We start from the raw sequence: 96,449 nt of genomic DNA on the forward strand, positions 1-96,449 counted from the left end.
ATGGCGGCTTCGGCGGTCGGCTTCGGCGGGTGGGCTGTTGGTAGAGCCGAGCCATGCTCGGCTGGGCCACCGACCAACCTGGCGTTGTCTGGCTGGCACGCATCTGTCTTCGTCATTGTCTGGCCTGCCACGCTCTGTCTTCGTCATTGTCTGGCCTGCCACGCATGGCGTGGCACTACCGGAGATGGCGGCTTCGGCGGTCGGCTTCGGCGGGTGGGCTGATGTCGACGCAGGCCATGCCGGCCACGGCCAACCCTGACCGCGCGGCCACGTCCGTAGATCCAGGCCACGCCTGGATAGGCCACCGACCAACCCCACCCGCCCAGCGACGTCCGTAGATCCAGGCCACGCCTGGATAGGCCGCCGACCAACCCCGACCGGCCCAGCACCCGTAGATCCAAGGCCACGCCTAGATGGGCCACCGACCAACCCCGACCCGCCCAACGACGTCCGTAGATCCAGGCCACGCCTGGATAGGCCGCCGACCAACCCCGACCGGCCCAGCACCCGTAGATCCAGGCCACGCCTGGATGGGCCGCCGACCAACCCCGACCCCGCCCAGCACCCGTAGATCCAGGCCACGCCTGGATGGGCCACCGACCAACCCCGACCCCACCCACCCACGACCCCGGACCACAGCCCGCAGGCGCCGCGATGGGGGGCTGAATGCCGGACAACCTTATCCGCCTGAATAGGCCCTGCCAGACACCGCGTTCAGCAGAAATCCACAGCCCGCCCCCGCGCATTTCAATCCAAGCTATTGAAATTAAACAACTATCTTTAGCCCTCCCGACCCCCTCGCCACTGTCATCATTTCGCGGTACGTTAGTCGGGTGATCGGTGCCAGCGTCCCATCAACAGAACGCTGGAACTTCTTTCCCCTTTAGCAGTCCAATTCCCGGACTGCTAAGATGAGTGCTATGAGCCAGAACACCTCTACTGCCCTTGTGGCAAACAATCTCCCGATCCCCAGTGCGCTCGGTTCGCTGGACGCCTACATCGGTGCCGTGCACCAGATCCCGGTGCTGTCGGTCGATGACGAGCAGGATCTGGCCCGTCGCTTCCGCGACGAGCTGGATCTGGACGCCGCGCGCGAACTGGTCCATTCCCACCTGCGCTTCGTGGTGCACGTGGCCCGTGGCTACAACGGCTACGGCCTTGCGCTGGGCGACCTCATCCAGGAAGGCAACATCGGCCTGATGAAGGCGGTGAAGCGCTTCGACCCGGACATGGGCGTGCGCCTGGTGTCCTTCGCGGTGCATTGGATCCGTGCGGAAATGCACGAGTTCATCCTGAAGAACTGGCGCATCGTCAAGGTCGCCACCACCAAGGCGCAGCGCAAACTGTTCTTCAACCTGCGCAAGTCCAAGACCCGCCTGGGCTGGATGAACGCGGCCGAAGTCAGCGCCGTGGCCAAGGACCTCAACGTGTCCGAGCGCGAAGTGCTCGAAATGGAATCGCGCCTGTCCGGTCGTGATATCGGTTTCGACGCGCCCAGCGACGAAGACAATGAAAACGCCCCGCCGTCGCCGGCCGCCTACCTGGTGGCCGACGCGGAAGACCCGTCCATGGCCTATGAGCGTGCCGACAGCGAAGACAACAAGCTGCAGCTGCTGCGCGAAGGCATGGCCGAGCTGGATGCACGCTCGCGCGACATCATCCGCCGTCGCTGGTTGGACGCAGACAGCAAGGTGACCCTGCAGGAGCTGGCCGACGAGTACGGCGTGTCGGCCGAACGCATCCGCCAAGTCGAAGCGAACGCGCTGAAGAAGATGAAGGCGCTGTTTACTGCGTAATACGCGGTGGCAATGGTGTGAACAGAAGGCCCGGCACTGCCGGGCCTTTTCTGTTCCGGTGGCGCTGTCTCATCGCTCATCTCTCCGACACGGCAATGCCAGGCGGTTCGTCTTTCGGTGCGGCGTGACATGGGGAATCGAGAGTCGAGGCTGCGTTTATCCACGCATGGCGTGGATCTACGGTTGGCCGGCGATGGCCAGCCAACGATGAAGGGCCCGGCAATGCCGGGCCCTTCTTCTTTTTTCGGTGTGGCGTGACATGGGGAATCGAGGCTGGAGGCTCCGTTCATCCACGCATGGCGTGGATCTACGGTTGGCGGGCGATTGCCTGCGAACGATGAAGGGCGCGGCAATGCCGGGGCCTTCTTATTTTTTCGGTGTGGCGTGACATGGGGAATTGAGAGTCGAGGCTGCGTTCATCCACGCATGGCGTGGATCTACGGTTGGCGGGCGATGGCGTGCGAACGATGAAGGGCCCGGCAATGCCGGGCCCTTCTTTTTTCGGTGTGGCGTGACATGGGGGGATCTGGGGGGCCGGCTGCGTTCATCCACGCATGGCGTGGATCTACGATTCCCGCGCGATCGCCCGCCAGCCGATGTCGCTGCGGTGGAATTCGTTGGCCCAGCGGACCGCCGCCACGCCGGCATACGCGTTGGCCTGCGCAGCGCCCACGCTGTCGCCCAGCGCCGCCACGCACAGCACCCGGCCGCCGGCGCTCAGCACCTGGCCCTGCGCGTCCAGCACCGTGCCCGCATGGAACACCTTGGCGCTCGCCGGCACCGCATCCAGCCCGTGGATCACATCGCCGGTGATCGGCGTTTCCGGGTAGGGCGATGCGGCCATGACCACGCCCAGCGACGGACGCGGATCCCACTGCGCGTCCACCTCGTGCAGGCGCGCATCGATGGCCGCGTCGAGCAGGTCCACCAGATCCGACTGCAGGCGCAGCATCACCGGCTGGGTTTCCGGGTCGCCGAAGCGCACGTTGAATTCGATCACCTTCGGCGCGCCGCTGGCGTCGATCATCAGGCCCGCATACAGGAAGCCGGTGAACGGAATGCCGTCGGCGATCATGCCCTGCACGGTCGGGTTGACCACCTCGCGCATCACCCGCGCATGCACTTCTTCGGTCACCACCGGGGCCGGCGAGTACGCGCCCATGCCGCCGGTGTTCGGGCCGGTGTCGCCGTCGCCCACGCGCTTGTGGTCCTGCGAGGTGGCCATCGGCAGCGCGGTGGTGCCGTCCACCATCGAGATGAAGCTGGCTTCCTCGCCGTCCAGGAACTCCTCGATCACCACGCGCGCGCCGGCATCGCCGAACGCATTGCCGGAGAGCATGTCGCGCACCGCGTCCTCGGCCTCGGCCAGGGTCATCGCCACGATCACGCCCTTGCCGGCGGCCAGGCCGTCGGCCTTGACCACGATCGGTGCGCCCTTCTCGCGGACATAAGCCAGCGCCGGCGCCACCTCGGTGTGCACCGCGTAGAAGGCGGTGGGGATGTTGTGGCGGGCCAGGAAATCCTTGGCGTAGGCCTTGCTGCCCTCCAGCTGCGCGGCGGCGGCGGTGGGCCCGAAGATGCGGTGGCCGGCCGCGCGGAAACGATCGACCACGCCCGCCACCAGCGGCACTTCCGGGCCGACCACGGTCAGTGCGATGCCTTCGTCGGCGACCAGCGCCAGCAGGCCGTCCAGGTCGGTGACCTTGACCGGCACGTTGCGGCATTTGGCCTCGGTGGCGGTGCCGGCGTTGCCGGGCGCCACCAGGACCTCGCTCACGTTCGCGGATTGGGCGAGCTTCCAGGCCAGGGCGTGTTCACGGCCGCCGGCGCCAATGACCAGGATCTTCAATGCAGTTCTCGCGGAGGGGAGCAGGACCGCGATTTTACGCCGTGCAGGACGCGCCTGCACCGCGCCAGGGCATTACTGGCAGCCTTCGCGCTGCAGGGCGTCGGGGAAGGCGTAGGTCCAGGTCTTTGGGTCCAGCGTGAAGCGATGTTCGCGCCGCACCTGCCTGCCACCGCACTCGATGCCGGTCTCCTCGATCACCAGCGGCCAGGTCCGTGCGCTGCGGTCGCTGTCGTCCATGCGCAGGGCGAAATCGAGGTTGAACGTCCGGGTCCGGCAGTCGTCGGCCTGCTCGGCGTCATCGCAGTCGTAGGCGGCGGTGTTGTCGATGTGGCTGCGCACGCTGCCGGTGTCCACCAGCCCGTTCGGGCCGGGCAGGATCAACGCCTGCGATTGCAGCGCGTAACCCTGGCCATACCAGCCACTCTCGTTGCGGAAGCCGTAGAAATCGCTGCCGGCACGGATGATCTCCACCGTGCCCGGGCGGCCGCTGCTGCCATAGGTGCCGCCGGTGAGTTCGGCCGCCACGTCGAAGCCGTCCGCGGCCGGGCGCAGCACGTAGAAGTCGATCGTGCCGGGGTCGGCATGGCCGCCCTCGACCAGCTCGCCACACACGGCCAGCAGCTGCTGCCAGCTGTCACCACTCACCACCGGCTGCTCGGCGCACACCGTCCAGTCGGTGGCGCGCGCCTGGCCGTCCTGCGTCCACGTGCCGCGCCAGCCCTAGGAAAGCCGCGCGTCCTTGCCGTAGCGTTGGGCCAGGAACGCCTGCAGGCGGGCAGTGCGGCTGACGTGCGGGGCGGCGGTGGCCGGAGCGGCCGCCGCTGCGCTGGGAGCGGTCGGCTGCGCCGGGGCAGGTGCAGCGGCCGGCTTGCAGCCGGCCAGCACTGCGCTGGCGCCGATCGCCAGCGCCAGCAGGGACTTCAATGGCATGGCAGACATCCGTGTCGCTCCTTGATTCAGTGGCGGAAGTGGCGCACGCCGGTGAACACCATGGCCAGGCCATGCTCGTCGGCGGCCGCGATCACTTCGCTGTCGCGCATCGAGCCACCCGGCTGGATCACCGCCTTGATGCCGGCCGCCGCGGCGGCATCGATGCCATCGCGGAACGGGAAGAATGCATCGGAGGCCATCACCGAGCCTTCCACCACCAGGTTCGCATCGGCGGCCTTGATGCCGGCGATGCGCGCCGAGTACACCCGGCTCATCTGGCCGGCGCCGACACCGATGGTGCGGTTGTCCTTGGCGTAGACGATGGCGTTGGACTTGACGAACTTGGCCACGTTCCAGGCGAACAGCAGGTCGGCGAACTGCTTCTCGGTCGGCGCCAGCGTGCTGACCACCTTCAGTTCGTCACGGCGCATGCCGCGGTTGTCCGAGGACTGCACCAGCAGGCCCGAGCCGATCCGCTTGGTGTCGTAGTTGTTGCGGCCATCGCCATGCGGGATGCGCAGCACGCGCACGTTGGCCTTCTTCTGCGCGTATGCCAGCGCGGCCGGCTCGAAGTCCGGGGCGATCAGCACTTCCACGAACTGGCGGTCCAGGATCACCTGCGCGGTAGCCGCATCGAGGGGCGTGTTGAAGGCGATGATGCCGCCGAACGCACTGGTCGGGTCGGTGGCGTAGGCCAGTTCGTAGGCATCGCCGTTGCCGGCACCCACGGCCACGCCGCACGGGTTGGCGTGCTTGACGATCACGCAGGCCGGCGCGTCGAACTGGCGCACGCATTCCCACGCCGCATCGGCGTCGGCCAGGTTGTTGTAGCTCAGTTCCTTGCCCTGCAGCTGCTGGAACGTGGCCAGCGTGCCTGGCACCGGGTACAGGTCGCGGTAGAACGCGCCGCTCTGGTGCGGGTTCTCGCCGTAGCGCAGGTCCATCACCTTCACGAAGCTGGAATTCATCTGCGCCGGGAATTCGGCACGCACCGGCACGGCGGTGTCGGTGGTGGTGACGGCAGACAGATAGTTGCTGATCGCCGCGTCGTACTGCGCCACGCGGTTGAACGCGGCCACCGAGAAGGCGAAGCGCCTGGCTGCCGACAGCTGGCCATCGTTGGCCTCCAACTCGGCCAGCAGGTCGGCGTACTGCGACGGGTCGGTGGCCACCGCCACGCGCGCGAAGTTCTTCGCGGCCGAACGCAGCATCGCCGGGCCACCGATGTCGATGTTCTCCACGGCGTCTTCCAGCGTGCAGTCGGCCTTGGCCGTCACCGACTCGAACGGATACAGGTTCAGCACCAGCAGGTCGATCGCGCCGATGCCGTGTTCGGCCATCACCGCTTCATCCAGCCCGGCACGCCCGAGCAGGCCGCCATGCACCAGCGGGTGCAGGGTCTTGACCCGGCCGTCCATCATTTCCGGGAAGCCGGTGACATCGGCCACGTCCTTGACTGCCAGGCCGGCGTCGCGGATCGCCTTGGCGGTGCCGCCGGTGGACAGCAGCTCCACGTTGCGCGCCGCCAGGGCGCGGGCCAGGTCGATCAGACCGGTTTTGTCGGAGACGGACAGGAGGGCCCGGCGAACGGGCAACAGATCAGCAGTCATGGGGACAGGGCAATCGGCAGCGGAGCGGGGCCGATATTGTAGGCGGTGGGGGCCGGCGAGGGGCGCCGCCGGCCGATATTGGCCCCGGCTGGCCGCATCCGGCACCGCAACCGGCCCCCGCAAGGCCGTGGCACTGGGGTAGGCTGCGCGCTCTGCCAGGGATTTGCAGGTCAAGATCGTGTCGACAGCAACATGGAAAGTGCCGCTGCTTGCCGGCGTCGCGGCGTGGGCCAGCCTGATGGGCGCCGCGCAGGCGCAGGCGCAGGATGCCGCCCGCGTGGCCGATGCGCCCGTAGAGGTGGAGGTGGTGGACGTGGCAACCGCAGCGGCGTCGGCGCGGGACGCGACGGACGCCGACGCAGCGGTCGATGCCGACGGGGCGACCCCCGAGGACCTGGAGCAGCAGGCCAACGCGGCCTACGAGGCGCAGGACTGGGCCGGGGCCCGGCGGCTGATCGACCAGGCCATCGCCGTGGACCCGCGGCAGGCCCGCCTGTATCGCCTGAAGGCGTACATCGCCGCGGCGACCGAGGACAATGCCGGGGTACTGGCCGCCGCCGCCCAGGCGCTGCAGGTCGACCCGACCGATGCCGAAAGCCTGCAGCTGCAGGGCACCGCCAAGGCCAAGGGCGGGGACACCGCGGGCGCGCTGGCCGACTACGCGGCAGCGCTCCAGGCCGGTGGCCACGCCAGCAGCCTGTTCCGCAATTACCTGTTCCTGCTCAACCAGCAGCACGACAACGCGCGCATGCTGGAGGTGTTCGCCGCCTACGAGCAGGCCTACCGCGACGACCCCGAGGGCACCGGCCAGCAGGCCGATATCCAGTTCCACGCCGCGCAGGCGTATCACCACCTGGGCCAGCCACGGCGCGCGCTGGAACTGCTGGACCAGGCCATCGCGCAGTCGCCGCAGGTGGCCGGCTACTACGGCAACCGCGCACTGGCCCAGCACGCGCTGGGCCGTTCCAGCCAGTCGCTGGCCGACGATGGCCAGGCCATGCGGCTGGCGCCGAGCGAACCGCTGTATCCCTACAACCGGGGCGTGACCCGGTTGGACATGGGGGATGCGGCCGGGGCGCTGCAGGACTTCAAGGCGGCCCTGGCGCTGGGCAAGGACGATGCCGATACCTGGCTCAACATCGGCGTGGTCGAGGAGCGGCTGGGCCGCACCCGCGAGGCGCTGGCCGCCTACGACCGTGCGCTGGCAAAGGACCCGGGCAACCCGAGGGTGCTGACCAACCGGCTGTCGCTGCAGGGCAAGGGCGGCAAGGGCGACAGCGCGGCCGTGGCGGCGCAGGCCGGTATGCTGCCGGCAGAGAACCAGGCGCAGCTGCTGTTCAACCAGGGCCAGGCGCAGAGCCGGGCAGGGCAGTGGCAGGCCGCGGCGGACCTGTTCGCGCAGGCGGTACGGCGGGATCCCGGCCTGGATACCGCCTGGCTCAACCTGGGCGTGGCGCAGGCCCGGCTGGGGCAGCACCAGCGTGCGCTGGACACGTTCAACGATTACCTCCAGCGTGCCCCGCTCAAGACCATCGGCCTGCTCAACCGCGCCAACGTCCTGCACGAACTGGGCGATGATGCCGCGGCCGAGAAGGACCTGTTGCGGGCGGTGCAACTGGAGCCGGGCAACCTGGACATCCAGCAGCGCCTGGCCTTCCACTACAGCCGCACCGGGCAGACCGACACGGCGCGGCGCTACTACGCCCAGTTGGTGACGCTGCCCGGCAACCTGTCGCCGGATGCCTTCATCAACTACGCGGCCATGCTGCTGCAGCTGGGCGACAGCCGCGAGGCGGCGGTGGTGGCCGGCAACGGCGTGGCGCGCTTCCCCGACAACTACGGCCTGCGCCTCAACCAGGCCAATGCGCTGGGCGACAGCGGCCAGCATGCGTTGGCGGTGGATGCCTACCGCGCGGCGATGCGGCTGCAGCCCAAGCGCCTGGACGCGCACTTCAACCTGGGCAACCTGTACCTGCAGCAGCTCAAGCAGCCGCGCAAGGCCGTGCAGGAATACCGCACCGCGCTGACACTGCCGTCGGCGCCGGACCTGGACGCCGCCGGGCAGCGCGAGCAGCGCATGAGCATCCATCTCAACCTGGCCAGCGCGCTCACCGACAGTGGCGATGCGGCCGGCGCACGCGCCGCGCTGCAGGCCGCGATCGAGGAGTCGCCCGAGGACTACCGCCCGTGGTTCAACCGCGCCGCGATGGCCTTGTCGGCCGGCGACCCGGCGGCGGCCACGCCCGACTTCGAGGCGGCGTGGGTGCGCCTGGACTCGCTGCAACGCGCGCAGCCGGCGCGGGCGCAGCCGGACCCGGAGCTGCTGGAACACGCCGGCTACCTGCTGTTCCACCTGGGCCGCACCGGCGAGGCGGCCAGCCGCATGCAGCAGCTGCTGCAGGCGCAGCCGGACAACATCGAGGCCCAGCGCAACTATGGGTTCATGCTGCTGGACCTGGGGCGGCCGCAGGACGCCAGGCAGTTGTTCGAGCAGGCCTTTACCCGCGAGCCGGACGAGGTGGACGGCTGGCTGGGCGTGTTGGCCTGCGCGATGCTGGACAGCGATCCGGCGCAGTTGGCCCGGTTGAAGCGCCAGTTCGAGCAGCGCTTCGCCAAGCGTTACGTGCTTTCCGCCGGGCTGCCGGAGCAGTTGATGCGCAGCGAAGGCTACTGGTACTCCGACCGCTTCCTGCAGCTTTGGCGGCAGTTGCTGGTGGCGGGGTGAGTCGATACCGACGTACAGCATTCCCCTGCCCCTGTGCGGGCAGGTAGATTAGCCACGGTCAGGAGGACGGTACGGCATGTCGATCTATGCATTGAAGGGGCGCTTCCAGGACCTGCTGCGCCCGGGCGTACGCGGCCTGCATCGCGCGGGCGTCACCGCCAACACCGTCACCGTGGCCGCCGCGCTGGTCTCGTTGCTGGTGGCCGCGGCCGTGTGGTGGTGGGCGCCGGCGCAGCCGCTGCTGTACCTCGCACTGCCGCTGTGGATGCTGTTGCGCATGGCGCTCAACGCCGTGGATGGCATGCTCGCGCGCGAATTCGGCCAGCAGTCGCGGCTGGGGGCATATCTCAATGAACTGTGCGACCTCCTCGCCGATGCCGCGCTGTATCTCAGCCTGCTCAGCGTGCCGGGGGTGAATCCGGCTGCCTTGTGGACCCTGACGTGGATGGCCGCGGTTTGCGAGTACGCTGGCGTCCTGGGGCTGATGGTGGGGGCCAGCCGGCGCTACGACGGGCCGATGGGAAAGAGCGACCGGGCGTTCGTGATCGGCGTGCTGGGCGTGCTGCTGGCGCCGGGCTGGATCGACGGCGCCGTCGTGGGCGGGATCGCGTGGGCGGCGGCGGCACTGTGCGTGCTCACCGGCTGGCGACGCGTTAAACACGGATTGGCGGAGACCGGCTGACCTGGCCGGATCCCGCTCGCTGCACAACGGAGTGACGCATGCGCGCACAGCACCACCTGCAGTTCCACAGTTTCGATGGCCAGCCATTGTTCTACCGGCATTGGGCGGGCAGCGGATCGACTGCACCCCGCCGCGCGGTGGTGCTGCTCCATCGCGGCCATGAACACTCGGGCCGGGTGGCCCACCTGGTCGACGAACTGGACCTGCCCGACACCGAGGTGTTCGCCTGGGATGCACGCGGCAATGGCCAATCGCCGGGCGAGCGCGGCGACGCGCCGGGCTTCGAGGCGCTGGTGCGCGACCTGGACAGCTTCATCGCGCACATCGGCCAGCAGCATGGCATCGCCGTGCAGGACATCGCGATCATCGCCCAGAGCGTGGGCGCGGTGGTTGCCGCGACCTGGGTCCACGACTATGCGCCCGCGCTGCGCGCGCTGGTGCTGGCCTCCCCGGCGTTCAAGGTCAAGCTGTATGTACCGCTGGCGGTGCCGGGCCTGAAGCTGATGCAGATGCTGCGCGGCAACTTCTTCGTCAACAGCTACGTCAAGCCGCAATGGCTCACCCACGACCCGGAGCGGGTGGAAAGCTACCGCACCGATCCGCTGATCACCCGGCCGATCTCGGTGCGCGTGCTGCTCGGCCTGTACGAGGCCGCCGAACGGGTGGTGGGCGATGCGCAGGCGATCACCGTGCCGACCCAGCTGCTGGTGTCCGGCTCGGACTTCGTGGTCCACCGCGCGCCGCAGGACCGTTTCTACGAGCGGCTGTCCTCGCCGGTCAAGGAACGCCACCTGCTGCCCGGTTTCTTCCACGACACCTTGGGCGAGCGTGATCGCGCGCCGGCGATCGCGGCGATCCGTCGCTTCCTCGGCGAGCGCTTCGCCCAGCCGCTGGTCCGCCCCAGCCTGCGCGATGCGCACCGTCACGGCGCCACCTTCGACGAAGCGGAGATCCTGTCCTGGCCCCCCGAGCGCAACAGCGCCAAGGATGCGTACTGGCGCTTCACCCGGGCCGGTCTGCGCTTCGGCGGCACGCTCTCCGAGGGCATCGCGCTGGGCCTGGAAAGCGGGTTCGATTCGGGCAGCACGCTGGACTACATCTACCGCGACGAGGCCCGCGGACGCGGGCCGCTGGGCCGCATGATCGACCGCAACTACCTGGACGCGATCGGCTGGCGCGGCATCCGCATCCGCCGCACGCATGTGCGCGAGCTGTTGCAACTGGCGGCCCTGCACCTGCACGGCGAAGGGCGCCCGGTGCGGGTGCTGGACGTGGCCGCCGGGCATGGCCGCTACGTGCTGGACGCGCTGGCGCACGGCGAGCAGCGCGCCGAATCCATCACCCTGCGCGACTTCAGCGCGCGCAATGTCAGCGACGGGCGCAAGCTGATCAGCGCCTTCGGCGCCGACGATATCGCCACCTTCGAGCAGGGCGACGCGTTCGACGCGGCCTCGCTGGCGGCGCTGCCGATCGCACCCACCTTGTCCACGGTCTCGGGCCTGTACGAACTGTTTGCCGACAACGATGCGGTGCTGCGCTCGCTGCAGGGCATCGCCGCGGCGATGCGCGAAGGCGGCTACCTCGTCTATACGGGCCAGCCATGGCACCCGCAGCTGGAGTTCATCGCGCGCGCCCTCACCAGCCACCGCGAAGGCGCGGCCTGGGTGATGCGCCGCCGTACCCAGCAGGAGATGGACGAGCTGGTGCGCCTGGCCGGCTTCGAAAAGGTCACCCAGCGCATCGATCGCTTCGGCATCTTCACCGTGTCGCTGGCGCGGCGGGTGATGCAATGACCGAGGGCACGCGGCCATGGCGGCGTGCACTGCTCTGGCTGGCCGTGCTGGGGCCGTTCTTCTTCCTCAGCTACGGCCTGGCCAACGCCTGGGCCGGGCGCCTGCCGTACGTGCCCTCGATCGTGTTCGACTGGGAGGCGAAGATCCCGTTCCAGGCCTGGACCATCGTGCCGTACTGGTCCATCGACCTGTTCTACGTGGCCTCGTTCTTCATCTGCAGCCACCGCGCCGAGCTGGACATGCATGCGCGGCGCCTGTTCACCGCGCAGCTGCTGTCGGTGGCGTGCTTCCTGCTGTGGCCGCTGCGCTTCAGCCTCGAACGGCCGGAAACCGCCGGTGTGTTTGGCTGGCTGTTCGATGTGCTGCTGGGTTTCGACAAGCCGTTCAACCAGGCGCCTTCGCTGCACATCGTGCTGCTGGTGGTGCTGTGGGTGCGTTACCAGCAGCACCTGCGTGGCTGGTGGCGCGCGGCGCTGCACGCGTGGTTCGCGTTGATCGGGCTGTCGGTGCTGACCACCTGGCAGCATCACTTCGTCGATGTCCCCACCGGCGTGGCGGTGGGCTGGCTGTGTGTCTGGGTGTGGCCGGCGCACGGCCGCTCCCCGCTGGCGCACTGGCAGTGGGCGCAGGACGGCGCGCGCTGGCGACTGGCCGCGGTGTACGGCCTGGGCAGCGCGCTGTGCGCCTCGCTGGCGCTGACCTTCAGCGGCTGGGTGCTGTGGCTGGGCTGGCCGGCGCTTTCGCTGGCGATGGTGGCACTGGGCTACGCCGCGCTGGGCACGGCGGTGTTCCAGAAGCAGGAGGATGGGCGCCTGAGCGTGGCCGCATGCTGGTTGCTGGCGCCCTACCTGCTGGCGGCGTGGTGGAACTCGCGCTGGTGGACCCGGCACGCGCCGCAGCCGCAGCTGGTGATCGATGGGGTATGGCTGGGGCGGATGCCGGAGGCGGGCGCGACCCTGGCGATGCCGACCGTGGTGGATGTCAGCGCCGAGCTGCCGTTCCGCGCCAAGGTGCGCCATTACCGCAGCGTGCCGATGCTGGACCTGGCCACACCCACCGCGCAGGAACTGCGCCGCGCCGCCGAGGCGATCGCGCATGGGCACCGGCGTGGCGAGGTGCTGGTGTGCTGCGCACTGGGGTATTCGCGCAGCGCCGCCGCGCTGGCCACTTGGCTGTGCGAGAGCGGGCACGCCGACAGCGCCGATGCCGCGATCAAACTGCTCCGCCTGGACTGCCCCTGGATCGTGCTGCACGAGCGCCATCGCGATGCGATCGCGCAGGCCGTGCAGCTGCCGCGTGCCACCGGGTTGCCGGGGGTACGCGCGTGAGCATGGCCATGCAGGTGCATGCGATGGCCGCGCTGCTGCGCCAGGCGCGGGTGCCGGCGGTGATCTCCACCTTGCTGGCCGCTGCCGCGCTGGCGCTGCTGGTGGTGCTGCCGGCGGGTGCATCCGCGGTGGCCGGTGCCGCGCTGCTGAGCCTGCTGGCGGGCGTGGGCCAGGCCTGTTTCGCCGTACGTATCGGCTTTGACCGTGCGCTGCTGGACGGGCTGCTGCAGGCGCACCCGGATGCGGCACCGGACCCGATCGACGCTGCGCTGCATGCCCTTGGCCTGCGCCAGGCGGCAGCGTCCCCGCGTGACTGGCCGCTGCGTTGGCAGGGCATGTGCCGCCTGCTGCGCGGGCAGGCGGTGTGCGTGCTGCTGCAGGCGGCCACGTTGTTGGCCGCACTCTGGCTGCGGATGGCCGCATGAACCGCATGATGGATGCAGGCAAGGAGAACGCGCGACATGCTGGCTGACCTGGTGGCACGCAGTTGCAGCGGCGCGATCCGCGCGCTGACCGGCGCGCGCGCGTTGTGGCAGGGCTGTGCGCCCTCCAGCGACCATCGCGTGTATTACGGCAACCACGCCAGCCACGGCGACTTCGTGCTGATCTGGTCGGCCTTGCCGATCACCCTGCGCCGCCAGGTGCGGCCGGTGGCCGCGGCCGACTACTGGCAGCGCGATGGCCTTCGCCGCTACCTGATCCACGCCGTGTTCAACGGCGTGCTGATCGAACGCGATGCGACCAGGCGCGAGCGCGATCCGATCGCCTGCCTGTGCCAGGCGGTGGACGAAGGCAATTCGTTGATCCTGTTCCCGGAAGGCACGCGCAACACCGGGGAGGGCGTGCTGCCGTTCAAGAGCGGCATCTACCACCTGGCCCGGCAACGCCCGGAGCTGGAGTTCGTGCCGGTGTGGATCGACAACCTCAAGCGGGTGATGCCCAAGGGCCGCTGGCTGCCGCTGCCACTGCTGTGCACCACCACGTTCGGCGAGCCGCTGCGGCTGAAGGCGGACGAAGACAAGGACCGTTTCCTGGAGCGCGCGCGGGTCTCGCTGATGGCGCTGGATCCGCAGCCGCGCAGGCAGCGCGCATGATGCCGCTGCTGTTGTCCAGCCTGGCCAGCGACGTGGCGCAGCTGTCCACGCATGCGCAGACCCGGCTGTTGTTCGCCGGCATCGCCGCCGTGCTGGTGCTGGCCACGGTCATCGCCGAAGCCCTGCGCTGGCGCGCCCGGCATGCGCCCAGCACGGTGCTGGCCAACCTCGTCTCGCGGATCCGCGCGTGGTGGGTGATGGCGGCGGTGGTGGCGCTGGCGTTCTTTTTCGGGCGCACCGGGGTGGTGCTGCTGTTCGCGGTGGTGTCGCTGTTCGCACTGCGCGAGTTCATCACGCTCACGCCCACCCGTGCCGGCGACTACTACGCCCTGCTGGCGGCGTTCTACGTGGTACTGCCGTGGCAGTACTGGCTGGTGTGGACCGACTGGTACGGCCTGTACACCTTGCTGATTCCGGTCTACGCGTTCCTGTTCCTGCCGATCCTGGCCACCATCGGCGGCGACACCACCGACTACCTGGAGCGCACGTCCAAGGTGCAGTGGGGTCTGATGATCTGCGTGTTCTGCATCTCGCACGTGCCCGCATTGCTCAACCTGCGACTTGCCGGGGTGGAGCCGGCGCGCAACCTGTTGCTGTTCGCCTTCCTGGTGATCGTGGTGCAGTCCTCGGACGTGCTGCAGTACATCTGGGGCAAGCTGATCGGCAAGCGCCTGATCGCACCGAAGCTGTCGCCGTCCAAGACGGTGGAAGGCTTCATCGGCGGCGTGCTGTCGGCCAGCGCGCTGGGCGCGGCGCTGTGGTGGCTGACCCCGTTCACACCGTGGCAGGCGTTCGGGATGTCGCTGGTGGTCAACCTGATGGGGTTCTGGGGCGGCCTGGTGATGTCGGCGATCAAGCGCGACCGCGGCATCAAGGACTGGGGCCACATGATCGAGGGCCATGGTGGCATGCTCGACCGGCTGGATTCGGTGTGTTTCGCCGCGCCGGTGTTCTTCCACCTGGTGCGGTATTTCTGGAGCGCGTAGGCATCGACCGCGGGCCGATGCACGGCATCAGGTGGCGATGCCGTATTCCTTCAGTTTCTTGCGCAGCGTGGCGCGGTGGATGCCCAGCATCGCCGCGGCGCGGCTCTGGTTGCCTTCGCAATGGTTGAGCACTTCCACGAACAACGGGATTTCCATTTCGCGCAGGACGATCTCGTACACGTCGTCGGCATCGCAACCATCCAGGTCCCGCAGGTAGCGCCGGACCGATTGGGCCACGTGTTCGCGCAGCGGTGGCTTCGGCGCGCCACGACTATTGTCAGGACGAGAAAGGACAGCGTTCAAGGAGGTTCCCGGTGCAGATGCCGGGGCGGACAGCAGCCCCGGGCGGAGAATTGTAGGGGGCCAGTCTAGCGCGTGCGCGGGCGGGCTGCCACGCTGGCGGTGCCAACCGGTTACAGGAACTCGAAGGTGAATGCGACGGTGGACGACGCCGGCTCGCGCACGCGGAAGGCGATCTGCGCGCTCTGTCCCGGTTCCAATACGCTGTTGGCGTCCAGCGAACGGTCCAGGTAATCGTGCGGGGCGAACACGCCGGTGCCGATCACGCGGCCATCGGCATCGGACAACGACAAGCGCAGCGACGGCCACGCCTGGGCCCAGCGCGCATCGTTGCGGAAGCTGGCCTGCACCTGCAGTGCGCCGGCCTGGCCGGGCACCGGCCGCACGTCGCGGCTGATCATGCTGAACGCCGCCGGCTCCTGCCAGGCCGGCAACGTGCAGCCAAGCACGCCGCAGACCGCGGCGATCCACGGTCGGCTGCCGGCGTCGGCGGCCAGCCGTGCGCGGTCGGCCACGGCGATCTGGATGACCAGCAACACCACCAACCCCGCCAGCACGCCCCACTGCCAGCGGGGCGTGTGCAGGCGTGCCACCGGCAGGCGCATGAAGCTGGGCGCACTGCCGCCACGTGCCGGTGCGGGCGCCTCGCCCGTTGCGGTGGCCGCCAACGTCAGCTCGTCGGCCGGCGTTCCCAGGGGAGCTGCATCACTGTGCGCCGCCCACGCGTCGAGCGCGGCGGCGGTGGCCGCCTCGGGCACGTCATCGGGGAACGCGCGCGCGTCGTCGACGACGTCACGCTCGTCTGCCGGCGGATCGAACACGGCCACGGTCTGCGCCCAGTCCTTGCCCACGGTGATCGGCGCCACGGCGAGCGGATCCGCCACGGCGGGCGCGTCGGTGTCGGGCGACGACGGCGACGCGGGCTCCACGGGGGGATCCACGGCGGGCGTGTCGGCCTGGCTGGCACGCAGGAACGTGGCCAGCGGGCGGCGTGGCGGCGGGGTGGGCTCGGTCATCGGGTCGGGGCCGGGCAGCAGGGTCGCGCCCATTCAATCACGTTCAAGCCGACTTACGCGCGGCGCACGCCGGTGATGCGCATCCAGTCATCGTCCTGCGCGGTCTCGAGCTGTTCGAACCACGGCGCATAGCGCACCAGCAGTTCCTGCTCCTGCCCATGCAGGATGCCTGACAGCGCGATCCGGCCACCAGCGGCGACGCGTGCCGCCAGCACTTCGGCCAGCGCGTCCAGCGCCGACGCCAGGATGTTGGCCACCACCACCGGGTAGGTGGCCGCCGGTTCGTCGGCCGGCAGGTACACCTGCAGGCGGTCCTGCAGGCCGTTGCGTTCGGCGTTGTCACCGGTGGCGATCACCGCCTGCGGATCGTTGTCCACGCCTACCGCCGACGCGGCGCCGAGCTTGAGCGCGGCCAGCGCCAGGATGCCCGAGCCGCAACCGAAGTCGAGCACGGTCTGGTCCTGCAACGCGCCTTCGCCCGCCAGGCCATCCAGCCAACGCAGGCACAGCGCGGTCGTGGGGTGGGTGCCCGACCCGAACGCCAGGCCCGGGTCGAGCCGGATCACGGCGGCATCGTCGCCCTGGGCGGCCTCGGGCAGGTCGTGGTTCCACGGCACGATCCAGGTGCGCTCGCCGAAGGCCATCGGCTGGAACTGGTCCAGCCACGCGCGTTCCCAGTCTTCATCCTGCACCGCGCGGAAACTCGCATCGGACCAGTCCAGGCCGGGGTCGAAGGCTTCCAGCGCGGCCAGCAGCGCGAGCGCGTTGGTCTCGGCCGGGAACAGGGCGCTCAGTACCAGGTCGTTCCACAGCGGGGTCTCGCCCACGCCCGGTTCCAGGATCGCGCGCTCGTTGCTGGTATCGGCATCGGCGTCGAGCAGGGTCACCGCCAGCGCGCCGACATCATCCAGCGCATTCTCGTAGCGGGGCTGGGTGGATTCGCTGCAGCGGAGGGTGAGTTCCAGGAACGGCATGGGCGGGGCTACCTGCGGAAAACGGTGAATGCTAGACCATTGTGGGCCCCGTGGCCCATCCACGGTCTCCGGGGTGGGCGAGACGCGCACCGGCGGCCGATTCAGACAGCGTTCGGGCCGCTTGCTAGACTTGGCATTCCGTTGCCTCGCCGGCAGCTTCCGGTCCTGCGCATGGCGCTCGTGCCCACCCTCAAAACCTGGATGCTGGTCGTACCGGCCCTGGCGTTGCTGGGGGTGGTGGGTTATCGCGCCGGTGGCCACGTGCGGCATGCCGATCCGGCACCGGCCGCGGTGGACGCGGCGCCCGTGGTCGCGCTGGCCAGTGCCCCGGCGCAGGCCCAGCAGTTGGCGCGCCAACTGTTGACCGCCGAGCGTGGCAACGCGATCCCGTCGGGGCTGCCGCTGGACATCCGCGCCGATATCGAAGGCGATACCGATCTGTTCGCCTACGCCCAGCGCTTGCAGCTGCAGGCAGCCAACGGCAATGCCGAAGCGGCGTGGATGGTCAGCCGGGTGTACGACTATTGCGCGACCTATGCGATGGACCCCGGGGGCTACCAACTGGACAACGCGCTGTTGAGCGGGATGGGCATGACCGCCTCGCCCATCATGGTGCAGGCGCGCGAGCGCGTTGCGCGACGCTGCGATGGCTTCGTCTCCAGCGACGGCCTGGGCCGCCAGCTGATCCTCACCCAGCGCCTGCAGGCGGCCAAGGCGGGCAACCTCGCCGCCGAAGCCTCGCTGTTTGCCGAAGGCCAGCCGCTGCAGAACACGCCTGCTTACCGGCGCGGGCTGGTGGAGCGGGTGATGGACTCGCGCGACCCCGAAGCCTACATGGCGCTCTCCACCGGCATGGGCCAGCGCGCCAGCGGCGACCGCGCCCTGGACGGGCTGGTGGCCGGCGACCAGTTCAGTGAGCTGGCCTGGCGGCTGGCCGCCTGCGAACTGGGCATGGCGTGTGGGGCGGACAGTGTGTTGATGAACAATTTCTGCGCGAACGGAGGGATCTGTTCGCAGGACGGTGGGCAGGACTTTGCCACTTTCGTGTATGACGCTGCGGTATCGCGGCAAGGTGCGGGGAAAATGAAGACGTTGGTTGAAAAGCTGATCAAGCAGAGGAACGGGCGATGAACTACCGTCGATTCCTGCATGGCGCCAAGTTCTGGTTCTGGGTGGCGCTGTTCGTGGCGTACTCGGCCGGGGCGGTGGGCCTGGTGATGATCGATACCTATGAGGACCGCTATCGCAGCCTGTCCAAGGTGCAGCTGACCTCGGTCAAGGCACCGGAAGACGTGCGCCGCGCCGGCGCCAGCCAGGTGGCCGCGGTGTACCGCGCGCAGAGCGGCATGCCGTTCGCCTCGCTGCCGGCCGGCAGCACCTTCCAGGTGGTCTGGCCCGATGGGTCCACCGAGACCATGGTGATCGTCGACCCGACGTCCTCGCTGGGCGTTGCGCCGGTCAAGAACAGCCAGGTCACCGCGGCCGACGTCGCGCGTTGATGCCGCACGCCGAGGCGGGCGTGGTGGCCACCACGCGCCCGCTGCGGCTGGTGCTGCTGCCTGGCCTGGACGCGACCGGCAGCCAGCATGCCGCGTTCCGCGCCGCGATGCGGCGGCTGGGCGTGGAGGTCACGGTGATTGCCTACCCGGTCGACCGCACGCTGGATTACGCCGCGCTGGCCCACCTGGTGCGCCAGGCGCTGCCCACCGATGGCGACTACGTGCTGCTGGGCGAATCGTTCTCGGGGCCGCTGGCGCTCACGATCGCCGCTGCACCGCCACCGGGCCTGCGCGGCCTGATCCTCTCCACCACGTTCGCGCGCTCGCCCTGGCTGGCGTGGCGACGGCTGCAGTCGCTGCTGTACTGGGCCCCGGTGCGCGCATTGCCGATGCCCGCGCTGTCGTGGATGTTGCTTGGCCGCTGGAGCACGCCCGCGTTGCGCGATGCGCTGCGGGCCGCGTTGGCCAGCGTCGCTGCCGATGTGTTGCGCGGCCGTGCGATGGCCGCGCTCGGCGTCGATGTGGCGGCGCGCGCAGCCGCGGTGACGGTGCCGACACTTTGCCTGCATGCGGTGCAGGATCGCCTGTTGCCCACGCGTTGCCAGCGCCACCTGTCGGCCTTGCTGCCGGCGCAGGCCAGCCAATGGCTGGATGGCCCGCACCTGCTGCTGCAGGCGCGACCGGGCCCGGCCGCCGCGGTGATGGCCGCCTTCGCGCAGGACGCGTGCCAGCGCGCGTGACCGGCGTGTTGTGATCGCGTCCACGCGGCCTTCGCTTATGGCTCTCGGGCAATTCACGGCGTGACGCGCAGCCTGCGCGTATTGGCTGCATCCGCAGCGCACGTGCCGGAGAACTTGACGCATGAACACCCGAGGCGACTACGCCGCATCCGAACCCCTTGCCGCCGCGACTGTCGCGGTGGTCACGCCGCCGCCCGTCGTCGCGCCCGCGCACGATGGCGCCGTCTCCTGGGGCGCCATCTTCGCCGGTGCCGCCGCCGCAGCGGCCCTCTCGCTGGTCCTGCTGATCCTGGGCGTGGGCCTGGGCCTGTCGTCGGTCTCGCCGTGGTCGTATGAGGGCGTGTCGGCCGAGACCTTCGGCTGGTCGAGCATCGCCTGGCTGACGCTGACCGCGATCGCGGCGTCCGGGCTGGGCGGTTATCTCGCCGGCCGGCTGCGCAACAAGTGGAGCAACCTGCACGGCGATGAGACGTACTTCCGCGACACCGCGCACGGCTTCCTGTCGTGGTCGGTGGCCACCCTGCTGACCGCCGGGCTGCTCACCACCGCCATCGGCGGCGTGCTCGGTGCCGGCGCCAAGGTAGCCGGTGCAACGGCAGGTGCCGCCGCGACCACGGCGGGTGGCCTGGCCGCCGTCGCTGGTCCCGCCGCAACGGGCGACAACGGCGATCTGCAGTACTGGGTGGACGGGCTGTTCCGCGCCAACCCGGGTGCACCGGCTGCACCGATGGGCGCGCCGCCGGCCGATCCGGCCGCCGCGCCCCCGGCACCGCAGGCTGGCGTGATGCCGCCGCCGCCGCCGCGTCCGATGCCGGGCGGCGAACGCGGCCCGGGCCCGGGCCGTGGCGGTGACGTGCGCGCCGAGGTCAACCGGATCGTGGTCAACAGCCTCAAGTCCAACACGATGGACCCGGCCGACACGCAGTACCTGGCGCAGCTGGTCGCCAACCAGACCGGCATGAGCCAGGTCGAAGCGCAGGCCCGCGTGACCGACATGCAGGCCCGCCTGCGCGCCAGCGTGGAAAAGGCCAAGGCCGATGCCAAGCAGGCCGCCGACGACGCCCGCAAGGCCACCGCCTACGCCGCGCTGTGGCTGTTCATCACGCTGCTGGTCGGTGCCTTCAGCGCCAGTCTGTTCGCCACCTGGGGCGGTCGCCGCCGCGACCTGTAACCCGCACACGTTCAACGAGGAGGATTCACCATGAAATATCTGCTGCTGTGGTTCCTGGGCATTCCGATTCCGATCCTGCTGCTGATCGCGCTGCTGCGCTGACGCAGTGCGCCTGGTAACGGGTATCGACCGACGGTCGTTACCCGCCGGGCAACACAGACTGCCGGGCCGCCATCGTGCGGCCCGGTGTCGTTTCGCACGGGCGAACAAAGGTTCGTCTCTGCTGTGAGGGGAGCGCCTTGGTGCAGGCGCGGTTGCAGTGAGAGCAACGCTTTGCGTGTGGACGGGCAGTACCGGCGATGCTGGATCGGCTGGCGATCTTGGATCGTTTTAGTCGCGCGCGTGAGGGCCCCGTAGCGGCCGGTAGGCCCTGGTGTAGTGTCCCCCGGCCGTGGAGCGGCCTCCTCCTTTATTTTGCCCAGGAGCCTACCGGCCGCTACGGGGCTCGGCTGTGCCAAGCAGGGGGACGCCAGGCGGGTCGGTGGGTTTGGCGCTGGGCTCCCATGCCCTTGGAGGCGAAATAAAGGGGGAGGCCGCTTCGCGGCCGGAGGACATTCGCCGGAAAGGGCATGGGGGCTCAGCGCCGAACCCACCGACTGCCGCTTGAGGCGAAATAACAAGAGAAGGAGCTGCCGCGGGCGGACCCCGAAGGCGTCGCCGCAAAGGGCATGGGCGCCCAGCGCCCGATCCGCCGATCCCCGAGCAGGAAACACTCCGTGCGTGCGCTGCATCTACGCGACGAACCAAACAAAAAGGCGGGGAAATCCCCGCCTTTCTGCCGTGCCGCCGTTACTGCTCGATCAGGTCAATGCAATCGACTTGTTCTTGCGTTCGGCCAGGCGCTTTTCCAGGTAGTGGATGTTCTGCCCACCGGCCTGGAAGCCCTTGTCGCGCATGATCCGCTGCTGCAGCGCGACGTTGGTCTTGATCCCGTCCACCACCATCTCGCTCAGCGCCACGCGCATGCGCGCGATCGCGGTTTCGCGGTCCGGGCCGTGCACGATCAGCTTGCCGATCATCGAGTCGTAGTTCGGCGGCACGCGGTAGCCACTGTAGATGTGGGTATCCACGCGCACCCCGGGGCCACCCGGCGGATGGAAGGCGGTGATCTGGCCCGGGCTCGGCACGAAGGTTTCCGCGTCTTCGGCGTTGATGCGGCACTCGATCGCGTGGCCGGTCAGCACCACGTCGCTCTGCTTGATGCTCAGCTTCTGGCCGGCGGCGATGCGCAGCTGCTCGCAGACCAGGTCGATGCCGGTCACCATCTCCGTCACCGGATGTTCCACCTGCACGCGGGTGTTCATTTCGATGAAGTAGAAGCGGCCGTCTTCGAACAGGAACTCGAAGGTGCCCGCGCCGCGGTAGCCGATGCGGATGCAGGCTTCCACGCAGACCTTGCCGATCTGCTCGCGCATTTCCTCGGTGATGCCCGGGGCCGGCGCTTCTTCCACCACCTTCTGGTGGCGGCGCTGCATCGAGCAGTCGCGTTCACCGAGGTGGATGGCGTTGCCCTGGCCGTCGGCGAGCACCTGGATTTCCACGTGGCGCGGATTTTCCAGGAACTTCTCCATGTAGACCTGATCGTTGCTGAAAGCGGCCTTGGCTTCGGACTTGGTGGTCTCGATCGCCGCCTTCAACGAGGCCTCGGCATGCACCACGCGCATGCCACGACCGCCGCCACCGCCGGACGCCTTGATGATGACCGGGTAGCCGATCTCACGGGCGATCTTGGTGTTGGCCACGATGTCGTCGGTGAGCGGGCCGCCCGAGCCGGGCACGCACGGCACGCCGGCGGCCTTCATCGCGCGGATCGCTTCCACCTTGTCGCCCATCAGGCGGATGGTGTCGGCCTTGGGCCCGATGAAGATGAAGCCGGACTCTTCCACGCGCTCGGCGAAGTCGGCGTTCTCCGACAGGAAGCCGTAGCCCGGGTGGATGGCCTGGGCGTCGGTGACTTCCGCCGCGGCGATCAGCGCCGGGATGTTGAGGTAGCTCTCCGAGGACGGTGCCGGACCGATGCAGACCGACTCGTCGGCCATGGCCACGTGCTTGAGGTTGCGGTCGACCGTGGAATGCACGGCCACCGTGCGGATGCCCAGGGTGTGGCACGCGCGCAGGATGCGCAGCGCGATCTCCCCTCGGTTGGCAATAACGACTTTGTCGAGCATGGACGGATCCTTAGCCGATCACGAACAGCGGCTGGTCGAATTCGACCGGCTGGCCGTTTTCGCCCAGGATGGCGACGATGGTGCCGGAGACATCGGCCTCGATCGGGTTGAACATTTTCATGGCTTCGATGATCGCCAGCGTTTCGCCGGCCTTCACCGCCTGGCCGACCGACACGAAGGCCGGCTTGTCCGGCGAGGACGAGGCATAGAACGTGCCGACCATCGGCGCGCGCAGCACGTGGCCGTCCGGCAGGGCGTTGCCCGGCTTGGCGGTGCCGCCGGTGGAGGCTTCGGTGGGCGACTGCATCGGCATCGCCGGGGCGGCCTGCTGGGCCGGGGCCGGGGCCATCATCATCTGCGGCTGGGCCTGGATCATGCCGTAGCCGGAGACCGGCGCGCGCGACAGGCGCACGGACTCTTCGCCTTCCTTGATTTCGATTTCGGCGAGGTTCGACTCTTCCAGCAGGTCGATCAGCTTCTTGATTTTGCGGAGATCCATAGAGGCCTCTTTAGCTCGTGGTGTCAGTGTGGTGGGAAGCGCGTTGCGCTCGGGTCAACGTAATTCGTAGAAAGTGCGCAGTTGGGCGATGCGATCGTTGGCAAGCGTGGTCAGGCAGCGCATCTGCGCGCCATTGCGCGAGGTGCCATCGGCGTTGAAGGCGTAGACCGCGTCGCAGTCGTGATTGCGCAGTTGGATCCAGGCACGCTGGGCCAGTACCAGTTGCTTCTCCGCCTCCGCGCAGTGGGTGCAGGCACCCTCGGCGGCCTGCGTGCGCAACTGCAGGCGCGCCTGGGCGTACACCGTGTTGAGTGCGGCGTCGGCTTCGCTGGCCACATCGGAGGCGCACAGGTCGCTCTCCATCGTGCCGCTGGGCTGCGCGCAATCGATGCCCTCGGCGCTGCGGTCGGCGGCCAGGGCGCCGCCGCACAGGCCGGCCCACAGCAACACGCTGGTCAAGGCACGCGGCAAGGTCGTCACGCGGCGGTGGCCGCCAGCCGGGTCAACGCCGCATCCATGGCATAGCGATAGCTGTCCGCGCCGAAGCCGCAGATCACCCCGACCGCCTTGTCGCTGAAGTAGCTGTGCTGGCGGAACGGCTCGCGTGCGTGCGGGTTGGACAGGTGGATCTCGATGAACGGCACGTCCACCGCGGCCAGCGCATCGCGCAGGGCCACCGAGGTGTGGGTGAACGCGGCGGGGTTGATCAGGATGAAGGCGGTGCCGTCTTCACGGGCGGCCTGCACGCGGTCCACCAGGATGTGTTCGGCGTTGGACTGCAGGTGCTCCACCACGTGCCCGGCGGCCTGCGCCTGGGCCAACAGGGCCTGGTCGATCTGCGCCAGCGTGGTGTGCCCATACACCCCCGGCTCGCGTGTGCCGAGCAGGTTGAGGTTGGGGCCATGCAGGACCAGCAGTTTCGCCATGGGGACCACGGAGCGGGAAAGGGCGAAGTCTGGCGGAACCTGCTGATCGTGTCCAGTTCGGCGAAGTTACGCGCGTTTCAATCGAACGTTTGAATTTTGGCCGGAATCCTTGTGCGAGCACTGCGCCTGCGTCGGACCCGCATCCGCCGGGGCACGTCAACGGTCCCCGGCAGACTGGCCGGAGACCGGCCACACCCTGCGTGCTGGACCGTGCCCAGAGCGCACTATCGGGATTGGTATTGGATACGTTATAACATCGCACCTTGTCGCCTTTCCCGCTGATTCCGTTCCCCATGACCCCCCATCGTCTTGCTGCCGCGCTTGCGGCCGCCACGCTTGCGCCGTGCGCCTACGCGCAGTCCGCCGATTCCGCCCTGACGCTTGGCACGGTCGATGTGCGCCAGCGCAGCGAGGGCCACCTCACTGCGCACCAGGTGCTGACGTCGGTGGACGTGCTGGGTGCCGACCGGATCGCGGACAGCAACGTGCAGCACAGCTGGGAGTTGCTGGGGCAGATGCCCGGCATCCAGCTCACCGAAACCCGCCAGGGCGCCGAGTCCGGCAAGGTCAGCTTCCGTGCGTTCAATGGCGAGGGCTACCTCAACGCCATCAAGACCCTGATCGACGGCGTGCCCAGCAACGTCAACAGCGGCAACCAGCGCTTCATCGACATGCTGTTCCCGCTGGAAATCAGCTACATCGAGGTGGTTCGCGGCACCAACGACCCACGCTACGGCCTGCACAACATCGGCGGCAACGTCAATTTCGGTACCCGCCAAGGCGGCAACTACACCGATGGCCGCCTTGCCTACGGCAGCGACGCCACCCGGGACGCGCAGCTGGCGATCGGGCGCGAGGCCAATGGCCTGGCGCAGAACTACTTCGTCGGCACCCAGGCATCGGGCGGCTATCGCGACCATGACACTTCGCGCAAGTACACGGTGGGCGGCAAGTGGTACTACGGCAACGTGGATGACGGCATGCGCATCGGGCTCACCGCTCGCGCCTACCACCACCAGGCCGAGGAGCCCGGCTTCATGACCGCCGCCGAACTTCAGGCCAATCGCCGCGGGTCGGCACGGCGCAACGCGAACGACGCTGATGACCGCCACATGCGCCAACTGGTGCTGCATGCCGATCTTCGGCTGGCCGATACCCTGTCCGCCGCCACCCGGATTTACTACAACCGCTACGAGGACGACCGCCAGGTCACCTTCAGCGACCTGCGCACCGGCAACGCGCCACGCCAACGCCGTGTCTGGGATGAAACGCAGGTGGGTATGCTGGGCACGCTCACCTGGCGCGCGCACGACACCTTCACCCTGGACGGCGGGATCAACTACGAGCACCAGGACAACGGCTACCTTCGCCAGCGCTTCAGCTACAGCGAACCGACGGATTTCAGCGCGCTGCCCGCACGCATCCAGAGCGACGACCGCCACACATTCGCCCATTGGGGCGCATACGCGCAGGCGATCTACCAGCCCGCCAACGCGCTGAAGATCGTGTCCGCCTACCGCGTGGACCGCTTCGACGGCCGCACCCACCTGCCCGGCGGCGTCAGCGGCCCGCTCCAGCGCTACGGCACCATCGGGCAGCCCAAGCTCAGCGTGGTGTATGCGCTGGGACCGACGACCAACGTCTACGCGAACTGGGGGCGCACCTTCCAGGTACTTACCGGATCGACCGCGCCGGCGTATCTCACCGCGGGGCAGGCGGCGGTGCAGCCGTCCACCAATACCGGCAAGGAGGCCGGCGTGAAGTTCGTGCCGTTCGCGGGCAGCCAGGCGCGTGTTGCGGTGTGGCAGCAGGACGCGGAGAACGAGATATCCAACATGCCCGCCACCGGTACCACCGTGGTACTTGGCCAGACCCGCCGCCGCGGGGTGGACCTGCAGGCCAGTGCGCCGCTGGGCGAGCGTTGGACGGTGTGGGCGTCGCACGCCTACCAGGAAGCGAAGATCACCCGCGATGGACGTAGCGGCGTGGTGTCGCTGCAGGGGCGCGAGGTGGCGGCGGTGCCGCGCCATATCAGCACCCTCGGGGTCGACTACCAGGCCACGGCGTCCCTGCAACTGGGCATGCAGGGCAGGGCGCAGGGCGACTATTACCTGGAGGAGCGCAACGTCGCAGGCAAGTACGGCGCATTCGCCGTGCTCGACCTGAGCGCACGCTATGCGATCAACCCGAGGTGGAGCGTGGACGTACAAGTGAAGAACGCCACGGGCCGGGAATACGCCTATGCGTGGTGGGACAGCTTCTTCTGGGACCAGCCGCAGGCCATGTTCTCACCCTCGGCCGGGCGCTCGGTGCACGTCGGGGTGAGCATGCGGCTTTGACGGGAAAGGGTCAGCCCCGTCCGTTACGCAGCCCTACTCATCCCGCTTCAGCCACGCGACCAGTGCCGAAAACGCGGGGGAGGGCTGCCGGCGGTTCGGGTAGTAAAGGTGGTAGCCGGGGAAGGGCACGCACCACTTGTCCAGCACGGCCACCAGCCTGCCCTGCGCAATGTACTCGGCGACCATCGGTTCCGGCGCGTAAGCCAGGCCCAGGCCGTCCAGTGCGGCATTGATGACGTGGGTCATGCTGTTGAAGACCAACGGTCCATCGCCGCGTACGGTGAACTCTTTGCCCTTCTCTTCGAACTCCCAGGCATAGATGGCACCGGTTGGGCGATGCCGGATGTGCACGCAGCGGTGTTGGGTAATGTCGGCGGGTTTCCTGGGCTTGGGATGTTTCTCGAAGTACCCGGGAGATCCAACCACCACCAGGCGCCAATCCGGCCCGACCCTGACCCCGATCATGTCCTTGCTCAGCGCCTCTCCGAGCCGGATGCCGGCGTCGAAGCGCTGTTCCACCACGTTGATGAAGCCGTAATCCACGTACAACTCAAGCGTGATGTCCGGGTACTCGGCCAGGAACCCGGCAAGCCGCGGACGGATGATCGTCTGCATGGAATCATCCGTGCAGGAGATCCGTAGCGTTCCGGCTGGCCGGTCGCGCAGGTCGCCCAGCGCTTCCACGCTGGCACCGATGGCCTCGAAGTGCGGCGCGATGGAGCGCATCAGGCGCTCGCCCGCCTCGGTGGGGGAAACGTTGCGCGTGGTCCGGGCCAGGAGGCGGATGCCCAGGCGTTCTTCCAGCAACCGCATCGAATGGCTCAGCGCAGAGGGCGTTACCCCAAGGCGAACGGCCGCCTTGGTGAAGCTCTGCTCCTGGGCCACGACCAGAAAGGCTTGCAGATCATGGGTCTTCACGGCGCTCATGGATCAATTGTGAGCTCAACTCAACAATGCATCAACTTTAAGCCGGCTTATCGGCGTAGCCGACGGGGCTTACCGTGGCGCCCTGAGTCCCCCAACCGAGGCCGCCCTCGCATGAAACCCACCACGTTGCTGCTGGCGCTGCTCGCCGGCCACCTCCTTCCGCTGGCCGCGTTTGCCGCTGATGTGCCGGTGGCGGCCCGTGCCACCGGGGCGGACAACTTCTACCGGAGCCCGACGGTGACGGGTGAGCGCGTCAGCTTCCACAACCAGTACCAGATGGAGGTGGTGGGCACGCTGTACCGCCCCCGGGGCCTGCCTCGCGGTAGCCGCGCCCCCGCCGTGGTGGTTGGGCACCCGATGGGCGCGGTGAAGGAGCAGAGCGCGCAACTTTACGCGCAGAAGCTGGCCGAGCAGGGCTTCGTCACGCTGGCGATCGATCTTTCCTTCTGGGGCGAGAGCGACGGTACCCCGCGGCACCTGGTGGCGCCGGAAATCTATTCGGACGACATCAGTGCGGCCGTGGACTTCCTGAGCACGCAGTCCTCCGTGGACCCGGATCGGATCGGCGGCCTGGGTATCTGCGGCAGCGGCAGCTTCGTGATCAGCGCCGCCAAGATCGACCCGCGCATCAAGGCCATTGCCACGGTGAGCATGTACGACATGGGGGCGGCGGCACGGCAGGGGCTGAACAACGGGCAGTCGCTGCAACAGCGCAAGAAGGTGATCCAGTCCGCAACCGACCAGCGTCTGGCCGAATTCAAGGGCGGGGCGCCCGTGTTCGTGCCCGGCACGGTGAACGAACTCGATGCTGACACGCCTGCCATCCAGCGCGAATTCTTCGACTTCTACCGCACCCCGCGCGGCGCCTACACGCCCAAGGGTGACACGGCCGAGCTGACGACCCAGCCGCTCTTCAGCAGCCTGGTCAAATTCATGAACTTCTATCCCTTCAACGACATTGAAACCATCTCGCCCCGGCCGATGTTGTTCATCTCCGGCGACGCCGCCCATTCCCGCGAGTTCAGCGAAGACGCCTACCGAAGGGCGGGGGAGCCCAAGGAGCTCTACTGGGTGAAGGGTGCGGGCCACGTGGACCTGTATGACCGCACCACCCTGATTCCCTTCGACAAATTGGCGACGTTCTTCCAGCGTGGCCTGGCAGGGAAATGAGCCGCACCGACGCCATTGCAGACCGCGCCAACTGGGGCGGCGTGCTCGCGATGACGCTGTGCGTCTTCGCGTTGATCGCCTCTGAATTCATGCCGGTGAGTCTGCTCACGCCCCTGGCGGCAGATCTGGGCGTGACCGAAGGTCTTGCCGGGTATGGCATTGCCATTTCGGGTGCGTTTGCGGTGCTGACCAGCCTGTCGATTTCCCGGTTGGCGGGCAGCATAGACCGACGAACGTTGCTGCTCACGCTTACCGCATTGATGGCGGTGTCGGGTGGGGTGGTAGCGTTGGCGCCGAACTATCCGGTCTACATGGCGGGCCGTGCGCTGGTCGGCGTGGTGATCGGTGGGTTCTGGTCGCTGTCTGCCGCTACGGCCATGCGGCTGGTGCCGGCTGCGAAGGTCCCGCGCGCCTTGGCGATATTCAACAGCGGCAACGCGCTGGCAACGGTAGTGGCGGCGCCATTGGGCAGCTACCTGGGCGGCATGATCGGATGGCGTGGCGCTTTCCTGTGCCTTCTGCCGGTGGCTGCCATCGCCTTGGCGTGGCAGTGGGTGTGCCTGCCCTCCATGGCCGCGGAGCGCCGGCAATCACATGGCGGGGTGATCGCGCTGTTGCGTCGGCGCGAGGTGGCGCTGGGCATGATTGCCTGCGGTGCCTTTTTCATGGGGCAGTTTGCCTTGTTCACCTATGTGCGACCGTTCCTGGAACGGGTGACCGGTGCAGGAACCGCGGCTGTTCCGCTGCTGCTGCTGGCCATCGGCGCAAGCGGCTTCGTGGGCACGCTTGCCATCGGCGCATTCATCAGACGTGGACTCTACCGCACGCTGGTGACCATACCCGCGTTGATGGCGTTGATTGCAGTGGCCCTGGTTCCGCTGGGCCCCCATCTTTGGCCGACCGCCGCGCTGCTCTCGGCATGGGGCCTGCTGGCCACCGCCGCACCGGTGGGATGGTGGAGCTGGCTGGCCCGCACGTTCACTGACAACGCAGAAGCCGGTGGGGGCCTGATGGTGGCGGTGGTGCAGTGCTCCATCGCGCTGGGATCTACCGTCGGCGGACTGCTGTTCGACAGCGTCGGCTTTGCCAGTACGTTCCTGGCCAGTGCAGGCCTGCTGCTGATTGCCGCGCTGCTCGCCCATGTCACGGCGGCCGGCGCCGCGCCCACGTCCGGGCCGGTGGTGGCCGTGGAGGCCGGGGGCTGATGAGGCGTCATACGTCGATCACGGGCAAGCCGCTCTCCCTGCTGCTTGCACTCGGGGCAGTAGCGGCATGCTCTGCCGCCCCCCATCATCACGACGTCGCAGACACGAAAGCAGCGTCCAACCCGGAGCTCCAGCCCATGAAGATTCGACTGATCATCGACGATCAGACCCTGTCGGCGGCCATGGAAGACAGTATCCCCGCACGCGAGTTCATCGCCCAGTTGCCCCTGACACTGCAGCTTGAGGACTACGCCGCCACCGAAAAAATCGCACCGCTTCCGCGCCGTCTCAGCGTGGCGGGCGAGCCGGAGGGAATGACGCCGGTGGCAGGCGACATCGCCTTTTATGCGCCGTGGGGGAACCTGGCGATTTTCCACAGGCCCTTTGGCTACTCGAAGGGACTGATACGACTGGGTCGAATCGAAGGAGGACTGCAGGTCCTTCGCACGGAAGGTCCGGTAGAGGTCCGCATTGAGTCCGATCAGCCGTAGGTCGCCTACGCGGTACACCACAATGATGAAGGCTTCGACGGAGTACGTCACCGCCCAGTTCGCGTGCAGGCGTGGGGTACGCCCCTCCAGGGGGGAGAAGGTGACCGATGTCCAGTACCAAGGCGATTGACTGGACGTGGCGGTCAAGATGTCTCGTCGGTCTGATGGGTGCGGCGATGCTCGCCTCCGCTCGGGGACAGACGGCGTTCGTACATGAAGGAGCAACGATGACTGTTGAATCAAACGGGGTTTCTGCCAACGAACTGGATTCCCTCCAGTACGGCATTATTCCGATCAGCGCCTTCGCCGCGGCCGGCAACATGGCGGGCCTGCGGGAGGCGTTGAATCAAGGCCTGGATGCGGGCGTGAGCCTGGCTGAAGCGCGGGAGATCCTCGTGCAGGTCTATCCCTATGCGGGCTTTCCGCGCAGCCTGAACGCGCTGAGCGAACTGATGCAGGTGGCGGAGTCGCGCAGGCGGCGGGGCATCCTGGATGAAGCCGGCCGCGAGCCCGGCAGGCCGATTCCGAAAGGCGACGCCTTGCTCGCTGCAGGTACCGCGAATCAGACCCGGCTGGCTGGCGGTCCGGTGTCAGGGCCGTTGTTCGATTTCGCACCGCAGGCAAATGAATATCTGCGTACGCACCTGTTCGGCGACATCTTCGAGCGCGACAACCTTGATTGGCAAAGCCGCGAGGTGGCCACCGTCAGCATGCTGGCTGCCCTGTCCGGCGTGGAACCTCAGTTGTACGCCCACATCGGCATCAGCATGAACATAGGGCTACGCCCAGAGCAGCTCTACACGCTGGCCGATGTACTCGAAGCGCGCTTCGGCCGGGAGGCTGCCGAGCGTGTGCGCGTCGGCATTCAACGCCAGCGCGAGGCCCGGCAGGAATGATGTCCAGGAAGATCGCCTTGTCGAGTGGCACAGGCACATTGGAGGGTGGATTGAACAAGATGATCATCGGAACGCTGTTCGGCATGGCGGCATGCTCCTTCAGTGTTGGCGCGGAGGAGGCACAGATGACGAGGCTGTCAAAGATCACCGTCAGTGCAGAGCACCTGCCCGCCTATCGGGATGCCCTGGCTGAAGAGGTTCGCGCCTCGATGGACCTTGAGCCAGGCGTGCTGTCGCTGTATGCGGTCTTCGACAAGGAAGATCCGACCCGGCTGACAATCCTTGAAATCTATGCGAGTCGGCAGGCATACGAACAGCATGTGAAGAGTCCGCATTTCCTCAGGTACAAGAACGGCACGCTACATATGGTCACGTCGCTGGAGTTGGTTGATGTTGACCCTCTTCTGCCGGCGCTGAAGATCAAGTAGTAGGGAACCTGGCAGCGCATGCGTGTGATACGCGAAGGACTCTCTTTCAATTGCGGCATTCCGCCGTCAGTACGTCGGCGCGGCAGTCCTGCATTGGCCGATCTGCTGAAAGTGATCGGAGTCCGCTGATGGCCGGAAGTGGTCACTCGGTGAGGGTCGTCGGCCGCGCCTTGGCGGTCGAGCGCAGCGTCGAGCAGCAACCGGGCATATACTCGCCTCCACCACGATCCAGCTTGGATTACAGCCCCATGCGTTTCACTGCAGCCGCCGGTTCTCTTGTCGTTTTACTGACCATGTCGTCCACCGTATCGGTATCTGCGGCGGAAACTGACATATTCGGCATCAAGTTAGGGGCACAACTAACGCTGCCTGTTTGCGAACTATCCTCACCCGCTCCAGCTTCCCGCAGGAGCAACGTCGGATTGGGGGCGAGGGCGTTCAACAAGCTGACGGCCCCGCCGCCGGAGCCGCTGAAAGCCATGCCACCGGCAACAGGGTTGTGCGTCGCGCCCGGCACGACGAACATGGCCGTAGGCAATACCGAGTTCGCGCCAGGCGAATACGGTTACCTGGTCTTCGCCACGGCTGAGGCACCGGCGTGGGTTGCGCCGATCGGCATGTCGATCGGCGCGGGCGCAGGCGACGCTTTTTCCCTGGAAGGTGCGGGCGGCCTGGTGTTGCTGCGCAACGGGCGCGTGATCGCCCTGCGCTTCAATACCATGGGGTTCGAGGCCGAGCCGCGCGTGATGGAGCTGCTGAAGCGCAAGTTCGGTTCGCCCGGTTCGCAGAGGGCCGTGACCTGGAACAACGACCTGGGCGGCAGTCGCGATTCGATTTCCGCGCAATGGCGCAAGCCCGATTTCTTCGCGGATTATTCTTCGGTCGTGCAAACGCAGGCTATGCGAGCGCAAGGGCTCTCTGGCGGGATCGGGTTCCTCAACATCGGCAATGAGCTAGGGCGGCAAGTGTTGCAACCTGCTGCCAGCAAGGAAGCGGAATTCTAGGAAACCGACGACCTTGCGGGAGGCAGTGGTTGGATCCCGGCCAGCGCCTTGAGGCCTTGGGAGGAATGCCCTTGTAGGCGAAGGTGATGGCCTGAACATGTCCGCTCCTGGCCGGAAGCGGACACGGACGAAATGGGCGTCAGAAGGGATCAATCGGTGCGCAGTGGTCTGCCTGGCCATCACTCTGACGCGGGTTCTGCACAGCGTTCGCTCACCACGGCACCCTCAATGAAGCTTTCGACCGCCGCTACAAAGCAGCGTGGAGCCACCAATGCGAGCAGATGGGCGCCGCGGTCCACTGTGTGGAACGTGACAGGCCCCGACCCGGCAAGCGTGGCAGCGTGTTCTACGGCACCGGCGTACGCGGTATTCGGGTCCAGGGTCCCCTGCATTACCAGGGTTCGCGGAAGGGTGCGCGGACTCTTTCCGAACCATGCATCACGTGGGTAGCGCGGAACACTGCCATTCACCAGCAGGCCGGGAATGGGGCTGGCGAACAGCGCGTGCCTGGCCTCTTCATTGACAGTGGCCAGGCTCAGCTCCGGACGAGCGTTGTTCTCCGAGGCGGCAATGAGCATCACCAGCGGCAAGGCCGGCTGATTGTTTCCACCCTGTCCCAGTTGCGCCAGCGCAATGTTCCAATCGTTTGCCGTGGCAACCAGCGACCGGGCATCGCCAGCGGAAAGATCCTGCACGATCTTCGGGATTCGATCGCGCAGCGCAGGGAAGCTCAGCAGCGCGGCGAAAAATCGGCGCACATCGCCGCCCGGCACCTCTCTCTGCCAAGCAGCATCCTTCGCCGCCAGCAGCGTTCGATAGCGAACGAGGCTACCTTCGTCCATGCTCTCCCGGCCTACCTGGTCGACAAGCGCTGTGCGCCGGCTGAGATCGAACTTTTCAGTGGTTTCCGGCGGCACCAGTCCGTCAAGAATGAGGCCATCCACGTCAAGCTCGTTGACCTGGAGCGCGCGCAGCGCCAGTTGGGTGCCGTAAGAAACGCCATACAGCAACACCTGACCGCCGCGATCCCCGTCCGACATCAGGATGCCAAGGTCCTGAGCGGCCTCGGTAATAGAGAAGGCCGACGTCCGCTGCAGGTTGGCGTACATAGACCCGATGCAGGGTCCCCATTCCGTTCCTGCCAGCCCCCTGCCTTCCGGGCTTTCAGGTGACTCCTGGACGGGACAGATCCGCGAAGATCGGCCTGTACCCCGGTGGTCGGGAATCACAAGATCGAATCCGGGAAATGCACGCTGGTAAGTCTGGATCAGGGGATACAGGGATGCCCCTGACTCACCAGGGCCGCCGGAGAGCAGCCAGACTTCGCCTCGTCTGGCATGGTCGGCGCTGGCCGGTATGCGCCGCAGAAACAACGATATGTGCTCGCCTGATGGGTCAGCATGGCGCAGTGGCACATCGACAGAGGCGCACTGCGATCCGCGTAATGCGGGTGATGCGTCATCCTCGCAGGCTTGCGCCTTCGGTGCAGACGCGTTGGCACCCAAGGGTGCGACCAGAAGCAACACCGCCCACAGCACACTGCGACACATCGGCCATCCTCGAGCGTGATTGAGCAGCTAGGATGAACTGGCTGCGGAATCGAGACGAATGCCGGAAGTAATCCTGGTCTGCCGTCTTTGTCTGCTTCTGGCCGGAAGCGGACATGCGCCCGCTTTGCCGCACGGACCAATGGCGAATGCCGGGCGTGCCTGGCTAGCTACCCCGCTTAAGAAGCTCCCTATTGAAGATCGCTCGACGATCTACGCCTGCTGGACAACGCCAAGTCGAGGCACGGCATATATACCCTCCATGCATTAGTGATATGCACTTACGCTCTTCTTCCGGCATGGTCCCGAGGGTAGATTTCCCTGACAATCTGTCACGGAGTGACCCATGCACACTCGCACCCGCCGCCGCACTCTGGTGCCTTGCGTCCCCTCCACGCTGATCTGGATAGCGGTTTCCCTTTGCACCGCGACTGCCATGGCAAACGAGCCACTGCAGATCGATGCGCAAGGAAGCTTTCTCGCGGGTGGCATGGAAAAGACGGAACCTGGCACGTTCGATCCGTTGAAGCCCTCTGATCCGAATGGCCAGAGCTACCACGGTGATCACGTCTATGCCTTCTACCAGAAGCCGGTCAACGCGCGTCCGCTGCCGATCGTGATGTGGCATGGTGCGGGCCAGTCATCCAGGAGTTGGGAAACGACTGCCGATGGACGCGAGGGCTTCCAGAACCTGTTCCTGCGTCGTCGCTTCACTACCTATTTGATCGATCAGCCAAGGCGGGGCAAAGCTGGCCGAAGCATGGTCGAGTCCACGATGAAGCCGGTGGCAGACGACCAGATGTGGTTCAACCAGTTCCGAATCGGACTCTGGCCGAAATACTTCAACGGTAGCCAGTTCCCGAAAGGGGACGCCTCGCTTGATCAGTTTTTCCGTTCGGTCACGCCGAACACTGGGCCGTTCGACCTCGATGTAGTCTCTGACGGGGTAGCTGCCGTGCTCCAGAAGACAGGGCCTGCAATCCTGTTTACCCACTCGCAGGCCGGAGGCCCCGGCTGGATGACGGCGATAAAGAGCCCGAACGTTCGCGCAATCGTCGCGTTCGAGCCTGGCAGCAGCTTCGTATTTGCAAAGGACGATGCGCCGGCGCCGATTCCCAGTGCATTCGATACCGTCGCACCTGCCGTGGTGTCGTCTGAAAATTTCAAGGCGCTGACGCGGATTCCCATTCTGGTGCTGTATGGCGACAACATTCCTGAAAAGCCCGTTGACCTGCCCGCGCAGGACAGTTGGCGGGCACGGTTGGAAATGGCGCGCGCCTGGCGCGATGCGGTCAATCGGCAGGGCGGAGACGTCACCCTGATCCATTTGCCGGACATCGGCATCCGTGGCAACAGCCACTTCTTGTTCTCGGACCTCAACAACGTCCAGATCGCCGATCTGGTGAGTGAGTTCCTGGCGAAAAAGAATCTGGATCAGTGATCCGGACTATCTGGTGCAGTGATCGCACCATGAAGGGCGTGCGGCGCGATGGGTGCCGCGTCGCTCGCCCATCCATAATTCATATCATTCATGCATGAGTGATATCCGGCTGATGCTCTAACTCTATGAGTGCACGGCGGTTAGTTTTACTCCTGATCCCGCCAGCCCGGGCGCGCCATAGGGCACCGGCAGGGGTTACCTCCAGACTGGGAGCAGTTGAATGAAGCACATCGTGCACGCCACGCTGTTGGCGATGTCCCTTGGCTTGTCGGCAGGCGACGCGTCCGCAGCCGACTACAAGCTCAACCCCTTCAAATTGGCCTACGAAGGTGCGGTCACGCGGAATGTTCCCAGCGAGGTCAATGTCCACTCGGTGACCTATTCGCTGAATGGAATCGAGATCGCGGCAAACTTCTACACGCCGGCCAACTTTGACGCCGCGCGGAAATACCCGACCATCGTGGTGGCCCATCCCAACGGTGGGGTGAAAGAGCAGGTGGCCGGCCTGTACGCGCAGCGCTTGGCCGAGCATGGCTATATCGCCATTACTGCTGACGCGGCATATCAAGGTGCCAGCGGTGGCCAGCCGCGCAGCGTGGACACTCCTTCCCACCGCATCGAAGACATCCACGGCATGGCCGACTTCATCAGTCGATTCCCGTGGGTCGACACCACGCGCCTGGGCTTGCTGGGCATCTGTGGCGGCGGCGGCTATTCGCTGGCGGCCGCGCAGACCGACAAGCGGTTCGTGGCCGTAGCCACGATCAGCATGTTCAACTCTGGCCGCGTACGCCGCAACGGCTACGGCGACTCGCAGCTCGACACGATCCAGCAGCGCCTGCAGCAGGCCTCGAAAGCGCGAGCACAGCAAGCTGCCGGCGGCGAAGTGCTGTACTCCGGCGACGCCAACCTCACCGACGAGCAGATCGCCGAACTTCCGTTCGATCTGTATCGCCAGGGCTATGAGTACTACTGGAAGACGCATGCCCACCCCAACTCCACCTTCCGCTACACCACCAGCAGCCTGCTTGAGCTGATGCGTTGGGACGCCACCGACCAGATAGCGCTCATCAACCAGCCGCTGCTGATGATTGCCGGCAGCAAGGCTGACAGCCTTTACATGACCCGGGACGCCTTCGCCAAAGCGACCGGCACCACCGACAAACAGCTGGTGCTGCTGGACGGCGCGACGCATATCGAGACTTACTGGGTGCCGAAATACGTGGATGCCGCCATCGCCTCGCTGGCCACGTTCTACGGCCGGACGCTTGCGCCATGAGCACGCCTCGCGCATCAACCGCGCAGACCGCGCTGCTCGGCGCGGCACTGAGCGTGGCGGCACCGTTCGCTGGCGCGGTCGAACCACCCACGCAGCAGATCACCCGAGCGGGAACGCAGTCGTCTGTTGCCGGTCCGGCAGCGACCTTCGTCGGCAAGGTGCGGGTAGATCCGCTGTTCCCGGCGGACGAGGAGGTGCAAGCGTCCTCCGCATACGTCAGCTTTGCGCCGGGCGCGCGCTCGGCCTGGCACACTCACCCCTCCGGTCAGCGACTGGTGGTTACCTCCGGCGTTGGGCTGACCCAGGAATGGGGCAGGCCGGCGCGGCAGATACATGCCGGGGACGTGGTGGTGTGTCCTGCGGGAGTCAAGCATTGGCACGGCGCCGCGCCGCATAGCGCGATGACTCACCTCGCAGTAACCGGTGTGGAAGATGGCAAATCGGTTGCCTGGCTTGAGCAGGTCAGCGATGACGAGTATCGCGAGGCGTCAGCGGGCATTGACGCCCCCGTTGCCGGTCCGCTGTCGCCGAGGCAGCAGGCGATCCCGCTGCTTGCAGCCGCCGCAGCCAGCAGCGATATGCCGCAGCTCAATGCCGCGTTGCGCCGGGGACTGGACGCTGGCCTGACGCTGAGTGAGACGAAGGAAGTGCTCGTGCAGCTGTATGCCTATGCGGGGTTCCCGAAGAGCCTCAACGCCCTGGGCGAGCTGATGAACGTAGTGCGCGAACGTGAGGCGCAGGGCATCGCGACCGCGCCTGGGCGCCCGCCCACCGGGAAGGTCCCCGTGGGCGATGCGCTTCGCGCGGTAGGCACCGCCAACCAGACCCGGATCTCCGGTGCCCCGGTGACCGGGCCGGTCATGGACTTCGCCCCCATCATCAACCAGTACCTGCAGACGCACCTGTTCGGCGACATCTTCGAGCGCGACAACCTGGACTGGCAGAGCCGCGAACTGGCAACGGTGGGCGCGCTGGCAGTGATGCCGGGCGTGGAGGCGCAGTTGCGCTCGCACATGGCGGCCAGCCAGCGCGTCGGCCTCAGCCGCGCACAGTTGCAGCACCTGGCCCAACTGCTGGCTCACAGCGGCTACGCCGCCGCATCCGCGCGCGCGGTGCAGGCACTGGAACAGACCCCGGCACCGGGGCCCTGACAGCGCCCCACATGGAGACCCCAATGAATACCCTGCCCACCAACGCCCAACGCCGCTCCCTGCTGAAGGGCGCCGCTACGCTGGCGGCGCTGCCGCTGGCCGGCACGCTGGCCACGTCCACGACAAAGGCCTCCCCGGCAGCTGCAGCACCGAGGATGGACGGCCGCCGCATGCTCGGGAAGCTGCAGGTGTCCAGCATCGGGTTGGGCGTGCAGAACATGAGCCGCACCTACCAGACGACCCTTCCCTCGCGCACCGAGATGCACCGCATCATCCGTGCCGCGTTCGATCACGGGATGAACTTCTATGACGCGGCCGAGGCGTATGGCCCGCACGAAGTGGAACGGATCCTGGGGGAAGGGGTGGCCTCGTTCCGCAACGAAGTGGTGATTGCCACCAAGTTCGGCTGGAACATCGACCTGGAAACCGGCGCGCGTGGCCCGGGCCTGATCAGCAGGCCTGCGCACGTCAAGCTGGCGGTGGAGGGCATGCTCAAGCGACTGCGGACCGACCGCATCGACCTGCTGTACCAGCACCGCGTGGACCCGCAGGTGCCGATCGAAGACGTGGCCGGTGCGATCCAGGACCTGATGACCGAGGGCAAGGTGCTGCATTGGGGCCTGTGCGAGATGGGCCTGAAAACGCTTCGTCGCGCGCACGCTGCGCTGCCGGTGACGGCTGTGCAGAGCGAGTACTCGATGCTCTGGCGTGGGCCGGAACAGGAAGTGCTTGCTACGTGTGCTGAGCTGGGGATCGGATTCGTGCCATGGAGCCCGCTGGGCGTAGGCTTCCTGACGGGGGCGATCGACGCCGGAACACGGTTTGCCGAGGGCGATATTCGCGGCATCGAAACGCGCTTCGCCCCGGCGAACATCGAACACAACCTTGTATTGGTGAACCTGCTCAGGGACTGGGCCGCGCGAAAACAGGCCACGCCTGCGCGGATCGCACTGGCCTGGCTGATGGCGCAGCGACCCTGGATCGTGCCGATTCCTGGCACCACGCAGATGGCCCATCTGCTGGACAACCTGGGCGCAGCCGAGGTGGTCTTCAGCGCCGCCGAGCTGCGCGAGCTCAACGCTGCAGTCGCTGCGGTGGCAGTGCAGGGCGAGCGCCTTCCGCCGACGGTGCAGGCCTACAGTGGCGTGGAGGCGCCCCTGCGTTAGCGCTCAATCCCGATAGCGCAGCGCATCACGCAGCAGGGTAAACGCCGGCGATGACTGCCTGCGACTGGGGTAGTACAGGTGGTAGCCAGGGAAGGAGGGGCACCAGTCCTGCAGCACGTGAACCAGGGTGCCTGCCTGCACGTGGGAGCGCACCAGATCCTCGGGCATGTAGGCCAGTCCCAGCCCCTCCAGCGCGGCACCCAGGCGCAGGGCGATGTTGTTGAACACCAGTTGGCCTTCCACCCGTACTTTCAGTTCCTGTCCCTTCTTCTCGAACTCCCACGCGAAGATGCCCCCATGGGTTGGCAGGCGGATGGTGATGCAGTTGTGCCGGGTGAGGTCGTGCGGCGATTTCGGCTTCGGATGGCGCTGGAAATAGGCAGGCGATCCGACCACGGCCATGCGCAGGTCAGGCCCGACGCGCACGGCAATCATGTCCTTGGCCACCTGTTCGCCCATGCGGATGCCTGCGTCGAAGCCCTCGGCGACGATGTCGGTCAACCCGTAGTCGACGATCACCTCGATGTTCAGGTCGGGGTTGGCCGGCAGCAGCCTGCCCAGTACCGGCTGCATCACGGTGAGCGCGGCATGTTCACCTGCCGTGATGCGGAGGCGGCCGGCGGGCTTGTCGCGGAACGCGTTGAGCTGGGCCAGCTCGGTATCGATCTCCTCGAAGCGCGGTGCGATCACCCGCAACAGTTGCTCGCCCGCTTCGGTGGGGGACACGCTGCGGGTGGTGCGCGCGAGCAGGCGCACGCCGAGACGCTCCTCCAGCTGGCGCATGGATCGGCTCAGCGCTGGCTGGGACATGCCAAGCTGCGCGGCGGCACGGGTAAAACTGCGCTCACGCGCCACCAGCACGAACATGGCCAACTGGTCGTAGTTCTCCGCGCCCATTGATGCAATCCGGATATAAGCGATATTCGATTATGCCTCTGCAAGCATGCGCGCGGGGGGCGTAGATTGGGGCCATGACCACGCCATCCCCCCATCCTGGTCGCCGGGCGGTCGTTGCCGCGTTGGCATCGCTGCCGCTGGGCTGTACCGCTGCGGTGCCCGAAAAGCAGCCCGTTGCCCGCCCTTCAACCGCGCGGACGCTGGTGGCCTACTTCTCGCGCTCGGGAAATACCCGGGTGATCGCCGGGTTGATCCATCGCAGCGTGCAGAGCGATCTGTTCGAAATCCAGCCTGCAACGGACTACCCGGCGGACTACCTGGAAACGGTGGCGCAGGCGAGGCAGGAGCGCGACGACAGCCGCGAGCCGGCGTTGCGCGCGACGATTGCGGACCTCGCACGCTACGACACGGTGTACCTCGGCTTCCCGATCTGGGGCGAGACCGCTCCACCGGTCATCCGTTCGTTGCTGTCACGGCACGACATGGGTGGCAAGACGCTGGTGCCTTTCATTACACATGGCGGGTACGGCGTGGGCAGCAGCCTGCGCGTGCTGGCGCGCCATGCGCCCAAGGCACGCATCCGGGAGGCCTTCGTGATGCAGGCCGACCAGGAGCGAAAGACGATGGAAAGCGTCAACGCCTGGCTTTCCGCTTCCCCTACTGCTCGATGAGGAACCCGCGATGAAAATGCGTACGCTTGGACAAGGCCTCGAGGTCTCCGCCCTCGGCCTGGGCTGCATGGGCATGAGCTCGGGCTACGGCCCGGCCGCGAACAGGCAGGAGATGATCGGGCTGATCCGCGCGGCGGTGGAGCGCGGCATCACGCACTTCGACACCGCCGAGGCTTACGGCCCGTTCGCCAACGAAGCGTTGGTGGGCGAGGCGCTTGCGCCGGTGCGCGACCAGGTGGTGATTGCCACCAAGTTCGGGTTCGATATCGACCCGGCCACCGGGACGCGCGGGCCGGGCACCAACAGCCAGCCGGCGCACATCAAGGCGGCGGTGGAGGCCAGCCTCAAGCGCCTGCGCACGGAACGTATCGATCTGCTGTACCAGCACCGGGTTGATCCGGCCGTGCCGATTGAAGACGTGGCCGGTGCGGTGAAGGATCTCATCGCGGAAGGAAAGGTGGGCCACTTCGGGCTGTCGGAGGCGGGGCTGCAGACCATCCGCAGGGCGCACGCAGTGCAGCCGCTTGCCGCCGTGCAGAGCGAGTACTCGCTGTTCTGGCGCGAGCCGGAGATTACGTTGCTGCCGCTGCTGGAGGAACTGTGCATCGGCTTCGTGCCATTCAGTCCGCTGGGCGCAGGTTTCCTGACAGGCAAGATCGACGAGCACACGCAGTTCGATGCAAGCGACTTCCGCAACGTCGTGCCGCGCTTCTCTGCTGACGCACGCCGGGCCAACATGGCGCTCGTGGAGGTGGTCAGGACCGTGGCAACCGGGAAGGGAGCGACGCCAGCACAGGTTGCGCTGGCATGGCTGCTGGCCCGGAAGCCCTGGATTTCGCCGATTCCGGGCACGACCAAGCTGCATCGTCTCGATGAGAACCTGGGGGCCATCGATCTGGTGCTGGATGGAGGCGACCTTGAACGCATCGACAGCGAGCTCGCGCAGGTGCGCGTGCAGGGTGAGCGACTGCCGGAGGCGGCATTGGCCATGACCGGCAAGTAGATGCCGCCGAGCAAGTAGGGCGTCTGTCCGGCTGCCGAGGGCGCGCATGCCGAACCTGCGGCGGTGGGCCGGAAGCGCTGCCGGGCAGGAGCGACCTTCATAGGTGGCCCGATCAGGCGGCTTCCGTGAAGCGGCCCGCGCGGCCGATCTCAGCGCATCCAACCTGAGCGAGGCGGTCAAGCGCATCGAGGCCCAGTTGGGCGTGAAGCTGCTCAATCGCACCACCCGCAGCGTGGGCCTCACCGACGCGGCCAAAGTGCTGCTGGCGGGGGTGGAGCCGGCCCTGAGGGAGCTGGATACCGCGACCGAGGCGATCAGTGCGTTCCGGAGTACGCCGACCCGCACGCTGCGGCTGAACGTGCCGGTCAGCGCGGCACGGCTGGTGTTGCCGCGGATTCTGCCGCCACCGCTGCGCGCCTTCATCGATTTCATCAAGGCAGCGCCGGGCTGAGCGCGAGGGACCGGTCGGCGGCCAGGCTCAGCGGCAGGTAGTGGTGCTGCGATTGACCAGGTCCGCGCTGGCCGGTGCGAACTGGAACACGCTGGTCATCGCCTCGCCCGATGTCTCCGGTGGCGACCTGCCCAGGAGCAGCAGCGTGCCACCTGGCTGCGACACGATGCTGGTCGGCTGCCGGTGCGCGGGTGCATAGCGCGGGTAGGTCGATGCCGGCTGCGTGCGGTAGCGCTGTTCGAGGGCAGCCTGCAGTGCTCCATGGGTGTCGTCGCGGTAGGCGGTCATGAACATCATCGAGACCGGTGCGCCAGTCGCCTCCAGCGTCATCAGGCTGGCGAAGGTCATGGGCTGTCCGCCGATCGTGCAGATGCCGTCGCGCCGCATGATCATCGAGGCGGTCGTGGCAGGTTTGCAGGTGTCGCTTGGCATCTTCTCTTCCACGTCCCGTGGCAGCGCGCCGAACGCGGCAACGGCCTGCGCGCCGGCAAGCTCGGCATCGAGCGGGCACTCGGACAGCGTCGGGGCAGCCACCGCGGCGACGGTGCCGGTGCCGGTTCCCGTTCCGGCGGTATCGGCCGTTTCATCGGTGCTGGGGGTGCCGGGCACCAGGGAGTCCAGGAACTGCATCCCCATCTTCCTGGCGCTGCTGCAGCGCGCCGGCGCTGCCTCGACGGTCATCAGGATGTTGTCCCGGGTGCCGTGCACGATGCGGACCAGCGTACAGGTGCTGCCGGTGTCGAGCTGGCGGGTGATGGTGGGGTGGTCCCGATACGGCGCCCGGTCCAGCGAGGCGCCAGGCAATGCGCCGGCCGCCGCGAAGCTTTCGAAGTAGGTGCCGGCGAGCGCTGCATCGCGGTATTGGACACGGGTGGCGCCAAACTTCACGCCATCGCCCGCGCAGCCGAGCACATCCGCCCGGACCACATCCCCCGACCCGGGCGTGGCGGTCAGATCGTTGAAGCGGCACGGCAGCCGCACCGAGAAGCTGCCGCCGCTGGAGGTCGCCTCCAGCCAGCCGTCCGGGCCGGGCGTGCCAGCACCGCTGCGATGCATCTTGATCTTCTCGGCGGCCGTGGCGCTGCCGGCGCAGGCGACCGCGATGAGGCCGAGCAGGGCCGCAGCCCGTGCGGCACGGCGGCGGGGCGTGACCGGGGCTGGCATCGGGGGGACGTGTGTCATCGGTGAAGTCATCCTGACGTGATCGAGGTGGGGCGAAGCAAGGCGGGAGACGATAGCGTGGCCCGGCCTGCGCCTCAATCGGTCGCGCCGTCCACGACTGGCGTGACTGGCTTATGATCGCCCCACTTCAACTCCCGCACCGGCATCATGGACCGATCCCGTACGCACCTTGCCGGCCTGGCGTCGCCGCGGGCATGGATGGCGATGCTCTTGCTGCTGTGCTGCGTCGTACCCGCGCTGGCGCAGACCGCGCGCAAGCCGTCGCCCTACGAACATCGCCAGGGCAGTGACGCGGCTCCCGCGCAGCCGAGCGAGGGGCCGGACTATCTCTCGCGCCTCGACAGCCGCGCGCAGTTCATGCAGCTGGCCCGGGTCTACAACGCCGGTACCGCGCTGGAGATGCCGCACCTGATCTTCGTGATCGACCGGCAGGATGCCGCGCGGATCTACTACATCAACACGCCGCGGTTCGCGCTGCACGAGCAGTTCGTGCGCCGCCAGCGGCTGGTGCGCAGCCTGGACAAGGCCACGCTCAACGCGCAGTACCGCGACCCGCAGCGGCGTTTCCTGTTTGGCACGCTCAGCTGGCAGCGCGACCTGCCGGGGTACACCTACGAGTTCTGGGAGGGCGACGTGCTGAGCGCGGCCCTGCTGCGGCAGACCGATGCGGTGGTACGCGCGTCGTTCCGCGAGCCGATCCGGTTCAAGACCAACTCCACCCAGCACGAACAGGTGGCCAGCGCCGTGGGGCTGGCCCACGTGAGCCAGGAGGCGCTGCTGCGCGAGCAGCGTTTCCTGCCACTGAACACCGGTCGTGCCGAGGGGCGGCTGCGCATCGTGCGCTCGGAGGCGCAGCTGCGCACGCTGTCGCCGCGCGACATCCCGGTACTGGACGAGGTGCCCATCGCGCTGGCGCCGGTGGCCGGCCTGGTGACGCAGCGCCCGTCCACCCTGCTGTCGCACGTGAACCTGCTCGCCAAGGGCTGGGGCATTCCCAACGTGTATATCCGCGACGCGCAGGATGCCCTGCGCCAGTACGACGGACGCTGGGTGGCACTGGAGGTCACCCACAACGACTACCGGGTGACGCCGCTGACGCGCCCGGCCAGGACCCCATCCGCCACGGCCCACCGCCCGGTGGCGGCCAACCTGCCGCGCCCGGACCTGAGCGTGGTCGCGCTGAAGCCGCTGGCCGCCCTGCGCGCGCGCGACAGCAGCCACTGCGGCGTCAAGGCGGCCAACCTCGGCACGCTCAAGGCCGTGCTGCCGCCGGCCGCGCGCGTGCCGGATGGGTTCTGCGTACCGTTCTCGCACTACCAGGCGATGGTGCAGCGCCTGCAGGTGGCCGAGCGCCTGCGCGAGCTGCAGCGCCGGCCGGGCTTCAACACCGACCCGGACGTGCGGCGTGCCGCCCTGGCGGCATTGCGCACCGAGATCGCCACCGCCGTGCCCGATCCCGCCTTCGTGCGCACGCTGGAGGGCCAATGGCGCGGCCAGCTGCAGGGTGGGGCGGTGTTCGTGCGCAGTTCGTCCAATTCCGAGGACCTGCCCGGCTTCAGCGGTGCCGGGCTGTACACCACCGTGCCCAACGTGACCCGCGCCGAGGCCGTGGCCAAGGCCGTGCAGACGGTGTGGGCGTCGGTCTACAACTTCGAGGCGTACGAAGCACGCGCCGCGGCAGGCTTGCGCCAGGATGCGGTGGCCATGGCGGTGCTGGTGCAACGGGCTGCGCCGTCGGACAGCTCGGGCGTGATGATCACCCGCGATCCCTTCGACGCGGGCCGCCGCCACATCACCTACATCTCGGCCAAGCGCGGGCTTGGCATCCGCGTGGTGGAGGGCAAGCGCCAGGCCGAGCAGGTGATGTACTCGGCCTGGTCCAAGGCGGTGCAGGTGCTGAGCCGCTCGGCCGAAGACACCCAGCTGGTGGCCAGCGCCGCTGGTGGGGTGCGCGAGGTGCCCATCACCGGCTCCCGCCAGGTACTCACCGATGCGCTGATCGCGCGCCTGGCCAAGGTGGGCGCCGCCACCAAGCAGGCGCTGGGCGGCGTGGACCAGGACATCGAGTGGGCCGTGGTCGGCGATGAGGTGCTGATACTGCAGTCGCGGCCGTACGTGGACCGGAGTACGCGATAGCGGCGAGAACGTCTCGGGGGTCCATTCGATCCGTGACACGCACAGGGCAACGGAAGGCTGATCCTGGTTCAACGCATGGGCCGGCACCCTGTCTGCAGACCCACGTGTTTCCCCGCAGGGTATCCAGCTGTACCGCGTGCTGGCAGTCGCAGGCCGGCTCGCGCTGGCGTCGGTCACGGCGTTGCCGTGGCCACGGGTGACGCACGCCCTGCCGGAGCGCGCCGAACGCGCCGCGTTCCAGGCGGCCGACGATGCGCTCCAGGCCGGGCTCGTGCGGACCTGCCTTGGGCATGGACCAGACCGGCCGGAACGGACGCTTCGGGGCCACGCGATGCAACCGATGGTGTTCTTGGATACCACGTCGTCGCCGCTATGCGCGCTCGACCAGCCAGCGCCCTGCGATGCGAACGCGCTCCTGGCCGCGGACCGGGAGACGCCGTTGCCATTGCAGCGTCTGCTTGATCGCATCACCGACAGCGGACCTGCAACCGCGCCCCGCGCATCTCGGGTGTGTCAGTGATCGGTGCGCACGAGCAGGCGAGGTTTGCCGACGCGTGCGCAGCGACGTCAAGCAAACCGATGGCGCGCTGCCGGCGGTGTTGCCCGCGTTCCAGCCCCTGCACGACAGATGGACGATGCCCTCAGGAGGGGACGTCGGCCAGCATGTAGCGCGCCAGCTCTTCCGGGTGACCCAGCGGAAATGCCGCCTTGAGGACGTCGAGGAATGCGGTGACGCGTGCGCTCAACAGGCGACGCGATGGATACAGCGCCCAGATCTCGATCGGCGGCGTCTTCGCGTCGCCCCATCGCGCCAGCACGCCGGCCTCCAGGTCGTTGGCGACCAGCGAAAGCGGCAGCAGTGCCGCGCCAACGCCCGTGCGCACCGCATCGCGGATCATGATCAACGAGCCCAGCCGCAGGATCGGGTCAATCTGCACTTGCCAATCGCCGGCGTCGTTTGTCAGTTGCCAGGCGGACTCGCTGGCGGAGGCGCGCGCGACCACCGGCACGACCTCGCCCGGCGAAGGGCGGCGCAGCCGCGGGCTGGCCACCGCGACCAGCCGATCGCGGATCAACACCCGGCCGATCAGGGTGTCGTCCGGGTCCGGGTTGACCCGGATCACCAGGTCGTAGCCTTCCTCCACCATGTCCACCGGGCGGTCTTCGGTGGTGATGTCGAGGCGGATGGCGGGATGACGCAGGGTGAATTCGGCGGCGAGTTTCCCCAGCGCCATCTGCGAGAACAACAGGGGAGCGCTGACCCGCAGCTTGCCCGTGGGCGACAGCCCGCCGGAAGCGATCGCGGTGGCGGCGTCGCCGAGTTCGGCCAGCAGGCCCTCGGTCCGTTCGAACAGCGCCCGCCCTTCCTGGGTCAGCTTGAGGACGTGGGTGCCGCGCTCGAACAGACGCACGCCCAGATCGCGCTCCAGCTCGGCGACGCGCCGGGACAGGGTGGCCTTGGGCCGATCGGCGGCCCGTGCCGCACGCCCGATACCGCCATGCCGGGCCACGAGGGTGAAGTCAGCCAGGGCGAGCAGGTCCATGTGTTCCACCAGTGAGACGGGTGGTCCAAATATACGGGCTATCGGCCCGAAGGTGGATCAACAACCATGAGGCCTCCCAACCCTGCAGGAGCAACACCATGACCATTCTCGTTACCGGCGCCACCGGCACCGTCGGCCGTCACGTGATCCATCACCTCATCGCGCGGGGCGCGACGGTGCGCGCCCTGGTCCGTCATCCGGACACGGCGCAGCTGCCCGACGCAGTGGAGCGGGTGCAGGGCGACCTGCTTGACGTCGATGCGCTGCGCGAGGCGTTCAAGGGCGTGTCGACGCTGTTCCTGCTCAATGCGGTGGTGGCCGATGAGTTCACCCAGGCGCTCATCACGCTTAACGTGGCGCGCGACGCCGGCGTGCAGCGGGTGGTGTACCTGTCGGTGATCCACGCCGACCGCTACGTGAACGTGCCGCATTTCGCCGGCAAGTTCGGGGTGGAACGCATGCTCGAGCAGATGGGCTTCAGTGCCACGGTCCTGCGCCCGGCCTACTTCATGGACAACGACCTGACCATCAAGGACGTCGTGCTGGGCTACGGGGTGTATCCGATGCCGGTGGGCAGCAAGGGGTTGGCGATGATCGACGCAGCTGACATCGGCGAGATCGCGGCGCTTGAGCTGCTGTCACGCGACCAGGCGCTGCACGACAGCGCGCTGACCCGCATCAACCTGGTCGGCCCGGATACGCTCACCGGGGTGGATATCGCTGGCATCTGGTCGGGGGTGCTGGGGCGCCCGATCGCGTACGGTGGCGATGACACGGCGCCGTTCGAGCAGAACCTGCGCCGGTTCATGCCGGCCTGGATGGCCTACGACATGCGGCAGATGGCCGAGCGCTTCCTGAGTGACGGCATGCTGCCCGAGGCGGGCGACGTGGCGCGGCTGACCCGGCGGCTGGGCCGCCCGTTGCGCAGCTACCGTGACTTCGCCACGGCGGTGGCGGCAACGGCCTGACCGGCGCGTCGCCCGCGCGCCTCAGCCCTTCGGCGGACGCTCGTAGTCCTCGGGCGTGGCGGTATGTTCGGCCTCGGGCATGTCCTTGTCCTTCCACCTCGCCTCGTCATTGCGAAGTTTGTCGGGCGTGTGGGCCTTGTCCTGGTCGTCGACGTCGGCGCCGGGATTGAGGGGAAGGTTGGTCATGGCAGTGTCCATCGAGAGGCGTCCAGGCCACGTTGCGCGCCTCTCGGTGAGCACCGTGTCTGGGCTGGCTGCACATTCCCAGCACATGGCGGTCACCGCAGGGGGACGCCCTCACCGGTATGTGTAGGTCCTACGTTATGCAAGGACCTACCGATGCGCGCACTGACTTACCACGGCAGCAAGGACGTACGGGTGGACACCGTTCCGGACCCCACGCTGGCCGCGCCGGACGACCTGATCCTGCGCGTGACCGCGACCGCCATCTGCGGCTCGGACCTGCATCTGTACCGCGGCAAGATTCCCGATCTGCATACCGGCGATGTGCTCGGCCATGAATTCATGGGCGTGGTGGAGGAGGTGGGCAGCGGCGTGACCGACCTGCGCCCCGGTGATCGCGTGGTGGTGCCGTTCGTGATTGCCTGCGGCGAGTGCTTCCACTGCAAGTTGGCTGAACACGCGGCATGCGAGACCACCAACACCGGCAAGGGCGCGGCGCTGAACCAGAAGGGCATCCGCCCGCCGGCGGCGCTGTTCGGCTACAGCCATCTGTATGGCGGCGTGTCCGGCGGACAGGCCGAGTACGTGCGCGTGCCCAAGGCCAACGTGGGGCCGTTGCGCGTCCCCGATGCGCTGCCGGACGAGCAGGTGCTGTTCCTGTCCGACATTCTGCCCACCGGCTACCAGGCCGCGATCAATGCCGGCATCAAGCCCGGGGCCACGGTGGCGATCTTCGGCGCCGGACCGGTCGGATTGATGGCGGCGGCGTGCTGCCGCCTGCTGGGCGCCGAGACCATTTTCATGGTCGACCATCTCGCGTACCGGCTGGCGTTCGCGGCACAGACCTATGGCGTCACCCCGGTGGACTTCAGCAAGATCGAAGACCCGGCGCAGTACATCATCACCCAGACCAACGGGCGCGGCGTGGATGCCTCGATCGAGGCGGTAGGCTTTGAAGCCGAGGGCAGCGCGCTGGAGTCGGCGCTGACCACGCTGAAGGTGGAAGGCAGCAGCGGGGTGGCGATCCGCCAGTGCATCGCCGCGACCCGGCGCTGCGGCACGGTGAGCATTCCCGGCGTGTATGCCGGTTACCTGCACGGCTTCCTGCTCGGCGATGCGTTCGACAAGGGCCTCACCTTCAAGATGGGCCAGACCCACGTGCAGGGCCTGATGCCCGAGTTGCTGGATTACATCGGCGAAGGCGCGCTGGACCCGGGCGTGATCATCACCCATCGCCTGTCGCTGGAAGACGCCGTGCGCGGCTATGAGATCTTCGATCGCAAGGAGGAGGATTGCCGCAAGGTGATCCTCACGCCCTGACATGGACCGGCTTTCCGACCATGCCGCGCCCGCGCTGGAGGCCGATGCGCGCGAGGTGCTGGCCCGGCAGCCCTCGCTGCCGCTGCCGGGGCGCGGGCACACGCTGGAGCGCTGGCGTGCGCTTGCCGGCATCGCCGGGCATGACCTGTGCGTGGCCAAGGTAGTGGAGGCGCACTACGACGCGCAGGCGATCCTTGCCGATCTGCACGCCGCGCCGTTGCCGCCCGATGCGCTGGCGGCGGTGTGGGCGGCGGAAGGACCGCAGGCAACGCTGCACTTCGACCCGGCCACCGGCACGGTCAACGGCACCAAGCCGTGGTGCTCCGGCGCCGGGCTGGTGGATGAGGCGCTGGTGACCGCGCGCAGTGACGACGGTGCACAGCTGCTGCGCATCCGCGTCGACGCACCGGGCATCCTGCTGCAGCCGCAGACCTGGCATGCCACCGGGATGAGCCGCATTCCCAGCGGCAGCGTGCAGTTCACCGACGTGCCTGCCATCGCCGTCGGCAAACCCGGTGGCTACCTCGCGCGCCCCGGCTTCTGGCATGGCGGGGCCGGCATCGCCGCGTGCTGGTACGGTGCGGCGGCGGCCCTGGCCGCGCCCCTGCAACGCTCGCCGCGGGTGGCCGGGGACGGCCAGACCGCCGCCTTGCTGGGACAGGTGGACATGGCATTGCAGGCTACTGCCGCGCTCATCCGCGAACTGGCGGCGTGGATCGATGCGATGCCGTCGCAGCCGCACCAGTCCGATGTGATCCGCGTGCGCAGCGTGGTCGAGCGCAGCTGCACGCAGGTACTCGATGCCGTGGGCCGCGCGCTTGGCCCGGCGCCGATGTGCCTGGACGCCGCACATGCCCGCCGTTGGAGCGACCTCACCGTGTTCATCCGGCAGAGCCATGCCGACCGTGACTGGGCCGAACTGGGCCGTGCGGTCCAGACGCAGGAGGGGCCGTGGACGCTGTAGGACCACGCATTGAAGGACAGGGCAGCCTGGAGGCCGACTGGGCCGCCTGCACCTGGTTGGAGGCGCTGCCGGTCCACGACGCGGCCAGCGTGCTGCGGGATGTGCGCCGCCTGGTGGTGGTCTCGCCGCACCCGGATGACGAAGTGCTTGCGTGCGCCGGCGTGATGCAGGCTGCGCTGGCCCAGGACATCGCGGTGCACGTGGTGTCGGTGACCGACGGGGAAGCCTGTTACCCGGATGCGCCGTTGTGGCCGGCGGCGCGCCTGCGCGATGCACGCCGGCATGAGCTGGCCACGGCGATGCGCTTGTTGGGCCTGGACGCCACCCATGTGACCCCGCTTGGCCTGCCCGACGGCAGCGTGGCCACCCACGAGGCCGAGCTGGCCGCGCAACTGGCCGCGCAGGCACTGCCCGGGGACCTGCTGGTAGCGCCGTGGGTGGGTGACGCGCACCCCGACCATGACGCGGCCGGGCGTGCGGCGCAGGCGGCGGCCCGCGGGCGTGGCATTCGCAGCCTGCAGTACCCGGTGTGGGCCTGGCACTGGCTGGATCCACGCGCTGCCACCGGCCCTTGGCCGGGCGCGATGCGCATTCCGATGAGCCGCGCGGCGCAGGCGCGCAAGCACGACGCGATGCAGGCATTTGCCACCCAGACCGGCGCAGTGGAGGGCCTGGACTGCGAGCCGATCCTGCCGGCGCACGTGACCGCGCGTTTCCGGCGCGCGTTCGAGGTGCTGATCGGATGAGTACCGCCGACTACTTCCAGAAGCTGTACCAGCAGCCGGACCCCTTTCATTACCGCAGCCGCTGGTACGAGGCGCGCAAGCGCGCGCTCACCCTGGCGTGCCTGCCCCGGCTGCGCTATGCCAGCGCATGGGAGCTGGGGTGTTCCAACGGCGTGCTCACCGCCGCGCTCGCCGCACGCTGCGATGCCTTGCTGGGCACCGACATCAGCGCCGAGGCGCTGGCCGAGGCCGCGATCTCCACGCAGGCGTGGCCGGGGGTGACGCTGCAACGCGCCGACCACCCGGGTGACTGGCCGCCGGGCAGGTTCGACCTGATCGTGGTGAGCGAAGTGGGCTACTACCTGGACACGACGGCGTTGGCGCTGATGGCGCGGCAACTGCATGCCAGCCTTGCCGATGACGGGCTGTTGCTGGCCTGCCACTGGCGGCATCCGTTCGACGAAGCGCGCACAACCACGCCGCAGGTGCACCGCGCCCTGTCGGCCACGCTGCGGGAGGCGTTCACCTACCAGGATGAAGACCTGCTCCTGCAGGGCTGGAGCACGCAGCCGGTCAGCGTGGCGCAGCAGGAGGGCCTGCGATGATCGCGGTGATCGTCCCGGCCCACAACGAGGTGGCGGACATCGGTCGCTGCCTGGCGGCGATCAACGTGGCCGGCGCGCATCCGCGTCTGCAGGGTGAGCCGGTCCTGGCGGTGGTCGCCCTGGATGACTGCAGCGACGGCACGGAGGCCGTGGCCGCCTCCTTCGGGGCGGCCACCCTCACCGTGGACGCGCGCTGCGTGGGCGCGGCGCGGGCAGCGGCGGCCAACCACGCGCTGGCGCTGGGCGCGCGCTGGATCGCCAGCACCGATGCGGACACGCTGGTGCCGCCGGAGTGGGTGTGGAAGCAGACGCGCTGCGGTGCCGACGCTTTCTGCGGGGTGGTGGACGTGGTGGATTGGCTGGATTACCCGCAGGCCGTGCGCGAGGCCTTCGCCTGCCGGGAAGTGGCCCGCGACGGCCACGGCCACGTGCATGGCGCCAACCTGGGCGTCAGTGCCGCGGCCTACCTGGCGGCAGGAGGCTTCGCGGCGTTGGCCACCGGCGAGGACGTGGCGCTGGTGCAGGCGCTGCAGCGCAGCCGCGCCAGCATCGCCTGGCATGCGCGACCGGCGGTGGCCACCAGCGCCCGTCGTGCGGCGAAGGCGCCGCAGGGCTTCAGTGGGTTCCTGCGCGCGCTGGAACGCGAGGTGCTGGACGCAGGCACGGCCTTGCTGCCGACGCCGGCGTTGCTGCGCTGACGAGGCGGCGGCAACGCCGGTGCGGCAGCCGCCTCAGGCGTTGGCCAGCACCGTGCGTACCCGCGTGGCCAGTTCGTCCAGGGTGAACGGCTTGCCGATCACCTGCACGCTGGGGTCGAGCACGCCGTCGCGCTCCAGCGCATTGCGGCTGTACCCGGTGGCGAACAACACCCGCAGGTCCGGCCGCCGCCGCAGCGCTTCGTCGGCCAGCTCGCGCCCGTTGACCTGCGGCATCACCACGTCGGTGAACAGCAGCGCGATGGCCGGATGCGCATCCAGCAGTGCCAACGCCGTGGCAGCGCCATCGGCGGCCAGCACGGGGTAGCCCATCTCGCTCAGGGCGTCGATGGAGAACTGCCGCACGGCCGGTTCGTCGTCCACCACCAGGATCAACTCGCGGTCGCCGCCTGGCGCTGCCGTGCCCTCCGACCCCTGCGCGCCGCCCGCATCGCCTGCGTCGCCGGCCTCCATCGCCGCGACCGGGCGCGGCAGGTACACCTTTACCATGGTGCCCTGGCCCACCTGCGAGGCGATCTTGAGGTGGCCGCTGGACTGCTTCACGAACCCGTACACCTGCGAGAGCCCCAGCCCGGTGCCCTGGCCGACGCCCTTGGTGGTGAAGAAGGGATCGAAGGCCTTGGCGATCACCTCCGGCGGCATGCCGTGGCCGCTGTCGGCCACGCTGATCATGATGTAGCGGCCGGGCGGTACGTCGGGATGCGCGTCGTCGCCGGGCGCATCGATGCAGCAGTTGGCGGTGGCCACCCGCAGATGACCGCCCTCCGGCATGGCGTCGCGCGCGTTGACGGCCAGGTTGAGGATGACGTTCTCCAGCTGGTTGGCATCGGCGAACGCCGGCGACAGGTCGTCGGCCAGCACCGTGTCCAGATGGATGCGGCTGCCCAGCGAGTGCACCAGCAGGTCCGACATGCCGGCCACCAGCTGGTTCACGTCCAGCTGCACCGGCTGCAGCGGCTGCTGGCGTGAGAACGCGAGCAGGCGCTGGGTGAGCTGGGCGGCGCGGCTGGCGCCGTCGATGGCCATGTCGATGTAGCGCGTGGCGCGCGGGTCGCTGTCGCCCAGGCGCAGGGCCAGCAGGTCCAGCGGGCCGATCACCGTGGCCAGCATGTTGTTGAAGTCATGCGCGATGCCGCCGGTCAGCTGGCCCACCGCTTCCATTTTCTGGCTCTGCCGGAGCGCATCTTCCACCCGGGTGCGCTCGGCCACTTCCTCGGCCACGCGGCTTTCCAGGCGCTCGTTCAATTCGTGCAGGCGCGCATCGGCGGCCTTGCGTGCGCTGATGTCGATGGCCACGCCCACCACGCGCACGCAGCGATCGCCGTCGAACAGGCCCTGGCCCTTGGCGGCGACCCAGCGCACCACGCCATCTTCCTTGCCGATGGTGCGGTACTCCACGTCGTAGCGCGCGCGCTGCGCGGGGTCGGCCGCGGCGGCAAACGCGGCGCTGGTCATGGCCAGGTCGTCCGGGTGGATGCCGCCGTAGAAGTCGCGCATGGAGACGGCCACGTCCGGCGAGATGCCGAACATCGCCTTGGTCCGTGCCGGCCAGATCAACACATCGTGCACCAGGTCCACGTCCCAGAAGCCCATGTCGCCGGCCTCGGTGGCCAGGCGCAGGCGCTCTTCACTGTCGGCCAGGGCGGCCTCGGCGGCCTTGCGCCCGGACAGGTCGAGCATGGCGCCGATCATCCGCACCGGCTCACCGGCGGCGCCCCGCAGCATCGCACCGCGGTCGAGCACGGCGGCGTAGCTGCCATCGGCCCGGCGGAACCGGTATTCGGCCGACCACGCGTCGCCGTCGCCGTCGATGACGGCATGGATGCCGGCGTCCACCCGCGCACGGTCGTCGGGGTGGATGTGGTCCAGCCACCACTGTGCGTCGGTCTCGCTGTGCGCATGCCCGAACAGGGTGGCCAGCGCCTCGTTCCAGACCACCTGGCCATCGCTGATGCGCCAGTCCCAGATCGCATCGTTGGTGGCGCGGGCGGCCAGCCGGTAGCGCTCCTCCACTTCCAGGTGGCGCGCTTCGGCCACCTTGCGCGCGGTGATGTCCAGCGAGGTGCCTATCAGCCCGACCACATTGCCGTCGGCATCGCGCAGGGGCGACTTGGTGGACAGCCAGTGCGCGCGCCGGCCATCGGGAAAGCTGACCTCTTCCTCCAGCTGCTCGCTCTGCCCGCTGGCCATCACCCGCTCGTCGGTCGCCATCACCGTGGCGGCCTGCACCGGGTCGCCGAGCAGTTCGGCATCGGTGCGGCCCACGTACGCTTCCGGCGGCCTGCCGATCAGCTCGGTGGTGCCGCGGTTGCCGATCAGGATCCGGCCTTGCCGGTCCTTGGCGTAGACCACGCCGGGCGTAGCCTCCACGAAGGAACGCAGCAGGGTCTGCGCCTGGTCGCGCTCGGCTTCCACCCGGCGTCGTTCGTCGATGTCGATGAGTACGCCGGGGAAACCGATGGCCTTGCCCTCGGCATCCAGGTCCACCCGGCCGATGGCTTCGATCCAGCGGTACTGTCCATCCGCGCTGCGGGTACGGTACTGGTGTGCGTAGCGGCCGCCGCGACGGACGGCCTCGGCGATCGCCTCGGCCAGGCCGGGCCGGTCCTCGGGATGCACCGCGGCCACCACCTGTTCCAGGCGCAGCTCGGTGCGGGCCAGCGCCGGGTCCAGGCCATGCACGCGGGCCAGCGCATCGTCGACGGTGAGGCTGTCCTGGGCCACGTCCCAGAACCAGGTGCCGATGATGGCGCCGGCGGCCAGCGCCATGTTGACCCGCTCGGTGTCACGCTCGCCTGGTGGATCGGAAGAATGCGAAGCGCTCACGGGGTACTCGCGGTGAAAGGGGAGGAGTCCAGGCGTTCACCCGGAAGATGCAGCGAGGCGAGGCGAGGAGGCGACCTAGAGTAGCGCCGCCGCCCGCGCATGGGGAACCACGGCACGGCCCCGGCCGGCGCAGCGGGACCGGTCGGCGTGCGGCTTCCCTCCCGTGCACCGACGCGGTGACGCCCCGGTTCCGGCTCCTGCAAGCCGTGGGCGGGTCGCGGTGCCTGCTGGCTCGGGCACATCCGCTCGCGCGTTTCACCTGGGCCACAGGACCATGCCGCCGGGGTGCGGGTCCGTGAAGAAGTCCGTCGCCGCGCGCGCCCGCGCTGCGGTGGCGGCGGGGGTGTCCTCCGGCGGGTCCCGGGCCGTGCCGGCCCAGGCCAGCGCGCTGGCCAACTGCAGTGTGCCGACACGCTTCCTGTGCTCTTCCTCGTGGTGGGCGAGCACAACGCAGGTGCGCCCGGGGCGCGGCCCGAGCGCCATATGAGCTGCGGTCGAAGGACACCTTCAGCGGCGGCGCGGCCGGCTGAGCGGTGCGCCGCTGCCGTCAGCCGCGCGCGGCGAACGTGCCGTGGAAGCCGAGCGGCACCGCGTACGGCAGCCATGCCTGCGCCAGCGGGCCCTCGTCGACGCGCCGGGCGTCGAGCACGGCGATGCCGCTGCGTTGGCTGGCCGCGTCCAGCAGGGTGCCGACCAGCCAGCCGTCGTCGGCGTTGCGGCTGCCGGGGCGCGGTACGAACACGTGCTCCTCGGCCAGGATGTCGCGGCCGTAGCGGTAGACCTCGCGGCGGCCGCGGTCCACGTCGTAGCTGGCCACCGCATTGAAGTAGGGCGCGCTCGTGTCGCCGTGCATGGCCGGTGCGTACAGGCGGGCGCCGCGGCTGCCGGTGCTGCGGGTGTCGAACAGCGGGAACTCGATGCCGGTGATGCCGGTGTCTTCCCAGTGCGCCTTGCCGGTGCGCAGGTCCAGGTGCAGCTCGCGCAGCGATGCGTTGGAGTTGGCCGCGTGCGCGGCATCGCCGGCCATGGCCGCCTGCATGGGCGAGCGCGCCTCGTTGATGTCGTCGTGGCGGACAGTGCGCATCACGATGCGGCCGTTGCGCTGGTAGGCATCGCCGAAATGGTAGGCGGCGGTGAACGCGGCCTCGAACCACTGCGCGCTGTCCGGGGCGGCCTTGGGCACGACGGCGATGCGGCAGGGGCGGTCCGGGGCAAAGGCCAGGCGCTCGAAGAACGCGCCGCCGCCCTGCCTGTAGTCGAACGGCATCAGCATGAAGACCAGGTGCGCGTCGGTCATGGCGAAGGCATGCAGGTAGCCCATGAACGGCGTGTCCAGCACGCTGGCCGAGCGCAGCTGGCCGTCCTTGCCGATCTTCCAGACCAGCAGGCCGGTGCCGCCCAGCAGCGATAGCGAGCCGAAGTTCCACACCGTGCCGTCGCGGTCCACCAGCGGGTGCGCCGAGAACGGCACGCTGGCCAGGTCCGGGCGCCAGGCGGTCGGGCCGAGCGTGGTCAGTTCATCCGGGTCCAGTTCGAAGGCCGAGCCGGCTTCGCACAGCGCGAACAGGCGGCCGTTGATGTTGATCACCGACGTGTTGGCGGCGTTGGCGTCGTCGTTGTTGCGCACCGGCTGCATGTCCGGCACCACCGTGCCGGCGGCCGGGTACAGGAAGCGCCCGGCCTTCTGCTCGCGGGTGAACTTGGGCGTGGCCACCATGCGCGCGCGGTGGGTGAGCGTGCCATCGCCGTTGAAGTGCCACCCGTGCACCATGCCGTCGCCATCGAACCAGTGGTCGTAGCGGAAGCCGTTGCGCTCGGTCCAGGCCGGGCCGTTGCGGTACAGCGTGCCGGCCAGGCCCTGCGGCAGGCGGCCCTGCAGGGGCACCGTGGCCGGCCCCAGGGTTTCACTGTCGACGCTGCGCCAGCCGGTCAGCCACGGATGTTGCTGGCGGGCGGCGGCGAAGCTGGCGGCATCGCCGGCGAAGGCGGGCAGGCTGCGCAGCGCGGTGGCGCCGAGCAGGGCGGTGGTGGTGGCCGAGAGCAGCGAGCGGAGGAAACGTCGGCGGTCCATGCGGGGTCTCAAGGTTGGCGGGGAGGACGGCGGGCAATCAGCGCAGCGCGATGCTGATCGCTGCGCCGTCGGCCGGCACGTGCACGCGGGCTTCGTCGAAGGTGGGCTTGCGCTGCACCTGCGGGTTGTTGCTGAAGCCGTAGCCCTCGACCGGGATACCGACGATATTGGTGTCCAGCGTGCCGTTGTCGTTCTCGTCGTGGGTGACCAGCACGGCGTAGTCGCCGGCCGGCAGGTTCTTGAACACCACGTGCGCGTCATCGGTGCTGGGCGCCAGGCGCTGCGCCTGGACCGGCGCGGCCTTGCCGTCCCAGCCGGCCGTGCCATCCACCACCGCCAGGCGCACGGTGCCGGTATGGACGCGGATGCCGTGCAGGTCCACCTGCAGGTCGCCGGCCGAGGCGGAGGCGGCCAGCAGCAGGCCGGCGAACGGGAGGCAGAACAGGGCGTTGCGGATCATGGCGGTGGCTCGGGTTGGGTGTGGGGCCAGTCTGCCCAGCCGTGCGGCGCGGCCCCATGCCCAGTGGTCATCGATCCGCAGTGCCGGAAGTCACTTTCTGCACGCGGGCCATTGCCGCATGGGGCACTGCACGGGCAGCATGCGGACATGCCTGCTTTCCTGCGCACCCTCATCAGCCCGCTCAGCCTCGCCGGCCTGCTCACCATCATGGGGGTAGGGCTGTCGCTGGGCCTGCCCTCCGACGCCGACGGTGCGCTGCGCTGGGCCGTGCTCGGGGTGTTCATCGCCCTGTTCCTGGCCTACGACCACCTGCCACCGCGCACCCCGCTGCGCCTGGCCAGCGATGTGGTGCAGGCACTGCTGGCGTTGTGGCTGGCCTGGCTGGAACCGCGCGTGGGCACCGTGCCGGTGCTGCTGGTGGTGCTGGTGGCGCACCTGGCCGAGCACTGGTCGCCGCGCGTGGTGCTGGCCACCACGGTGGTGCTCAACGTGGTCCTGTACCTGGTGCTGCGCCACAGCGGCTTCACCCAGCCCTTGCTGATCGTGGCGATCTACGCCGGCTTCCAGGCGTTCGCCGCGCTCACCGCGCATTACGCGCGCAGCGCCGAGCAGGCCCGCGACGCGCTGGCGCGGGTCAACGCGGACCTGCTCGCCACGCGCACCCTGCTGGCCGATGGTGCCCGCGACGCCGAGCGCTTGCGGCTGGCGCGCGAGCTGCACGACGTGGCCGGGCACACGCTCACCGCGATGCGCCTGAACCTGCGCGCGCTGGCGGCCGACCCCGCGCTCGCCGGCCGCGAGCCGTTGGTGCAGGCCGAACGCCTGTCCGGCGAGCTGCTCGGCGATATCCGCCGCGTGGTGCAGTCCATGCGCGATGAGCGCGGCCTGGACCTGGCCACTGCGCTGCAGGCGCTGGCGGCGCCGTTCCCACGCCCGGGCCTGCGCGTGCGCATCGACGCGCGCGTGCGCATCACCCACCCCATGGTCGCCGACGCGGTGCTGCGGCTGGCGCAGGAAGCGTTGACCAATGCCGCCCGGCATGGCGATGCCGCTACGGTATGGCTGGACATCGACAACGAGGACGACGGCGTGCGCATCGACATCCGCGACGACGGCCAGCGCGCCGAGCGCATCCGCGAAGGCAACGGCATCACCGGCATGCGCGAGCGGCTCGCCGAGCTGCACGGCACGCTGGAACTGGCCCGGACCGACGCCGGTGGCATGCACCTCACCGCGCGGTTGCCGGCATGAGCGCGGTCGCGGCGTTGCGCGTGGCCCTGGCCGACGACCAGGCGCTGGTCCGCGCGGGCCTGCGCGCGCTGCTCCAGGGCCTGGGCGTGCAGGTGGTGCTGGAGGCCGATGACGGCCAGACGCTGCTGGATGGGCTGCTGGCCCAGCCGGTGGACGTGGTGCTCAGCGACATCCGCATGCCCGGCCTGGACGGCATCCAGGCGTTGCAGCAGGTGCGCGCGCGTGGCGACCGCACGCCGTGGCTGCTGCTGACCACCTTCGACGAAAGCGACCTGCTGCTGCGCGCCAGCGAGGGCGGCGCGCAGGGCTTCATGCTCAAGGATGCCGCACCGGAAGACCTGCACGAGGCGATCGTGCGGGTTGCACGCGGCGACACCCTGCTGCAGCCGGTCAGTACCGACCCGGTGCGTGCGCGCTATCGCTTCCACGACGAGGCACCGCCCAGCGATACCTTCGGCGAGAAGGAAGTGGCGATCCTGCGGCTGCTGGCCGGCGGCTATTCCAACAAGGAGATCGCGCGCAGCCTGTTCCTGGCCGAGGGCACGGTGAAAAACTACGTGTCCACCATCCTGGACAAGCTCGGCACGCGCGACCGCACCCGCGCGGTGTTGAAGGCGATCACGCTGCGGGTCATCTGAGGGACGGCAGCGGATCGCCGCGCTACGGCGACCCGGCCGCCGTGCCGGCGCCCTCGTCCTGCAGCGCCAGCCGGATCGATCCGGCCAGGTCGCTGCGGGTGAACGGCTTGGGCAGGATCGCGATGTTCCTGCCGACCGTGCCGCTGGCATCGATGTCGCGCGGGTAGCCGGAGGTGAACAGCACATGCAGCTCCGGCTTGTGCTGCAGCGCGCGCTTGGCCAGCTCCCAGCCGGACATCCCCGGCATCACGATGTCCGAGAACAGCAGGTCCACGGCGACGTCGGTGCGTTCCAGCAGGCGCATGGCGGACGGGCCATCGTGTGCTTCCAGTACGCGGTAGCCGAGCTGGCGCAGGGTCTCCACGGTGTAGGCGCGCACGTCGTCGTTGTCCTCGGCCACCAGTATCGTGGTGTCTTCCAGCACCTGGTACAGGCCTTGCCGCGGTTCTTCCAGCGGCCGGCTGTCGGGCAGCGGCGCGGCCGAGCGCGGGAACAGCATGGTGATGGTGGTGCCGGCGCCCGGGGCGGAATCCAGCAGCACATGGCCACCGGACTGCTTGACGAAGCCATACACCATCGACAGGCCCAGGCCGGTGCCGCGGCCCACCTCCTTGGTGGTGAAGAAGGGCTCGAACACCCGGGCCACGGTCTCGGCGGACATGCCGTGGCCGCTGTCGCGCACGCGCACCATCGCGTACTGGCCCGGGGGCACGTCCGGGTTCTGTGCGCTGAAATCATCGTCCAGGTGGGCGTTGTCCACCTCGATGGTGAGCCGCCCACCCTCGGGCATCGCGTCGCGGGCATTGACGGCCAGGTTGAGCACCGACGCCTCCAGCTGGCTGGGATCGATCTCCACGCACCAGATGTCCGGGCTGTGCAGCATTTCCAGTTGCACCAGTTCGCCCAGCGAGCGCTTGAGCATGTCCTGCATGTCGCTGACCTGCGCGTTGAGGTCGACCGGCAGGTTGCGCAGCGGCTGGCGGCGCGAGAAGGCGAGCAGGCGCTGGGTGACGTTGGCCGCGCGCATCACGCCCTTGAGCGCGTTGTCGAGCGCACGCCCGGCGTTGCCGGCGCTGTCGCCGAGCCGGTCGATCAACAGCTGGGCGTATTCCACGTTGCCGGCGATCACGGTGAGGATGTTGTTGAAGTCGTGCGCGATGCCACCGGTGAGCTGGCCGACGGCCTCGATCTTCTGGCTCTGGCGCAGGGCCTCCTCGGCCTGGCGGCGCGCGGTGGTCTCGACCGCTTCGGACACCACCGCGGTCACCTTGCCCTGGTGGTCGAGCAGCGGCCGGAAGGAGAACTCGAAGGCGCGCTTGCCGGTGGGCAGGCGCAGTTCCAGCTCGTGCCGCGAGGCGATCCCGGCCGCCGCGTCCAGCACGGCCTGGCAGACGATCGCGGGCACGCCCTCGGTATCGGCGAACCACGCCGATTCGCAGTAGATCGCACCGTGCACGTCCTGCTTGGTGGCCAGGATGGCGGCCAGCGAGGCGGAGTTGGTGTCGATGATCCGGCCATCCAGGGTCAGCAGGTTCTGGTGCTGGAAGCTGGATTCGAACAGCGCCTGCAGCCGGCTCTCGCTGCGGTGCAGGGCCGAGGTGCGCTCGGCCACTTGGCGCTCAAGGGATTCGTTGCTGGCCGTGAGCAGCGCCTGGGCCTGCTTCAGGTCGCTGATGTCGCGGGCCATCGCGTAGTAGCCCATGACCGTGCCGTCCGGGCCCAGTTCGGGCACGCAGTCCACCTGCGCATGCCGCGGCGTGGCGCCGCCACGCTGGGACAGCGTTTCGAAGCTGACCTTCTCACCCTGCAGCACCTTGTCCAGGTGTGCCTGCATCTTCTCGAAGGCCGCGTCGCCGACGATCTCGCGGGCATGCATGCCGACCAGGCTCTGCGGCTCGCGACCATGCCACTCGAAATAGGCCTGGTTGGCGAAGCGGTAGCGGTGATCCTGGCCGAAATAGGCGATCAGCGCAGGCAGCGAATCGGTGATCAGGCGCATCCGCTGGTGGCTGTCGCGCAGCTCGGCTTCCACCTGCAGCAGCCGGCGGCGTTCTTCGGCCTCGCCAATGGCGCGCACGATGGCGTCGGGCAGGCGCTGCAGGCGCGCCTTGACCACGTAGTCGCGCGCGCCGCGCTTGAGCGCCTTCACCGCCAACTCTTCGGTGAGGGTACCGGAGACGAAGATGAAGGGAATGCCGGGGGCGATCTCGCAGGCCAGTGCCAGCGCGGCGTCGCCATCGAAGCCGGGCAGCACGTGGTCGGCCAGGATCACGTCGAACCCGCCGCCGCGCAGCGCGTCCAGCATGCCCTGGTGCGTCCAGGTGCGTTCGACGGTGAACGGCAGCCCGGCGCGGCCGAGCTGCAGTGCGATCAGTTCGGCATCCAGCGCGTTGTCTTCGACCATCAGGATGCGGATCGGTGTACCCGGTGCAGCGTCAGCCATCTTTTCTGCTCTTGGCGCCGAACAGGGTTCCGTGCGGCGGCGGTTGATTGGTGATGCCCCAGAACATGCCCAGGCCCTGGATGGCCTCCAGGAACTCCTTGAAGTCCACCGGCTTGACCACGAAGGCGTTCACGCCCAGTTCGTAGCTGCGGATCAGGTCCTGCTCTTCGCGCGAGGAGGTCAGCATCACCACGGGCGTGCTGCTCAATGCGGCGTCGGAGCGGATTTCCTTGAGGACTTCCAGTCCGTTGAGCTTGGGCAGTTTGAGGTCCAGCAGTACCACCACCGGGCCGCCATGCAGGGCGCCCTCGTACTGGCCCTGGCAACGCAGGTACTCAAGCGCTTCCACGCCGTCCCGGACATGGGTCACGTCGTTCAGCAGCTGGCAGCGTGCGAGGGCGGCCATGGTCAGCTCAGCGTCTTTCGGGTTGTCTTCCACGAGCAGAATCGGTCGCAGATCTCTCATAGGTTGTCTCCAGTAGCAAAGGGGATGGTGAAGAAGAACGTCGCCCCGCTGCCCACCTCGCCCTCGGCCCAGGTGCGGCCGCCGTGGCGGGTGATGATGCGGTGCACATTGGCCAGGCCGATGCCGGTGCCTTCGTATTCGTCCGAATGGTGGAGGCGCTGGAACACGCCGAACAGCTTGTCGACGTAGCGCATGTCGAACCCGCAGCCGTTGTCGCGGACGAAGAACACGTCTTCGGTGTCGCTGCGCTGGTGGCCCACCTCGATCATCGGCTGCGGCGTATCGCGGGTGAACTTGATCGCGTTGGCCAGCAGGTTCTGCCAGACCAGCCGCAGCATGCCGGGGTCGGCCTGCACGCGCGGCAGCGACGGCACCTGCCACTGGATCGAGCGGCCGGCGTATTCCATGTCCAGCTTGTGCCGGACATCTTCGACCAGGGCGGTCATGTCCATGGAAATCTGACCCATCGTGGACCGGCCCATCTGCGAGAAGCTGAGCAGGTCATCCACCAGTGTTCCGGCAGATTGTGCAGACTCGACGATGGTGTCGAGGAATCTCTTTTCTGAATCGTTCAATCTTTCGCTGGCCGAGGCCCACAGCAGTTCGGAATAGCCGACGATGTGGCGGAACGGCGCACGCAGGTCGTGGCTGACCGAGTAGGAGAACGCTTCGAGCTCCTTGTTGCTGCGCAGGAGCTGTTCGTTGAGCGCGGCCATTTCCTCGGCCTTGCGCAGCACGATGTCCACGATGGCCGCGCGCAGTTCCAGCGCGGCGTCGCGGTCGACGGCGTTCCAGGGCAGCGATTGCCGGCGCACCGTTTCCTTCCACCCTTCGAACGAGGTCCGCGGGGTGAGCATGCCGGTGGCCTCCTTGCGCGGGTCGCCCCCCCAGCGCACGGTGCGCACCACTTCCGGGCGGAACCACAGCACGAAGCTGTCGTGCACCTGCGAGATGGAAATGGCCAGCACGCCGCTGGCCACGTCGGCGAAGGCGTCGGCCTCCCGCCATAGCGAGGGCAGGCGCTCGGTGAAGAACAGGTCGCCCTCGTGCTGCTGGGCGGCCAGCCATTGCACCAGCTGCATCACCTGCGGCTGGCTGGGGCACTCGCCATGCAGGATGCATTCGCCACGGTGCACGATCGCCGCGCCGGCCGATTCGGTCAGTGCCAGCAGGCTGTGCCGGTCGCGGCCCAGTGCCGCCATGAAATCCTGGTCGCCGGCCATGCGCGCCAGCAGGCGCACCTGGATGGCGCGGCGGGCGATGCGCTGCTCCACGCCCAGCGCGCGCTCTTTCAGCGCGATCTGCAGGGACAGGATCTGCCCGATGAACTCGCACGCGGTGCGGACGTGGTACGGCACCCGCCGTGGCTGCTGGTTGTGGCAGGAAATCAGCCCCCACAGCTGGCCTTCGCGCAGCAGCGACACCGACATCGAGGCGCCGGTCCCCATGTTGCGCATGTACTGCAGGTGCACCGGCGAGACGCTGCGCAGCGACACCGGGCTCAGGTCGGTGGGCGGCGCGGCGGCGTCGCCTGCGGCACGCACCAACGGCACCGGCTGGTAGTTGTTGTCGGCGATCAGCCGGACGCGGTTCTGGCGATAAAGCTCGCGCGCCTGCGCAGGGATGTCCGACTCGGGGAAGCGCAGGTCCAGGTAGCTGGGCAGCACGTCGTTGCGGTCCTCCGCCACCACCGCGCCGTTCCAGTCCTCGTCGAACCGGTACACCAGCACGCGGTCCAGCCCGGTGAGCTGGCGGATATGCGTCGCGGCGATGTCGCACAGCTCGGCAAGCGTGGGGGCGCGTTCGATCGCCTCCATGAAGCGGCGGATCGACGGGTACAGGTCTTCCAGCGAGCCCGGTTCGCCCGCCACCGGCTCCTCCAGCTCGACGATGACGTCTTCGCCAACGCGATGCGCCAGCACCTGGTGGGCGCCGTGGGCGCCGATGGCCTGCGCGCCCAGGAACTGCGTGGTCCCGGCGTCCATCGCGTCCAGCAGGGGGCGGCAGTGCGCCAGCGCACCGCCGAGTACGCGGTCGATCGGATGCCCCAGCGGATCGCCGTGTGCCTCCAGCACCGCCGCGCGTGCGATCGCGCGCGCCTTCACCGTCAGGCTGCCGTGCTCCAGCACGAGGATCATCCCGTAGGGCTGGATGGCGCCCGGCGTGCGTATCGGCTCGCTGGCACAACTGCTCAGATCCAGGGGGATGTGGCTGGAATTGCGTGATGACATGCTGTTGACTCCACCCATTGCCTTCGTAACAGAACCGCTCCGGCGATACCGCGGAGGCAAGGCCCGGCGGCAGCGCCTACGCCGATGCGGCGTGGAACAGCCCCATAGCTTGGCATATTGAGGGGCGGCTACCGGTGACGAACGGGCGCGCCTGGGCGGCGGCGTGACGACGGTGGCGTCAGCGGAATTCGGCCTCGACGTGGTGCACCACGCGGGCGAACGCGTCCTCCGCGCCCTGCAGCACGGCGGTTTCCTGCGGCGGATCAAGCACGATGGCGTCCAGTTCGGCGGCGAAGCGTCGCCATGTCGCGGCAACCCCTTGTGCCGCGGGGGCCAGGTGGCGCGCGCCGAAATCCTGGTGCAGGCCCAGCCGGGCCGCCATCTTCAACAGCACCGCGCCCCCGAGCGCCGAGCCCTCCACCACGTACAGCCAGCCCAGGCGATGGGCGAGCGTGCCGAGGTCCGGCGTGGCGGCAGAAGGGCCGGGGACGGGCACGTCCAGGTCGGCCAGGTCGCGTTCGATCAGCGACAGCCGCTGCCGTCCCGCCAGGCTCGGCAGCTGCCGCAACAGCACGGGGCACGCGTACAGGCCCTGCACATCGGCATACAGGCGATGATGCACGCGGACGAAGCGTGCAAACGCAGCGCGGCTGTCGAAGATGCCCAGGCCCAGGATGCGCTCGTCCACGCGGCGATGGGCCTGGTCGGTGCGTGCCTTCAGGCGCTGCGCGCGCGACAGGGCCGACGGCGGATCGGGCAGCGGGATCGGGTGGGGAACGGGCACGGGTAAGGCGGGTAGGAGTGCAGCGGGCATGTTACCAACGCGCCCGCGCCGGACCTCAGCGCTGCAACTGGCTGGAATCTACCTGGCGGCGGCCTTCCTGGGTGAGATCGATATCGCCATCCTCGGCCTGCGCGGCATAGCCGGCGGCCACCGCCCAGTTCGCCTCTTCGTCCGAGACCGGGCGGGTGGCGTTGATGTCCTCCAGGATGCGGCGCTGCGTGCTGGTCAGGCTCACGTGGGCGACCTGTCGGCACCCAGGGCGGGCACATCCCGCCGGGCGCGGATGGCGCGGCGGTGATTGATCCACCACACCAGCCCCGGCAGCCCATACAGCACGGCGCCGACCAGCAGGAAAATCTTGAATGCGGTGTTCATGATGTGTCGATATTCACGGGCGACAGCTGCAGTTCAGCAGATTCCCCGTGAAGCCCCCGTCCATCCTGCGCTACCGCCTGCATCACTTCATGCCCGCCCCACAATGGCTTTGTACCCTCGTGGTGGTTAGCCGCGGCCCTCCGCCGCCGCCTGCTGGAGTCACGATGGCCCCTGATCTGCGTCCCGATCCACCGTCCCCCGCGCGCCGCCTGCGCCGTTGGCTGCTGCGCCTGCTCGTCCTGGCCCTGTGCGCGCTGGCGGTGGGCATGCTCTGGAACAGCCGCTGGGCACAGCTGCCGCGGGCGCTGTGGACGGTGTCGCGGATGCCGGCGCCGAGCGCGCTGCCGGTACCGGTCGAGGGGGTGGCCGCCCGGCGCATCGCCGATACCTTCGGCGCGCCACGCGGGCGCGATCGCACCCATGCCGGGGTGGATATCTTCGCCAAACGCGGCACGCCGGTACGCAGCGCCGGGCCGGGGGTGGTGGCCGACATCCGCGACGGCGGGCTGGGCGGGCGCCAGGTCTGGGTGCTGGGCCCGGCGCGCGAGCGTTATTACTACGCGCACCTGGAGGGCTGGCGCGAGGGCCTGGCACGTGGCGAGGTGGTGGAGGCGGGCACGCTGCTCGGCTACGTGGGCGACAGTGGCAACGCCAAGGGCACGCCGCCGCACCTGCACTGGGGCATCTACGGCGCCGACGGTGCCTACGACCCCTTGCCGTTGCTGCGTGCGTGGACGCCGGCAGCAACCGGCACGCCACCGAAGGACCCATGATCGCAGCGGCCGCTCCGGCCGGGCCGGTGCGGGCCAGGCCACCCGGTCACCAGCTCTAGCGCGCAGGCGGCGTGTCGTTCACCGGCGCCAGCGCCTCCCCGAACAGATGGATCGCCTGCGCGATGGCAGCGGCGTGGGTGGCCTGGCGGGAGGCCGTGCCGCTGCACAGCGGCGGCATCGCCCGCTGGCCCGCCGGGGTGCAGATCGCCAGGAAATCGTAATGACCCACGTCGGCCAGCACCCGTAGGCCGGCCTCCGGGACCAGCGCGGCGAGCACCTCGGCGTTGCTCACCGGCGGCGCGACGTCATCGGCATCGCCGACCAGGATGGACAGCGGTTGCGGCAACGCGCGCAGGTGCGCCGGGGTCAATGCCTGCACGATCGCCGGCGCCATCACGAACACCGCGCGTACGCCGGGGATGCGGTGGTCTGCGGACGAGGCGGCCATGTAAGGCGCCAGCGCGGGCGCTGCGGCGGTGGCGATACGCGCCTCCAGCGTCATGTCCGGCGATTCCTGCTGCGGCCGGCACACGCCATCGTCCGGATGGGCGCGGCAGAACGCGATCAGCTGCGCCAGGTCCACGCGTGCGCCCGCCGCGACCAGCGCGGTGAAGCCGCCGGCCGAGAAGCCGGCCACGCCCAGCCGGCCGGCATCCACGTGCGGCCCCAGCTGCGGGTCGGCCTGCACCGCCGCCAGTGCGGCCTTGAGGTCCTCGGCGCGCTCCCAGCTCAGCAGGCTGCCGGCCGCCGTCATCGCGTCCACGCCGTTGTTGCCGGGATGGTCCACGGCGATCACCAGGTAGCCGGCGCGTGCCAGCGCGGTGCCGAACCAGCCCATCATCCGCGCGCTGCCGCCATTGCCGTGCGACAGCAGCACGGTGGGCAGCTGGCCGGGCGCGATGCCGGCATCGGCCGCGGCGCGGCCGACCTCGAACAACGGTGCCTCCGCCGGCCCGATGGTGATCGGCAGCTCGCGGGCATCGGCCGTGGCCGGATACCACGCGGTGTAGCGCACCGCATCGCGCTGGCCGGCATCGCGCACCGCGGCGCTCGCAAGCTGGGCCACGCCATGGCGCTCCCCCACCGGTGCCGGGGGCGGTGCGGCAACCACCGCGGTGCTGGTCATGCAGAGCAGCAGGCAAAGCAGCGGTACGATCAGGCGCATGCGGTCGTTTCCTTGCAGGATGTGGGGTCGGCCAGCGGCAGCCAGATCTGCATGCCGCCGTGGCCGGTGGTGGCGTCGAAGCGCGCGTCGTAGCGCTCCAGTTCGGGGCCGTCGGCCAGGCTGAGCCCGGCCATGGGCAGGTAGTGGTTCAACAGCCAGTACCAGGTCGAGCGTATCGCGGAGATATGGCCCGCGTGCCAGGCCACCACGTAGCGTTGCGCCGGTATGCGCACCCGCTGCCATCCTGGCGGCACTGCGGACGCGTCCGCCACCTCGATGCCGGCGATGTAGTCGAAGCCGCCCTCGGCATCGCTGTTGCAGCAAACGCCGTAGCGGACGGCACCCGCATGCGTGCACTGCAGCGCCAGCGCCTGCCACTGCGAGGGAATCCCGGCCACCGACGCGGCATGGTGGCGCGCCCCGATCCCGGCCACCTGCAGCGGCCCGGCCGTCTGGATCCGGGGCGGCTGCGCGCACGGCACGACCACGTCATCGAGCTTGATCGCCTCCACCAGCGCGATGTCGCCCAGCCCGTGCGCGCGCACGTGCTCGGGCGTGCGGCCGAACTGCTCGCCGAAGGCGCGGGTGAACGTGGCGTGCGAGGCATAGCACGCATCCAGCGCGACCTTGAGGATGTCCTCGGCACCACCGGCCAGTTGGCGTGCCGCCTGGCTCAGGCGACGGCCCCGCAGGTAGCGCACCAGCGCCGTGCCGGTGGCAGCCTGGAACAACCGCGACAGGTGGAACGGCGACAGCCCCACCACCCGCGCCACGTCGGCCAGCCCGATCGGCTCGGCATGATGGCTTTCGATGTACCACAGGGCCCTGTGCGCCGCGCTCATGCCGGCTCCGTGTCGATGGACAGGCCCGCAGCGTAGCCGAGCACGCACGGGCCCGCTTGGCCGTTCTTGCGGTGGCCGCTTCCCCGCCGCCATCCCCGGCGCCAGCTCCCCCCTGGCCTGAGCCGCCTGCCGCACCCGCCTGCACCTGGCCGTCAGGCCACGCCGCGCAACCATGCCGCGATCGCATCGTGCAGGCGCGGATGGGTGGGGACGGTGATCCCGAAGGCATCGCGCAGCACCGTCAGCACGTCCTGCACGTCCGCCAGCGGGCGGCGCTCGCTCGGCTGCCCGATGCGATGCACGCTGTAGACCCCCGCACCGAGCGTACGCCGCCAGCCCGGGCCGGCCAGCGCCGCCCGCAGTTGCCCGGGAAACGAGGAGGCCGGGTGCGTGCAGACGTACCAGTTGCCCAGGACATGGTCGACCGGTTCCTGTACCGCCAGGTCGAACCGGTACAGCGGCCGCCATTCCTCGCCGATCTGGACCTGCAGCAGGTAATACGGTGACTGCAGGTCCAGCCGGTAGCGCGCGTGTGGCGTGGCCTGCGCAAAGCGGTGGTCGAGCCGCAACGGGCCGGTCGGGGTAGTGCCGCCAAAGCCCACGTCGGCGATGTACTCCACCCCCTCGATGCGCACCAGCACCAGCATGTGCGTGCGGGGTGTCGCCGTGTCCGTGGTCTGGCCCATCACCACCCGCGCGCTGATCGCGCGGGCGTCGAAGCCCACGGCGTGCAGCAGCGCCAGGAACATCCCGTTGAGTTCGTAGCAATACCCGCCACGCCCTTCCTGCAGCAGCTTGTGCTGCACGCTGGGCAGGTCGATGGCGACCGCATCGCGCAGCAGCGTGGTCAGCGTTTCGAACGGAAAACAGGCGTTGTGGCGTGCCTGCAGCTGGGCCAGCGTGGCCAGGGTGGGCGTCGGCATGCTGTCCATGCCGAGCCGGGACAGGTACATGGCAAGAACGTGCGGATCCATCGGCAGGCCATCGGAGGGAAGGTGCGTGCACTGTGCCGGCTCAACCACGGTTGAGGTCAAGGCACGAGGCGGCGGGTGGCTGAACGCCGGCACCGCCAGACCGCCTGCCGTCATCGTGCCGTCGCCTGCGCCCGCTACAACGGGCCATCGGCGGCACGCGCGGGTCGCCGGTTGAACCTGCCGCTAAAGTCTGCGCCCGGCCGGCCGATACCGATGCGTCTTTCCGCCTGGAGTACGTGATGTCGGTCGTTCCCCGCCGCCCGCTGCCTGCGCTTGCCCGCCTGGGCCAACACCCTTCGTTCCGACCGCTGGCCGCGCTGGCCGCCTCGCTGCGCCGCTTCAGTGTCGCACGCAAGCTCAAGGCCGCGCTGGTGGTCTGCGGCAGCGGCCTGCTGGTGGTCGCCCTGGTCTATGCCTGGACGCGCTATGACAGCGCCCACGCCGCAGCGACCTTCGCCGCCCACCAGCAGGACGCGGCGCAGGCTGCTGCGCTGGCCACCGAGGTCGCCGAGGCGCGGCGCCTACAGACCCGCTATGCGATCAGCTTCGACGATGCCGACCGCAGTGCATTGCACCAGGCACAACGGCAGTTGCAACACTCGCTGGCATCGCTGCAGCGCACGCCGCACGACCCGGGCAGCGCCGCTGCGCTGCGCGGCCTGGCAGAGCGCGTGCAGGCCTTTGCCGACGGCATCGCCACCCTCAATGAACGCGCCGACGAAATGGGCCGTGGCGAGGACGGGTTGCGCGCGCAGCTGGAGGCCAGCGCCGCTGCACTGGACGCACAGCTCGGTGACGCCGCACCGGCGGCACTGGCTGCACACTGGCAGGCGATGCGGCGCCAGGAGGCCCTGTTGCTGCTCAGCGGTGATTCGGCGCATACCGACCGCGCCAGCGAAGCCAAGCTGCCGTTCGAGCTGGCGTTGTCGGCCGCCGCGCTGCCCGCGGCCCGCCAGGACGCCCTGCGTGCGGGCATGGACGCGTATCAAGGTGCGCTGTTGGCCTACACCGCGGCGCGGGTGGGACTGGACGTGGAGGCCCAGTCCCTGGCCGAGAGCGCCGCGCAGATCGCCCCGGCGCTGCAGCGGTTGCAGCGCGCACAGACCCTGGCGCTGGACGCGGCACGCGCCCGGCAACAGGGGCAGGCACGTGCGATGACCGTGGTATTCGGCCTCACCCTGGCACTGGTGGCCGTGGTGCTGATCGCCAGCCTGGTGCTGGTGCTGCGCGCGGTGCGCCGGCCGATCGCCGACACCTTGCGTTTCGCCGAGGACATCGCCGAGGACCGCCTGGACAGCGTGCTCACCGTGCACAACCCGTACGACGAGATCGGCCAGCTCGCGCAACGGCTGGTCCACATGCAGCAGCGCCTGCGCGAGCGGATCGATGCCGAGCGCGCCGCCGCACGCGACAACGCACGTGCGCGCCAGGCCCTGGACAGCGCCCAGACGGGGGTGATGGTGATCGACCCGGAAGGGCGCATCACCCTGCTCAACCGTGCGTTGCTGGCCGCGTTGGCGACCACCGATGCCGACTGGCGCGGGCGACCCGCGTCGGCACTGCATCCGGCCTTTGCCCGGATCGAGGCAACCGGCAGGGGCGACGCGCCGGCCACGCACGAGATCGAACACGCCGGCACGCGCTACCAGTTGGTGGTCACCCCGATCATCGACCACGAGCAGTGCCTGGGCGCCGCGGTGGAATGGCGCAGCCGCGCGCTGGAAACCACGGTGGAAACCGAAGTGGCCGCGCTGGTCGACGCGGCCGCGCGCGGCCAGCTGCACGGGCGCATCGACGTGGCTGGCAAGCAGGGCTTCGTGCTGACGTTGGCCGTGAGCATCAACCGCCTGCTGGAAACCTTCCAGGGCAATCTTTCCGAGCTGCAGGCGCTGCTGTCCGCGTTGGCCCAGGGCGACCTGCGGGTCCGCATGCAGGGCCAGTTCGACGGCGTGTTCGCACAGATGCGCGACGACGCCAACGCCACCGTGCAACAGCTCACCGACATCGTTGCCCGTATCCAGCAGGCCTCGCTGGCGATCAATGGCGCGGCCGGGGAGATCGTGTCCGGCACCCAGGACCTGGCCGGGCGCACCGAGCGCCAGGCCGCACACCTGGAAGAAACCGCCTCCTCGATGGAGGAACTCACCGCCACCGTGCGCCAGAACGCCGATGCCGCCCAGCAGGCCAACCGGCTGGCGGTGCAGGCCACCGGCATCGCCCAGCAGGGCGGTGCGTCGGTGGCCCAGGTGGTCGCGCGCATGGAGGAGATCGCGCAGGCCTCCCGCCGCATCGCCGACATCACCAGCGTGATCGACGGGATCGCCTTCCAGACCAACATCCTGGCCTTGAACGCGGCAGTGGAAGCGGCGCGCGCGGGCGAGCAGGGCCGCAGTTTCGCGGTGGTGGCCGGCGAGGTGCGCCTGTTGGCCCAGCGCAGCGCCGACGCCGCGCGGCAGATCAAGGGCCTGATCGAGACCTCGGTGGACACCGTGGCCGCCGGTACCCGGCAGGTGGACCAGGCCGGTGCCACCATGGGCCAGATCCTGGGCAGCGTGCAGCAGGTCAGCGCGATCATGGCCAGCATCTCGGCTGCCTCGCAGCAGCAGAGCGCCGGCATCGAGCAGGTCGGGCAGACGCTGCTGCAGATGGACGGCAGCACCCAGCAGAACGCGGCACTGGTGGAAGAGGCCTCGGCCTCCGCGCATGCCATGGAGCGCCAGGCCGCGCTGCTGTCCGAGGCGGTGGCCGCGTTCGTGCTGGCCACGCCCGCAGCACGGCCGCCGGCGCGACTGGCGGCCGTGTAGCCGCTGCCGTACACCTGGCACTCACCTGCCTTCACTGGCCGCGTGCGTCGGTGCTCACTATCCTGCGCGGATGAGCACTCGTCGCAAGCCCGCCCCCTCTTCTGCTGCCGCGGCCGCGTTCGTGCGCGTCCGCGGCGCCCGCGAACACAACCTCAAGAACGTCGACGTGGACATCCCGCGCGATGCACTGGTGGTGTTCTCGGGCATCTCCGGCTCCGGCAAGTCGTCGCTGGCCTTCGGCACGTTGTATGCCGAGGCGCAGCGGCGCTACCTGGAATCGCTGTCGCCCTACGCGCGCCGGCTGATCGACCAGGTCGGCGTGCCCGACGTGGATGCGATCGACGGCCTGCCACCGGCGGTGGCGCTGCAGCAACAGCGCGGCACCGCCAGCGTGCGCTCGAGCGTGGGCAGCGTCACCACGCTGTCCAGCCTGCTGCGCATGCTGTATTCGCGGGCCGGCACGTATCCGGCCAAGCAGCCCATGCTGTATGCCGAGGACTTCTCGCCCAACACGCCGCAGGGTGCCTGCCCCCATTGTCACGGGCTGGGCCACGTGTATGAAGTGACCGAAGCGTCGATGGTGCCGGACCCGTCGCTGAGCATCCGCGAGCGCGCCATCGCCGCCTGGCCACCGGCCTGGCACGGGCAGAACCAACGCGACATCCTGGTCACGCTCGGCTACGACGTGGACATCCCGTGGCGCGACCTGCCCAGGAAGCAGCGCGACTGGATCCTGTTCACCGAAGAACAGCCGGTGGTGCCGGTGTATGCCGGTTTCACTCCGGCCGAAACCCGCGCCGCGCTGCGCCGCAAGGAAGAGCCCAGCTACATGGGCACCTTCAGCGGTGCGCGCCGCTACGTGCTGCACACGTTCGCCACCACGCAGAGCGCGATGATGAAAAAGCGCGTGGCCCGTTACATGGTCGGCACCGCGTGCCCGGTCTGCGACGGCAAGCGGCTCAAGCGCGAAGCGCTGTCGGTGACCTTTGCCGGGCTGGATATCGGCGCGTTGTCGCAGCTTTCGCTCAGTGCCATGGCCGAAGCGCTGCGCCCGGCCGCCGAGGGCCGCTTCGATGCGCCCACCACGGCGGCCACGCGCAGCCGCGCTGCGGGCCGCAAGGCCTTGCAGGCGCGCGCGGCCGCCGGTGGGCCCTCGCATGTGGGCGGCAGCGATGTGCGCCGCACGCCGGACCTGTCCGAGGAAAAGCGCATCGCCGCCCAGCGCATCGCCCACGACCTGGTCGAGCGCATCGGCACCCTGCAGGACCTGGGCCTGGGCTACCTGTCGATGGACCGCGCCACCCCGACACTGTCGCCCGGTGAGCTGCAACGCCTGCGCCTGGCCACGCAGATCCGTTCCAGCCTGTTCGGCGTGGTGTACGTGCTCGATGAGCCCACTGCCGGCCTGCACCCGGCCGATGGCGAGGCGCTGTACCGCGCGCTGGACCAGCTCAAGGCCGGCGGCAATACGCTGTTCGTGGTCGAGCACGACCTGGAGATGCTGCGGCGCGCGGACTGGCTGGTCGACGTGGGTCCCGGCGCCGGCCAGCACGGCGGGCGGGTGCTCTACAGCGGGCCGCCCGAGGGCCTGCGCACGGTCGAGGCGTCGGTCACCGCGCCATACCTGTTCGAGACCGGTCGCGGAGAACGGCGCACGCCGCGCACGCCGGCGGGCTGGCTGGAACTGCGCGGCATCCACCGCAACAACCTGCACGGCCTGGACGCCCGCTTCCCGCTCGGGGCGTTCACCGCCGTGACCGGTGTGTCCGGTTCGGGCAAATCCAGCCTGGTCAGCCAGGCATTGGTGGAGCTGGTCGGCGAGCACCTCGGCCACGAGCCGGTGGTGGAAGAGGTGGACAGCGAGCTGCCGGTGCCCAGCAGCATCGAGCGCGCCCGTGGACGCCTGCACGCCGGCGCCAAGGCGATCAAGCGGCTGGTCAACGTCGACCAGAAACCGATCGGGCGCACCCCGCGCTCCAACCTGGCCACCTACACCGGCCTGTTCGACCACGTGCGTCGGCTGTTCGCCGGCACGCGGATGGCCAAGGCGCGCCGCTACAGCGCCGGGCGGTTCTCCTTCAATGTGGCCCAAGGCCGCTGCGATACCTGCGAGGGCGAAGGCTTCGTGCATGTCGAGCTGTTGTTCATGCCCAGTGTCTACGCGCCGTGCCCGACCTGCCACGGCCAGCGTTACAACGCCAAGACCCTGGAAGTGGAATGGAGCGGCCGCAACATCGCGCAGGTGTTGGCGATGACGGTCGAGGAAGCCCTGCTGTTCTTCGCCGAGGAAGCACCCGTGCAGCGCCCGCTGCAGTTGCTGCGCGATATCGGCCTGGGCTACCTGCGGCTGGGCCAGCCGGCTACCGAACTGTCCGGCGGCGAGGCGCAGCGGATCAAGCTGGCCACCGAACTGCAGCGCAGCCAGCACGGCAGCAGCCTGTACGTGCTGGACGAGCCGACCACCGGCCTGCATCCGGCCGACGTGGACAAGCTGATGGCGCAGTTGCACGGGCTGGTCGACGCCGGCAACACGGTGGTGGTGGTCGAGCACGATCTACGCGTGGTCGCCGATGCGGACTGGGTGATCGACGTCGGCCCGGGCGCGGGCGAGCAGGGCGGTACGATCGTCGCCGCCGGTACGCCTGCGCAGGTCAGCCGCGTCACCACCGGCGCGACTGCGCGTTACCTGCGGCGCTGGTTCAACTAAGGTTTTTCTCCCATCGGGCTGTGTTTTCGGTCGGGTCTTTCGGGCGCGACTGGGCTCGGCTTGCGGTACGGGCGAGGAGCGAGGCTCTCTGACTTCCGTCGGTGGGTCGGGCGCCGCGAGCGGCACGACCTGGGATTCGTTGCGTGCGGGTGGAGCTGAGGCGATGCGCGGCATAGGAATTGTGGGATTCTGCGCGGTGGCAGGCGTTTGACCGCGCGTGGAATGCTAGCTTCGCGCCATCTATTGGAATGAGAGGTGGACATGGAAATCTGGGCGCGGCGGCAGGATGCAACGGGGCAGGACGATCCGCATCGGGACCAGTACGGGCGCGACAGGGCGCGCATCATCCACTCAGCCTTTTTTCGTCGCCTCCAGGGCAAGACCCAGGTGCTTGGGCTGGGCGAGAGCGATTTTTACCGTACTCGCCTGACCCATTCCATCGAGGTCGCGCAGATTGCCAGCGGCATCGTCGAGCAGTTGCAGGGCGATCCTGCCTATGAGGACTACCAGGCATTTCTTCCATCGCTGCAGCTCGTGGAGGCGATCGCGCTCGCGCACGATATCGGTCATCCGCCCTTCGGGCATGGTGGCGAGGTCGCGCTGAACTACTGCATGCGCAACGAAGGGGGCTTCGAGGGTAATGCGCAGACCCTCAGGATCGCCACCAAGCTGGGTGAATACTCGATTCACTCCGGCCTCAATCTCACGCGGCGGACATTGCTGGGCCTGATCAAGTACCCGGTACTACATTCGGCAGTAGTCGATGCGGAAAAGTACAGTGGCCGTGACGCGCCGTCCAATCTGGACGCCTATAAGCCTCCCAAGTGCGTCTTTGATTGCGACGCGGTATCGGTAGATTTCGTGCTGGAGCCCCTGGCTGCAGGCGAGTGCGCAACATTCATGGCCGCGCAGAAAATGGAGGGCAAGCACGCCAAGTCCTGTCACAAGGGTTTTGACACATCGATCATGGAGCTGGCCGACGACATCGCCTACGGCGTGCATGATCTTGAGGATGCCATCGCATTGCGCTTCGTCAGCGAGCAGCAGTGGCGCACCCACGTCCATGATCGGATCAAGGACGACGCCGCGCGCTATCCGTTGGCGCAGGAAATCGATTGGATCACCCGGGAGTTGTTCTCCGGCTGCAGCCGCGAGCGCAAGCATGCCATCAGTTACCTGGTCGGCTATTTCATCCGCAGCTGCTCGATCATCGAGAACGGCCACTTCGCCAACCGCCTGTTCGGTCTCTCGGCAAGCATGGAAGCGCCCAAACGCGCCGAGCTCGATCTGCTCCAGAGCTTCGTCGTCCAGAAGGTGGTCAAGACCGCCGAGGTGCAGACGTTGGAGTACAAGGGCCAGCAGATGGTGATCCGGTTGTTCGACGCGATCGCCAACAACCCCACGCGTTTGCTGCCGGAGAAGCAGCAGGGCGAGCACCGGCAGTACGGGATGCGCGCCATCTGCGATTACCTCGCCGGCACCACCGACGACTACGCCACCCGCCTGTACCACAAGATATTCACCCCCTCGTCGGGGTCGGTGTTCGACCGGCTCTAGCGGGCGCCCGGCGGGGCGCGCTCGGGTGCCGCCCACGCCTCGATCTCACCGGCCTGGAACGGCCCCAGCTTCTGCTTCAGGATGCGCCCGTCCGCATCCACCAGCACCGAATACGGCAACAGTCCCTGGCGATTGCCCAGGCGCACGCTGGCGTCGGCCGGGCCGGGGGTATCGAGCACGATCGGGTAGGCCACCGGCACGCGGGCCAGGAATCCGCGCACGCCCTCCTCGGTGTCCAGGGCCAGCCCCAGCACCTGCACGCCGCCGGCCGGTTGCGCGGCGGAAAATGCCGCCAGCGCCGGCATCTCCTCCACGCATGGGCCACACCAGCTGGCCCACACGTTGATCAGCAGCGGGCGGCCGCCGAAGGTGGCCAGATCCACGGGGCGGCCGTTGATGTCCGGCAGGGTGATCGCCGGCAGCGGATCGCCGATGGCCGCGGCCGACGCCGGGGAGCGCACGCTCGGCGGCGACGGCGTCGCGGCGCGGTCGAAGAACCACACCCCGGCACCGATCCCGACCAAGGCGGCAAACGCGGCCACCAGCACCGTCCGGTGGGGTGGCCGCAGGCTCATCGTGCCGTCCGCAGCAGCGCTTCTTCCACGATGGCCTGGGTCAGCACGGTGGGCAGCACGGTCGGCGGCGCGCCGGGGCCGTACACCACGTACAGCGGCACGCCCACGGCCTTGTGTTCATCCAGGAACGCGGTGATGTCCGGGTCCACGTTGGTGTAGTCGCCGCGCATGTACACCGCGTTGGTGCGGCGCAGGGTGTCGTGGAAGGCGTTGGTGCCCAGCACCGCGCGTTCGTTGGCCTTGCAGGTCACGCACCAGTCGGCGGTCATGTTGACGAACACCACGCGGTTGTCCTGGCGCAGGCGGTCCAGCATCTGCGGCGAGTACGCCACCACGTTGTCGGCGGCGGCCACCGCGGCCTTGGCCGGCGGCGCCAGCCGGGTCACGCCCCACACCGGCAGCAACGCGCCGAGCAGCAGCAGCACGGCCAGCAGGCTGCCGACGCGGTGGCTGCGCCACCGGCTGCGCTCGAACCACCACAGCGCCAGCGCCAGTACCACCAGCCCGCCCAGCACCAGGGTCATCGCATCCACACCGCGCTGCTTGCCCAGCACCCACAGCAGCCAGATGGCCGTGCCGTACATCGGGAACGCCAGCACGTGCTTGAGCGTCTCCATCCAGGCGCCGGGGCGCGGCAGGCGCTTGGCCAGCGAAGGAATGAAGCCGATCAGCAGGAACGGCAGCGCCAGGCCCAGGCCCAGTGCCAGGAACACCAGCAGGGCCGGCACGGTATCGGTGGTGAACGCGTAGGCCAGCGGCAGGCCCATGAACGGCGCCACGCACGGGCTGGCCACCACGCAGGCGAGCACGCCGGTGAAGAAGTCGCCGACCGGGCCGCTGCGCGCGGCAAGCGACTGGCCCATCCCGCCCAGGCTGCCGCCCAGGGTGAACACGCCGGACAGGCTCAGGCCCACGGTGAACATCAGGTACACCAGCGCGGCGATGAACCACGGGTGCTGCAGCTGGAAGCCCCAGCCGGCCGCCTGGCCGGCGGCGCGCAGCGCCAGCACCAGCGCGCCGATCGCCGCGAACGCCACCAGCACGCCGGCGGTGTACCACAGCGCATGGCTGCGCGCGCGCTGGCGGCTCTCACCGCTCTGCGCCACGCCCAGCACCTTCAGCGACAGGATCGGCAGCACGCACGGCATCAGGTTGAGGATCAGGCCGCCCAGCAGGGCCAGCAGCAGTGCGCCGATCAAGGTCGTCGGCGCGGCGTCGTCGCCCGGCGGGCGGGTGCGCTGCGCGTTGTCGGCACTGGCGTCGGGCGCCACGCCGGCATCGATCGCCGCCGGCGCCGTCTCGTTCGGGCGGATCAGCATCGGCTGGGTGGCGATCCCGGCCGTGTCGCGCTCGCGCACGTTGGTACGGGTGACCTTGCCCGGCAGCGGGGCGATCACGTCGTTCCTGTGCGCGGCTTCATCGGCACTGGCGTTGACCTTGCCGGCGGGCAGCGACAGCTTCACCCGGCGCGTCATCGGCGGGTAGCAGATGCCGTCGGTCTGGCAGCCCTGGAAGGTGATCACCAGGGTGGTGTCGACCGCCTCGGGGCGGCTGCGGCGCAGCGGCAACTTGACGTCCACCTGGTCGAAATAGACCGCCACGTCGCCGAAGTGTTCGTCGCGGTGCGACTTGGCCGCGGGCCACAACGGCTTGTCCGCGCGCAGGCCGGCGGCGCCCTCCAGCTTCAGCGAGGTGCGGTCGCGGTACAGGTAATAGCCCGGTGCCGGGCTGAAACGCAGCAGCACCGTGTTGCCATCGTCGACGATCGCATCGAAGCCGAAGGCGCGCTCGGACGGCAGCGGCAGTGACTGGGCCGTGCTGGTACCCGGCAGGCGCAGGCCACCGCCGCTGTTGCCGGCCAACGGGTTGTTGAAAGGCGAGCCCGTGGCCGGTGCCGCCGCAGCCACCGCTGCACTGCTCCCCGCACCGGCGGGCAACGTCACTTTGACGCTGCGCTTCTGCGGCGGGTAGCACACGCCAGCGTCGGCGCAGCCCTGGTAGCGGATCTCCAGCGTCACCGTGTCGGTGCCGTCGGCGGCCTTGCCCGGCAGCACCGCGGTCAGGCGTTCGCGGTAGGTTTCCACCTCGCCGAAGAAATCGTCCTGGTGTTTCTTGCCGGCCGGCATCTGCAGCGCCTCGGCGGCGAAGCCGGCGTCGGCCTTGACCGTGGTGCGATGGCGGTAGAGGTAGTACCCCGGCGCGATCTTCCAGCTGATCTCGATGCGGTCGCGATCCCGCGCCTGCGCACTCAGCCCGAAGGCCTCGTCCACCGGCAGCAGGTCCTTCTCGCTGACAGCCAGCGCCGGCAGGGACACCACGAACAACGCGCACAGCGCGGCAATACGACCAAACAGGGTCATCAATCAATTTCCTCTCGGGTCTGTGCCCGAATCCAATCCAGGTACGCCGGCAGGCCAGCGCGGGTTTCGACCGCGATGCACTCCGGGAGTTCATACGGGTGCAGGGCCTGCACGCGCGCGATGGCCGCGTCCAGGCGGCTGCCGGTGGTCTTGATCAGCAGTTGGACCTCGTGGTCCTCGCAGATCTCCCCGTGCCAGCGGTACGTGGCGTGCGCCGCGTCCAGGCGGGTAACGCAGGCCGCCAGGCGTTCTTCCACCAGCGCACGCGCCAGCCGCGCCGCGGTCGCCGCGTCGGGGCAGGTGGTGAACAGAATGAATACGGGATCGGCGATCGACATGACCGCCGAGTATAGGACCGTGGGATGCCAATGGTCCGACCGGCGCCGTTGCGGCGCCGGTCGGCGGGGCTCAGTTGAGCAGCTGGCAGGTGCTCGGCTTGGCCGAGGTGAACAGGCCCGGGGTCGCCCACTCGGGGTGGTCGATGAACGGGTTGCGGTTGCCCTGGAAGCTGTAGATCACTTCATTGCGGGCACGTTCGGCGGCATCCGGCGGGTCGGCCAGGTGCCACTCGATCAGCGTCGAGAGCAGGCCCATGTAGGCCGGCGAGGCCGACGTCTTGACGATCTTGCTGCGGTCGTCGGTCAGTTCCAGGTCCGGCTCGGACTGGCCGGTCTTGGCGTCTTTGCCCCCCTCGTAGCGGATCGCCATGTACATCACCGCGCGCGCCATGTCGCCCTTGCGGTGGCCCCACACTTCAAACGTGCCGGTGTTGCCGTCCGGCGTGCGTACCCAGTTGGAGTTGCCCGGGTAGCCGCCGCTGCCACCGCCGAACCCGTTGTTGGCCTCGGTGGCGCGCTCGCCGCAGTTGCTGTCGCATTTGCCGAAGGGCTTGTTGCCGCGGTCGGCGTTCCACTGCGCGTCGGTCAGGTACAGCATGTGGGTGTCGGTGTAGGGCGCATACGGCAGGCCCTTGTCACCGGTGGTGCTGGCAAAGCCCAGCGAGTTGGGCCAGGTGTGCTCGCGGTTGTAGGTCAGGCCGCTGCCGGTGCCCGCGCGGCCGCTCACCTTGGTGTAGCTGCGGTTGCGGTAGGCGTCCAGGATCTTGCCGCTGTTGTTGGGATCCTCGTCGGCGATCTCCAGGATGGTCCAGGTGCTGGTACCCGAGCCGCTGTAGGGGTAGGCGGTGTGGCCCTTGATGGTCTCGTGCAGCGAGCAGCGCAGCTGGCTAGGGTTGCTGGTGTTGACCCGCGAGTAGTACTCGCCCGGCGTGCCGGGGTTGCCGGGATCGGGGTTGCCCGGGTCCGGGTTGCCGGTGCCGCTGGCCACGGTGAAGGCGATGCGGGTGTCGGCGGCCGGATGCGCGCCCTGTGCATCGGTGATGCGGCTGGCGCGGATATCGAAGCGGCACGCCTCGCCAGCCACCAGGGCGGTGTTGGTGGACAGGGTGAAGCGGCTGCCACTGCTGGCGTGGGTCAGCGGCACCGTGCCGGACTGGCCGCAGCTGAGCACGAAGGCGCCGCTGGCCAGGCTGACCGTTTCGCTGAAGGTTACGCCCAGGTCGGCGGCGGCCGGGAAGGTGCTGGCCCCCTGTTCCGGGGTGGTGGTGCTCACCGAGGGCGGGGTGTTCGGGCCGGTGCCACCGCCGCCGCTGAAGGTCTGCCCGGCGTTGCAGGCACCGAAGGTCTGCGCGCCCGAGGCTGCCCAGGTGAAGTGGGCGTACTGGCTGCCATTGCCGGTGAGCTGCAGGGAGGTGCCCGGGGCGGTGCTGTTGCTCTCGCTGACCGGGATGTTCTGGCTGGTCAGGCCCGCGGCCGGACCACCGGCGGCGGTGATGGTGCCTTCGTAGCTGATGAACTGGACCACCTTGCCGCTGCCATCCACCAGCGCGATGCCGTCGTTGGCGCCGTTCTGGATGCCGTTGCTCGGGTAGCTGACCGTGGCGATGCTGGCCTTGCCGCAGCTGGCCGCGCTGCCGGCCGGCACCGGGTTGTTGGCGTACACGGTGGCCGCCGACGGGGTGCTGCCGTTGTAGAGGTACAGCCGGTAGCTGGACAGGTCCTCGCCACCGGTGGCCACCACCTCGATGGCCTCGCCGACGTCGCCGGCGGCGGTGCTGTCGTCGTAGTGCAGTTCATTGATGAATACATCCGCCTGGGCGGTGCCGGCCAACGCCAGCAGGCACCCCAGGGACAGCGGTGTGAGCAACCTCATCTACGTCTCCTTGTGATTGGGTATCGCCGGCCGAATCTAATCAATCCAGATGACACATCTATCGATGTGTCGTAATCGGCCTCCCACAGTGGGACGTGCGTCAAGAAAATGGCGGTTGGTGGGGGAGGTAGGTGGGGCGCTGGGACTCCATACCCTTCCGGCGACGCCTCCCCCCTTATTTCGCCTCAAGCGGGAGTCGGTGGATCGGGCGCTGGGCCCCATACCCTTTCCGGCAAATGTCCCCCGGCGTCGGCCTGCGGCCGCCCCCTCCTCCTTTATTTCGCCTCCAAGGGCATGGGGCCCCAGCGCCCGACCCACCGACCAAAGTCAGAAGCCGGCTTTCCCGCTTGTTTCCGCAAGCCGCTACGGGGCCCTCACGCTCGCGGCAGTCCCGAACGGGGACAGGGAGCTTTGCCTTTGCCTTTGCCCTTGCCGTTGTCCTTGAACCCACACGCAGCCCGGAAAAATTTCGACCCTGCCCCTTGAAAGGCGCGCACCCAGCACCATCTCTGCTCCGTACCCGCACTGCCGGGTTTTTTCGTGAGCGTGGCTGGCAGTCGCCTTGTGCGAGTGCTAACATCGCCAGACTTTCCTAGACCAATCAACAACTTAAAAGGGTCTCACATGAGCATCAAGCCGCTTCATGACCGCGTTGTAGTCAAGCCGATCGAAGCCGACGAAATCTCGTCCGGCGGCATCGTGATTCCGGATTCCGCCAAGGAAAAGTCGACCAAGGGTGAAGTCGTGGCCGTCGGCCCGGGCAAGCCCCTGGACAACGGCAGCGTCCGCGCGCCGTCGCTGAAGGTCGGTGACAAGGTCATCTACGGCCAGTACGCCGGCAGCAGCTACAAGTCTGAAGGCGTCGAGTACAAGGTCCTGCGCGAAGACGACATCCTCGCCATCGTCGGCTGAGTGATGCCGCCGGCCCGTGCCGGCGCGTCCGCAATTTCCCCCATTCAAGCAGCCGGGCTCGGCCCGGCTCTCCATAAAAGGTAATCGCAATGGCTGCCAAAGATATTCGTTTCGGTGAAGATGCCCGCTCGCGCATGGTGCGCGGCGTCAACGTGCTCGCCAATGCCGTGAAGGCCACCCTGGGCCCGAAGGGCCGCAACGTCGTGCTCGAGAAGAGCTTCGGCGCCCCGACCATCACCAAGGATGGCGTGTCCGTCGCCAAGGAAATCGAACTGGCTGACAAGTTCGAGAACATGGGCGCCCAGATGGTGAAGGAAGTCGCTTCCCGCACCAACGACGACGCCGGCGACGGCACCACCACCGCCACCGTGCTGGCCCAGGCCCTGATCCGCGAAGGCGCCAAGGCCGTCGCTGCCGGCATGAACCCGATGGACCTCAAGCGCGGTATCGACAAGGCCGTCATCGCCGCCGTCGCCGAGCTGAAGAACATCTCCAAGCCGACCGCCGACGACAAGGCCATTGCCCAGGTCGGTACGATCTCGGCCAACTCCGACGAGTCGATCGGCAACATCATCGCCGAAGCGATGCGCCGCGTGACCAAGGAAGGCGTCATCACCGTTGAAGAAGGCTCGGGCCTGGACAACGAGCTGGACGTCGTCGAAGGCATGCAGTTCGACCGTGGCTACCTGTCCCCGTACTTCATCAACAACCAGCAGTCGCAGACCGCCGACCTGGACGATCCCTACGTGCTGCTGCACGACAAGAAGATCTCCAACGTGCGTGACCTGCTGCCGGTGCTGGAAGGCGTCGCCAAGGCCGGCAAGCCGCTGCTGATCATCGCCGAAGACATCGAAGGCGAAGCGCTGGCCACCCTGGTCGTCAACACCATCCGTGGCATCGTCAAGGTCGTGGCCGTCAAGGCACCGGGCTTCGGCGACCGTCGCAAGGCGATGCTGGAAGACATGGCCGTGCTGACCGGCGGCACCGTGATCTCCGAGGAAATCGGTCTGTCGCTGGAAAAGGCGACGATCAAGGACCTGGGCCGCGCCAAGAAGGTGCAGGTCTCCAAGGAAAACACCACCATCATCGACGGTGCCGGCGAGAAGGCCAACATCGATGCGCGCGTGACCCAGATCAAGACCCAGATCGAAGACACCTCGTCCGATTACGACCGTGAAAAGCTGCAGGAACGCGTGGCCAAGCTGGCCGGCGGCGTTGCCGTGATCAAGGTCGGCGCCTCGACCGAAATCGAAATGAAGGAAAAGAAGGATCGCGTCGACGACGCCCTGCACGCGACCCGTGCAGCCGTTGAAGAAGGCGTGGTCCCGGGCGGCGGCGTGGCCCTGGTCCGTGCCGTCACCGCACTGGCCGGCCTGAAGGGTGCCAACGAAGACCAGAACCACGGCATCCAGATCGCCCTGCGCGCGATGGAAGCCCCGCTGCGCGAAATCGTCGCCAACGCCGGCGAAGAGCCGTCGGTCATCGTCAACAAGGTCAAGGAAGGCACCGGTAGCTACGGCTACAACGCGGCCACCGGCGAATTCGGCGACATGCTGGAATTCGGCATCCTGGACCCGACCAAGGTGACCCGTTCGGCGCTGCAGAACGCGGCCTCGATCGCCGGCCTGATGATCACCACCGAAGCCATGGTTGCCGAAGCCCCGAAGAAGGATGACGGCGCTGGCGCAGCGGGCGGCGGCATGGGTGGCATGGGCGGCATGGGCGGCATGGACTTCTGATGGAGAGGCCGGCCATCGGTCGGCACACATCGGAGCGGTAGGTACCGACCGTGGTCGGTACCACCATCCGCCAACGCACGACGAAAAACCCCGCCGGAAGGCGGGGTTTTTTGTTGTCGACGTCACTCCACGAACGCCTTGCCCCCGTACTCCCACGTCCACGGCACGCCGGTCTCGCCCAGAACGAACCGCACCAGCGCAGGAAACGCCGCTTCGGCGCGCACGTCGTTGCCCAGCACCACCACGCAGCGTTGGCGCCGCGCCACGCACACCAGCGTGTTGCCGACCGCATCGTCGTGGCCGCCCTTGTAGAACCCGCGCCCCTGCGGTCCCTGGAACACCACCACGCCCAGCCCGGCGGCGAGGTCGCGGCGCCGTTGCGCGGGCGCCAGCGCGTCCTGCAGGGTCGGGAACTGGCTGGCCGTGGTGATCGGCCACTGCGCGTGGACCAGCGCTGCCCGCGCCTTGGCCGACAGTCCCTCGCCGCGTACGTAGCCGGCGGCAAACCGGGCCATGTCGGCGATGGTGGTATCCATCGAGCCCGCCGCACGCACCCGGCTGCGTTCGTCGTGTGGTTCGGTGCGGCCGTCCTGGGTCCAGCCGTCGGCCAGGTTGCCGGCGAAGTCGGCGCGCCAGGTCATGCTGGTGCGGGTCATGCCGAAGCGGTCGAACACCCGCCGCTGCATCTCCACACCTACCTCCAGGCCCAAGCCGCGCTCCAGGACGAACTGCAGCAGGATCAGGCCTTCGCCGGAGTAGGCGTAGCGCGTGCCTGGATCGAAGTGCAGGCGCAGCTTTCCATCCGGCTCCAGGAACGCGAAATTGGCGAATCCGCTGCGATGGCTGAGCAGCATCCGCGCGGTCAGGCGTTGCCAGCGCGGGTCGTCCTTCAGGTCCGGCCAGGGCGCGTACTGCTTCTCTGCCGGGTAATCCGGCAAGGGGCGCTCCAGGTACGCGCCGATCGGCCGGTCCAGGTCCAGCACCCCCTCGTCCACCAACTGCATCACCATGTAGGCGAAGGCCATCTTGGTCAGCGACGCGCCGTACATCACCGTGTCGGTCGTCAGCGGGTCGCCGGCCGCGTTGCGTTTTCCGGCCACGTGCAGCTGCACCACCTTGCCCTGATCGACCACCGCCACGGCCCACCCCTGGGCCCCGGTGGCGCGCATCAAGCGCGCCATTTCCGCCTCCACTGCAGCGGCGTCGGCCATCGGTGGTGGGGCGGGCGGGGCCGCAGCGAGGGCGGTCACGGGGGCCACCACGGCGAGCAACACGGCGAACAGGCGCATGCACGGCACTCCAGCGGGAGGTGTGGCGCATGCTACCGCGGCGGCCCCGCTGGCACAGTGCCGGCGGTCATCGTGACCACCGGCCGGGCCCGCTCACCCGCGCCGCAGGCAGATCCAGGCCGCGCCGCTGCCCATCTGCACCCGCGTATCGGCCATCGCATCGGCCCCCAGGATCAATGCCGGTCGCTCCTTCAATCCCAGCGAGGCGAACACCGGCAGTTCACTGATCCGAACCTCCAGCGGGGCGTGCTGCCAACGGCCCATGCGCAGGCCCGGCAGGGTGGCCAGCCAGGTCTCCATCACGCGGTCGCCCAGCCCACGCGTGCCCTTTTCGCGCACCCGCACGCGCGCATCGCTGCCATCGGTGCGCAGGCCCAGCGCACTGGCCGCGGCGCTGTTGAGCACGGTCTGTGCCGCGCCGGTGTCCACCACCGCGATCGCCTCCACCGCCGTCGAGCCCAGTTGCACCGGGATGAAGCCGAACCGTTGCATGCTCGCGTCGCGGACCGGCACGGCATTGGCTACGCACCCGGCGTCCGCCGGCATCGGGCCCGGCGGCTGCAGCAGCACGCGCTGGCCGGCGATATCGAAGGTGGTATCGAAGCGGTTGGTGACGTCGTTGCCGAGGATGCCGTCGATGCGGCGCCCGTCCTTGCCCAGCCGGCTCAGGTCGGTCTGCATGGTCGCGGCCTCGAATGACAGCGTGCCTACCTGCCAGCGGGTGCTGCGGGTGCGGCGCAGCACCGCGCTGCTGTCGGTGGCGCCTTCCACCTCGACGCCCGCCGCATCCGGGTCATCCAGCCCCAGTCGTCGCGCCGTGGCCTGGTCCATCACCGTGGCCCCGGCCGCACTGTCGATCACGAAGTGCAGCGGCTCCACGCTGTCACCCAGCCGCACCGCGACGGTCGGGTGGCCACCCTGCATCCACATCGGGATTTCATGGGTGGCCGTGGCGGCCTGCGCGGGCAGGGTGGCCAGGCAGGCGAGGGCGAGCAGGGGCGTAATGCGCATGGGACGGTCTCCGTTGGGGAAAGGACATGACACCCGCTGGCTGTATCGCCGCGATGTCGGGCTGGCACGCGTGCAGATACAGTCCCGATACAAACCCGCGCCATAATCGGCGCATGCCTGCAGCAATCGACATCGTGGTGGTGGACGACGACGCCAGTATCCGCGACGCCATCGCCGACTGCCTGCGCCAGCACGGCTACCAGGTGCGGGTGGCGGCCGATGCGGCCATGCTCGATGCATTGCTGGCCCAGCAACGCAGCGCCCTCATCGTGCTGGACTGGATGATGCCGGGCGAGGACGGCCTGTCGGTCTGCCGACGCCTGCAGCCCAGCGGCATCCCGATCCTGATGCTCAGCGCGATGGGCAGCACCCCCGACCGCGTGATCGGGCTGGAGATGGGCGCCGACGATTACCTGGCCAAGCCGTTCGACCCACGCGAACTGCTGGCCCGCGTGCGTGCGTTGTTGCGCCGCGCCGACAGGAAAGAGGGGGCGGCGCCGTCCACCACCCTGCACTTCGAGGGCTGGCAACTGCAGCTGGAGCAGCATCGCCTGCTCACCCCGCAGGCCGCCGAGGTGCCCCTTACCCGCGGCGAGTTCGCGCTGCTGCGGGTGCTGGCCGAACGCGCCGGTCGCGTGCTCAGCCGCGAGCAGCTGCTGCGCCTGACCCGTGGCGAAGACAGTGAACCGTTCGACCGTGCCGTCGACCTGGCGGTCAGCCGCCTGCGCCGCAAGCTCGCCCAGGCAGCCACGGGCGGCGACGCGCTGGTGCAGACCCTGCGCGGGGAGGGCTATCGCTTCGCAGCCCCGGTGTCCCGCCGGTGAGCCGCCCCTGGCGCACCGCCACCTGGGTGGCCTTGCTGACCCTGTCCACGCTGTTGGTGGCGCAGGCGGTGAGCTTCGCCGTGGTGTGGGCGCTGCCCAGCCCCGCCGCGCCGCAGATGAACCTGCATCAGGCAGTGCAGGTGATGGCCGGCGAGCGCGCCGCGGCCGACCTCGGCCTGCGCCGCTGGCGGCAAGCGCAGCCGCCCGCCGGCCGTGACAACGACTGGATGAGCAGCGTGGTGGCCGCTCGCCTGGGCGTGCCGCGCGCGCGGGTACGCACGGTCTGGCAGCGCAGCACCGATCCCACCGCCGTGCAGGTGCAGGTGATCAAGCAGGGGCAACTGCTGGCCGGCGGCCCAGAGCAGCGTGCCACGGTGGAAGAGGCATTGCTGTTGCCGGGTCTGCTGTGGCCGGCGTTCGAACTGGCCGTGCAGCACGCCGATGGCCAGTGGACGGTGGTGGGCGCCGACTACAGTGCGCTGCTGCAATGGCGGCGCCAGGTGCTGTTGGCCCTGCTGGCCGGCGCGGTCCTGCTGGCGCCACTGGCGGCCTGGCTGGCGCTGCGCGTGACCGGCCCGCTGCGCCGCCTGGCCGATGCCAGCGCGGACCTGTCGCTGCAGTCCACCGCGCGCCTGCCGGTGGAAGGGCCGCGCGAGGTGCAGGTGATGGCCGAGGCGATGAACGCGGCGCGCGAGCGCCTGCGTGACCAGGCCCATGAGGTGACCCGCATGCTGGCCGCCGTCGCCCACGACCTGCGCACTCCCCTCACCGGTTTGCGCCTGCGCGCCGACAGCGCACCACCGGCCCAGGCCGAGCGCATGGTGGCCGACATCGCGCGCATGACCAGCATGATCGACCAGGTGCTGGACTATGCGCGTGGCGAACTGCACCCCGCGCAGCGCCACCCCACCGCGCTGCACCTGCTGCTGGAGGAATGCGCCCAGCACGCGCAGGCGCGCGGCGCCGACGTGCGCCTCACGCATGCCGCGCACGTCAGCGTGGCCGTGGATGTGCTGCAACTGCGGCGCGCGCTGGACAACCTCATCGACAACGCGGTCCGCTATGCGGGGTCGGCCGAGCTGCGGCTGGAGGCAGGCGATGGCGTGGTGATACTGGAGGTGGCCGACCGCGGTCCCGGTATCGCCGACGCCGACAAGGTACGCCTGCTGCAGCCGTTCCAGCGCCACGAGGGCTCGCGCAACCGCAGCACCGGCGGCATCGGCCTGGGTCTTGCCGTCGCGCAGGGCGCGGCGCGTCAGCACGGCGGCGAGCTGCACCTGCTGGCGCGCGACGGCGGCGGCCTGGTCGCGCGGATCTGCCTTCCGCTCGCGCAACCGGCCGGGCCCAGCCTTGCCGGGCGGCATGGGTGACCCAGGCGCCTTGCTGGCGTGGAGCGCCACCGCTAGGCTCTCGGCATGCCTACTTCCATGATTGTCGTCGACGACTTCCTGGCGGCCGCCGATGCCCAGGGATTGCGTAACGCCGCACTGCAGCTGACCTATCCCGAGCAGGACGGTGCCTTCCCCGGCCGCAACTCGATCGAGCGCCTGGAGATCGACGGACTGGCGCATGCCGCGTCCCGCCTGGTCAACGAACCGCTGCGCGTGGTCTCGCCGCTGCAGTCGCACGGCAAGTTCCGCATCACCCTGGCCCATGACGTGGGCCGCGCCAAGGTGCACGTGGACCGCTCGCATTGGTCGGGCATCCTCTACCTCAGTGCGCCGGAAGACTGCCAGGGCGGCACCGAATTCTTCCGCCATCGCCGCACCGGCACCGAGCGCCTGGCGCTGGACGAGGCCGAGCTGGCGCGGCACGGCTATCCAGACCGCGCGGCCATGCACCGCGACATCATCGAGCGCGACAGCGCCGACGACAGCCAGTGGGAAATGACCATGCGCGTGCCGATGCGCTTCAACCGCCTGGTGCTGCTGCGTCCGTGGCTGTGGCACACCGCCGGGCCGGCGTTCGGCGACCGCATCGAGAACGGTCGCCTGGTCTACCTGATGTTCTTCGACGCCGCCCCGCCGCCGGCGCGCTGAGCCCACCTCGCCCGCTGCACAGGGTATGATTAGGCGCCTAATCATCCTCTGGAAGCCCCATGCTGGCCCTGAAACACCAGGCGTTCCTGGCCGAGATGCAGCGCCGTGGCCAGCCGCAGCCCGATGGCCTGGCCCAGTGCTTCCAGCTGCTGTCGCTGGCCGCTGCGATCGACCAGGACTGTGCGCACCGCCTGGCCCCGCTGGGACTGAGCGAAGGCCGCTTCGTGCTGTTGTTCCTGCTGCAGGGGGCCGAGGCGCCGTTGTCGCCGCACCAGCTCGCCGAGCGCGCCGGGGTGACCCGCGCCACCATCACCGGGCTGCTGGACGGGCTGGAGCGCGACGGGCTGCTGGACCGGCACGCCGACCCGGACGACAAGCGCCGCGTCAACGTCTGCCTGACCCCGGCCGGCGAGGCCTTGGCAGTGTCCCTGTTCGACCAGCACACCCAGTGGATCCGCAGCCTGTTCGCCGACCTTGGTGATGACGAACGCACCCTGCTCAGTGGCATGCTGTGCCGCATCTGGGCGCGTACCGATGCGGGGCAGGCAGCATGAAGAAGCAGGCGCTCTCGCGCGAACGCCGCGCCCAGCTCGACGGGGGGGAGGCCGAAGCGACCCACCTGGCCGAGATCCTGGCGGTGGACTTCGCCCGGCTGCTGGCCAGCATCGCGCCGTCGCTGCCGGCGGCGGCAGTGGCCAACATGCGCAAGGCGGCCAACAGCGGCATCACCCTGCGCATGCAGGGCGCGGCCACGTTGCTGCGTGCGCACGCCCTGGGCGATCCGGCGCAGTGGATCGACCACCGCAGCGACACCGTGCGTGGCTGGGCCTGCTACCTCATCGGCAGCGACCCGCGCCTGTCGCTGGAACACAAGCTCGACGCGCTGCGCGCGCTGGCCGACGACCCGCATTTCGGCGTACGCGAATGGGCGTGGCTGGCCGTACGCCCGCACATCGCCGCAGACCCGCTGCGGGTGCTGGCCCACGTGCAGCCATGGACGGCCGATGCCTCGCCCAACGTCCGCCGCTTCGCCTGCGAAGCACTGCGTCCGCGTGGCGTATGGGCCGCGCATATCGCCCTGCTGAAGCAGGCACCGCAGCACGCGCACGCGCTGCTCGAGGCGCTGTGCTGCGATGAATCGCGCTACGTGCAGGACTCGGTGGGCAACTGGCTCAATGATGCCGGCAAGAGCCAGCCCGACTGGGTACGCGAACGCTGCGCTGCATGGCAGCAGCGCCACGCCGACCACCCCGCCAACACCTACATCCGCAAGCGCGCCCAACGCTCCCTGTAGAGCCGACCGTTGGTCGGCTGGCACCTCCGTAGAGCCGACCGTTGGTCGGCTGCCTCCACCGTAGAGCCGACCGTTGGTCGGCTGGCTTCACCGCAGACCCAACCGTCGCTCGGCCGGCTCCACTCACCTGCAATTCCCCCAACCAAGCACCCCAGTTGCGAATGAAACATTTTGCGCCGCACAAAACCTGTGTTATCAATACTCCCCAATGAACGCACGCCCCGCCAACGCCTACTTTTGGTATTACTTTCCGAAGCCACCGGCGGAGGAAGGCATGCGCTCACCCTGAAGAAACCTTCAGACGCATTCCCGAAAGCCGCCAGCGCACCTGGCGGCTTTTTTGTTGCCGCCGCGCTGGGGACCCCCACTTCCAAGGAGTTTCCCCGCATGCCCCCGCACACCGATGACCTGCGCATCCGCAAGATCGAACCGTTGACCCCGCCGGCCCAACTGCTGGCCATGCTGCCCTGCGACGATGAAGCCTCCGACACGGTCAGCGCCTCGCGCGCGGCCCTGCACGAGATCCTGCACGGCCGCGATGACCGCCTGGCGGTGGTGATCGGGCCGTGCTCGATCCATGACCCGGTCGCCGCCATCGAGTACGCCCAGCGCCTCAAGCCGCTGCGTGATGCCTACGCCGACGAGCTGGAAATCGTCATGCGCGTGTACTTCGAAAAGCCGCGCACCACCGTGGGCTGGAAGGGCCTGATCAACGACCCGGACCTGGACGGCAGCTTCAACATCAACAAGGGCCTGCGCGTGGCGCGCGGCCTGCTGCGCGACATCAACAAGCTCGGCCTGCCGGCAGGCGTGGAATTCCTCGACGTGATCTCGCCGCAGTACATCGCCGACCTCGTGGCCTGGGGCGCGATCGGCGCACGCACCACCGAAAGCCAGGTGCATCGCGAGCTGGCCTCGGGCCTGTCGTGCCCGGTGGGCTTCAAGAACGGCACAGACGGCAACATCAAGATCGCCGCCGACGCGATCGGCGCGGCCTCCAACCCGCACCACTTCCTGTCGGTCACCAAGGAGGGCGGCACCGCCATCGTGGCCACCGCCGGCAACCCGGACTGCCACGTCATCCTGCGCGGCGGCAAGACGCCCAACTACGATGCCGACCACGTTGAAGCGACCAGCCAGACGCTGGCCAAGTCGCACCTGGCGGCGCGCATCATGATCGATGCCAGCCATGCCAACAGCAGCAAGAACCCGGAAAACCAGCCCAAGGTCATCGCCGACATCAACGCACAGCTGGCCAACGGCGAAGAGCGCATCGTCGGGGTGATGGTGGAAAGCCACCTCGTCGCCGGTCGCCAGGACCTGGTCGACGGCCAGCCGCTGACCTACGGCCAGAGCATCACCGACGGCTGCATCGGCTGGGACAGCTCGCTGGCGGTGCTGGAGAGCCTGGCCGAAGCGGTGCGCGCGCGGCGCGCGGCGCGGGTCAGCAAAGCGGCCTAACGTGTCGCCGTGTGATCGGACAGGCACGTCGATCCCGTAGAGCCACCCCATGGGTGGCTGCAGCGCGGACCCGGCGCCGCCAATCTCATTTGCGGCGCCCTCTCGGCAGAAGCGATGGTGGCCGTGTTGTACGCGCCATCTGCGCCCAGCCTGGCTGTCCCCTCGGTAAGTCTCGGGGGCAGGGTGACGGTGACCTGGTGATTGGTGTCCTGGGCTACCGCGTACAGCCTGGGAAAGAGTGCCGGTGGTGGTGGCTGGGCTTTACGGGGAGGACTCGGTAACGGTCAGGCAACGATCACAGCGCTGGGCCGGGGAAGCTGTGCGTATCGTATACAGGCCTGCAACGCGGCGGGCTGCAGCGGCTACTCATCGGTGGCAAGCGCCGCGATGATCCTGCGACCGGACAATGCGCCACAGTTGGTTGGCATCGGCATCAACAACTCCGGCAACTACACGGTGAGCTGGAGCGGCGTTGGCTGGACCACCACGTATCGATTGCAGGAGGCGCTGCAAGGCGCCGGCTGGTTAACCATTCACGATGAGGGCGCGACTCAGCGTGCGTTGTATGGGCGACCGGAAGGCACGCACCAATACCGGGTGGCCGCCTGTAATGAGGCAGGCTGCTCGGATTGGTCCGGCACGATGCAGGTGCAGGTGCAGATGCCGCCACCGGTGCCATTCGGATTATGGGTGTGGTACGAGCGCATCTCGGGACTTAAGACTCGCTACAGCGCTTTCTGGGGTGACGACGGCACTTCGCTCGGCTTTGTGCTCGACGGTCCGGCCACCTGCATGACCTCGGAAATGAGCTGCGTCATGGAGGTCAACAAGGCGTCGAGTAGTGCGCCCTTCCGGGTGAGGGCCTGCAATGCTGCCGGCTGTTCCGCCTGGTCCGATCCCTTCGTTGCGGAGCAGATGCTATGAGCCGCGCCTTCGATGCAGGGAAGCTGATGAGCTGCACTGTCGGGGCGTTGTTGCTGGTGCTTGGCGCGGCGCCACATGTTGACGCAGCCGAGGTGGTGGAGTAAATCCATACTGACGCGCTGGGATCGCCGGTGGCTGTGACGGACGCGAGCGGTGTGGTGATTGAGCGCACGGTCTATGGTGCGTACGGTGAGGTGATCAACCGGCCTTTGGCCGGAGGGCCGGGTTATACCGGTCATGTGGAGGATGCCGAGACTGGGCTGAACTACATGCAGCAGCGGTACTACGAGCCGGAAGTCGGGCGGTTCTTGTCTGTTGATCCGGTGACGGCGCACAGTAATCCAGTTAAACAGTTCAACCGATATAGGTATGCAGACAGCAACCCGTATCGATTTGTTGATCCCGATGGTCGCGCGGGAACGGATTTCAGGTCAATCGGTAGTCACGTGGGACTTGGTGGCGCCTCAATGACTAATGTTCCGGGCATGGGGGGGACGTCAGAGAGTAACGCTGGTTCGCTCATCAACGATGGATTGAGAAAATTCACCAATGCGTCCGCTCAGTCCAGGTACAACGCTGCAGTTGCTGTTGTAAAAAAAGTCATGCCAACGGTGAGGACAATAAGCAGAAAGACCCCAGATGAATTCGCGAAGGTATTCATGAAGGTCTTTCAGCCAGCATCGACGAGGCTCGGGGTCGAGTTCGGAGCTGACATTGTCAGGCGCCTTGAAGGGTTTGGCACTGACGAAGTTGAGGTGGGATCCAAGTTTAGAAGAATTGATGGCGTGGGCGCAGAGGTTGGCGGTGCCGTCACGAACGGTGGATACAATATCCATACCCATCCTCTTGAGGATATATCAGGGTTGCCGCATGTCCCATTCTCTGGGGGTGATGTGCAGTTCAACATAACCCGCAACAGCACAGGTTATGTGTCTACGCCGGCCATGCGTCTGTTTAAAAATTCCCCGGGTGAAGGTGTCGAGGAGGTTCTTTGAAAGCTAGATCGGTTTTACTCATTGTCATAGTGTTGATGGTCTTTCTCTTCTGTATCCTTATGTCGCTCAGGACCGCGATTCCTGGCGAGTGTCCTTGGAGGTTCTCTGAGAGATGCCAGACGTCATTTTCAAGGATCGCTGCGAACCCTGAAAGATATGTCGGAAGATATCTGTTTACCTATGGGTACGTCGCAGTGTCCGATGGTAATGTTTACCTTTATCGCAATGAGGCCAGTTATCGGGACGGTGATTACTTTGATAGAATTTTAATCAACCTTTCAACTATCAAGAAGATGGATGAGGTGGAGAGGAGCCTTTACGTCTATACCTCGGTTTCTGGCGTGATGTACGCGGATGTCGTTGGAAAGGAGGGGCCTGCAATTGGGGGCTTCGATGAGGTAAGTATCTTTGAGCCCGACGTCAGGGTTACGAAGCGAGAGGGTTGGGGCGATGTCGGCATTCCGGTAGGGAGGATCGGCCCAGACGGGAATCCCCGATAAGATGTTGTGCACCTCCGGTTCGGCTGAGATGACGCTCATCGCCAGCACCCATGCTGTGCAAGGCGCGGATGCACCGTGTGCCGTTCAACAACCAGGAGGCAGGAGGCGCCATGAAGATCAACGCAGGTGTCGCGATGTCGGTAGTTGCGGTATGCCTGGCGGTTGTCGTCACGTTGACCGGGGCTGTCTTCAGGAACTACACCTACGTCGACTTCGAGCCGGCCCGATGCGGCAGTGAAGACACTTGGCTGCGCGTGGATATGATGGGGACGTTCAGCGGGGCGGCTCCTGCTGTGAGAGGAAGCCCTTACTACCTGCGTACTGCTGGTGCCGGCGTCCGGATCTGGAGCCCAGCATCCGACCTTGCAGGGGCTGACCCTATCCTCGGTATCCACGGGGGTTGAAGTGGATTCAAGTCGATTCAAGCGATACGAGAAAACGCTGGCGGACGGAAGCACGGCGATGGGATACATCGCGGAGGGCCTTGACCTGCCTTACGACGACTATCGACTGACCGCCTTTCGTGCGCGCGATTTCCCAGGCGAAGGGGCGGATGTGCCTGTCTCATGCCTGTTGAAGAAGAGCTACCGCGAGGAATGGAGGTTGCCTTGGTTGGATGCCCTCATGAGCGTTTGATGGGGTGCGGAATGGCTCTACCCACAGTGGGTCGCCTGCCCGGTGATCACGCAGTGCGCCGCAACCGCGCCAACGCCAGATAGATCGCCGGCGTCGTATACAACGTCAGCCACTGGCTCACCAGCAACCCACCCACGATCGCGATCCCCAGCGGCTGGCGCATCTCCCACCCTTCGCCAGTAGCCAACATCAACGGCAACGTACCCAGCAACGCGGCCACACTGGTCATCAGGATCGGGCGAAAGCGCAGCCGTGCCGCCTCGCAGATCGCGTCATACGGCGACAAACCGCGCTCGCGTTCGGCCGACAGCGCGAAGTCGATCATCAGGATGGTGTTCTTCATCACCACGCCTACCAGCAGGAACAACCCCAACAGCGAAATCAGGTTCAACTCGTTGCCGAACGCCATCAGCGCCAGCAGTGCGCCCACGCCGGCGGAGGGCAGGGTGGACAGGATCGCCAGCGGCTGCACGAAGCTCTCGTACAACACACCCAGCACCAGGTACACCGCCAGCATCGCGCCGACGATCAGCCACAGCTGGCGCTCGCGCAGTGTCTCGAAGCCACCGGCCTCGCCACTCAGCCTGGCCTGCACATGGGTGGGCAGCATGATCCCGGCCATCGCGCGGTCCACGGCTTTCACCGCCTGGTCCAGGGTCACGCCGGGTGCGAGCGCGAACTCGATCCAGACCGAGGCGAACTGCTGGCTGTGGTAAATGCGATCCGGCGCCATGCCGTAGGACCAGCTGGCGATCGACGACAGCGGCAGGCGCTGGCCGTCCTTGCCGATCACGTGGATCTGGTCGAGCGTGGACGG

84 protein-coding genes and 2 pseudogenes are annotated in these 96,449 nt (G+C 68.3%); 51 read left to right on the top strand and 35 right to left on the bottom strand.

What is annotated here, in order from left to right; all coding sequences use genetic code 11:
• Positions 1-920: 920 nt before the first annotated feature.
• A complete protein-coding gene (gene rpoH / locus M2421_RS19845) occupies positions 921-1,796 on the top strand; it encodes an RNA polymerase sigma factor RpoH (RefSeq protein ID WP_259210048.1) in 876 nt (291 codons plus the stop codon).
• Between the two features lie 565 nt (positions 1,797-2,361).
• Here the strand turns inward: rpoH and purD are convergent.
• The 3 genes and pseudogenes from purD to purH all read right to left on the bottom strand — a co-directional run bounded on the left by purD (position 2,362) and on the right by purH (position 6,185).
• A complete protein-coding gene (gene purD, locus M2421_RS19850) occupies positions 2,362-3,645 on the bottom strand; it encodes a phosphoribosylamine--glycine ligase (RefSeq protein WP_259210049.1) in 1,284 nt (427 codons plus the stop codon).
• Between the two features lie 72 nt (positions 3,646-3,717).
• Positions 3,718-4,584: pseudogene (locus M2421_RS19855) on the bottom strand (hypothetical protein).
• 17 nt (positions 4,585-4,601) lie between these two features.
• Entirely contained in the window at positions 4,602-6,185 is a 1,584-nt protein-coding gene (gene purH, locus M2421_RS19860; RefSeq protein WP_259210050.1) for a bifunctional phosphoribosylaminoimidazolecarboxamide formyltransferase/IMP cyclohydrolase, read from the bottom strand.
• 178 nt (positions 6,186-6,363) lie between these two features.
• Between purH and M2421_RS19865 the strand changes: the two genes are divergently transcribed.
• The 7 genes from M2421_RS19865 (at position 6,364) to M2421_RS19895 (ending at position 14,793) form a co-directional block, all read left to right on the top strand.
• On the top strand, positions 6,364-8,910 hold the full coding sequence (locus M2421_RS19865) for a tetratricopeptide repeat protein (protein WP_259210051.1): 2,547 nt from the start codon (positions 6,364-6,366) through the stop codon (positions 8,908-8,910).
• 76 nt (positions 8,911-8,986) lie between these two features.
• The gene (locus M2421_RS19870) at positions 8,987-9,592 is read left to right on the top strand and encodes a CDP-alcohol phosphatidyltransferase family protein (RefSeq protein ID WP_259210053.1); all 606 of its coding nucleotides are present in this window, start codon (positions 8,987-8,989) and stop codon (positions 9,590-9,592) included.
• Positions 9,593-9,630: 38 nt separating this feature from the next.
• Positions 9,631-11,385, top strand: coding sequence for a bifunctional alpha/beta hydrolase/class I SAM-dependent methyltransferase (locus tag M2421_RS19875; RefSeq protein WP_259210054.1), 1,755 nt, complete (start codon positions 9,631-9,633; stop codon positions 11,383-11,385).
• Positions 11,382-12,713, top strand: a complete 1,332-nt coding sequence (locus tag M2421_RS19880) for a phosphatase PAP2/dual specificity phosphatase family protein (protein WP_259210055.1) — start codon at positions 11,382-11,384, stop codon at positions 12,711-12,713. Before M2421_RS19875 ends, M2421_RS19880 begins: the two co-directional genes overlap by 4 nt.
• Positions 12,710-13,138 carry a hypothetical protein gene (locus tag M2421_RS19885; RefSeq protein ID WP_259210056.1) on the top strand — a complete coding sequence of 143 codons (429 nt, stop codon included), beginning with the start codon at positions 12,710-12,712 and terminating at the stop codon, positions 13,136-13,138. The genes M2421_RS19880 and M2421_RS19885 overlap by 4 nt, the downstream gene beginning before the upstream one ends.
• A 36-nt stretch (positions 13,139-13,174) precedes the next feature.
• Entirely contained in the window at positions 13,175-13,807 is a 633-nt protein-coding gene (locus tag M2421_RS19890; protein ID WP_259210057.1) for a lysophospholipid acyltransferase family protein, read from the top strand.
• A complete protein-coding gene (locus M2421_RS19895) occupies positions 13,807-14,793 on the top strand; it encodes a phosphatidate cytidylyltransferase (protein ID WP_259210157.1) in 987 nt (328 codons plus the stop codon). The genes M2421_RS19890 and M2421_RS19895 overlap by 1 nt, the downstream gene beginning before the upstream one ends.
• Before the next feature lie 27 nt (positions 14,794-14,820).
• Here the strand turns inward: M2421_RS19895 and fis are convergent, their stop codons facing one another.
• From fis to prmA, 3 genes are all read right to left on the bottom strand, one after another.
• Positions 14,821-15,096, bottom strand: coding sequence for a DNA-binding transcriptional regulator Fis (gene fis, locus M2421_RS19900; RefSeq protein WP_038685853.1), 276 nt, complete (start codon positions 15,094-15,096; stop codon positions 14,821-14,823).
• A 110-nt stretch (positions 15,097-15,206) separates the two neighbouring features.
• Positions 15,207-16,109, bottom strand: a complete 903-nt coding sequence (locus tag M2421_RS19905) for a DUF3426 domain-containing protein (protein ID WP_259210158.1) — start codon at positions 16,107-16,109, stop codon at positions 15,207-15,209.
• A 53-nt stretch (positions 16,110-16,162) separates the two neighbouring features.
• Positions 16,163-17,083 (bottom strand): 50S ribosomal protein L11 methyltransferase, encoded by a 921-nt coding sequence (gene prmA / locus M2421_RS19910; RefSeq protein WP_259210059.1) that lies wholly within the window; start codon positions 17,081-17,083, stop codon positions 16,163-16,165.
• Positions 17,084-17,254: 171 nt separating this feature from the next.
• On the opposite strand from prmA, the gene M2421_RS19915 reads away from it, so the two are divergent.
• From M2421_RS19915 to M2421_RS19930, 4 genes are all read left to right on the top strand, one after another.
• A complete protein-coding gene (locus tag M2421_RS19915) occupies positions 17,255-18,214 on the top strand; it encodes a hypothetical protein (protein ID WP_259210062.1) in 960 nt (319 codons plus the stop codon).
• Entirely contained in the window at positions 18,211-18,582 is a 372-nt protein-coding gene (locus M2421_RS19920) for a hypothetical protein (RefSeq protein WP_259210064.1), read from the top strand. The genes M2421_RS19915 and M2421_RS19920 overlap by 4 nt, the downstream gene beginning before the upstream one ends.
• Positions 18,582-19,322, top strand: a complete 741-nt coding sequence (locus M2421_RS19925) for a lysophospholipase (RefSeq protein ID WP_259210067.1) — start codon at positions 18,582-18,584, stop codon at positions 19,320-19,322. The genes M2421_RS19920 and M2421_RS19925 overlap by 1 nt, the downstream gene beginning before the upstream one ends.
• A 121-nt stretch (positions 19,323-19,443) precedes the next feature.
• Positions 19,444-20,493, top strand: a complete 1,050-nt coding sequence (locus tag M2421_RS19930; protein WP_259210069.1) for a hypothetical protein — start codon at positions 19,444-19,446, stop codon at positions 20,491-20,493.
• 800 nt (positions 20,494-21,293) lie between these two features.
• Here the strand turns inward: M2421_RS19930 and accC are convergent.
• Genes accC through aroQ form a run of 4 tightly spaced genes read right to left on the bottom strand, consistent with a single transcriptional unit; the run spans position 21,294 to position 24,086 of the window.
• Positions 21,294-22,661: an acetyl-CoA carboxylase biotin carboxylase subunit gene (gene accC / locus M2421_RS19935; protein WP_259210071.1), complete on the bottom strand. Its 1,368-nt coding sequence runs from the start codon at positions 22,659-22,661 to the stop codon at positions 21,294-21,296.
• A 10-nt stretch (positions 22,662-22,671) separates the two neighbouring features.
• Positions 22,672-23,160, bottom strand: coding sequence for an acetyl-CoA carboxylase biotin carboxyl carrier protein (accB, locus tag M2421_RS19940; RefSeq protein WP_259210073.1), 489 nt, complete (start codon positions 23,158-23,160; stop codon positions 22,672-22,674).
• Between the two features lie 54 nt (positions 23,161-23,214).
• Positions 23,215-23,640 (bottom strand): lysozyme inhibitor LprI family protein, encoded by a 426-nt coding sequence (locus M2421_RS19945; protein ID WP_259210075.1) that lies wholly within the window; start codon positions 23,638-23,640, stop codon positions 23,215-23,217.
• The gene (gene aroQ / locus M2421_RS19950; RefSeq protein WP_259210076.1) at positions 23,637-24,086 is read right to left on the bottom strand and encodes a type II 3-dehydroquinate dehydratase; all 450 of its coding nucleotides are present in this window, start codon (positions 24,084-24,086) and stop codon (positions 23,637-23,639) included. Before aroQ ends, M2421_RS19945 begins: the two co-directional genes overlap by 4 nt.
• A 293-nt stretch (positions 24,087-24,379) precedes the next feature.
• On the opposite strand from aroQ, the gene M2421_RS19955 reads away from it, so the two are divergent.
• On the top strand, positions 24,380-26,425 hold the full coding sequence (locus M2421_RS19955; protein WP_259210077.1) for a TonB-dependent receptor: 2,046 nt from the start codon (positions 24,380-24,382) through the stop codon (positions 26,423-26,425).
• 33 nt (positions 26,426-26,458) lie between these two features.
• Here the strand turns inward: M2421_RS19955 and M2421_RS19960 are convergent, their stop codons facing one another.
• A complete protein-coding gene (locus M2421_RS19960) occupies positions 26,459-27,352 on the bottom strand; it encodes a LysR family transcriptional regulator (protein WP_259210078.1) in 894 nt (297 codons plus the stop codon).
• Between the two features lie 111 nt (positions 27,353-27,463).
• On the opposite strand from M2421_RS19960, the gene M2421_RS19965 reads away from it, so the two are divergent.
• The 6 genes from M2421_RS19965 to M2421_RS19990 all read left to right on the top strand — a co-directional run bounded on the left by M2421_RS19965 (position 27,464) and on the right by M2421_RS19990 (position 32,546).
• Positions 27,464-28,522 carry an alpha/beta hydrolase gene (locus M2421_RS19965; RefSeq protein ID WP_259210079.1) on the top strand — a complete coding sequence of 353 codons (1,059 nt, stop codon included), beginning with the start codon at positions 27,464-27,466 and terminating at the stop codon, positions 28,520-28,522.
• A complete protein-coding gene (locus tag M2421_RS19970; RefSeq protein ID WP_259210080.1) occupies positions 28,519-29,727 on the top strand; it encodes an MFS transporter in 1,209 nt (402 codons plus the stop codon). The genes M2421_RS19965 and M2421_RS19970 overlap by 4 nt, the downstream gene beginning before the upstream one ends.
• Before the next feature lie 137 nt (positions 29,728-29,864).
• Positions 29,865-30,218 carry a cyclophilin-like fold protein gene (locus M2421_RS19975; RefSeq protein WP_259210082.1) on the top strand — a complete coding sequence of 118 codons (354 nt, stop codon included), beginning with the start codon at positions 29,865-29,867 and terminating at the stop codon, positions 30,216-30,218.
• A 227-nt stretch (positions 30,219-30,445) separates the two neighbouring features.
• Entirely contained in the window at positions 30,446-31,114 is a 669-nt protein-coding gene (locus M2421_RS19980; protein ID WP_259210083.1) for a carboxymuconolactone decarboxylase family protein, read from the top strand.
• 59 nt (positions 31,115-31,173) lie between these two features.
• Positions 31,174-31,542 (top strand): antibiotic biosynthesis monooxygenase family protein, encoded by a 369-nt coding sequence (locus M2421_RS19985; protein WP_259210159.1) that lies wholly within the window; start codon positions 31,174-31,176, stop codon positions 31,540-31,542.
• Between the two features lie 248 nt (positions 31,543-31,790).
• Positions 31,791-32,546: a hypothetical protein gene (locus M2421_RS19990; protein WP_259210084.1), complete on the top strand. Its 756-nt coding sequence runs from the start codon at positions 31,791-31,793 to the stop codon at positions 32,544-32,546.
• 179 nt (positions 32,547-32,725) lie between these two features.
• Here M2421_RS19990 and M2421_RS19995 read toward each other — a convergent pair whose 3' ends face one another.
• A complete protein-coding gene (locus M2421_RS19995; RefSeq protein ID WP_259210085.1) occupies positions 32,726-34,096 on the bottom strand; it encodes an alpha/beta hydrolase in 1,371 nt (456 codons plus the stop codon).
• A 343-nt stretch (positions 34,097-34,439) separates the two neighbouring features.
• Between M2421_RS19995 and M2421_RS20000 the strand changes: the two genes are divergently transcribed.
• The 4 genes from M2421_RS20000 to M2421_RS20015 all read left to right on the top strand — a co-directional run bounded on the left by M2421_RS20000 (position 34,440) and on the right by M2421_RS20015 (position 39,130).
• Positions 34,440-35,534 carry an alpha/beta fold hydrolase gene (locus M2421_RS20000; RefSeq protein WP_259210086.1) on the top strand — a complete coding sequence of 365 codons (1,095 nt, stop codon included), beginning with the start codon at positions 34,440-34,442 and terminating at the stop codon, positions 35,532-35,534.
• A gap of 220 nt (positions 35,535-35,754) precedes the next feature.
• On the top strand, positions 35,755-36,813 hold the full coding sequence (locus M2421_RS20005) for an alpha/beta hydrolase (protein ID WP_259210087.1): 1,059 nt from the start codon (positions 35,755-35,757) through the stop codon (positions 36,811-36,813).
• Positions 36,810-37,964 carry a carboxymuconolactone decarboxylase family protein gene (locus M2421_RS20010; protein WP_259210088.1) on the top strand — a complete coding sequence of 385 codons (1,155 nt, stop codon included), beginning with the start codon at positions 36,810-36,812 and terminating at the stop codon, positions 37,962-37,964. Before M2421_RS20005 ends, M2421_RS20010 begins: the two co-directional genes overlap by 4 nt.
• A gap of 155 nt (positions 37,965-38,119) precedes the next feature.
• Entirely contained in the window at positions 38,120-39,130 is a 1,011-nt protein-coding gene (locus tag M2421_RS20015; protein ID WP_259210162.1) for an aldo/keto reductase, read from the top strand.
• A gap of 3 nt (positions 39,131-39,133) precedes the next feature.
• Here the strand turns inward: M2421_RS20015 and M2421_RS20020 are convergent, their stop codons facing one another.
• Positions 39,134-40,027 carry a LysR family transcriptional regulator gene (locus M2421_RS20020; protein ID WP_259210090.1) on the bottom strand — a complete coding sequence of 298 codons (894 nt, stop codon included), beginning with the start codon at positions 40,025-40,027 and terminating at the stop codon, positions 39,134-39,136.
• 74 nt (positions 40,028-40,101) lie between these two features.
• Here M2421_RS20020 and M2421_RS20025 point away from each other — a divergent pair, with 74 nt between their 5' ends.
• The 3 genes and pseudogenes from M2421_RS20025 to M2421_RS20035 form a co-directional block, all read left to right on the top strand.
• Complete coding sequence (locus tag M2421_RS20025) at positions 40,102-40,698, top strand: flavodoxin (protein ID WP_259210091.1); 597 nt, start codon at positions 40,102-40,104, stop codon at positions 40,696-40,698.
• Positions 40,699-40,708: 10 nt separating this feature from the next.
• Positions 40,709-41,701 carry an aldo/keto reductase gene (locus tag M2421_RS20030; protein ID WP_259210093.1) on the top strand — a complete coding sequence of 331 codons (993 nt, stop codon included), beginning with the start codon at positions 40,709-40,711 and terminating at the stop codon, positions 41,699-41,701.
• A gap of 103 nt (positions 41,702-41,804) precedes the next feature.
• Positions 41,805-42,104 (top strand): annotated as a pseudogene (locus M2421_RS20035) (LysR family transcriptional regulator); the annotation flags it as partial.
• 75 nt (positions 42,105-42,179) lie between these two features.
• Here the strand turns inward: M2421_RS20035 and M2421_RS20040 are convergent.
• Positions 42,180-43,334 carry a hypothetical protein gene (locus tag M2421_RS20040; RefSeq protein ID WP_259210094.1) on the bottom strand — a complete coding sequence of 385 codons (1,155 nt, stop codon included), beginning with the start codon at positions 43,332-43,334 and terminating at the stop codon, positions 42,180-42,182.
• 147 nt (positions 43,335-43,481) lie between these two features.
• Between M2421_RS20040 and M2421_RS20045 the strand changes: the two genes are divergently transcribed.
• Complete coding sequence (locus M2421_RS20045) at positions 43,482-45,470, top strand: PEP/pyruvate-binding domain-containing protein (RefSeq protein WP_259210095.1); 1,989 nt, start codon at positions 43,482-43,484, stop codon at positions 45,468-45,470.
• A 641-nt stretch (positions 45,471-46,111) separates the two neighbouring features.
• Here the strand turns inward: M2421_RS20045 and M2421_RS20050 are convergent.
• Entirely contained in the window at positions 46,112-47,014 is a 903-nt protein-coding gene (locus tag M2421_RS20050; RefSeq protein WP_259210096.1) for a LysR family transcriptional regulator, read from the bottom strand.
• Positions 47,015-47,112: 98 nt separating this feature from the next.
• Here M2421_RS20050 and M2421_RS20055 point away from each other — a divergent pair, with 98 nt between their 5' ends.
• Positions 47,113-47,982 carry an NmrA/HSCARG family protein gene (locus tag M2421_RS20055; RefSeq protein WP_259210097.1) on the top strand — a complete coding sequence of 290 codons (870 nt, stop codon included), beginning with the start codon at positions 47,113-47,115 and terminating at the stop codon, positions 47,980-47,982.
• A 21-nt stretch (positions 47,983-48,003) separates the two neighbouring features.
• Here the strand turns inward: M2421_RS20055 and M2421_RS20060 are convergent, their stop codons facing one another.
• Positions 48,004-48,168, bottom strand: a complete 165-nt coding sequence (locus M2421_RS20060) for a hypothetical protein (RefSeq protein WP_259210098.1) — start codon at positions 48,166-48,168, stop codon at positions 48,004-48,006.
• Between the two features lie 153 nt (positions 48,169-48,321).
• Between M2421_RS20060 and M2421_RS20065 the strand changes: the two genes are divergently transcribed.
• The 5 genes from M2421_RS20065 to M2421_RS20085 are packed head-to-tail and all read left to right on the top strand — an operon-like array spanning position 48,322 to position 52,477.
• The gene (locus M2421_RS20065; RefSeq protein WP_259210099.1) at positions 48,322-49,485 is read left to right on the top strand and encodes a zinc-dependent alcohol dehydrogenase; all 1,164 of its coding nucleotides are present in this window, start codon (positions 48,322-48,324) and stop codon (positions 49,483-49,485) included.
• Between the two features lies 1 nt (position 49,486).
• Positions 49,487-50,449 (top strand): acyl-CoA dehydrogenase family protein, encoded by a 963-nt coding sequence (locus tag M2421_RS20070; RefSeq protein WP_259210100.1) that lies wholly within the window; start codon positions 49,487-49,489, stop codon positions 50,447-50,449.
• Positions 50,437-51,195 carry a PIG-L family deacetylase gene (locus M2421_RS20075; protein WP_259210103.1) on the top strand — a complete coding sequence of 253 codons (759 nt, stop codon included), beginning with the start codon at positions 50,437-50,439 and terminating at the stop codon, positions 51,193-51,195. The genes M2421_RS20070 and M2421_RS20075 overlap by 13 nt, the downstream gene beginning before the upstream one ends.
• The gene (locus M2421_RS20080; RefSeq protein ID WP_259210105.1) at positions 51,192-51,779 is read left to right on the top strand and encodes a class I SAM-dependent methyltransferase; all 588 of its coding nucleotides are present in this window, start codon (positions 51,192-51,194) and stop codon (positions 51,777-51,779) included. The genes M2421_RS20075 and M2421_RS20080 overlap by 4 nt, the downstream gene beginning before the upstream one ends.
• Positions 51,776-52,477, top strand: a complete 702-nt coding sequence (locus M2421_RS20085) for a glycosyltransferase (protein ID WP_259210106.1) — start codon at positions 51,776-51,778, stop codon at positions 52,475-52,477. Before M2421_RS20080 ends, M2421_RS20085 begins: the two co-directional genes overlap by 4 nt.
• Before the next feature lie 33 nt (positions 52,478-52,510).
• Here M2421_RS20085 and M2421_RS20090 read toward each other — a convergent pair whose 3' ends face one another.
• The 3 genes from M2421_RS20090 to M2421_RS20100 all read right to left on the bottom strand — a co-directional run bounded on the left by M2421_RS20090 (position 52,511) and on the right by M2421_RS20100 (position 57,852).
• Positions 52,511-55,321 (bottom strand): PAS domain-containing protein, encoded by a 2,811-nt coding sequence (locus M2421_RS20090; RefSeq protein WP_259210108.1) that lies wholly within the window; start codon positions 55,319-55,321, stop codon positions 52,511-52,513.
• 547 nt (positions 55,322-55,868) lie between these two features.
• The gene (locus tag M2421_RS20095; protein ID WP_259210111.1) at positions 55,869-57,392 is read right to left on the bottom strand and encodes a carotenoid oxygenase family protein; all 1,524 of its coding nucleotides are present in this window, start codon (positions 57,390-57,392) and stop codon (positions 55,869-55,871) included.
• A 37-nt stretch (positions 57,393-57,429) separates the two neighbouring features.
• A complete protein-coding gene (locus M2421_RS20100; RefSeq protein WP_259210112.1) occupies positions 57,430-57,852 on the bottom strand; it encodes a DUF2141 domain-containing protein in 423 nt (140 codons plus the stop codon).
• 147 nt (positions 57,853-57,999) lie between these two features.
• Here M2421_RS20100 and M2421_RS20105 point away from each other — a divergent pair, with 147 nt between their 5' ends.
• Positions 58,000-59,103: a histidine kinase gene (locus M2421_RS20105; protein ID WP_259210113.1), complete on the top strand. Its 1,104-nt coding sequence runs from the start codon at positions 58,000-58,002 to the stop codon at positions 59,101-59,103.
• Positions 59,100-59,741 carry a response regulator transcription factor gene (locus M2421_RS20110; protein ID WP_259210114.1) on the top strand — a complete coding sequence of 214 codons (642 nt, stop codon included), beginning with the start codon at positions 59,100-59,102 and terminating at the stop codon, positions 59,739-59,741. The genes M2421_RS20105 and M2421_RS20110 overlap by 4 nt, the downstream gene beginning before the upstream one ends.
• Positions 59,742-59,763: 22 nt before the next feature.
• On the opposite strand, the gene M2421_RS20115 is transcribed toward M2421_RS20110, so the two are convergent.
• The 6 genes from M2421_RS20115 to M2421_RS20140 all read right to left on the bottom strand — a co-directional run bounded on the left by M2421_RS20115 (position 59,764) and on the right by M2421_RS20140 (position 66,040).
• On the bottom strand, positions 59,764-62,184 hold the full coding sequence (locus tag M2421_RS20115) for a hybrid sensor histidine kinase/response regulator (protein ID WP_259210115.1): 2,421 nt from the start codon (positions 62,182-62,184) through the stop codon (positions 59,764-59,766).
• Complete coding sequence (locus M2421_RS20120) at positions 62,177-62,650, bottom strand: response regulator (protein WP_259210116.1); 474 nt, start codon at positions 62,648-62,650, stop codon at positions 62,177-62,179. The genes M2421_RS20115 and M2421_RS20120 overlap by 8 nt, the downstream gene beginning before the upstream one ends.
• Positions 62,647-64,881 (bottom strand): ATP-binding protein, encoded by a 2,235-nt coding sequence (locus M2421_RS20125; RefSeq protein WP_259210117.1) that lies wholly within the window; start codon positions 64,879-64,881, stop codon positions 62,647-62,649. The genes M2421_RS20120 and M2421_RS20125 overlap by 4 nt, the downstream gene beginning before the upstream one ends.
• Positions 64,882-65,059: 178 nt before the next feature.
• Positions 65,060-65,665, bottom strand: a complete 606-nt coding sequence (locus M2421_RS20130) for a biliverdin-producing heme oxygenase (RefSeq protein WP_259210118.1) — start codon at positions 65,663-65,665, stop codon at positions 65,060-65,062.
• Positions 65,666-65,720: 55 nt separating this feature from the next.
• Positions 65,721-65,900: a hypothetical protein gene (locus M2421_RS20135; protein ID WP_259210121.1), complete on the bottom strand. Its 180-nt coding sequence runs from the start codon at positions 65,898-65,900 to the stop codon at positions 65,721-65,723.
• Positions 65,897-66,040: a hypothetical protein gene (locus M2421_RS20140; RefSeq protein ID WP_259210122.1), complete on the bottom strand. Its 144-nt coding sequence runs from the start codon at positions 66,038-66,040 to the stop codon at positions 65,897-65,899. The genes M2421_RS20135 and M2421_RS20140 overlap by 4 nt, the downstream gene beginning before the upstream one ends.
• Positions 66,041-66,204: 164 nt before the next feature.
• Here M2421_RS20140 and M2421_RS20145 point away from each other — a divergent pair, with 164 nt between their 5' ends.
• Entirely contained in the window at positions 66,205-66,813 is a 609-nt protein-coding gene (locus M2421_RS20145) for a M23 family metallopeptidase (protein WP_259210123.1), read from the top strand.
• A gap of 55 nt (positions 66,814-66,868) precedes the next feature.
• On the opposite strand, the gene M2421_RS20150 is transcribed toward M2421_RS20145, so the two are convergent.
• The 3 genes from M2421_RS20150 to M2421_RS20160 all read right to left on the bottom strand — a co-directional run bounded on the left by M2421_RS20150 (position 66,869) and on the right by M2421_RS20160 (position 69,773).
• A complete protein-coding gene (locus M2421_RS20150; protein WP_259210124.1) occupies positions 66,869-67,978 on the bottom strand; it encodes a hypothetical protein in 1,110 nt (369 codons plus the stop codon).
• Entirely contained in the window at positions 67,969-68,820 is an 852-nt protein-coding gene (locus M2421_RS20155; RefSeq protein WP_259210125.1) for an AraC family transcriptional regulator, read from the bottom strand. The genes M2421_RS20150 and M2421_RS20155 overlap by 10 nt, the downstream gene beginning before the upstream one ends.
• A 152-nt stretch (positions 68,821-68,972) precedes the next feature.
• Complete coding sequence (locus M2421_RS20160) at positions 68,973-69,773, bottom strand: arylamine N-acetyltransferase (protein ID WP_259210126.1); 801 nt, start codon at positions 69,771-69,773, stop codon at positions 68,973-68,975.
• A 260-nt stretch (positions 69,774-70,033) separates the two neighbouring features.
• Between M2421_RS20160 and M2421_RS20165 the strand changes: the two genes are divergently transcribed.
• The 3 genes from M2421_RS20165 (at position 70,034) to M2421_RS20175 (ending at position 76,862) form a co-directional block, all read left to right on the top strand.
• Entirely contained in the window at positions 70,034-72,598 is a 2,565-nt protein-coding gene (locus M2421_RS20165) for a methyl-accepting chemotaxis protein (protein WP_259210127.1), read from the top strand.
• Positions 72,599-72,668: 70 nt separating this feature from the next.
• Positions 72,669-75,305, top strand: a complete 2,637-nt coding sequence (locus M2421_RS20170) for an excinuclease ABC subunit UvrA (protein ID WP_259210128.1) — start codon at positions 72,669-72,671, stop codon at positions 75,303-75,305.
• 261 nt (positions 75,306-75,566) lie between these two features.
• Entirely contained in the window at positions 75,567-76,862 is a 1,296-nt protein-coding gene (locus tag M2421_RS20175) for an anti-phage deoxyguanosine triphosphatase (protein ID WP_259210129.1), read from the top strand.
• Here the strand turns inward: M2421_RS20175 and M2421_RS20180 are convergent.
• From M2421_RS20180 to M2421_RS20195, 4 genes are all read right to left on the bottom strand, one after another.
• On the bottom strand, positions 76,859-77,437 hold the full coding sequence (locus tag M2421_RS20180; RefSeq protein WP_259210130.1) for a TlpA disulfide reductase family protein: 579 nt from the start codon (positions 77,435-77,437) through the stop codon (positions 76,859-76,861). The genes M2421_RS20175 and M2421_RS20180 overlap by 4 nt on opposite strands.
• Complete coding sequence (locus tag M2421_RS20185; protein WP_259210131.1) at positions 77,434-79,797, bottom strand: protein-disulfide reductase DsbD; 2,364 nt, start codon at positions 79,795-79,797, stop codon at positions 77,434-77,436. The genes M2421_RS20180 and M2421_RS20185 overlap by 4 nt, the downstream gene beginning before the upstream one ends.
• Positions 79,797-80,135: a divalent cation tolerance protein CutA gene (gene cutA, locus M2421_RS20190; RefSeq protein WP_259210134.1), complete on the bottom strand. Its 339-nt coding sequence runs from the start codon at positions 80,133-80,135 to the stop codon at positions 79,797-79,799. Before cutA ends, M2421_RS20185 begins: the two co-directional genes overlap by 1 nt.
• 70 nt (positions 80,136-80,205) lie before the next feature.
• Positions 80,206-82,008 carry an endonuclease gene (locus M2421_RS20195; protein WP_259210137.1) on the bottom strand — a complete coding sequence of 601 codons (1,803 nt, stop codon included), beginning with the start codon at positions 82,006-82,008 and terminating at the stop codon, positions 80,206-80,208.
• 624 nt (positions 82,009-82,632) lie between these two features.
• Between M2421_RS20195 and M2421_RS20200 the strand changes: the two genes are divergently transcribed.
• Positions 82,633-82,920, top strand: a complete 288-nt coding sequence (locus M2421_RS20200) for a co-chaperone GroES (protein ID WP_259210139.1) — start codon at positions 82,633-82,635, stop codon at positions 82,918-82,920.
• Between the two features lie 89 nt (positions 82,921-83,009).
• The gene (gene groL / locus M2421_RS20205; RefSeq protein ID WP_259210140.1) at positions 83,010-84,659 is read left to right on the top strand and encodes a chaperonin GroEL; all 1,650 of its coding nucleotides are present in this window, start codon (positions 83,010-83,012) and stop codon (positions 84,657-84,659) included.
• Between the two features lie 122 nt (positions 84,660-84,781).
• Here the strand turns inward: groL and M2421_RS20210 are convergent, their stop codons facing one another.
• Positions 84,782-85,948, bottom strand: a complete 1,167-nt coding sequence (locus M2421_RS20210) for a serine hydrolase domain-containing protein (RefSeq protein ID WP_259210141.1) — start codon at positions 85,946-85,948, stop codon at positions 84,782-84,784.
• 93 nt (positions 85,949-86,041) lie between these two features.
• The gene (locus M2421_RS20215; RefSeq protein ID WP_259210142.1) at positions 86,042-86,959 is read right to left on the bottom strand and encodes a pepsin/retropepsin-like aspartic protease family protein; all 918 of its coding nucleotides are present in this window, start codon (positions 86,957-86,959) and stop codon (positions 86,042-86,044) included.
• Between the two features lie 113 nt (positions 86,960-87,072).
• On the opposite strand from M2421_RS20215, the gene M2421_RS20220 reads away from it, so the two are divergent.
• From M2421_RS20220 to M2421_RS20265, 10 genes are all read left to right on the top strand, one after another.
• Positions 87,073-87,783: a response regulator transcription factor gene (locus M2421_RS20220; protein WP_259210143.1), complete on the top strand. Its 711-nt coding sequence runs from the start codon at positions 87,073-87,075 to the stop codon at positions 87,781-87,783.
• A 32-nt stretch (positions 87,784-87,815) separates the two neighbouring features.
• On the top strand, positions 87,816-89,153 hold the full coding sequence (locus M2421_RS20225) for a HAMP domain-containing sensor histidine kinase (RefSeq protein ID WP_259210163.1): 1,338 nt from the start codon (positions 87,816-87,818) through the stop codon (positions 89,151-89,153).
• 45 nt (positions 89,154-89,198) lie between these two features.
• On the top strand, positions 89,199-89,822 hold the full coding sequence (locus M2421_RS20230) for a 2OG-Fe(II) oxygenase family protein (RefSeq protein WP_259210144.1): 624 nt from the start codon (positions 89,199-89,201) through the stop codon (positions 89,820-89,822).
• Positions 89,823-89,881: 59 nt separating this feature from the next.
• The gene (locus M2421_RS20235) at positions 89,882-90,376 is read left to right on the top strand and encodes a MarR family transcriptional regulator (protein ID WP_259210145.1); all 495 of its coding nucleotides are present in this window, start codon (positions 89,882-89,884) and stop codon (positions 90,374-90,376) included.
• Positions 90,373-91,116 carry a DNA alkylation repair protein gene (locus M2421_RS20240; RefSeq protein ID WP_259210146.1) on the top strand — a complete coding sequence of 248 codons (744 nt, stop codon included), beginning with the start codon at positions 90,373-90,375 and terminating at the stop codon, positions 91,114-91,116. The genes M2421_RS20235 and M2421_RS20240 overlap by 4 nt, the downstream gene beginning before the upstream one ends.
• Before the next feature lie 387 nt (positions 91,117-91,503).
• Complete coding sequence (gene aroG, locus M2421_RS20245; RefSeq protein ID WP_259210148.1) at positions 91,504-92,577, top strand: 3-deoxy-7-phosphoheptulonate synthase AroG; 1,074 nt, start codon at positions 91,504-91,506, stop codon at positions 92,575-92,577.
• Between the two features lie 387 nt (positions 92,578-92,964).
• Positions 92,965-93,501 carry a hypothetical protein gene (locus M2421_RS20250; RefSeq protein ID WP_259210151.1) on the top strand — a complete coding sequence of 179 codons (537 nt, stop codon included), beginning with the start codon at positions 92,965-92,967 and terminating at the stop codon, positions 93,499-93,501.
• A 131-nt stretch (positions 93,502-93,632) separates the two neighbouring features.
• On the top strand, positions 93,633-94,496 hold the full coding sequence (locus M2421_RS20255) for an RHS repeat-associated core domain-containing protein (protein ID WP_259210153.1): 864 nt from the start codon (positions 93,633-93,635) through the stop codon (positions 94,494-94,496).
• A gap of 35 nt (positions 94,497-94,531) precedes the next feature.
• The gene (locus tag M2421_RS20260; RefSeq protein ID WP_259210154.1) at positions 94,532-94,996 is read left to right on the top strand and encodes a hypothetical protein; all 465 of its coding nucleotides are present in this window, start codon (positions 94,532-94,534) and stop codon (positions 94,994-94,996) included.
• A gap of 110 nt (positions 94,997-95,106) precedes the next feature.
• On the top strand, positions 95,107-95,400 hold the full coding sequence (locus M2421_RS20265; RefSeq protein ID WP_259210155.1) for a hypothetical protein: 294 nt from the start codon (positions 95,107-95,109) through the stop codon (positions 95,398-95,400).
• 278 nt (positions 95,401-95,678) lie between these two features.
• On the opposite strand, the gene M2421_RS20270 is transcribed toward M2421_RS20265, so the two are convergent.
• A partial coding sequence (locus M2421_RS20270; RefSeq protein WP_259210156.1) for an efflux RND transporter permease subunit occupies positions 95,679-96,449 on the bottom strand: 771 nt, incomplete at its 5' end.

The sequence above is a fragment of the Stenotrophomonas sp. BIGb0135 genome (assembly GCF_024810105.1).
Lineage (GTDB): Bacteria > Pseudomonadota > Gammaproteobacteria > Xanthomonadales > Xanthomonadaceae > Stenotrophomonas > Stenotrophomonas maltophilia_AB.

What these genes read in the sequence shown, in the direction of transcription:
- rpoH (WP_259210048.1), top strand. Translation starts at nt 921, where the DNA reads ATGAGCCAGAACACCTCTACTGCCCTTGTGGCAAACAATCTCCCGATC.
- purH (WP_259210050.1), bottom strand. Translation starts at nt 6,185, where the DNA reads ATGACTGCTGATCTGTTGCCCGTTCGCCGGGCCCTCCTGTCCGTCTCC.
- M2421_RS19870 (WP_259210053.1), top strand. Translation starts at nt 8,987, where the DNA reads ATGTCGATCTATGCATTGAAGGGGCGCTTCCAGGACCTGCTGCGCCCG.
- M2421_RS19875 (WP_259210054.1), top strand. Translation starts at nt 9,631, where the DNA reads ATGCGCGCACAGCACCACCTGCAGTTCCACAGTTTCGATGGCCAGCCA.
- M2421_RS19880 (WP_259210055.1), top strand. Translation starts at nt 11,382, where the DNA reads ATGACCGAGGGCACGCGGCCATGGCGGCGTGCACTGCTCTGGCTGGCC.
- M2421_RS19890 (WP_259210057.1), top strand. Translation starts at nt 13,175, where the DNA reads ATGCTGGCTGACCTGGTGGCACGCAGTTGCAGCGGCGCGATCCGCGCG.
- M2421_RS19895 (WP_259210157.1), top strand. Translation starts at nt 13,807, where the DNA reads ATGCCGCTGCTGTTGTCCAGCCTGGCCAGCGACGTGGCGCAGCTGTCC.
- M2421_RS19905 (WP_259210158.1), bottom strand. Translation starts at nt 16,109, where the DNA reads ATGACCGAGCCCACCCCGCCGCCACGCCGCCCGCTGGCCACGTTCCTG.
- prmA (WP_259210059.1), bottom strand. Translation starts at nt 17,083, where the DNA reads ATGCCGTTCCTGGAACTCACCCTCCGCTGCAGCGAATCCACCCAGCCC.
- M2421_RS19915 (WP_259210062.1), top strand. Translation starts at nt 17,255, where the DNA reads ATGGCGCTCGTGCCCACCCTCAAAACCTGGATGCTGGTCGTACCGGCC.
- M2421_RS19920 (WP_259210064.1), top strand. Translation starts at nt 18,211, where the DNA reads ATGAACTACCGTCGATTCCTGCATGGCGCCAAGTTCTGGTTCTGGGTG.
- M2421_RS19925 (WP_259210067.1), top strand. Translation starts at nt 18,582, where the DNA reads ATGCCGCACGCCGAGGCGGGCGTGGTGGCCACCACGCGCCCGCTGCGG.
- M2421_RS19930 (WP_259210069.1), top strand. Translation starts at nt 19,444, where the DNA reads ATGAACACCCGAGGCGACTACGCCGCATCCGAACCCCTTGCCGCCGCG.
- accC (WP_259210071.1), bottom strand. Translation starts at nt 22,661, where the DNA reads ATGCTCGACAAAGTCGTTATTGCCAACCGAGGGGAGATCGCGCTGCGC.
- accB (WP_259210073.1), bottom strand. Translation starts at nt 23,160, where the DNA reads ATGGATCTCCGCAAAATCAAGAAGCTGATCGACCTGCTGGAAGAGTCG.
- aroQ (WP_259210076.1), bottom strand. Translation starts at nt 24,086, where the DNA reads ATGGCGAAACTGCTGGTCCTGCATGGCCCCAACCTCAACCTGCTCGGC.
- M2421_RS19955 (WP_259210077.1), top strand. Translation starts at nt 24,380, where the DNA reads ATGACCCCCCATCGTCTTGCTGCCGCGCTTGCGGCCGCCACGCTTGCG.
- M2421_RS19960 (WP_259210078.1), bottom strand. Translation starts at nt 27,352, where the DNA reads ATGAGCGCCGTGAAGACCCATGATCTGCAAGCCTTTCTGGTCGTGGCC.
- M2421_RS19965 (WP_259210079.1), top strand. Translation starts at nt 27,464, where the DNA reads ATGAAACCCACCACGTTGCTGCTGGCGCTGCTCGCCGGCCACCTCCTT.
- M2421_RS19970 (WP_259210080.1), top strand. Translation starts at nt 28,519, where the DNA reads ATGAGCCGCACCGACGCCATTGCAGACCGCGCCAACTGGGGCGGCGTG.
- M2421_RS19975 (WP_259210082.1), top strand. Translation starts at nt 29,865, where the DNA reads ATGAAGATTCGACTGATCATCGACGATCAGACCCTGTCGGCGGCCATG.
- M2421_RS19980 (WP_259210083.1), top strand. Translation starts at nt 30,446, where the DNA reads ATGACTGTTGAATCAAACGGGGTTTCTGCCAACGAACTGGATTCCCTC.
- M2421_RS19985 (WP_259210159.1), top strand. Translation starts at nt 31,174, where the DNA reads ATGATCATCGGAACGCTGTTCGGCATGGCGGCATGCTCCTTCAGTGTT.
- M2421_RS19990 (WP_259210084.1), top strand. Translation starts at nt 31,791, where the DNA reads ATGCGTTTCACTGCAGCCGCCGGTTCTCTTGTCGTTTTACTGACCATG.
- M2421_RS19995 (WP_259210085.1), bottom strand. Translation starts at nt 34,096, where the DNA reads ATGTGTCGCAGTGTGCTGTGGGCGGTGTTGCTTCTGGTCGCACCCTTG.
- M2421_RS20000 (WP_259210086.1), top strand. Translation starts at nt 34,440, where the DNA reads ATGCACACTCGCACCCGCCGCCGCACTCTGGTGCCTTGCGTCCCCTCC.
- M2421_RS20005 (WP_259210087.1), top strand. Translation starts at nt 35,755, where the DNA reads ATGAAGCACATCGTGCACGCCACGCTGTTGGCGATGTCCCTTGGCTTG.
- M2421_RS20010 (WP_259210088.1), top strand. Translation starts at nt 36,810, where the DNA reads ATGAGCACGCCTCGCGCATCAACCGCGCAGACCGCGCTGCTCGGCGCG.
- M2421_RS20015 (WP_259210162.1), top strand. Translation starts at nt 38,120, where the DNA reads ATGGACGGCCGCCGCATGCTCGGGAAGCTGCAGGTGTCCAGCATCGGG.
- M2421_RS20020 (WP_259210090.1), bottom strand. Translation starts at nt 40,027, where the DNA reads ATGGGCGCGGAGAACTACGACCAGTTGGCCATGTTCGTGCTGGTGGCG.
- M2421_RS20025 (WP_259210091.1), top strand. Translation starts at nt 40,102, where the DNA reads ATGACCACGCCATCCCCCCATCCTGGTCGCCGGGCGGTCGTTGCCGCG.
- M2421_RS20030 (WP_259210093.1), top strand. Translation starts at nt 40,709, where the DNA reads ATGAAAATGCGTACGCTTGGACAAGGCCTCGAGGTCTCCGCCCTCGGC.
- M2421_RS20040 (WP_259210094.1), bottom strand. Translation starts at nt 43,334, where the DNA reads ATGACACACGTCCCCCCGATGCCAGCCCCGGTCACGCCCCGCCGCCGT.
- M2421_RS20045 (WP_259210095.1), top strand. Translation starts at nt 43,482, where the DNA reads ATGGACCGATCCCGTACGCACCTTGCCGGCCTGGCGTCGCCGCGGGCA.
- M2421_RS20050 (WP_259210096.1), bottom strand. Translation starts at nt 47,014, where the DNA reads ATGGACCTGCTCGCCCTGGCTGACTTCACCCTCGTGGCCCGGCATGGC.
- M2421_RS20055 (WP_259210097.1), top strand. Translation starts at nt 47,113, where the DNA reads ATGACCATTCTCGTTACCGGCGCCACCGGCACCGTCGGCCGTCACGTG.
- M2421_RS20060 (WP_259210098.1), bottom strand. Translation starts at nt 48,168, where the DNA reads ATGACCAACCTTCCCCTCAATCCCGGCGCCGACGTCGACGACCAGGAC.
- M2421_RS20065 (WP_259210099.1), top strand. Translation starts at nt 48,322, where the DNA reads ATGCGCGCACTGACTTACCACGGCAGCAAGGACGTACGGGTGGACACC.
- M2421_RS20070 (WP_259210100.1), top strand. Translation starts at nt 49,487, where the DNA reads ATGGACCGGCTTTCCGACCATGCCGCGCCCGCGCTGGAGGCCGATGCG.
- M2421_RS20080 (WP_259210105.1), top strand. Translation starts at nt 51,192, where the DNA reads ATGAGTACCGCCGACTACTTCCAGAAGCTGTACCAGCAGCCGGACCCC.
- M2421_RS20085 (WP_259210106.1), top strand. Translation starts at nt 51,776, where the DNA reads ATGATCGCGGTGATCGTCCCGGCCCACAACGAGGTGGCGGACATCGGT.
- M2421_RS20095 (WP_259210111.1), bottom strand. Translation starts at nt 57,392, where the DNA reads ATGGACCGCCGACGTTTCCTCCGCTCGCTGCTCTCGGCCACCACCACC.
- M2421_RS20100 (WP_259210112.1), bottom strand. Translation starts at nt 57,852, where the DNA reads ATGATCCGCAACGCCCTGTTCTGCCTCCCGTTCGCCGGCCTGCTGCTG.
- M2421_RS20105 (WP_259210113.1), top strand. Translation starts at nt 58,000, where the DNA reads ATGCCTGCTTTCCTGCGCACCCTCATCAGCCCGCTCAGCCTCGCCGGC.
- M2421_RS20110 (WP_259210114.1), top strand. Translation starts at nt 59,100, where the DNA reads ATGAGCGCGGTCGCGGCGTTGCGCGTGGCCCTGGCCGACGACCAGGCG.
- M2421_RS20115 (WP_259210115.1), bottom strand. Translation starts at nt 62,184, where the DNA reads ATGGCTGACGCTGCACCGGGTACACCGATCCGCATCCTGATGGTCGAA.
- M2421_RS20120 (WP_259210116.1), bottom strand. Translation starts at nt 62,650, where the DNA reads ATGAGAGATCTGCGACCGATTCTGCTCGTGGAAGACAACCCGAAAGAC.
- M2421_RS20125 (WP_259210117.1), bottom strand. Translation starts at nt 64,881, where the DNA reads ATGTCATCACGCAATTCCAGCCACATCCCCCTGGATCTGAGCAGTTGT.
- M2421_RS20140 (WP_259210122.1), bottom strand. Translation starts at nt 66,040, where the DNA reads ATGAACACCGCATTCAAGATTTTCCTGCTGGTCGGCGCCGTGCTGTAT.
- M2421_RS20145 (WP_259210123.1), top strand. Translation starts at nt 66,205, where the DNA reads ATGGCCCCTGATCTGCGTCCCGATCCACCGTCCCCCGCGCGCCGCCTG.
- M2421_RS20150 (WP_259210124.1), bottom strand. Translation starts at nt 67,978, where the DNA reads ATGCGCCTGATCGTACCGCTGCTTTGCCTGCTGCTCTGCATGACCAGC.
- M2421_RS20155 (WP_259210125.1), bottom strand. Translation starts at nt 68,820, where the DNA reads ATGAGCGCGGCGCACAGGGCCCTGTGGTACATCGAAAGCCATCATGCC.
- M2421_RS20160 (WP_259210126.1), bottom strand. Translation starts at nt 69,773, where the DNA reads ATGTACCTGTCCCGGCTCGGCATGGACAGCATGCCGACGCCCACCCTG.
- M2421_RS20165 (WP_259210127.1), top strand. Translation starts at nt 70,034, where the DNA reads ATGTCGGTCGTTCCCCGCCGCCCGCTGCCTGCGCTTGCCCGCCTGGGC.
- M2421_RS20170 (WP_259210128.1), top strand. Translation starts at nt 72,669, where the DNA reads ATGAGCACTCGTCGCAAGCCCGCCCCCTCTTCTGCTGCCGCGGCCGCG.
- M2421_RS20175 (WP_259210129.1), top strand. Translation starts at nt 75,567, where the DNA reads ATGGAAATCTGGGCGCGGCGGCAGGATGCAACGGGGCAGGACGATCCG.
- M2421_RS20180 (WP_259210130.1), bottom strand. Translation starts at nt 77,437, where the DNA reads ATGAGCCTGCGGCCACCCCACCGGACGGTGCTGGTGGCCGCGTTTGCC.
- M2421_RS20185 (WP_259210131.1), bottom strand. Translation starts at nt 79,797, where the DNA reads ATGACCCTGTTTGGTCGTATTGCCGCGCTGTGCGCGTTGTTCGTGGTG.
- cutA (WP_259210134.1), bottom strand. Translation starts at nt 80,135, where the DNA reads ATGTCGATCGCCGATCCCGTATTCATTCTGTTCACCACCTGCCCCGAC.
- M2421_RS20195 (WP_259210137.1), bottom strand. Translation starts at nt 82,008, where the DNA reads ATGAGGTTGCTCACACCGCTGTCCCTGGGGTGCCTGCTGGCGTTGGCC.
- M2421_RS20200 (WP_259210139.1), top strand. Translation starts at nt 82,633, where the DNA reads ATGAGCATCAAGCCGCTTCATGACCGCGTTGTAGTCAAGCCGATCGAA.
- groL (WP_259210140.1), top strand. Translation starts at nt 83,010, where the DNA reads ATGGCTGCCAAAGATATTCGTTTCGGTGAAGATGCCCGCTCGCGCATG.
- M2421_RS20210 (WP_259210141.1), bottom strand. Translation starts at nt 85,948, where the DNA reads ATGCGCCTGTTCGCCGTGTTGCTCGCCGTGGTGGCCCCCGTGACCGCC.
- M2421_RS20215 (WP_259210142.1), bottom strand. Translation starts at nt 86,959, where the DNA reads ATGCGCATTACGCCCCTGCTCGCCCTCGCCTGCCTGGCCACCCTGCCC.
- M2421_RS20220 (WP_259210143.1), top strand. Translation starts at nt 87,073, where the DNA reads ATGCCTGCAGCAATCGACATCGTGGTGGTGGACGACGACGCCAGTATC.
- M2421_RS20230 (WP_259210144.1), top strand. Translation starts at nt 89,199, where the DNA reads ATGCCTACTTCCATGATTGTCGTCGACGACTTCCTGGCGGCCGCCGAT.
- M2421_RS20235 (WP_259210145.1), top strand. Translation starts at nt 89,882, where the DNA reads ATGCTGGCCCTGAAACACCAGGCGTTCCTGGCCGAGATGCAGCGCCGT.
- M2421_RS20240 (WP_259210146.1), top strand. Translation starts at nt 90,373, where the DNA reads ATGAAGAAGCAGGCGCTCTCGCGCGAACGCCGCGCCCAGCTCGACGGG.
- aroG (WP_259210148.1), top strand. Translation starts at nt 91,504, where the DNA reads ATGCCCCCGCACACCGATGACCTGCGCATCCGCAAGATCGAACCGTTG.
- M2421_RS20250 (WP_259210151.1), top strand. Translation starts at nt 92,965, where the DNA reads ATGATCCTGCGACCGGACAATGCGCCACAGTTGGTTGGCATCGGCATC.
- M2421_RS20260 (WP_259210154.1), top strand. Translation starts at nt 94,532, where the DNA reads ATGGTCTTTCTCTTCTGTATCCTTATGTCGCTCAGGACCGCGATTCCT.
- M2421_RS20265 (WP_259210155.1), top strand. Translation starts at nt 95,107, where the DNA reads ATGAAGATCAACGCAGGTGTCGCGATGTCGGTAGTTGCGGTATGCCTG.